The following is a 115,343-nucleotide window of genomic DNA, read 5'->3' as shown; positions in this document are numbered from 1 at the left end:
TCTCAGCATGCTTATATTTATGCGCTAATTGTTTTAAGCGAATAATTTTTTTGCGTAAGCGTTCAGTTTCACTCACACGCGGCTGGCCAGTTTCATCTTCATCCTTAAACATGATACTCACTAGTTAAATATATGTTTGCTTTTACCAAAGTCTATAATTAGCATGAAATACTGTAACATCCAAGTCATATTTTGGCTGCATTCCGCTTTAAAAGTCAGCTAATGTGATAAAACTTGAGCAGTCAGTAAAAAAAGTGCAAAACAGCTATAGACTCAAAGGGGATTTGACCCTAGTATATGCGGCGCTAACCAAGGCGAGCGCCCATAGCTCAGCTGGATAGAGCGCACCCCTCCGGAGGGTGAGGCCGAAGGTTCGAATCCTTTTGGGCGCACCACTTCCGAACAGAGTTGTGAGCTTTAAGGTTAGCAAAGTAAGTGAAAATCAGTGGTGATTGTAGCTCAGTTGGTAGAGTCCCGGATTGTGATTCCGGTTGTCGTGGGTTCGAGCCCCATCAGTCACCCCATTCATTTACTTTGATATAAAGATTTTTATTCTCGGTGATTAGCGCAGTCCGGTAGCGCATCTGGTTTGGGACCAGAGGGTCAGAGGTTCGAATCCTCTATCACCGACCAAATTCTTCGCGTGACTAGCGAGCTTAATGTAAGTTAAGTAAATAGTTAATGTTTTACGGTGATAAGCGCAGTCCGATAACGCATCCAGATGTTTTGGATGAAAGTGGACGAGAGGGTGAACCCTCTAAGCGTATGTAAATAATAGTGCAAAATTTACGGTGATTAGCGCAGTCCGGTAGCGCATCTGGTTTGGGACCAGAGGGTCAGAGGTTCGAATCCTCTATCACCGACCAAATAAGTAGAAAAGCCTCAGCATTCATTAATGAATACACTGAGGCTTTTTTGCATTGGCGAAATGAAACTTACTCACTTGCATTATCATGTTTGTTGTTGCTTGATAGCACATCCTCAATGAGTATAGCAGTTGGCCACTGTTCTTAATTTATACCTTGCTGAACTGTATCGGCATAGTCACTCAACCGTAGAAAAACAAAAAGCTCCTTACGGAGCTTTTTGTTTGCAAAACCACTTCTTAATAATACGGCTTAGTCAAGATTCACTGGCGGGGCGATAAAGCCTTGATAGGCATCTGTTCTAAGCTCGTTAAAACGTTCTAGCTGAGCCTTTTCTTGAATACCCGTCACTATGACTTGAATGTCCAATCCTTTTGCTACGTTGATTAGGGCGCGGCACAATTCGCTGTTGTGGTGTGTCTCATCATAGTAGGCGAAGGATTGATCCAGCTTCACATAGCTAGGTCTTAATTCCTGTAGATAAGACATAGAGCCAAACTGACGACCAAAGTGGTCAATACCAAACTTAGCACCGTTATCGCGAATGATGTTACATAAGTGCTGGCATGACTTAAGATCACTATAAACACCAGCCTCAGGGATTTCGAAGCAGATGCGTTCAATAAATGTGGCATTTCGCAAAAATTGATTTAGCCACTCATGGAACTGAGGATCGTTAATACTTTGGTGGGTTAAGTTAATTGCGAGCGGTTCATAGCTCCGCTCGAGCAGTTTTTGCTCGTAGACAGTTTCAATTAAGCATTTATCGAGTAAGGCACCAAGTGATAATAACTCGATATAAGGCATAAATTGCCCTGCATGGGCGAGTTGATCGCCAAGCTCTAATTGGCAATACAATTCCCGTTGCGCTATGCCATCACCATCGCAAAATTGTATGGGTTGCCATCTAAACTTAAACTTCTTATTGCTGATGGCATGGCTGAGGTTATCGCGCCATTGCTCGCGGGTGAATAATTGCTGCTCTGTGGTTTCAAACCAGTGGAAGGTTTTATTTTCTTGTAATGCTTTTTGAAGGGCATTGTCGGCTTGGGCCAAAATATCCGACACATTCATTTGCCCAATACGTTCAGCAATACCGATAGCAAAGTCTTCGTTGGGCTTACAGCCTGCTTTTGACATTTCTTGATTGATGGTACGGATAAGTGTTTGTAAATATTTGCTGATCTGATCGTGTTCAACATCGGTCACTAAAAATGCAAATTCATAGGCGGCAATACGCCCTATGACCGAAGGCGTTATTTCGTTTAATTGCTGTTGAAACTTTTCTGCGAGGATCCGTATGGTTTCATCTCGAACTTGATAGCCATATTTACTGTGCACTTCTTCGAGCCAGTCGAGCTTGGCGAGGAATAAAGCGCCGCTGCTAGGTTCACTTAACCAACCATTTAAACGACTTACTACATATTGGCGGTTAGGCAGGCCTGACGCCGGATCGACAAGATTCTTCTTACGTAACGCGCCAACCTCTTCGTCAAGAGAATGGAACACTTGTTTCAATTGAGCTGACATGCTGTTAAATGCAGTCACTAAGTCTTTTAATTCGGTGGTTTTGGGTAGTGCCATGTCTGGACCAAATTGGCGTGCTGCGATACTTTTCGCGTGTTCAGACAGGGTGTGGAGAGGTTTCAATATCCACGTTAAGCCTACTCTTGCTGTAAAAATAGCAACGAGAAAAAGTAGTGAGAAGGCTATGATGGTATTGGACATGATTCGCCATAGTTCATGATAACCAAAACCAGGATGAGCAGTGATTTCAAGCTGTGCTAGCTGCAGCCAACCTGAGGTGATAGTGCTTTGTTTTTTGATGGTTTTAAACAGATCTAGATTGATAAACCATTGAGGGACATCTTCAATTTTTAAAGGATTATTCCACTCTTGTTGCTTACCATCGACCATCCAAGTCAATTTTACATTTTGATAGTAACCACCTTCAAAAATAACATTCACTAAGGTTTCTGCCGCTGCGGTATCGCCGGCTTCGAGTGCTGGGGTAAGCATTAGACCGAGTGAAGTGCTGGCATTGTTTAGATCGGACTCCATTTGCTTTGTTAAAAAGCTTTGAGTCTCAGTGAATTGCACATAGCCAAGGCTTGCAACTACAAGCAAGAATAGGCTAAAAAGCAGCGAATAAATCTGTCTAAACAGTGTCATTTTTGGTGCTACTCCAGTTTTAATTTTGGTTGCCTAAGACGGTCAACACCTAATCTATGGTTAAGATCGTTCCATTTTTCTAATCGTTTTGAGGACCCTGCCAGTACGCCTCGACCTTGCTCTTTATTGAGCCATAACTGTTTACCGTTAAAGCTATAAACAGGCAGTAGATCTTTTCTTTTTGTGGCGGGTTTTATTTCATGGTCAAGATTATCGAGCACTAAAGGAATTGATGATGGTGTTTCATAGTAAGCCAATACCATGTGGTATTGATTAACCGTAGTGGCTTTAACCATAGTGATCCGCATCTTGTCCTCTTGAACACCAAGTTGGAGTAGGGTGAAGTATTTTGCGATCGAAAAGTCTTCGCAATCACCGCCATTCACACCAATAAACTCCATCGGCGTTGCCCAATAATTCGAGTCTCCCCATAATTTACTGTCATCCACAAAACGGAATAAATTAAAAAAGTTATTCACCTTCAATAACTTTTCTTTTTCATCTAGCGTACTCGCTTCCGATAACACTTTGAACCAAGCCCTTGCTCGCATTCCAGCACGTTCGCCGTAATGTTTTTCTAGGGTTGAAGTTATCTTCACTTCATCAAGGTTTTGTGTGGGGGCCGCATATAGGCAACATATGCCTAAGGCTGACGCTATTAGGCTAAAGCGGCAGACTCGCAATAATGAATCTTTATAATCAAGTCTGCCGTTCATAACCTAATGTGTTAGTCCTTTATTTTGAGTTGTCATCGACCGAGTAAATTGTCCATTTCATGTCTGCTGCCGTATCATCACCAGTGACTTCTGCAACAACACGACGGTTACGAATTTCTGCTTCCGGCGTCTGTTCTAAAACAATTGGGCGGCTAGAACCATATCCAATAGCAGTTAATCGACTTCTATCAATACTAAAGCGTTCAGCCAGTACTGCGGTGACAGCATTTGCACGTTCTTGAGATAATACTGTATTTCGTTCATCGGTTCCTGTGCGACTCGTGTGACCTTCGATAGTCACTTTGGTCGTTGGATACTGACGTAGAAAAATAGCCACCTCTTCAATTTGAGGATAGTACTCAGGCGCAATATAAGCAGAGTCATTCGGGAATAAAATATTTATTTCCTTTCGCTCGTTAATCGCTTTTATTTTACCACAGCCATAGTTATCAATACCTGCCCCTTGGGCTGTGTCGTTGCAGCGTTCACGGGCTTCAATGACACCATCGCTATCTTTATCAGATAGATCATAGGTTTGAGTTGTGACCATTTCGTCAATATTAACCGTATCGCGCATCGAACAACCAGCTAAAAGAGTGACACTTAGAAAAAATGTGAGAGTTTTCATTTGTTAGCTCCTCCTTCATAATTGCGCTCTCCGCGCCACGCATCAGGTCTAGTGACTTTAAGTGAGTCTAATAATCGCCCTGTAGAATTGAGCACGCGATACTTAGCAATAACTTCATCATATTCAGCTTGTAAGTAGTCTTTACGTGCCTCGAAGAGCTCATTTTCGGTATCTAATAAGTCGAGTAGACTGCGTTGGCCTAAATTAAACTGTTGTGCATAGGCTGTTTGAGTATCCTTTGCGGCCACGACATGATCGCGAATATATTGTTTTTGCGGCGCTAGCATTTCAAATGCGTTCCAAGCTAGGTTTACCCCTTCAACAACTTCACGTTGGGCGCGTTGGCGGATTTCTTTCGCTTCACCTAACTTGTAAGCAGTTTCTTTTTCACGGGCAAGATCTTTACCCCCCGCAAATAAGTTGTATCTCACCCTCACCATGGCGACGAGATCGTTACTATGACCACCCACATCACTGCGGAAAGCACCAGCACCTGATATTCCATCTTCGCCGCTGATATCGTTATTCCAGTTACCATTCAGTTCTAAAGAAACCTGAGGATAGTAATTGGATTGTACTGAAGAGCGTTCATTTTCTGCGGCACTAATATCGTTTGCTGCAGATTTGAGTATGGGGTGATTCTCTTGCGCAACAATAATGCCAGAGCTAAGATCCTTTGGCAGCATGTCTGCATCTGGCACTGGTAATATTAAGTCTGCCGGTGCCGCCGCTACAATTTTGACGTACTGTGCTTTTGCATCAAGTAAATTGTTGCGAGCAGAAATAACGTTAGCATTAGCACGCGCCAAACGTCCCGAGATTTGGGATAGATCTGCTATTGAGCCTAAACCTGAGTCAGTACGTTGTTTAATCTGGTCATAAATTTCTTTATGGCTGTTAAGGTTTTTCTCGGCTAATTTTAACACTTCATCGGTGCGTAAATAGTTGAGATAGACTTTACTGACATCGAGTGCCATATCTTCAGCAGCAGCAAGCAGTGCCCATTGGTCTGCGCTAGCTTCAAAGCTATAACGATCAACTTCACTGCTGGTGTAGAAACCATCGAAAAGCATTTGTTTTATGCTAACACCAAACTCTCCGGGATTTAATTCAGCCACCCCTTTGCTATCGACTTCGCCGATATTGGGTCGTCTACGTGTCGATACGCTGTCGGTTTGTTCGTAACCGTAGCCACCATTGACATCAATAGTTGGCATATAGCCTGCTATCGCTTGATTAACTTGTTCTTCTCGCGCTTTAAAGCGGTTGAAGGCCACTCGTAAATCTGGGTTTGTATCTAGCGTATGTGCAACGGCTTGTTCTAACGTCTGACTTTGAGCCGATAAAGGTAACAGGATTAATGACAGCACTATGGCTATCTTTGAACATTGAAATTGTCGTATTGCTGAAGTCTTCATGACCAACCTCCCGGTTTATAAAAAAAGGCTTAGTGCTCTCTGAGCGCTGTGTCCTTAGCCCTTAAAATTGGATTTAAAATGTACTCAAGTATGGATCTTTGCCCCGTGATAACGTCAACTGAAGTTAACATTCCCGGAATAATTGGCATCTGTGTGCCATCGTTTTTGGTTAAACTAGATTCTGCAGTTCTAACTCTGATGAGATAGTAGCTATTGCCTTCTTCATCTTGAGAAGTGTCGGCACTAATATGTTCGACAGTTCCTTTAAGGCCGCCATAGCGGGTAAAATCATAGGCGGTAATTTTTACTACGGCGGGTAATCCTGGATGTAAGAAAGCGATATCTTTAGGCAAGATTTTAGTTTCTATCAGCAGTTGATCTTCCGACGGAACTATCTCGATAATATCGATCCCAGGTTGCACTACACCACCCAGTGTATTGATATGCGTGGTTTTAATGGTGCCATTAACAGGGGAGGTGATAATCGCCTTACTGACTTTATCCTGCGCGCCAACTTGTGCTTCATTCATGCGAGAGAGGCGGGTTTGAGTTTCATTGAGCTGTGCGCGCAGTTCTGCAGCGTAAACAAATACGGCTTCACGGCGTTTTAAGATAGCCTCGTCTAATGCAGCTTTCACTTTAGGGCGGAGTAAACGCATTGAATTCAATTCACCTTGCAAGTCGTTTACCGTGCGTTCGAGTTTGAGTAACTCAACTTCAGGAACAATACCTTTTTTGGCTAAAGGTCGAGTGAGTTCAAGCTCGCGGGATATTAGCTGCATGCTCGTCGTTAATGTCGTTGTTTTAGAGGCGAGATCATCAATTTCTTGCTGTCTTTGTTGAATTTGACGTACGAGGATCTCAAGTTGGTTACTTAAGTTATCTAAGCGCCCGTTGTATTCCTCTTGTTGTCTTTTCACTAAGGCGGGTTCTGCAGCAATGATAGCCTCAGGGAATATCAATGCTTCTTTAGTGATAAGCACTTGCTCACGCCAATCAGAGGTCATGTCTGATATTAGAATGCTGTCGAGTTCTGCGCGCATGCGGATAGCATTGGTTTTTAAGCCATAAACCTCTTGCTCTTGTTGAGCAAAGTCGGAGCGAAAGCGGGTATCATCAATACGCACTAAAGGCTGCCCTTTTGTGACTATCTCACCTTCTTGAACGTAGAGTTCTTGCATTATGCCGCCATCTAGACTTTGGATCACTTGAACTTGTGATGAAGGAATCACTTTTCCCGTTCCAGTAGTCACCTTATCTAATTGAGCAAACCCCGCCCACAGTAGAAAACACACTACCATAGCAGCAAGTGCCCATATGATTAATCTGTGTCCGCTGGGAGCGTCTGTCATCATGGCGCCATAGACATCATCAACCATGTCTAAGTCGTTTGTTGTTAAATGTTTACTCATCTTTTAGCCTCTCCGTTCACTAGGCCAAAATTGAGTTTTTCTAGCACTTCTGCTTTAGGTCCATCGGCAACCACATGGCCGCGTTCAAGTACAATAATGCGGTCGACGAGTTGCAATAAATGCATCTTGTGGGTAATAAGAATTAACGTTCTATCTTTGCTGACATTTTGCATTGAACGAATAAATTGTTGTTCAGCGCGAGCATCTAAACTCGCCGTAGGCTCATCCATCAGTAACACAGGGGGATCATTCAGTGTGGCGCGAGCAAGAGCGACAGTTTGTCTTTGTCCGCGACTGAGTGACATGCCGCCTTCGCCGACCTGTTGGTCTAGGCCTTCTGCTTCTAGGTTGGTGAATTGACTCACACCAGAAAGCTGTACCGCGCGGATGAGTTGATGTTCAGTGACTTGACGTGTACCAAATAAAATATTGTCGCGAATAGAACCATGGAATAGGGTGACATCTTGGGGTAAGTAGCCAAAATTACGACGTAAATCACTCGGATGAATCTGTGCTGAGTCTAAACCGTCGTAGCGCAAGCTTCCTGCCGTTGGTTGAAATAGCCCGACCAGTAACTTAGCTAGCGTACTTTTACCTGAACCATTTCGACCGATAATGGCAATGCGTTCGCCAGGATTAATCGTCAGCGACATCGGATGCAGCACAGGCTTTTCAGAACCGGGATAACTAAAACCAACATGATCAGCATTGATTTTGCCTATGAGTCTTTGTTTGCTAACTAAATGTCCTTTATTTTCAAACTCATCTTCTTGAGTCATGATTTCATTCAGTTGGCGTAGTGCACTGGCTGTGTGGTTTGCTCTCGTCATCAGGCCTGCAAGTTGTGCCATAGGTGAAATGGCGCGGCTCGATAGCATGACCGCAGCAATAATTCCGCCCATAGATATCGCATTATCAGCCACACGATAAACGCCCAAAATCACCACGCAGACAACGGTAAATTGCACCGTAAAGTTCGCTACGTTCGATACTGAGTTGGAGAGCTTTTTTGACCTTAATTGCCAGTTTGCACTGTGGCCTATCATCTGTTGCCAGCTTTTTTGCACAATTCCTTCAGCACCATTAGCTTTAATTGACTCTAGCGCTGATAAGCTCTCGATTAAATGTCCATGTTTTAAGCTTGAAAATTTATTGCCTTCTTCGATTGCCGCTTTGAGTTTAGGTTGAATATAAAGCGTGAAGCCAATAATGATGATGCCGCCAATGACTGGAACTATAGCGAGATCACCAGCGACAATAAAAATAATAATTAAGAAAAATATCGCGAAGGGGAGATCGACTAAAGTTGTGATCGTTGCCGAAGTTAAAATTTCACGAATATTATCGAATTCACCTAACTGTTTCGCCATGCCGCCGATACTAGGAGAACGTTTTTCTAGCGGAATACCAATTGCTTTAGCAAATAAGCGTGATGAGACAATAATATCTACTTTTTTTCCTGCAACATCGATGAGGTAACTTCTAAGTTGCCGCATGATAAGATCGAACATATAAGCAATCGCCGCACCAATCGCTAAAACCCAAAGGGATTCAAAGGCGAGGTTTGGGACGACTTTGTCATACACATTCATAATAAATAACGGTGAAACTAAGGCGAATAAATTCACCAATACAGAAGCGATTAATGCATCACGATAAATGGGTGCTGAATCTTTGAGGGTTTGGACTAACCAGTGGGTTTTATTATCGTGTAGATAAACATCGAAGCCCATGTCGCCACGGTATTCTTGTTTGACTAAGAATAAATATCCCACATATAAGGCTTCGAGCGATTCAATTGTCAGTGTTTCTTCACCGCCCGTCTCGGGTAATTGAATAATTGCTTTATCTGATGCAACATCAAGTTCTCGCAATATACAGGCTTTTTTGTCTTTTAATAATAAAATACAGGGGAGCAATATAGGTGATACTTCGTTTAAGCCTTTTCGAGACAGCTTAGCCGCTAGACCCGCTCTTGAAGCTGCCTGAGGCAATAAGTCAGGTGATAATACGGTACCTGACAAGGGTAAACCTGCCGCAAGCGAATCGCTCGAGCACGGATTGCCAAAATGCTCAGTGAGTAACACTAAACAATCCAGCAAAGGATCCACTAACACTCTTTGTGAGGCTGAAATGGTCCATTGATCAATTTTTTCAGAAGCTGCAGCAGACACCTAATTACTTATCCTTTGGATTTTTATATGGTTATGGCAAGTATCGGTCATGATGGCCTATATTTCTATAGGCCATCTGAACTGATTTTATTTAAGGAATATATTGCTGCTCATTCAATGGTGCAAGACCTGGACTTGGTTCTGGTGTGACTGGCTGAGTATCAACAATTAACGGACCGCTGCCATTAGTACCTAGTAGGCCATTAATAATGCCAGTCTCTGTTGTAGTGTTATACGCACTATACAAATCAACACCGTCAAGAACGATATGTTGTTCAAACACACCGTCTTTATTGCCATCGATATCAATCACAGTTGAACCACTAACTAAGCTAAAGTTTAAATAACTGTGTAGTGTGTTGTTACTTTCACCTTGGAGTAAATCGCTTAAATCCAATTTATCTTCATGGATATTAAAGTCAGTGATATGGTCTGTTCCCGTTTCTGCATATCGCCAGACGAAGGTATCAGCACCGCTATCGCCTGTGAGTTTATCGTTACCTAGACCACCGATTATTGTATCGTTACCAGCACCACCAAATATAAGATCATTACCATTACCGCCGTAAAGCTGATCATTCCCACCTTGCCCATAAAGTATGTCATTACCTTGTCCGCCGATAAGAACATCAGCCTTATCGCTGGCACCAGATTGGTCAAAATCAGATGCATGCTCAGTAATATATCTATGTACTTGGGCATCGGTAACTGCAGTGACCCCTAGCTGATCAGCAACATAATCTTTGATGGCAACATAACCTTGGCCACTAATACCGTTAAAGTTGATGGCATCACCAAAGAGTATATCGTCGCCGTTACCACCGTTGATGGTATCAGATCCTGGCAGTTGGGTAATTGGAGTACCAATGATCGCATCAGCTAAATCCCCAGCGTTGATGTTAGTCAGAACATTACCGTCAGAGTCAAATGGCTTAAGATCTTCACTATCCAGTGATGGGCCTATCCCAATGGCCTGAACAATCACTCCCAGCGTTGATAGGAAAGCAAATCCTTGCTGGGAATTCGCATTCGTTCCGGTGCCGTTTGTACCCAAATTGGCAAATTGGAAACCTCCATTACCATCCGGGCGCATAAAGCCAACTGAACTTGAGCTCCAACTATTATTGTTATTTTGGGTCCATTTTAATACTTCACCGTCCTGGTTGATGATCGTACGTCCATTCTGGCTATATGTATTGCCAAATACATAACCGTTTTGGATGATACTGGATAGGTAAATACTGTTGTTTGCTCCGCTAGGGTTATAAACCTCAGGGTTTTGGCCCTCATTGTAGTTGTACTCATTAGCTTGGCCATCGGTAATAAAGTAAGCCAGATTTGTGGCACTGTTACCGCTGATGCCAGAGAACCAGTTGGCGGTCGTTTTAAATACATCTTCGTAGTTGGTGTTTCCACCTGAACGCATGTCGTCCAATGCATCTTCCAGTATCGACAGGGCATTGGGGTCTTTCATATCGACAGAAACCCAACCTTTAGAAATGCCATCAAAGTCAACTAAGAACACATTTACAGTGCCGCTGCCTTCAGCGGTAGCGCTGTTTTTCAGTGTCGTAAACACCAGTTCAAGTTGCGCTTTCATACTATTGAGCGCCGTGCTTCCAATGCTGCCAGAACTATCAACCATAAAGGCGATATTGTAGTTTTGACCTGGCAAAATAACGCTACCGTCTAAATCGCCGACCACAATGTTGTGCTCATTACCAAAGTTAAGATTTTGATCGCCAGGCTCTCCTTCATGACCACTGAAGTAGCTAAGAATGACGCTATCTGCATCTGTTGCAGTATTGGTCAGGTCTGTACCTGACTCTCTTGATACTGCTTCGACAACGAGGTTGACTTGACCTGCATATTCACCAGGAACCCTTAATGTTAATCCTGTTAGATTGACATCTAAGGATGCACTGTTCCATACGTTGCCATGATTTAGAAGAATATTACCGTCTGCATCTGCAGTCCCCATCAATGTACCGTTACTGCTGTAGAGTAAGGTGCCTTCGGGTAAACCACTGAGCTGAATGCTATCGATGCTTTCGCTACCGTCTCGATCCGCAAGTGACACATTAATTTCGATTGGATAGTCTACCGCTGTAGGCTGTTCTAATGTGAGTTCACCTGTGATTTGATTGATCGCGTATATGCCATCCTTGAATTGCACATACTCAATATCATGCAGGGCCTTAGTAACACCGATGCCATTTTCAGTTACAAAGAAGTTGAACCAACGATCATTGCTAGAGTAGCCTGTGCCTTTCTCTATTATGTAGTCTGCTCGGTTGCCAAGAAGTACGGCGATATCTGTTCCTGCACCACCGTAGAGCCCGTCATTACCTAGATCAGCAACAAGAACATCATTTCCTGTTCCGCCATAGAGAGAGTCACCTTGAACGGCATCACTGCCGACGAGTATGTCATCACCATCCATACCGTAGAGTAGATCACCGCCGCCATTTGCGCTGACAAGATGATCGTTCCCCCCAGTACCGAGCAACTGATCTTGTCCGGAAGTATTATCAATAGTACGCGTACCAGTATTAAATGGTGCAGTAGTAAAATCGCCCGTACGGAATTGTTCGGTAGTAATACCTGAAGTCTTAAAGTTACTGTATAGCGGTATGCCATTATCAGTCAGAATAACGTTAACTACAGGCTTATCTGCTATAGGTAAGACAGTGATATCAAGTGCTGCTGTGGAACCAGTATTTGTTGTGTAGGTGACACTTGGCATTTCGCCTGCCCAGTTATCATTTGGGATAAACTGGAATTCACCATTAGCTTGTATTAATAAGCTACCCACGGCCAAGGTAATGGTTTGCCCAGCGTTAAAACTGGTTTGCATACCGTTATACATGACTCTGAAGCTAGTGATGCTCAGATTGCCGAGTTGATCATTGGTAAGAATATTACCCGTTACCTGCTGATCTTCGTTGACGGTATAACGATCGTCAGTCGCATCAATAACGGTAGCATTATCTGTGCCTTCAGCTGATTCATTATTAGCACTATCAATTTGAGTAGCGGTGACTGAGATTGCCTGACCAGCAGTCGGAGTAGGCTCTGTCCAAGTAATAACACCATTTGTATAGGTGTAACCTGTTGCTAGAGCACCATTACTAAATTTCAGTACGCCATTGTCAAGAATGAGGTCTACTGTACTATTATTACCTGCATTATCGATTTCTAGATGTACACTGCCGCCAGTATTAAAGTCACTCGCATTAATTTTGACCTGTATTTGAACGCCATTATTACCTATCTCTGTACTCGTCAAATACGCGTCATCATTTACATCATCGATGATGCGTACTTCAGGTGCCGAAGGTGGCGTTGTATCAACATAAACTTGTGGAATAACAGAGAAAGTACCATCTGTATGATCGCCATCTCCATCAGTGGCTCTTACTTTGAAATCAATATCACCATCGCTAGGTTGTAACATCTCTTGATATTGATGGAAGTCCCATTGACCTGTACCTGGGGTAAACTCAAGTTTGAATACCAAGTGACCAGCTGCATCAACCCCAATTAGTGTATTTGCCGTTTGGGTTATAGTGATTGCACTGCCTGCTGCCGTGAACAAATTGGTTTCATCACTACCTTGTAAGGTGAGCGAACCTTTACCATCTGCACCCCATTCTGGGGTTACTGTTCCTGATGCAAAGGCGATTGCCGGTGGTGTTGCAGTGCCTAAAAACTCAATAGCTGTAACAGTGAAGTCACTATTATCACCGCTACTTGGACCTTTGCCATTATCAAGGGCTTTGATGACCATTTTGTCAAAGCCACCTTGTAAGGCTTGGAAGTTGGCCGCATAGTTGCCACTGCTCGCATCTGAACTAAATGTTTGAGTTGCGATAAGTTGGCCATCTCGCCAAAACTCGACGACACCGACTTCTAGTTCGCCGCCAAACATATGGGAAAACTGGATATTCACGCCGTAGGCAACAGTTCCTGGATCGAGAGTAATGATGATTTCTTCAGATGCAGAACTTCCATCTGCAAATTTACGGAAATCTACTTCATTAGCAAGATTATGATAAGGTGCCCCTACACTGCTAACTCCTATCCCGTTACCACTTCCATAGATTGCGGCATCAATTAAACTTGAGTTAGTTGACGAAGTAAATCCTCTTGCACTGATAGTAAACCCATTAAAATCTAACGAATTATTATTACCGCTGTAACCTGTTAGTGAGAATGAACCTACTAATGAATCTGGAATACTTGTCGTCGTGGTTTGCACGGCTGCTATTGTTGATATTACTGGAGCATCATCTTCAATTGTGACATTGAAACTTCCGGTTGATGTACCACCATGGCCATCATTAACATTGATACCAATATTGAGTGACAAGGTGTCTTCAGTCTCAGGATCTGGATGATCGACAGGACCTTTAAGTGTGACATCATAGGTCCAATCCCCTGAACTACCACTAACCGGTGGTGTTAGTGTTGCTGTCATTATTTCAGTATATGAAGCCTCACCTGCAGTACCAATGTAACCTGTTAAAGTTTGCGTTGCAGGATCCCAACTCCATTGAATTGCTTGACCGCCAGATAACAATCCTATGGGGCCAGATAGTGACACAGTTAAAGAATCACTATCAACATCTTGGATATTAATTGTGCCTGTAGCCGTTGGAGTATCGATTGTATCTGGATTTCCTGTTGTGTCTGGTAAACCGAAAGGCACTAAACCCTCTTCAGAGACAGTGGAATTCGTTGTTTTGCCAATCACAGACACGTCGTTCGCGCCGACAATGGTGATGGTCACGGTGTGGCTGGCGGTGCCATCGGCACTGGTGACCGTGATGTCACGGGTCAGGGTTTCACCCGCCTTGAGTGACTGCACGTCGCTGTGGCTGTTGTTTAAGGTGTAGGTCCAGTTACCGTCGGCATCAATGCTGAAGAAACCGTAGTTGCCATCGGCGACATTGGTTTGCACTTGGAATACCGCTTCGCCGTTGTCGACGTCGGTGACGGTTAAGGTGCCGGCCACCGTTTGTACTGTGCCTGGCAGGGTGTCGGAATCGCCGTCTTCAGTGACGGTGCCAGCATCGCTGTCGCCGTTACCGAGCGTGATGTCGGCGGGATCGTTCGCGCCGACAATGGTGATGGTCACGGTGTGGCTGGCGGTGCCATCGGCACTGGTGACCGTGATGTCACGGGTCAGGGTTTCACCCGCCTTGAGTGACTGCACGTCGCTGTGGCTGTTGTTTAAGGTGTAGGTCCAGTTACCGTCGGCATCAATGCTGAAGAAACCGTAGTTGCCATCGGCGACATTGGTTTGCACTTGGAATACCGCTTCGCCGTTGTCGACGTCGGTGACGGTTAAGGTGCCGGCCACCGTTTGTACTGTGCCTGGCAGGGTGTCGGAATCGCCGTCTTCGGTGACGGTGCCAGCATCGCTGTCGCCGTTACCGAGCGTGATGTCAGCGGGATCGTTCGCGCCGACAATGGTGATGGTCACGGTGTGGCTGGCGGTGCCATCGGCACTGGTGACCGTGATGTCACGGGTCAGGGTTTCACCCGCCTTGAGTGACTGCACGTCGCTGTGGCTGTTGTTTAAGGTGTAGGTCCAGTTACCGTCGGCATCAATGCTGAAGAAACCGTAGTTGCCATCGGCGACATTGGTTTGCACTTGGAATACCGCTTCGCCGTTGTCGACGTCGGTGACGGTTAAGGTGCCGGCCACCGTTTGTACTGTGCCTGGCAGGGTGTCGGAATCGCCGTCTTCGGTGACGGTGCCAGCATCGCTGTCGCCGTTACCGAGCGTGATGTCAGCGGGATCGTTCGCGCCGACAATGGTGATGGTCACGGTGTGGCTGGCGGTGCCATCGGCACTGGTGACCGTGATGTCACGGGTCAGGGTTTCACCCGCCTTGAGTGACTGCACGTCGCTGTGGCTGTTGTTTAAGGTGTAGGTCCAGTTACCGTCGGCATCAATGCTGAAGAAACCGTAGTTGCCATCGGCGACATTGGTTTGCACTTGGAATACCGCTTCGCCGTTGTCGACGTCGGTGACGGTTAAGGTGCCGGTCACCGTTTGTACTGTGCCTGGCAGGGTGTCGGAATCGCCGTCTTCAGTGACGGTGCCAGCATCGCTGTCGCCGTTACCGAGCGTGATGTCAGCGGGATCGTTCGCGCCGACAATGGTGATGGTCACGGTGTGGCTGGCGGTGCCATCGGCACTGGTGACCGTGATGTCACGGGTCAGGGTTTCACCCGCCTTGAGTGACTGCACGTCGCTGTGGCTGTTGTTTAAGGTGTAGGTCCAGTTACCGTCGGCATCAATGCTGAAGAAACCGTAGTTGCCATCGGCGACATTGGTTTGCACTTGGAAGACCGCTTCGCCGTTGTCGACGTCGGTGACGGTTAAGGTGCCGGTCACCGTTTGTACTGTGCCTGGCAGGGTGTCGGAATCGCCGTCTTCGGTGACGGTGCCAGCATCGCTGTCGCCGTTACCGAGCGTGATGTCAGCGGGATCGTTCGCGCCGACAATGGTGATGGTCACGGTGTGGCTGGCGGTGCCATCGGCACTGGTGACCGTGATGTCACGGGTCAGGGTTTCACCCGCCTTGAGTGACTGCACGTCGCTGTGGCTGTTGTTTAAGGCGTAGGTCCAGTTACCGTCGGCATCAATGCTGAAGAAACCGTAGTTGCCATCGGCGACATTGGTTTGCACTTGGAAGACCGCTTCGCCGTTGTCGACGTCGGTGACGGTTAAGGTGCCGGCCACCGTTTGTACTGTGCCTGGCAGGGTGTCGGAATCGCCGTCTTCGGTGACGGTGCCAGCATCGCTGTCGCCGTTACCGAGCGTGATGTCAGCGGGATCGTTCGCGCCGACAATGGTGATGGTCACGGTGTGGCTGGCGGTGCCATCGGCACTGGTGACCGTGATGTCACGGGTCAGGGTTTCACCCGCCTTGAGTGACTGCACGTCGCTGTGGCTGTTGTTTAAGGTGTAGGTCCAGTTACCGTCGGCATCAATGCTGAAGAAACCGTAGTTGCCATCGGCGACATTGGTTTGCACTTGGAAGACCGCTTCGCCGTTGTCGACGTCGGTGACGGTTAAGGTGCCGGTCACCGTTTGTACTGTGCCTGGCAGGGTGTCGGAATCGCCGTCTTCAGTGACGGTGCCAGCATCGCTGTCGCCGTTACCGAGCGTGATGTCAGCGGGATCGTTCGCGCCGACAATGGTGATGGTCACGGTGTGGCTGGCGGTGCCATCGGCACTGGTGACCGTGATGTCACGGGTCAGGGTTTCACCCGCCTTGAGTGACTGCACGTCGCTGTGGCTGTTGTTTAAGGTGTAGGTCCAGTTACCGTCGGCATCAATGCTGAAGAAACCGTAGTTGCCATCGGCGACATTGGTTTGCACTTGGAAGACCGCTTCGCCGTTGTCGACGTCGGTGACGGTTAAGGTGCCGGCCACCGTTTGTACTGTGCCTGGCAGGGTGTCGGAATCGCCGTCTTCAGTGACGGTGCCAGCATCGCTGTCGCCGTTACCGAGCGTGATGTCAGCGGGATCGTTCGCGCCGACAATGGTGATGGTCACGGTGTGGCTGGCGGTGCCATCGGCACTGGTGACCGTGATGTCACGGGTCAGGGTTTCACCCGCCTTGAGTGACTGCACGTCGCTGTGGCTGTTGTTTAAGGCGTAGGTCCAGTTACCGTCGGCATCAATGCTGAAGAAACCGTAGTTGCCATCGGCGACATTGGTTTGCACTTGGAAGACCGCTTCGCCGTTGTCGACGTCGGTGACGGTTAAGGTGCCGGCCACCGTTTGTACTGTGCCTGGCAGGGTGTCGGAATCGCCGTCTTCGGTGACGGTGCCAGCATCGCTGTCGCCGTTACCGAGCGTGATGTCAGCGGGATCGTTCGCGCCGACAATGGTGATGGTCACGGTGTGGCTGGCGGTGCCATCGGCACTGGTGACCGTGATGTCACGGGTCAGGGTTTCACCCGCCTTGAGTGACTGCACGTCGCTGTGGCTGTTGTTTAAGGCGTAGGTCCAGTTACCGTCGGCATCAATGCTGAAGAAACCGTAGTTGCCATCGGCGACATTGGTTTGCACTTGGAAGACCGCTTCGCCGTTGTCGACGTCGGTGACGGTTAAGGTGCCGGCCACCGTTTGTACTGTGCCTGGCAGGGTGTCGGAATCGCCGTCTTCAGTGACGGTGCCAGCATCGCTGTCGCCGTTACCGAGCGTGATGTCAGCGGGATCGTTCGCGCCGACAATGGTGATGGTCACGGTGTGGCTGGCGGTGCCATCGGCACTGGTGACCGTGATGTCACGGGTCAGGGTTTCACCCGCCTTGAGTGACTGCACGTCGCTGTGGCTGTTGTTTAAGGTGTAGGTCCAGTTACCGTCGGCATCAATGCTGAAGAAACCGTAGTTGCCATCGGCGACATTGGTTTGCACTTGGAAGACCGCTTCGCCGTTGTCGACGTCGGTGACGGTTAAGGTGCCGGCCACCGTTTGTACTGTGCCTGGCAGGGTGTCGGAATCGCCGTCTTCAGTGACGGTGCCAGCATCGCTGTCGCCGTTACCGAGCGTGATGTCAGCGGGATCGTTCGCGCCGACAATGGTGATGGTCACGGTGTGGCTGGCGGTGCCATCGGCACTGGTGACCGTGATGTCACGGGTCAGGGTTTCACCCGCCTTGAGTGACTGCACGTCGCTGTGGCTGTTGTTTAAGGTGTAGGTCCAGTTACCGTCGGCATCAATGCTGAAGAAACCGTAGTTGCCATCGGCGACATTGGTTTGCACTTGGAAGACCGCTTCGCCGTTGTCGACGTCGGTGACGGTTAAGGTGCCGGCCACCGTTTGTACTGTGCCTGGCAGGGTGTCGGAATCACCGTCTTCGGTGACGGTGCCAGCATCGCTGTCGCCGTTACCGAGCGTGATGTCAGCGGGATCGTTCGCGCCGACAATGGTGATGGTCACGGTGTGGCTGGCGGTGCCATCGGCACTGGTGACCGTGATGTCACGGGTCAGGGTTTCACCCGCCTTGAGTGACTGCACGTCGCTGTGGCTGTTGTTTAAGGTGTAGGTCCAGTTACCGTCGGCATCAATGCTGAAGAAACCGTAGTTGCCATCGGCGACATTGGTTTGCACTTGGAATACCGCTTCGCCGTTGTCGACGTCGGTGACGGTTAAGGTGCCGGTCACCGTTTGTACTGTGCCTGGCAGGGTGTCGGAATCGCCGTCTTCAGTGACGGTGCCAGCATCGCTGTCGCCGTTACCGAGCGTGATGTCAGCGGGATCGTTCGCGCCGACAATGGTGATGGTCACGGTGTGGCTGGCGGTGCCATCGGCACTGGTGACCGTGATGTCACGGGTCAGGGTTTCACCCGCCTTGAGTGACTGCACGTCGCTGTGGCTGTTGTTTAAGGTGTAGGTCCAGTTACCGTCGGCATCAATGCTGAAGAAACCGTAGTTGCCATCGGCGACATTGGTTTGCACTTGGAAGACCGCTTCGCCGTTGTCGACGTCGGTGACGGTTAAGGTGCCGGCCACCGTTTGTACTGTGCCTGGCAGGGTGTCGGAATCGCCGTCTTCGGTGACGGTGCCAGCATCGCTGTCGCCGTTACCGAGCGTGATGTCAGCGGGATCGTTCGCGCCGACAATGGTGATGGTCACGGTGTGGCTGGCGGTGCCATCGGCACTGGTGACCGTGATGTCACGGGTCAGGGTTTCACCCGCCTTGAGTGACTGCACGTCGCTGTGGCTGTTGTTTAAGGCGTAGGTCCAGTTACCGTCGGCATCAATGCTGAAGAAACCGTAGTTGCCATCGGCGACATTGGTTTGCACTTGGAAGACCGCTTCGCCGTTGTCGACGTCGGTGACGGTTAAGGTGCCGGCCACCGTTTGTACTGTGCCTGGCAGGGTGTCGGAATCGCCGTCTTCGGTGACGGTGCCAGCATCGCTGTCGCCGTTACCGAGCGTGATGTCAGCGGGATCGTTCGCGCCGACAATGGTGATGGTCACGGTGTGGCTGGCGGTGCCATCGGCACTGGTGACCGTGATGTCACGGGTCAGGGTTTCACCCGCCTTGAGTGACTGCACGTCGCTGTGGCTGTTGTTTAAGGTGTAGGTCCAGTTACCGTCGGCATCAATGCTGAAGAAACCGTAGTTGCCATCGGCGACATTGGTTTGCACTTGGAAGACCGCTTCGCCGTTGTCGACGTCGGTGACGGTTAAGGTGCCGGTCACCGTTTGTACTGTGCCTGGCAGGGTGTCGGAATCGCCGTCTTCAGTGACGGTGCCAGCATCGCTGTCGCCGTTACCGAGCGTGATGTCAGCGGGATCGTTCGCGCCGACAATGGTGATGGTCACGGTGTGGCTGGCGGTGCCATCGGCACTGGTGACCGTGATGTCACGGGTCAGGGTTTCACCCGCCTTGAGTGACTGCACGTCGCTGTGGCTGTTGTTTAAGGTGTAGGTCCAGTTACCGTCGGCATCAATGCTGAAGAAACCGTAGTTGCCATCGGCGACATTGGTTTGCACTTGGAAGACCGCTTCGCCGTTGTCGACGTCGGTGACGGTTAAGGTGCCGGCCACCGTTTGTACTGTGCCTGGCAGGGTGTCGGAATCGCCGTCTTCAGTGACGGTGCCAGCATCGCTGTCGCCGTTACCGAGCGTGATGTCAGCGGGATCGTTCGCGCCGACAATGGTGATGGTCACGGTGTGGCTGGCGGTGCCATCGGCACTGGTGACCGTGATGTCACGGGTCAGGGTTTCACCCGCCTTGAGTGACTGCACGTCGCTGTGGCTGTTGTTTAAGGTGTAGGTCCAGTTACCGTCGGCATCAATGCTGAAGAAACCGTAGTTGCCATCGGCGACATTGGTTTGCACTTGGAAGACCGCTTCGCCGTTGTCGACGTCGGTGACGGTTAAGGTGCCGGTCACCGTTTGTACTGTGCCTGGCAGGGTGTCGGAATCGCCGTCTTCAGTGACGGTGCCAGCATCGCTGTCGCCGTTACCGAGCGTGATGTCAGCGGGATCGTTCGCGCCGACAATGGTGATGGTCACGGTGTGGCTGGCGGTGCCATCGGCACTGGTGACCGTGATGTCACGGGTCAGGGTTTCACCCGCCTTGAGTGACTGCACGTCGCTGTGGCTGTTGTTTAAGGTGTAGGTCCAGTTACCGTCGGCATCAATGCTGAAGAAACCGTAGTTGCCATCGGCGACATTGGTTTGCACTTGGAAGACCGCTTCGCCGTTGTCGACGTCGGTGACGGTTAAGGTGCCGGCCACCGTTTGTACTGTGCCTGGCAGGGTGTCGGAATCGCCGTCTTCGGTGACGGTGCCAGCATCGCTGTCGCCGTTACCGAGCGTGATGTCAGCGGGATCGTTCGCGCCGACAATGGTGATGGTCACGGTGTGGCTGGCGGTGCCATCGGCACTGGTGACCGTGATGTCACGGGTCAGGGTTTCACCCGCCTTGAGTGACTGCACGTCGCTGTGGCTGTTGTTTAAGGCGTAGGTCCAGTTACCGTCGGCATCAATGCTGAAGAAACCGTAGTTGCCATCGGCGACATTGGTTTGCACTTGGAAGACCGCTTCGCCGTTGTCGACGTCGGTGACGGTTAAGGTGCCGGCCACCGTTTGTACTGTGCCTGGCAGGGTGTCGGAATCGCCGTCTTCGGTGACGGTGCCAGCATCGCTGTCGCCGTTACCGAGCGTGATGTCAGCGGGATCGTTCGCGCCGACAATGGTGATGGTCACGGTGTGGCTGGCGGTGCCATCGGCACTGGTGACCGTGATGTCACGGGTCAGGGTTTCACCCGCCTTGAGTGACTGCACGTCGCTGTGGCTGTTGTTTAAGGTGTAGGTCCAGTTACCGTCGGCATCAACTGAAGAAACCGTAGTTGCCATCGGCGACATTGGTTTGCACTTGGAAGACCGCTTCGCCGTTGTCGACGTCGGTGACGGTTAAGGTGCCGGTCACCGTTTGTACTGTGCCTGGCAGGGTGTCGGAATCGCCGTCTTCAGTGACGGTGCCAGCATCGCTGTCGCCGTTACCGAGCGTGATGTCAGCGGGATCGTTCGCGCCGACAATGGTGATGGTCACGGTGTGGCTGGCGGTGCCATCGGCACTGGTGACCGTGATGTCACGGGTCAGGGTTTCACCCGCCTTGAGTGACTGCACGTCGCTGTGGCTGTTGTTTAAGGTGTAGGTCCAGTTACCGTCGGCATCAATGCTGAAGAAACCGTAGTTGCCATCGGCGACATTGGTTTGCACTTGGAAGACCGCTTCGCCGTTGTCGACGTCGGTGACGGTTAAGGTGCCGGCCACCGTTTGTACTGTGCCTGGCAGGGTGTCGGAATCGCCGTCTTCAGTGACGGTGCCAGCATCGCTGTCGCCGTTACCGAGCGTGATGTCAGCGGGATCGTTCGCGCCGACAATGGTGATGGTCACGGTGTGGCTGGCGGTGCCATCGGCACTGGTGACCGTGATGTCACGGGTCAGGGTTTCACCCGCCTTGAGTGACTGCACGTCGCTGTGGCTGTTGTTTAAGGTGTAGGTCCAGTTACCGTCGGCATCAATGCTGAAGAAACCGTAGTTGCCATCGGCGACATTGGTTTGCACTTGGAAGACCGCTTCGCCGTTGTCGACGTCGGTGACGGTTAAGGTGCCGGCCACCGTTTGTACTGTGCCTGGCAGGGTGTCGGAATCGCCGTCTTCGGTGACGGTGCCAGCATCGCTGTCGCCGTTACCGAGCGTGATGTCAGCGGGATCGTTCGCGCCGACAATGGTGATGGTCACGGTGTGGCTGGCGGTGCCATCGGCACTGGTGACCGTGATGTCACGGGTCAGGGTTTCACCCGCCTTGAGTGACTGCACGTCGCTGTGGCTGTTGTTTAAGGCGTAGGTCCAGTTACCGTCGGCATCAATGCTGAAGAAACCGTAGTTGCCATCGGCGACATTGGTTTGCACTTGGAAGACCGCTTCGCCGTTGTCGACGTCGGTGACGGTTAAGGTGCCGGCCACCGTTTGTACTGTGCCTGGCAGGGTGTCGGAATCGCCGTCTTCGGTGACGGTGCCAGCATCGCTGTCGCCGTTACCGAGCGTGATGTCAGCGGGATCGTTCGCGCCGACAATGGTGATGGTCACGGTGTGGCTGGCGGTGCCATCGGCACTGGTGACCGTGATGTCACGGGTCAGGGTTTCACCCGCCTTGAGTGACTGCACGTCGCTGTGGCTGTTGTTTAAGGTGTAGGTCCAGTTACCGTCGGCATCAATGCTGAAGAAACCGTAGTTGCCATCGGCGACATTGGTTTGCACTTGGAAGACCGCTTCGCCGTTGTCGACGTCGGTGACGGTTAAGGTGCCGGTCACCGTTTGTACTGTGCCTGGCAGGGTGTCGGAATCGCCGTCTTCAGTGACGGTGCCAGCATCGCTGTCGCCGTTACCGAGCGTGATGTCAGCGGGATCGTTCGCGCCGACAATGGTGATGGTCACGGTGTGGCTGGCGGTGCCATCGGCACTGGTGACCGTGATGTCACGGGTCAGGGTTTCACCCGCCTTGAGTGACTGCACGTCGCTGTGGCTGTTGTTTAAGGTGTAGGTCCAGTTACCGTCGGCATCAATGCTGAAGAAACCGTAGTTGCCATCGGCGACATTGGTTTGCACTTGGAAGACCGCTTCGCCGTTGTCGACGTCGGTGACGGTTAAGGTGCCGGCCACCGTTTGTACTGTGCCTGGCAGGGTGTCGGAATCGCCGTCTTCAGTGACGGTGCCAGCATCGCTGTCGCCGTTACCGAGCGTGATGTCAGCGGGATCGTTCGCGCCGACAATGGTGATGGTCACGGTGTGGCTGGCGGTGCCATCGGCACTGGTGACCGTGATGTCACGGGTCAGGGTTTCACCCGCCTTGAGTGACTGCACGTCGCTGTGGCTGTTGTTTAAGGTGTAGGTCCAGTTACCGTCGGCATCAATGCTGAAGAAACCGTAGTTGCCATCGGCGACATTGGTTTGCACTTGGAAGACCGCTTCGCCGTTGTCGACGTCGGTGACGGTTAAGGTGCCGGCCACCGTTTGTACTGTGCCTGGCAGGGTGTCGGAATCGCCGTCTTCAGTGACGGTGCCAGCATCGCTGTCGCCGTTACCGAGCGTGATGTCAGCGGGATCGTTCGCGCCGACAATGGTGATGGTCACGGTGTGGCTGGCGGTGCCATCGGCACTGGTGACCGTGATGTCACGGGTCAGGGTTTCACCCGCCTTGAGTGACTGCACGTCGCTGTGGCTGTTGTTTAAGGTGTAGGTCCAGTTACCGTCGGCATCAATGCTGAAGAAACCGTAGTTGCCATCGGCGACATTGGTTTGCACTTGGAATACCGCTTCGCCGTTGTCGACGTCGGTGACGGTTAAGGTGCCGGCCACCGTTTGTACTGTGCCTGGCAGGGTGTCGGAATCGCCGTCTTCGGTGACGGTGCCAGCATCGCTGTCGCCGTTACCGAGCGTGATGTCAGCGGGATCGTTCGCGCCGACAATGGTGATGGTCACGGTGTGGCTGGCGGTGCCATCGGCACTGGTGACCGTGATGTCACGGGTCAGGGTTTCACCCGCCTTGAGTGACTGCACGTCGCTGTGGCTGTTGTTTAAGGTGTAGGTCCAGTTACCGTCGGCATCAATGCTGAAGAAACCGTAGTTGCCATCGGCGACATTGGTTTGCACTTGGAAGACCGCTTCGCCGTTGTCGACGTCGGTGACGGTTAAGGTGCCGGTCACCGTTTGTACTGTGCCTGGCAGGGTGTCGGAATCGCCGTCTTCAGTGACGGTGCCAGCATCGCTGTCGCCGTTACCGAGCGTGATGTCAGCGGGATCGTTCGCGCCGACAATGGTGATGGTCACGGTGTGGCTGGCGGTGCCATCGGCACTGGTGACCGTGATGTCACGGGTCAGGGTTTCACCCGCCTTGAGTGACTGCACGTCGCTGTGGCTGTTGTTTAAGGTGTAGGTCCAGTTACCGTCGGCATCAATGCTGAAGAAACCGTAGTTGCCATCGGCGACATTGGTTTGCACTTGGAAGACCGCTTCGCCGTTGTCGACGTCGGTGACGGTTAAGGTGCCGGCCACCGTTTGTACTGTGCCTGGCAGGGTGTCGGAATCGCCGTCTTCGGTGACGGTGCCAGCATCGCTGTCGCCGTTACCGAGCGTGATGTCAGCGGGATCGTTCGCGCCGACAATGGTGATGGTCACGGTGTGGCTGGCGGTGCCATCGGCACTGGTGACCGTGATGTCACGGGTCAGGGTTTCACCCGCCTTGAGTGACTGCACGTCGCTGTGGCTGTTGTTTAAGGCGTAGGTCCAGTTACCGTCGGCATCAATGCTGAAGAAACCGTAGTTGCCATCGGCGACATTGGTTTGCACTTGGAAGACCGCTTCGCCGTTGTCGACGTCGGTGACGGTTAAGGTGCCGGCCACCGTTTGTACTGTGCCTGGCAGGGTGTCGGAATCGCCGTCTTCGGTGACGGTGCCAGCATCGCTGTCGCCGTTACCGAGCGTGATGTCAGCGGGATCGTTCGCGCCGACAATGGTGATGGTCACGGTGTGGCTGGCGGTGCCATCGGCACTGGTGACCGTGATGTCACGGGTCAGGGTTTCACCCGCCTTGAGTGACTGCACGTCGCTGTGGCTGTTGTTTAAGGTGTAGGTCCAGTTACCGTCGGCATCAATGCTGAAGAAACCGTAGTTGCCATCGGCGACATTGGTTTGCACTTGGAAGACCGCTTCGCCGTTGTCGACGTCGGTGACGGTTAAGGTGCCGGTCACCGTTTGTACTGTGCCTGGCAGGGTGTCGGAATCGCCGTCTTCAGTGACGGTGCCAGCATCGCTGTCGCCGTTACCGAGCGTGATGTCAGCGGGATCGTTCGCGCCGACAATGGTGATGGTCACGGTGTGGCTGGCGGTGCCATCGGCACTGGTGACCGTGATGTCACGGGTCAGGGTTTCACCCGCCTTGAGTGACTGCACGTCGCTGTGGCTGTTGTTTAAGGTGTAGGTCCAGTTACCGTCGGCATCAATGCTGAAGAAACCGTAGTTGCCATCGGCGACATTGGTTTGCACTTGGAAGACCGCTTCGCCGTTGTCGACGTCGGTGACGGTTAAGGTGCCGGCCACCGTTTGTACTGTGCCTGGCAGGGTGTCGGAATCGCCGTCTTCAGTGACGGTGCCAGCATCGCTGTCGCCGTTACCGAGCGTGATGTCAGCGGGATCGTTCGCGCCGACAATGGTGATGGTCACGGTGTGGCTGGCGGTGCCATCGGCACTGGTGACCGTGATGTCACGGGTCAGGGTTTCACCCGCCTTGAGTGACTGCACGTCGCTGTGGCTGTTGTTTAAGGTGTAGGTCCAGTTACCGTCGGCATCAATGCTGAAGAAACCGTAGTTGCCATCGGCGACATTGGTTTGCACTTGGAAGACCGCTTCGCCGTTGTCGACGTCGGTGACGGTTAAGGTGCCGGCCACCGTTTGTACTGTGCCTGGCAGGGTGTCGGAATCGCCGTCTTCAGTGACGGTGCCAGCATCGCTGTCGCCGTTACCGAGCGTGATGTCAGCGGGATCGTTCGCGCCGACAATGGTGATGGTCACGGTGTGGCTGGCGGTGCCATCGGCACTGGTGACCGTGATGTCACGGGTCAGGGTTTCACCCGCCTTGAGTGACTGCACGTCGCTGTGGCTGTTGTTTAAGGTGTAGGTCCAGTTACCGTCGGCATCAATGCTGAAGAAACCGTAGTTGCCATCGGCGACATTGGTTTGCACTTGGAAGACCGCTTCGCCGTTGTCGACGTCGGTGACGGTTAAGGTGCCGGCCACCGTTTGTACTGTGCCTGGCAGGGTGTCGGATCACCGTCTTCGGTGACGGTGCCAGCATCGCTGTCGCCGTTACCGAGCGTGATGTCAGCGGGATCGTTCGCGCCGACAATGGTGATGGTCACGGTGTGGCTGGCGGTGCCATCGGCACTGGTGACCGTGATGTCACGGGTCAGGGTTTCACCCGCCTTGAGTGACTGCACGTCGCTGTGGCTGTTGTTTAAGGTGTAGGTCCAGTTACCGTCGGCATCAATGCTGAAGAAACCGTAGTTGCCATCGGCGACATTGGTTTGCACTTGGAATACCGCTTCGCCGTTGTCGACGTCGGTGACGGTTAAGGTGCCGGTCACCGTTTGTACTGTGCCTGGCAGGGTGTCGGAATCGCCGTCTTCAGTGACGGTGCCAGCATCGCTGTCGCCGTTACCGAGCGTGATGTCAGCGGGATCGTTCGCGCCGACAATGGTGATGGTCACGGTGTGGCTGGCGGTGCCATCGGCACTGGTGACCGTGATGTCACGGGTCAGGGTTTCACCCGCCTTGAGTGACTGCACGTCGCTGTGGCTGTTGTTTAAGGTGTAGGTCCAGTTACCGTCGGCATCAATGCTGAAGAAACCGTAGTTGCCATCGGCGACATTGGTTTGCACTTGGAAGACCGCTTCGCCGTTGTCGACGTCGGTGACGGTTAAGGTGCCGGCCACCGTTTGTACTGTGCCTGGCAGGGTGTCGGAATCGCCGTCTTCGGTGACGGTGCCAGCATCGCTGTCGCCGTTACCGAGCGTGATGTCAGCGGGATCGTTCGCGCCGACAATGGTGATGGTCACGGTGTGGCTGGCGGTGCCATCGGCACTGGTGACCGTGATGTCACGGGTCAGGGTTTCACCCGCCTTGAGTGACTGCACGTCGCTGTGGCTGTTGTTTAAGGTGTAGGTCCAGTTACCGTCGGCATCAATGCTGAAGAAACCGTAGTTGCCATCGGCGACATTGGTTTGCACTTGGAAGACCGCTTCGCCGTTGTCGACGTCGGTGACGGTTAAGGTGCCGGCCACCGTTTGTACTGTGCCTGGCAGGGTGTCGGAATCGCCGTCTTCAGTGACGGTGCCAGCATCGCTGTCGCCGTTACCGAGCGTGATGTCAGCGGGATCGTTCGCGCCGACAATGGTGATGGTCACGGTGTGGCTGGCGGTGCCATCGGCACTGGTGACCGTGATGTCACGGGTCAGGGTTTCACCCGCCTTGAGTGACTGCACGTCGCTGTGGCTGTTGTTTAAGGTGTAGGTCCAGTTACCGTCGGCATCAATGCTGAAGAAACCGTAGTTGCCATCGGCGACATTGGTTTGCACTTGGAAGACCGCTTCGCCGTTGTCGACGTCGGTGACGGTTAAGGTGCCGGCCACCGTTTGTACTGTGCCTGGCAGGGTGTCGGAATCGCCGTCTTCGGTGACGGTGCCAGCATCGCTGTCGCCGTTACCGAGCGTGATGTCAGCGGGATCGTTCGCGCCGACAATGGTGATGGTCACGGTGTGGCTGGCGGTGCCATCGGCACTGGTGACCGTGATGTCACGGGTCAGGGTTTCACCCGCCTTGAGTGACTGCACGTCGCTGTGGCTGTTGTTTAAGGTGTAGGTCCAGTTACCGTCGGCATCAATGCTGAAGAAACCGTAGTTGCCATCGGCGACATTGGTTTGCACTTGGAAGACCGCTTCGCCGTTGTCGACGTCGGTGACGGTTAAGGTGCCGGCCACCGTTTGTACTGTGCCTGGCAGGGTGTCGGAATCGCCGTCTTCAGTGACGGTGCCAGCATCGCTGTCGCCGTTACCGAGCGTGATGTCAGCGGGATCGTTCGCGCCGACAATGGTGATGGTCACGGTGTGGCTGGCGGTGCCATCGGCACTGGTGACCGTGATGTCACGGGTCAGGGTTTCACCCGCCTTGAGTGACTGCACGTCGCTGTGGCTGTTGTTTAAGGTGTAGGTCCAGTTACCGTCGGCATCAATGCTGAAGAAACCGTAGTTGCCATCGGCGACATTGGTTTGCACTTGGAAGACCGCTTCGCCGTTGTCGACGTCGGTGACGGTTAAGGTGCCGGCCACCGTTTGTACTGTGCCTGGCAGGGTGTCGGAATCGCCGTCTTCAGTGACGGTGCCAGCATCGCTGTCGCCGTTACCGAGCGTGATGTCAGCGGGATCGTTCGCGCCGACAATGGTGATGGTCACGGTGTGGCTGGCGGTGCCATCGGCACTGGTGACCGTGATGTCACGGGTCAGGGTTTCACCCGCCTTGAGTGACTGCACGTCGCTGTGGCTGTTGTTTAAGGTGTAGGTCCAGTTACCGTCGGCATCAATGCTGAAGAAACCGTAGTTGCCATCGGCGACATTGGTTTGCACTTGGAAGACCGCTTCGCCGTTGTCGACGTCGGTGACGGTTAAGGTGCCGGCCACCGTTTGTACTGTGCCTGGCAGGGTGTCGGAATCGCCGTCTTCAGTGACGGTGCCAGCATCGCTGTCGCCGTTACCGACCGTGATGTCAGCGGGATCGTTCGCGCCGACAATGGTGATGGTCACGGTGTGGCTGGCGGTGCCATCGGCACTGGTGACCGTGATGTCACGGGTCAGGGTTTCACCCGCCTTGAGTGACTGCACGTCGCTGTGGCTGTTGTTTAAGGCGTAGGTCCAGTTACCGTCGGCATCAATGCTGAAGAAACCGTAGTTGCCATCGGCGACATTGGTTTGCACTTGGAAGACCGCTTCGCCGTTGTCGACGTCGGTGACGGTTAAGGTGCCGGCCACCGTTTGTACTGTGCCTGGCAGGGTGTCGGAATCGCCGTCTTCAGTGACGGTGCCAGCATCGCTGTCGCCGTTACCGAGCGTGATGTCAGCGGGATCGTTCGCGCCGACAATGGTGATGGTCACGGTGTGGCTGGCGGTGCCATCGGCACTGGTGACCGTGATGTCACGGGTCAGGGTTTCACCCGCCTTGAGTGACTGCACGTCGCTGTGGCTGTTGTTTAAGGTGTAGGTCCAGTTACCGTCGGCATCAATGCTGAAGAAACCGTAGTTGCCATCGGCGACATTGGTTTGCACTTGGAAGACCGCTTCGCCGTTGTCGACGTCGGTGACGGTTAAGGTGCCGGCCACCGTTTGTACTGTGCCTGGCAGGGTGTCGGAATCGCCGTCTTCAGTGACGGTGCCAGCATCGCTGTCGCCGTTACCGAGCGTGATGTCAGCGGGATCGTTCGCGCCGACAATGGTGATGGTCACGGTGTGGCTGGCGGTGCCATCGGCACTGGTGACCGTGATGTCACGGGTCAGGGTTTCACCCGCCTTGAGTGACTGCACGTCGCTGTGGCTGTTGTTTAAGGCGTAGGTCCAGTTACCGTCGGCATCAATGCTGAAGAAACCGTAGTTGCCATCGGCGACATTGGTTTGCACTTGGAAGACCGCTTCGCCGTTGTCGACGTCGGTGACGGTTAAGGTGCCGGCCACCGTTTGTACTGTGCCTGGCAGGGTGTCGGAATCGCCGTCTTCAGTGACGGTGCCAGCATCGCTGTCGCCGTTACCGAGCGTGATGTCAGCGGGATCGTTCGCGCCGACAATGGTGATGGTCACGGTGTGGCTGGCGGTGCCATCGGCACTGGTGACCGTGATGTCACGGGTCAGGGTTTCACCCGCCTTGAGTGACTGCACGTCGCTGTGGCTGTTGTTTAAGGTGTAGGTCCAGTTACCGTCGGCATCAATGCTGAAGAAACCGTAGTTGCCATCGGCGACATTGGTTTGCACTTGGAAGACCGCTTCGCCGTTGTCGACGTCGGTGACGGTTAAGGTGCCGGCCACCGTTTGTACTGTGCCTGGCAGGGTGTCGGAATCGCCGTCTTCGGTGACGGTGCCAGCATCGCTGTCGCCGTTACCGAGCGTGATGTCAGCGGGATCGTTCGCGCCGACAATGGTGATGGTCACGGTGTGGCTGGCGGTGCCATCGGCACTGGTGACCGTGATGTCACGGGTCAGGGTTTCACCCGCCTTGAGTGACTGCACGTCGCTGTGGCTGTTGTTTAAGGTGTAGGTCCAGTTACCGTCGGCATCAATGCTGAAGAAACCGTAGTTGCCATCGGCGACATTGGTTTGCACTTGGAATACCGCTTCGCCGTTGTCGACGTCGGTGACGGTTAAGGTGCCGGCCACCGTTTGTACTGTGCCTGGCAGGGTGTCGGAATCGCCGTCTTCGGTGACGGTGCCTGCATCGCTGTCGCCGTTACCGAGCGTGATGTCAGCGGGATCGTCGACAGGGTTAACATTAATGGTTAGTGTTGCTGTTGAACCAGTGTTAGTGGTGTAGGTAATGACTGGTACTTGGCCATTCCAGTTAGCATTGGGCGTGAAGGTGTAAGAGCCATTGGCATTGATGACTAAGCTGCCGCCCTCTAAAGTAACCGTGGTGCCTGCGGTAACGGTATCGCCATTCACAGTGAAGCTGACAACGGAAAGGGTGCTGTCGATATCGGAATCATTATCAAGCACATTGCCAGTTGCTGCAGTGTCTTCTGCAACTGTGGCGCTGTCATTTGCAAGGATGGAAGGATCATCGACAGGGCTGATATTAATGGTTAGCGTTGCAGTTGAGCCCGTGTTGGTTGTGTAGGTAATGACAGGTACTTGGCCATTCCAGTTTTCATTCGGCGTGAAGGTGTAAGAACCATCGATATTTAAAATTAAAACACCACCTTCGAGAGTCACTTCTGTGCCTGCTGCGTAGGTGGTACCGCTGATTTCGAAGCTCACAACACTTAGAGTGGAATCCACATCAGTGTCGTTATCGAGCACATTGCCAGTCGCTACAGTATCTTCATTGGAAGTGTTGCTGTCATTAGCAAGTGCTGAAGGTGAGTCTGCTGCAATGGTGAATTGTGGAATATTAACCGTCGTTCCAGTCAGTGCTTGGCCGCTTGTTGAGTAGCCTGAAGCTGCAATGGTTTCTGTGCCGCTACGGGCTAGAGTGACATAGCCCGAGTTACCATCACTGCCTGGTGTGTTGCCTGCTGCGGTTTCAGGTAGGTTCTGAGTTGGGTCTTCACCGGATGCAATAAGATCTTGTAATGCTTGAATTTCATCTAGGGCTGCTTCGTTAGCCGTGCCAGAGGCTGCTGCAGTAGTTTCGCTGGGCGCGACTTCATTTGATAGCTTAGTGCCATCATCGAAGGTAATTTCATAGGTTGCGTTTTCGCCAATATGGAGCACAGCACCTTTAGGGAGTTGTTCGCCATCCTTAGCGGGTTGATTTGAACCATCAACTTCGACATTGATTTGCCCTTTTACTAACTTAAGCAAACCTTTCTTTGATGTAATTACCGATCCCATAGTAAGCTCCCAACAGCCAAAGTGTGTTAATCCATAGACGCACAAGTCCAACAAATATGTTGCACTGTGATACAAGTGGTGGAATTTTAGCTAACGAAACGACTTAAGTCAATTTTTTGACGCGCTTGTGTCGCCTGTTCTTATGCGGTTTTACGGATCTTAATACGCAAAAGTGACAATTTTTAGACCTGTAACTAGATGTAGTAGCTATATCTATAAAAAGGGCCGTATTTAGTACTTTTTAACTCTAAGATTAAGCATAGTTATAAGAAATTAATCTGGATTGGGAGAGTGGTTTTTACGGAAAAGAAGCGACACGATCTAGTTTTTAACATTTTTGGCAAGTCAAGTGGGTTTTAATATGCCAGCATTGGCAAGTGCCGTGATCTTTCGTTACTCAAATCACGGCGACTAGGTTGCAGGCATTGTAGAACTACAGATTAACCGCCTGACGATAACTTTGATTTGCGTTACCTTGTTCACCTAACTGTTCTTGAATCCGTGCAAGTGCCAACCAAGAGGCTTTTGTGGGTTCGAGTCGGCAAACATTTTGCCAGCAGGTTCTGGCTTCTTTCATATCCCGTGTTTGCTGATAAAGTTTAGCTAAGCACATCTGGTAGTCGGCATTATTCTCATGGGTGATTTCATGCTTGAGTAACTGCTTACGGATTTCTGTATCTTGGGCTGTCGTTATTTCTGGAATGACTTCTAAAAGTGCAGATTCAGGAGCAGTGCGTAATTTTTTCGAGAGTAGCTTCAGCGCTTGCTCTTTGCGATTAAAGCGGCATAAACCCACAGCATAAATCGCCAAAAACTCAGACTGATTGCGCTCACTGCGAGATAACCACTGCCAGCATTGTTCTAAGGCTTCTTCGCCTTTAATGGTTGCGGCTTTGAGTAAAGCGCAGTGAGTGATTACATTGAGTTCATTTAGCTGGGTGTCATCTAGGATCTGGCGTTTCTTCAAAATAGGTAATAATAGCTTGAGCGCATCCCAATCCTCTTGCGCTCGATATAACTCGAGGGCGAGTTTGAGTACCGGTGCTTTGCTCTTACTTGTGGGGGCTAATTTATCGAGCTCGGTGCGGGCTAAAGCTAACTCACCTTGTTTTAACAGATATCGAGTACGCGTGGTTGCGACGGCATTCGCGGCCAGCGGTTGTGTTGCTGCACGGTCAAGATATTGATCACGCTCTGCTATTTTCTGTTGGTACTGTGCAGCACGAGCCGCTGCAAGTAAATTAAGTGCAGGGAGTTCGCCATTGTCGGCGCCTTTTATCATAGCGCGTTCTGCTGCTGGCCAATCTTCTTCTGCCAGAGCCAGTGCACCCATTAAGGTATGCTTTTTTGCGGAGCGACGGCGCCAGTGGCGAGGAATAAAACGGCTACGCAGCATGAGATTAATGGCGCTAATCACCAACCATTCTAGTACTTGGAACATGGCATAAAATACAATTAAGGCAATGATCCCAAAGACTAAACTGGTCTCAATCTGGTAGTCACCTGCCGCAATGTATACATAACCTGTGTTGCCCACCAACCAAGGGCTAATGCAGAGCCCTATCAATATTATCCCTAAGAAAATTAATATCTTGATCATAATGGCACATCCTCTGATGAGGTCAGCTCACCATAGCTTGTCAGCTGTAATAGCAGAGGTTTTGCGGCAAAGGATTTCAGAGTAATAGGATCAAGTTCTAATGTCGCCAATTTATCGATTTTGGCGATGGCTTCAGCAGTGCTGTGATCTTGAGTATCGAAATAGGTTTGAATCCACTTACGCACCATCATTAATGATTGGTGATAAGCGGCCCTGTCGTAGCGGTATAACGCAAGTTGAGATTGCAGCAGTTTATGACGAATGTTTTCAACCAGATACCACTGTTGCTCAGGAGCGAGTAAAGCGGGTGCATCGGCTGTTCTATGGCGTATGGTGATAAAGTCTTGGGTTAACGCTTTCCACGTCTTCCCTAAGTTGCTCTGCCAGTCATTTAAATCGCCAGTAATGTTTGTATCTTCAGGGGCATCGGTTTCTGCATCGGTGCGATTAAGGGGTAGTTTATCGAGTTGCTCAATTAAGGCATCGAGTGCTAATACACTACCATCAATATCTGTGGTTTTAATACTTGCAGTCGCGGCGATATCTTTTGCCAGAGCCTTACGAATAGGTAGCAAAGCGGGATTGTTCATGGCAGCGATGGTTTCATCCGCCGACTTTAATAGATCGGTGGCGGTGCGGGGATCTTTTTCTAACCAAAGTTTACGGCCCGCCATGTTTACTAGATATTCGGCTTCTGACGCCATCCAATGCGTTGGACTGCGCTGGGCAAGTTTATTGATCCTGTCCTGCAGTTGATTTTGGTCTTCTGCCAATTTTGTTAATTCTTGATAGGTCTTAGCATCATTCAGTTGTTGCTGTTCAAGCTGGCCAATACGTTGATTGGGTTGTAGCAGGGCTTGCTGTAATTGATCCTGCAGGGCGATATTTTTCGCATCCTGCGCTAGCAGTTGCTGTTGCATCTGTTGGTACAGCATAAAACCACCGCCAAGGGTGCAAGCGGTTAAACCCAGCGCTAATAACACTCCAAAGCGAATCGCCCATGAACTTCTATTGGGTACTGCTGTTTGACTCGGCGTGCTTGAAGGTGTGGCTTTGGCTGTTTGGGATTCAGAAGATGGCGCTGAAGTTACGGGCGTGTCATCAGTCGTTATTGATGGTTCAATAATAGAGGTAGCCTGTAATTCAGGGCTCTTTGCGTCGTGCTTGTTGTTATCCATTTAACAGTCCTTGAAAACATGCTACTGCCGAAATTCGAGTTAAATCGGGCTAAATAGCGCTTAGAGTTTAAGGGCGTTTAGCACGGCTTTGCTGTTGGCGGCATTGGCATTGGTGACTTGGGTTATACCAAAGGCGTGAGCTTGAGCTTCTACTCGGTTACTTGGGACTATGATATGACATGAGCGCAGCCATGCAAATAACTCTTTTGGCACTAGATTAATCAGGTTATCCAGTACTTCACCGCTGGTGACGACAATAGTGTCGATGCCAAACTCTTGCCATTGTTGTGCGATCTGTTGTCCATTGAGTGGTGGACAAGCCCGTTGATATACTTCCCAATAGCGCACTCTTGCACCGCGCTCAGCCAGTCGTTCAGCTAAGGCTTCACGGCCGCCAACGCCACGTATGATCGTAATCTGTTTACCTTTAATATCTTGCAAAGGCGCGAGCGTGAGTAGACCTTCGGTCTGTTGACAATCATCTGGGGCTTCGAGGGCTTCAATGCAGAGCTGATTTAATGCTTCCCAAGTCGCATGACCAACGGCGAAATATTGAGCTTGAGGCCAGCCTTTTATTCGAGAATGAGCGGTTGTTAAGGCATAGTCGGCAAAGCTGACTGCATTGGCGCTGATACAGATAATCATATCGGCGTATGCCAGTGGGTGCGAGTTATTCGTTGTGATGGGCGGCGTTGCTTCGACACACAGTAGAGGTGTAACCCAATGGCTAATGCCTTGTTGATTCAAGGCATCGATCATGGACTGATTGCGCCCTTCTGGGCGCGTCAGTAAGACTTTCATCGACTTATGCTTTAGCGTAAACAGCGTCGAGTATGCTTTTTGCGCCTTTGCTCAATAGCTCTTCGGCAAGGGCAACCCCTAATTGCGTGGCGTCGGTTTTTGGACCTGTGATCACGCCTTCGATGATTTCACTACCATCAGGGTTACCGACTAGGCCGCGTAATGTCATCTCATCACCATTGATTTCGGCAAATGCGCCAATCGGCACTTGGCATCCACCTTCTAGGCGCGTGTTCATTGCGCGCTCGGCAATCACACGGTAGCGCGTTTCTAAATGTTCTAATGGTGCCAGTAGAGCCTTAACGCGTGCGTCGTTGGTGCGACATTCGATACCCACAGCGCCTTGGCCGTTGGCGGGCAAGGATTCTTCGGCAGAGATAAAGCTAGCAATCCGCTCAGATAATTTCAGGCGAATTAAGCCAGCAGCGGCAAGAATAATGGCATCGTATTCGCCGTTATCAAGTTTAGCTAAACGAGTGCCTACGTTACCGCGTAAATCTTTGATAATAAGGTCAGGGCGTGATGCGCGCAGTTGGCATTGACGACGTAGGCTCGAAGTACCCACAGTTGCGCCTAATGGTAATTCGCTGATCGTTTTATATAAATTCGATACAAAGGCATCGCGGGGATCTTCGCGCTCGCAAATAACTTCAAGGCCTAAGCCTTCTGGGAAGTCGACGGGTACGTCTTTCATTGAATGCACCGCGATATCGGCAAGATCGTCTAACATGGCGACTTCAAGCTCTTTGACGAACAACCCTTTACCGCCCACTTTGGCTAGCGGCGTATCTAAGATAACGTCGCCCTTAGTGCTCATTGGCAGCAATTCCACCACAATACCGGGGTGAATGCGTTCTAATTCGGCTTTAACAAATTCAGCTTGCCACATGGCCAGCGGACTCTTGCGGGTTGCGATACGTATGCGGTTCTCAGACATGCCTAGTTTCCATCAAAGATCTTAGTTGCGCCAATGCTAACATTGGCAAATCGTTTATGTAAGGAAGCCGTATCGATTCTTTGAAGTTGGCGATGTTCTAGATACCGTGAAAGTGTGACGGGCTTCACGTTTAGTTGCTCGAGTTTGTAAAAGTGTTAACATGAGCACATTTCCCATAAGTGCTTAAGTGTTGTGTTTTTGAATGGATCGGCAAATACAGTTTCCTGATATAGCAGAAAGACTTAATAAGGTACGTATTGCACGCGCCCTAGCTTTGCTATCACCGCTACAAAAACACTTATTCCATTTGATCCCTTTTTTAATTCACCAGAACGGTGTTCAGTATCCTGGCTATCATGCCACCAATACGCCCTGTGGAATCAACGAGTATCAGGTTGGTGAGACTGAGTCCCAGGCCTGCGATGTGTTCTCGCTGCCTTTTACTACTCAAGAAGCGGATATCAATGCCTTTGAAGGTGTTTATGCGATGGGGAGTACTGGCAGTTTTGGCCAAAATGCCAAGAGCGATGTCGATGTTTGGTTAGTACATAGGGCCGATCTGAGTTCTGAGGATTTGGCGCTAATCAAGATTAAAGCGACTCGATTGACTGCTTGGTTTGCCGAGTATCAGTTTGAGGTGAATTTTTACTTAGTTCATCCGCAGCAGTTTTGTGGCGGTAAAGCCGTTCGTGGATGTCAATCCGCAATGGCCCATGAACATAGCGGTAGTATGCAACATTGGTTATTACTTGAAGAGTTTTATCGCAGCCAAATTCGTTTGGCGGGTAAAACGATTGCATGGTGGCCAGACGCTAAACTCAATCCTGCGCTCTTGTCCTTAGGCGATGTACATGAATTACCTGCGAGTGAGTACTTTGGTGCTTCGTTATGGCAGCTCTACAAGGGCTTAGAAAAGCCCCATAAGGCGCTGATTAAAGTATTGCTACTCGAGGCTTATGCCAGTGATTATCCCCATTCAACTCTGCTTTGTGATCACTTATGGCAGAAAACGCTTGCAGGTGATTTTTCGACGTCGAATGATGCCTATTACTCTATCTATGAGATTATCGAAACCTATTTACTTAAGCAGAATGATACTCGCCGACTAGAGATAGTGCGGCGCTGCTTCTATTTAAAATGTGGCGTGCACTTGAGTCGAACTCAAGAGGGCAAAGATTGGCGTTATCCTAAATTGCAAAAGCTGGTGCAGGATTGGCAATGGCCAGATAGTCTGATTAGCACTTTAGACAATTGTGAACATTGGCATAGTGGCCAGCTCAATTGGTTTAACGAGCAACTGAATGAACTGTTATTAGCGAGCTACCAAACCTTATTACGCTTCGCATCGACACATGAGTTAAATGAAGGTTTGCGGATCGAAGATTTGGGAATGCTGACTCGCAAGTTGCATACCTATTTTAGTCAAGATGAAGACCAAATCGCTAAGCTGAATCTGCTGTGGAGTGCTTCAGTCGCTGAGTCCGAAGTGACTATGGTCTCAAGCTCCCGTGAGCGCCAATATTATCTGTATCGACAAGGGCCTCAGCCACAAAATTTGTTAGGCGAGTCGGCAATATGTAAGGGAAAAACCCCTTCAGCCTTAATGATTTGGGCATGTTTAAATGGGATCTCGACGCCGAGTACTCAATGGCATGAATATGGTCAGAGTAAGGCAAAGTCGAAACGGCTTACCGAAGCTTCAAAGCGGTTACTGAATTTTATCGACCACGATTGGCGTGTATCTAAACGTGACTTATGCCAGCCATGGCATTTTCGTAAGCTGATTTTCGTGCTCAATCTGGATTGCGATCCCACCATTGAATGGCAAGGACAGGAAATGATGGTCGATGTGATGAATGCGAACGTGTTCTCACTCGGGCGTAAAAAAGCCAATATGCTTGGTGCGTTAGATGCAATTTGCTTGAATAGTTGGGGTGAATGGCAGTGTCATCGCTTCGAAGGCGATACCGCGGTATTGCAAGCCTTAGCCTTTGTGACGCCGGGGCTAAGACGGGCCAGTTTACCTGTGGATATGGATGTGATCAGCTGTTCACAGAAGTTACGCCCACAGCTTAAATTAGCAGTGAAAAATCTACTAAAACAAACTATGCGTTTGTGCCAACAAGTGCAGCAATCCAGCACCTTAGTGCAGCCACTACAGATAAGCCGTACTCGCTATGGGATCTTTTTTAATCCTTTAGGCATGGCCTATCAGGACTTGAGCGATGCCAAGTCATTTTATCAACAGTTATCCCGCAGTCATCTTGTACTATTGCCGCGGCCTGAATTAGGTGACGATCCCTTTTCGAGTATGCCGAAAGTGGTGCAAAACTATGCAGCTAAAGGCGCGATTCAGTATTTTCTACGCCAACGGGTCGATAACTTGGATGTATTTATCCTCGATGAGGAAAATCAACTAAGCCATTACGTGCAGGCGGGATCAAACATGGCCGAGTTGGTAAATAAAGTGAGCCATCACTATGTGTTCGATGAGCATTATGCTTCACGGGCCAGGTTTAATATTCCGCAATTTTTCCATTTAGTGCGGGTAGCCGGAGAGTTAACGGTGGCGCCTTTCGGTATCGATGTTAGCGATCAAGACACTGAGTTTTAGCTGGTTTTTAACATAAAGAATGGGAGCCAAGGCTCCCATTATTGTTTTGTACTATTACGGTTTTGCACTACGACAGGCTTAGATTAGAAGCTAAGCTTAATGCCGCCTTGGCGCTCGATAGACTCTTGCACGAATGGCATAAATTCGCCGCCATTTCGTCCGTCCATCCATTTACCTTCAACAAAACCAAAGTGATATCCACCAAAGCGTGTGGCGACCCAAATCTCATGCAAAGGTTCTTGCTTGTTGATCACTATCTTAGAGCCATCAACAAATTCTAATTGCAATACGTTGCCACTGGCATCGATATCAAGATCGGCATCTTGCTCATCAATCGCAGTTTCAATCGCATTTTCTATGGCTTGGAACATGTCATCGGCGAGCTGGTGAAATTCTGTATCTGTCATGGCCATGCATTTCTGTCCTTTGCTTTCGTCAAGATGGGTGCGATTATAAGGCCATTAGTCACCAGATGCACAGATGTTGAGAAAAATGAGACTGTTTTTATTGTTATTGCTTGGTAGCCTATTCATTACTGCATGCGGCCAGAAGGGCCCCCTCTATCGATCTCCGGCCACAGAGGTGAATCAGCCTAAAAAGGTTGAGGCGTCTAAACCTGAGCCTGAAGTAGAAGAGATTAAAACCGAAATTCGAGCCATCGAAGTACAAAAAACACAACAATAATAGCAGCTATAACTATCATCACTATCGCAGCGATAAAGCGCAGTAAGGAATCAGACATTGGATCACTTTCTCTACCAACAAAATGCCCTGCACGCCGAAGGCTGTCAGGTCGCCGACTTAGCTCAAACCTATGGTACGCCGCTGTATATCTATTCCCGCGCCACGCTAGAGCGCCATTGGCATGCCTTTAATAACGCCGTGGCAGATCATCCACATTTGATTTGTTATGCGGTTAAAGCTAATTCGAACTTGGCCGTACTGAATGTGTTGGCACGTTTAGGTAGTGGTTTTGATATCGTTTCGGGTGGTGAGTTAGCAAGAGTGATTGAAGCGGGCGGCGATCCCGCTAAAGTGGTGTTCTCTGGCGTGGGTAAAACTGCGACCGAAATGGAACAGGCACTTAATCTGGGCATTTATTGCTTTAACGTCGAGTCGAGCGCCGAGCTTGAGCAGTTAAATTTGGTCGCAGGTCGTTTAGGTAAAGTGGCGCCAGTTTCCTTGCGAGTCAATCCCGATGTGGATGCGGGTACTCACCCCTATATTTCGACTGGCCTTAAAGAAAATAAATTTGGTATCGCTATGGATGAGGCCGAAACCGTCTTCGCCCGTGCCCATGCTTTGCCACATTTAAAAGTGAAAGGTGTCGATTGTCATATCGGTTCGCAATTGACAGAAATTCAACCTTTCCTCGATGCAATGGATCGTATGCTAGCGTTGATCGATCGTCTGGCTGAACAAGGTATAGTCATTGAGCATTTTGATGTGGGTGGCGGTTTAGGTGTGACCTATGATGCTGAAACTCCGCCGCATCCTGATGTGTATGCCGCCGCCATATTAGCGCGTATGGGCGACCGTCAACTTAAGCTAATCTTCGAACCGGGCCGTGCGATTGCCGCTAATGCGGGGATTTTTGTTACTCAGGTGCTGTATCTGAAAGAAAACAGCGACAAGCGTTTTGCGATTGTCGATGGCGCGATGAATGACTTAATTCGCCCAGCACTTTACAGCGCATGGCAAAATATTATCCCAGTCGTGCCAAGGGACTCTGAGGCCTATGAGTTTGATATTGTTGGTCCAGTGTGCGAAACAGGTGACTTTTTAGGTAAAGATCGCAAGCTGGCTTTAGTGGCTGGGGATTTACTTGCTGTGCGTTCGAGTGGTGCCTATGGTTTTGCGATGGCCTCTAACTACAACACGCGTCCTCGTGCGGCCGAAGTTATGGTCGATGGTGAGCACGCTTTCTTAGTGCGTGAGCGAGAAAAATTGTCTCAGCTCTGGCAAGGTGAGCAACTCCTGCCGTAAACTAGAAAAATTATATTGATTCAGGCGCTTGGTTTCATACTTAATGAGCGGCGCCTCGGCTTAAAGGATAAGTATCTTGATCCAATTCACTAAGATGCACGGACTGGGTAACGATTTTATGGTGGTCGATGGGGTCACGCAGAACGTGTTCTTTTCGCCTGAGCAGATCCGCCGTTTAGCCGACCGTAACTTTGGCATAGGTTTCGATCAATTACTGTTGGTTGAGCCGCCCTATGATCCCGATTTAGATTTTCATTATCGCATCTTCAATGCCGATGGTACTGAAGTCGAACAATGCGGTAATGGCGCCCGCTGTTTTGCCCGCTTTGTACGCAATAAAGGATTGACCAATAAGAGTAAAATCCGTGTTAGCACTTCATCAGGTAAGATGACTCTGCGTTTAGAGCGAGATGGCACAGTTACCGTGAATATGGGCGTGCCTATTCTTGAACCAAGTCTAATCCCCTTTAAAGCCAAGAAAGCCGAAAAAACCTATTTACTGCAAACACCACTGCAAACCTTTTTATGTGGCGCGGCTTCTATGGGCAATCCCCATTGTGTGCTCGACGTTGAAGATGTGGCGAGCGCCGCTGTTGCTGAAATTGGTGCCATGCTCACTAAGCATGAGCGCTTTCCCCGTGGTGTGAATGTGGGATTTATGCAAGTAGTGGATTCGGGCCACATTAAGCTGCGGGTGTATGAACGTGGTGCGGCCGAAACTTTGGCCTGTGGCACTGGCGCGTGTGCGGCCGTGGTTGTAGGTCAAGTGCAAGGGAAGCTCGACCAGCAAGTGCGGGTGGATTTACCCGGCGGTACTTTAACCATCAACTGGGAAGGCGAGGGGAAACCTTTGTGGATGACGGGCCCAGCGCAACACGTTTATGATGGACAAATTCAGTTATGACAGAGCCTTTGATGCCGCAGACGAATGTGCCCTTTGATGAGTTGATTATTCGCGAGTATCTGCTGGATAATCCTGATTTTTTTAATCGCTATCCCGAGCTATTGCTGGCAATGCGTCTGCCCCATCTGGAGCGCGGCGCCATCTCTTTGGTGGAACGTCGTCAAGAAATGCTACGCCAGCGAGTCAGCCAGTTGGAAGAAGAGATCACCAGTCTGTTAACGATGGCGGCGCGCAACGAGAAAATTTACCAATTCAATACTGAGTTATCCTTCCAGCTACTGAATTGTGCCGATCTAGTGTCACTCAAAGAAGTGCTGGCCGACAGTTTAAAATTACAGTTTAATTTCAGTCATGTGCGTTTGATCAGCGTTCTCGATGCCGATATGAAGGCAATATGGGATCAAAGACTGCATAAAGGTCACTATTTTGGTCGGCTAACGCAACAAGAAGCCAAACGGTTATTTGGTAGCGAAGTGGGGTCGGTGGCACTGACTAAATTGTCGGAAGACAACCCGGTGATTTTTGCCATTGCTAGCCAAGATGTCACCCATTTTCATCCTGATATGGATAACATGCTGCTGGAACAACTGCGGCGTTTACTGGCGCATATGCTTGCTAAGCTGTAACAGCCGTTGAGCGATTTTGCTCACCCAAGGCTTGGCAAAACCCACGAGGAAACCGATATGAGTACGCAAACAGGCGAAGTGTCGGCATTAAATACTCAATGGTTACAAACCTTTGAACGTTATCTGAGTACCGAGCGACAGTTGTCTGCCCATACAGTACGTAATTACCTTTATGAGCTTAATCGCGGTAGCGATCTCTTGCCCGAAGGCGTGCATTTACTCAATGTGAGCCGCGAGCATTGGCAGCAAGTGTTAGCCAAATTGCACCGCAAAGGTTTAAGCCCGCGATCGCTTTCTCTGTGTTTATCTGCGGTAAAACAATGGGGTGAATTTTTGCTGCGCGAAGGCGTGATTGAGCTTAATCCCGCCAAAGGCTTAAGTGCCCCCAAACAGACCAAACCTCTGCCGAAGAATATCGATGTCGATGCCATCAGTCATTTGCTGGACATTGAAGGTACAGATCCGCTGAGTCTGCGTGATAAAGCCATGATGGAATTGTTTTATTCCAGTGGCTTACGTTTAGCAGAACTTGCCGCGCTCAATTTATCCAGTGTGCAATACGATTTGAAAGAAGTGCGAGTCTTAGGTAAAGGTAATAAGGAGCGTATCGTCCCTGTCGGTCGTTTAGCGATTACTGCGCTGCAGAATTGGCTCAATTGCCGAAAGCAGATCCCCTGTGAAGATAACGCCTTATTTGTGACTGAAAAAGGTAAGCGACTTTCCCATCGCAGTATTCAGGCGCGCATGGCTAAATGGGGTCAAGAGCAGGCATTATCGGTGCGAGTACATCCCCATAAGCTGCGTCATTCCTTTGCCACTCACATGTTAGAAGCGAGCGCCGACTTGCGGGCGGTGCAAGAATTATTGGGTCATGCGAACCTAGCGACCACACAAATTTATACCAGTTTGGATTTCCAACACTTAGCTAAGGTGTATGATAACGCCCATCCTAGAGCGAAAAAAACACAGGATAAATAATGCGTTGCTATCTTAGACCTCAACATATTCAAGCGATCAGTTTCGATCTCGACGATACCCTGTACGACAATCTGCCGCATATTTTAAATGCCGAAGCTGAGCTGGCGACGTTTCTGTTGCAGACTTATCCATTATCGCAGGCGTGGCAACCCCATGATTGGCGCAGGCTAAAACTGCAACTTTTGCAGCAAAATCGTGAGCTCGCCCACGACACTAGCGCAGCCCGTTTAGCTACGCTTCGCCAAGGCCTAATACAGCTAGGGTATTCGGCGACTGAAGCCGAACGCGGCGCCGAGCAAGGATTAGCATGCTTTTATTTTTACCGCAGTCATTTCCAAGTGTCTGACGAAGTGCTCTTATTACTCAAGCGCTTATCGCAGCATTTTAGATTAGTCGGGATCACCAATGGCAATGTGGATGCCGAGCGGATTGGTTTAGGGGAAACTTTCGAGTTTGTGTTGCATCCAGGTAATGGCGTGCATATGAAACCCGCTAAAGACATGTTCGCATTAGCTTGCTCGCGGTTAAAGATTGCACCGCAACACTTACTGCATGTTGGCGACAGCATGAATGCAGACGTTCGTGGTGCTCGGTTGGCGGGGTGCCAGTCTGTGTGGCTAAATCCCAGTTTTGGTCGAGTCGATTCCTTACCGATCGCCGCCTTGTTGCCCCATTTAGAAATAGCCTCCCTCGACGCTTTGACAAAAGTATTGGCTATCGACGTAAACTAACTTAGCGTGCATTTTTAATCTGTATCTTTGGGTGATTGAGATCAAGGTTTGCCAGCTAAATTTGCACTAAAGTTAAGTTTTATATCACTAAAGTCACTGACTAAGGCTATTTTATGGCGCGTATCGGGTTGTTATTACTGCTCTCTTTATGTTGGATCGCGCCGGTATCGGCCCATGAGATCCATTCAGGTGGCGGTTTCATGTCGGGTTTTAATCATCCCGTATTGGGCTTCGATCACTTGCTGGCTATGTTGAGTGTGGGCATGTTGAGCACCCAGCTCGGTGGCCGCGCGATTTGGACTGTCCCCTTAGCATTTGTCACCTTTATGTTAGTGGGCGGGATTTTAGGTTTATATGCGATTGCTGTTCCCTTTGTTGAAATAGGTATTGCCCTTTCTGTGTTGTTGCTCGGTCTTGCTATCGCCTTCGACCGTCAAATCCCGCTGTTATTCGCCATGGCCTTTGTGGGTGTATTCGCGATTTTTCATGGTCACGCCCACGGCGCTGAAATGCCTGAATTGGCCAGCCCAGTCCTGTATGCCCTAGGATTTTTATTTGGTACAGCAGTCATCCATTTAGGCGGCGTAATGATAGGCATTGGAATGCAGCGGATGACAGGGCAACGCAATTTAATGCGCGTTACTGGCGTGGCGATTGCGGCCATGGGCGGCTATCTATTAGCAGGTTTTTAAAGTAATAACAGGATGTTAGATTTACTGGATTAACGCGCCTTGAGTTGCTTCATGCAAAGATGGGCGCGGCGTAGCAGTAGATTGACTTGCCGACGGCTCGCGTGCATGTCGGCATCTCCCACTCTAAAATAACTCCCAGTGTAAGGATCGCTGCCTACGTAGATAGGTTTTAGCTGCTCAGGCGCCAGCGGTACGCGGATACGAATCAGCTTTTTATTCATAATTTCAATAATCTGCACATCTGAAATCGCTAAAAGATTGTGACTAGTGCGACTCGGGTCATCGAGTATTTCCCAAAATTCTTGCAAGACGGGAAGGGGGTTGGGAATGCCTTCAATACTGAAATGGCCACGCTCTTCCCGCACACCTAGGATGATTTCACCACCCAAAGTGTTGGCAAAAGAGCTATAAGTAGCCCAAATGTCTTCGGGTAATTGACCTTGGCCATCGCGGCCACCTGCGAGTTTAAATTCTACTTGGGCCGATTCGTGCAAATTGGCAATATCATCGAGTGCAAATGATTGAAATGTCATGGCAGCTTATCCGTCAGCGACACATGACTTGTTGTAGCACGTCAACAATTGAAAGGCCAGACTTAGGTCTGGCCTCAAGGTTAAGCGGAAAATCTGTAATTTGGAGCCGCTACGGGATAAACATTTAATCAATTATTGAGTCAGACCCAATGCCTTAGGAAAAAGAATATTGTTTTCTAAGTGAATATGCTGATGTAAGTCCGCCTCAAATTCCGCCAGAGTGGCATAACAAACACGCCATGTAGTGCACGCATATTCAGGTGGTGTGAAGTCGTTAGTGAGCTCGTGTAATTTTTGCAAAATCAAACCGACTTCTTCATGCTCATGTTGCATCGCATTGATGGGGTTGCCAATATGGCCAAAGCAAGCCTCAACCTGCTCTCCATGACTCATGGCGCGGATCGCCGGAAACAGTATTTTTTCTTCCTTCATTAAATGTGGCATTAAGTCTTCAACTAAGGCTCGTACCCAACCCGCAAAGGGAACGATTTCGGCATAGTGCTCACCGTGAGCGCGAATCATCTTTTCGGAATATTCGACTAATAAAGGGGCTTTTTCGCGCACGTATTGATGGTGCGTTGATTCTATATATTCGATAAGTTGATCTAAGGGTAATTGATTTAATTCATCTTCTTTGCTACCGGTAAGTGTTGCGGCATTCAGCGCAGCAACCACTTTTGCGGGATCTACATCTGCACGCTCACAGGCGACCACCAGTGATTTACCCCCGCCACAACAAAAATCGATACCAAATTGACTAAACACATGTGCGCGGCGAAAGTCTTCTGCCACTAGTTCACCTATTTTTCGTTCTAGCCAATGATTGTGTTGAGAATTAAACCCATGGAGTGGGAGTTGTGCATCTTTTGAGGCAGAAGTAGCAGACATGAGTAGCTCCAGAGCAGCAATAAATTTACATTCATATTATTTGCAGCTTTATTTTGTGACAACTAATCCTGACTAAAATAGTCAGGATTTGCAGTTGATGTCACAGTCTATACTGAGAAATATCGCTTAAGGAGTAGGAAGAGCTGACTTAGTTTGGATGTAGCAAATTTACACTCGGGATTATTAATATGAGTTGATATTGCTGCTGGAATGGTTAGAGCGATATGAGGGGTTTGGTTTATTATTATATTTTGGACTCAGTGAGGTGTTGCAGACCCCGTAGTTGGCTGAACAGCACATCATTATAATCAACTGCTAATGGTTCGAGGGATGAGTGTTCTCCTGAGATATTCTTGGGCGGCTCAAACACTGGGTAGACTAGCCTTACTGCCATAACTAAAGTCCAGTATGAGCCTTGAATTTGCTTCAATTTTCATCATTAACGAAACACAACTGAACGAGCAACCTTAGATTAATTTTCATTAGAAAGGGATAAGGTTTACTGTTTTAACAAGGGAGATACGATGCTATCAACATCCCTAATCAAAGCGCTGATGCTCTTATACGTAACCACCTTCCATCGGCAAATATTAAGTGTTAGGCCAGTTGCGTTAGCATGCTCAGCAGTTTTATTCATTGTTAACTTCAGTGGTCTAGTTCTTCTTTTGCTTCGCTAATTTTTGGTTAAGTTTATCTATTCGTTTTTCATAATTATCCGTCCAGCCTTGCTTTAGAGCTTGTTTAGAGAGCTTTAATGCACCTTCAATATTGCCTTCTTTCTCAAGAATAATTGCTAACTGCTTGTAGCCTGTATGTGAGGGCAGCATTTGAGGTTCATCATAATAAGGATCTTTAATTCCCGTTATGTTCTGTAGTTTTTTTAGTTCTTTAGGTTTTTCGAGATGACGAAATTTTTTGACCAACTTACTAGAGATAGATATTTGCATTAAGCAGAATTCTTTGGCTTTTTCATAATGTTCTGGGGCTGTTCTCAATGAGTAGTGATGCTTGATAAGTGATGCAAGGGCTAGGTGCGCATCAATCAGGTTACTATCAGGTGCCGTATAACACTGGAGTAACTCGTTTTCTACTTTGGTTTGGAGAATATGCTTTGCTTCATCACCAGCAATGTAAGAAAGAGTAAGTAAAAGACTTAGTTTACCGAATCCATTGTTAGAGTCAGTTTTATCTAAATCTTGGTATAGGTAGGGAGTTTCGCCAATTGGTAAGCCCATAGGACGATAGTCGTTAGCAACTTGGTTTCTTTGACTTGCAGTTAGAGCTTGAAGCCACCATTCCTTAAGCTGATACTTATCTAACAAGTCCATAAAATCACCCTATTCAAGTGTGAAGGTGGGATACGAATTTCGATATAGCTCAAGTTGTTTGTTCATTGCGTTGAATAATAGTTCTTCCCCCATGAACATACACAGCAGTCTTTGATAAATGCACTCTATAAAGATTACGAGTACTGGGCAAGTAAGATAAATTCTAATACGAGTAGATCACTAACTGTGGGGTTCAAAATGTAAAAAGGGTTAATCATTTCTGATTAACCCTTTTTAATACAGCAGCTTAATCCTTGCGGATTAATTCATGCCGTATTTTTTCAATTTTTTACGCAGAGTACCACGGTTGATACCTAGCATGTTTGCTGCGCGGGTTTGGTTGCCACGAGTGTGTTGCATGATGATGTCAAGCAGAGGCGCTTCAACTTCGCTTAGCACCATTTCATAAACTTCTTGTGCTTCCTGACCGTCCAACTGTGCGAAGAAGTTAGTTACGGCACGCTTGACGGCGTCACGTAATAACTGGGGCTTGATAGTGCCGTTTGCTGTTTCGATTTTGCCAACGGTAAGCTGGTGAACTTCTGTGTTAGTTGTCTGATCAAACATTCTATTCTGCTCTTTATTAATTCTGTACTAATTCATCAAAATAACATTCCACGAGGGAATACTGTTCTGCAGCGGTTTCCAGCCGATTAAAGTCAGCCCTAAATTGGCGCTGAGCTTCTTGGTCTAGGTACCATCCCATATGTTTTCTGGCGAAGCGGATACCCTTGTATTCACCATATAAGTCATACAGTTTGGTGAGGTGTTCCAGCATCACTTGACGCTGTTCGGCAACCTCAATGGGCGCTAGCATATTACCCGTTTCCAAGTAGTGCTGGATTTCTCTGAAAATCCAAGGCCGTCCTTGAGCACCCCGTCCTATCATCAAGGCATCGGCACCGGTGTATTCCAGCACAAAGCGGGCTTTCTCCGGACTGTCGATGTCCCCATTGGCGACGACAGGAATCGAGACATTCTGTTTGATTGCTTTGATCGTGTCGTACTCGGCGTTGCCTCTGTACATACATTGTCTCGTGCGGCCGTGAACGGCGAGCGAGGCTATGCCACAATCCTCTGCAATCTGGGCGATTTGAACACCATTCTTGTGCTCTGGCTCCCAGCCGGTGCGAATCTTTAACGTGACAGGCACGTTCACTGCGGCGACCACGGCTTGTAAAATCTCTTTTACCAGCGGTGGATTTTGCATCAGCGCTGAGCCAGCCAGCTTTTTATTCACTTTTTTCGCGGGGCAACCCATGTTGATATCAATGATGTGAGCACCTTGTTCAACATTGAACAAGGCGGCTTGCGCCATTAAATCAGGATCAGCCCCTGCAATTTGCACTGAGCGGATGCCTTCCTCGCCAGAATGCGTCATGCGCTGGCGGCTTTTATCTGTATCCCAAACCTCGGGATTGGATGAAAGCATCTCGGAAACCGCTAAGGCTGCGCCATAACGAAGACAAAGATTGCGGAAGGCTTGATCGGTGACACCTGCCATTGGTGCCACGATCAGCTGATTGTTCAGTTGATAGGGTCCAATCTGCATTTTATGTTTCACCTTAGCTCTTCAAAGGGGCGCTATAGTAGCCCTTTTTGTTGGCCGTGAAAAGGTCAATAAATGACCTAGAGGTAATTTTTTTTCTTGACTTTTAATTGACGAGAAGTCAGAGGTCAAATTGTTGGAAGCCAGCGGTGGCGCATGTTGCGCCACCCTTTAGCGCTATTTACGCTTACCTGTCAAGCGACTCCAATCTTCTTTGTGAGCCGCTGCGTCCATATCGAACCATTGGCTATAAAAGTCAGAGATTTCTTGGGCTTGTTCTTTGAGGAGACCGGAAAGGGCAAGTTTGCCACCGGTTTTTACGCGTTCTGCGATCAAAGGCGCTAATTCTCGCAGAGGGCCTGCAAGAATGTTAGCGACCAGTACGTCGGCTTTGAGATCGGCGGGTTGGTCTTCTGGTAAGTACAACGCCAGCTTGTCAGCGACATCATTGCGCTCGGCGTTGGCACGCGAGGCGTCGATGGCTTGATAGTCGATATCGATACCTGTGACTTTTTTTGCGCCCAGTTTCAGTGCGGCTACGGCTAAGATGCCTGAACCACAGCCAAAATCGATCACTTCTTCATCGCTTAAATCTAAGCTGTCTAGCCACTCTAAACACAGTGCTGTCGTGGGATGAGTGCCAGTACCGAAGGCAAGACCCGGATCTAAGATCACATTGACTGCGGTTGGATCAGGGATTTCGCGCCAGCTTGGACAGATCCATAAACGTGTGCCAAATTGGATGGGGTGGAAGTTATCCATCCATTCGCGTACCCAGTCTTTATCTTCAATTTGTTCGACTTTATGGCTGAAGTTCTCACCGAGGAAAGGCAAGGTTTTCAGCATGGCGATGGTCGGTGTCAGATCGGTTTCTGCATCGAATAAGGCCACTACCACGGTATCGCGCCACAGTGGGGTTTCGCCCAATTTAGGTTCAAAAATAGGGGTATCTTTACCGTCTTCGAAGGTGATAGAGACTGAACCTTCTTCCATGAGCAAGTCGCTGATGGTTTCAGCGTCATCGCTATTGGTGTTTATACGGAGTTGGATCCAAGGCATGAGGGCATCCTGTGACTGAGTGTTCATAAACTAAGGGTTCAAAATATCGCGGTATTGTATACCCAAACTATCCCAAAATGCAGGATGTAGCGGGAATTTAAAGCGCTTTAGGTAAGGTCGTTTGGTTATCACTAGGGTTTAGGTTCGACGACTGGCTATCCTGGTATTACGCTTTTGTCTATACAGACAAGGGGTTAGCTGGCGGGTATGGATTAGTGTTAAAAAACGAATTGTCAGTTTTATTATTTGATATAACACTATGAAATATATTGGTTAATTGGTTTTACCTTTGTTTGGTTTTGATACGTTTTTTGTGATCATCTTCTAAGAGTTTAACTCCGTCAGGTGAGTTGGCTCACGCTTTAAATCTGTGACACTGAAGCCTGATTTGAGTTGCTGCTATGGTGTAGTTTGCCAAGAGGTGCCAACGATAAACGACATAGGTTAATTCAAGATGACAAGCATAACTCGAGTTCACAATAGGGTGAGTACACCGCTAGGTCATCCTTGGTCGGCTAAGGCTGATAGGCTGCAGAGTGCGACAGGGATTATGCTTGGCAGCTTTTTACTATTACACATGCATTTTGAATCGAGTATTTTGCTGGGTAAAGAGGCTTTTTATCGGGTCGTTCAGTTGCTTGAAGGTGGAATGTTTAGCAGCACAGGACATGGTTTTCCTATAGTCACTAAAGTGTTTTCAGTGCTTATGCTATTGGTGGTGATAGTACATGCCGCGGTGGCGCTACGGCGTTTTCCGGCGCAGCTAGGGCAATGGCGAGCCCTGCGTTCGCACATGGGGAATATCAAGCATAAGGATACCCATGCGTGGTTTTGGCAACTGATCACCGGCTTTATCTTATTTTTCCTCGTTCCTGTTCACCTCTTCACTATGATTTTGAATCCCGAAATTGGCCCGCATTTATCAGCTGAGCGGGTTTATCACGATAATGCTTGGTTGCTGTATGCGCTGTTACTTCCCGCTGTAGTGGTACACGCCATGATTGGTCTCTATCGCGTGGCGGTAAAGTGGGGCATAACCACTCAGCGTTCAGGTCTGCGAAAATTCGCTAAGGTGCTGATTATTTATTTGCTATGCCTTGGTACTGCGAGCCTTGTTTCATATCTATTTATCGGTAGCGAGCTCGGTATTCCTGTGCAGCCCTTCGTACCTGAGTAGGCTTTAAGCCAGCAGCAGGATTTTGTTTCACTGCTATTATTAAGCATTAGGTTAATTATTCAGCACTCAATTGATCTGGCTCACGTTTTCGTGTGGATGTGTGAGCGATATTAGTTTGCGATAAGACTTAATGAGATTGGCTCGATAAGGTCAACGGCGTGAGGCGATAGGATGGCGATCAAATTAAATATTAAAAAATGGAGTGCTTGGCTGGATTTAAGCCAGAGTTTGTCAGGGGTAATACTCGCAGTCTTTTTGTGGACCCACTTAGTGTTAGTGTCATCGATTTTATTGGGTGCGGATGCCATGAGTTGGGTTGCTCGCACTATGGAGCTGAGTTTTCTGTCCGCTGATGGACACGGTTATCCTTGGGTAGTGACTTGTATTGCCATTGGTATTGCCATTTTGGCGTTAGTGCACGTGTTAGTGGCATTGCAAAAATTACCCATGAGTCTGCGTCAGCAAAGGGCTCTACGCCAACAAATGCAAGTGATCAACCACAGCGATACTCGCTTGTGGCGCTGGCAAGCCATTACCGGTGTAGTGATTCTACTGCTGTTGCCTGTGCATTTGTGGCTTATTGGCTCGGCTCCCGAAACCATTGGCCCTCAGGGAAGCGCCGATCGTATTTGGAATCAAGGTGTCTGGATGGTGTATCTGCCTTTACTGCTCACTGTGGAGTTACATGCAGCAATTGGCATTTACCGTGTGGCTTTGAAATGGGGCGCGGCGCGGGATCTCAACAACCGCAGTCGATTACGTAAGATCAAGACCATAGTGAGTGTGCTATTTGTCACTGTTGGTGTCGCCTCACTTCTGGCATTTTTACCCTACGCGAGTTAATTCCGCTTTTAATCAATGATTAAGTTAATCAGTGAATAGAATGTCGAACATAAAAAAACAGCACAAAACAATAGACCCCATTAAGGAGCAGGCGTGAAACTGATTTATACCGATTCATTGGTGGTAGGAGCTGGGCTCGCGGGCTTAAGGGTCGCTATCGCTTCGAAAGAGCGTGGGCTTGACACTTTAGTTCTGTCACTCATTCCTGCAAAACGTTCCCACTCTGCTGCCGCTCAAGGGGGGATGCAGGCGAGTTTAGGCAATGCCGTTAAGGGAATGGGCGATGATGAGGATGTGCATTTTCAAGATACGGTAAAAGGTTCCGACTGGGGCTGCGATCAAGATGTCGCACGGATGTTTGCCCATTGTGCACCTAAGGCAGTACGTGAACTGGCCAATTGGGGCGTACCTTGGTCTCGGGTGACTGCTGGCCCGAGAGAAGTGATAGTCAATGCGCAAAAAGTCACGCTACATGAGGCCCAAGAAGCCCATGGTCTTATCAACGCCCGTGATTTTGGCGGGACTAAAAAATGGCGCACTTGTTATACCGCCGACGGTACAGGTCATTCGCTGTTATACGCTATGGATAACAAAGCGATTTCCATGGATATTCCCGTCCATGAACGTATCGAAGCCTTGGCACTTATTCACGATGGTAAGCGTTGCCATGGCGTGATTGCTCGTTGTTTGATTACGGGTGAACTTAGAGCCTATGTGGCTAAGTCCACTACGATAGCCACTGGTGGTTATGGCCGAATTTATGAAGTGTCGACCAATGCGATCATCTGCGAAGGTATTGGCCAAGCGTTGGCATTGGAAACGGGCGTGGCAAGGCTTGGCAATATGGAGGCGGTACAATTCCATCCCACTGCCATTGTACCCGTGGGCATTTTAACAACGGAAGGGTGCCGTGGTGATGGCGGCTTATTGCGCGATAAAGACGGTTATCGCTTTATGCCTGACTATGAGCCCGATAAAAAGGAGTTGGCATCGCGGGATGTCGTATCGCGTCGCATGACTGAACATATACGTAAAGGTAAGGGCGTCGATAGCCCTTATGGCCCCCACCTGTGGCTAGATATTACCCTTTTAGGTCGCAAGCATATTGAAACGAATCTTAGGGAAGTGCAGGAAATTTGTGAGAATTTCCTTGGCATCGATCCCGCTAAAGATTGGATCCCTGTACGCCCAACTCAGCATTATTCTATGGGCGGTATTCGGACTAATGCCACAGGTGAAAGTCCGCAGCTTAAAGGCTTATTTAGCGTAGGTGAGGCGGCTTGTTGGGACATGCACGGCTTTAACCGTTTAGGCGGTAATTCGTTGGCCGAAACCGTGGTTGGCGGCATGATTATTGGTAAATATGTCGCCGATTTTTGTGAGAACAATAGCCTTGAGATCGACACTCAGCTTGCTGAACGGTTTATGCAGCAGGTGCAGAGTGAAATCGATGTGCTGGTCGAGGGTGATGGTCATGAGAGCGCCTTTGAGCTCAAGCGCGAAATGCAGCGCATCATGATGGATTATGTGGGGATTTTCCGTAATGGCCCCGAGCTTGAAAAAGCGGTTGCCGAGCTAAAAGTGTTGCTCGAGCGTTCGCGTAAACTCGGACTTAAGTGTAAAAAGCGTCACGCCAATCCTGAGTTAGTTGAAGCCCTGCGGGTCAAGCGTATGCTAAAAGTGGCGCTAACCGTAGCCTGCGGCGCAGCGGCGCGAACAGAGAGTCGTGGTGCCCATGCTCGCGAGGATTATCCGCAGCGAAATGATCGAGACTGGCTGAATCGCACCTTGGCCAGCTGGCCGGATCCCGAGGCACTCGAACCTGTGCTTAACTACGAAGCACTCGATGTTATGAAGATGGAACTCCCGCCGGGTTATCGTGGTTATGGCATCAACAACGCCATAGTGCATCCCGATACCGAAAAGCGTGAACAGCAAATTGCCGAGATTTTAGCTGGGCTAGGTGATGATGCTGACCGTTATCAAAGGCAGCGGGCTCTTATGCCCTTTGAATTACCCGAGAGCTTACAACCCAATAATGAACGTTTAAGTGATACTTTAAAAAGTCCATCTGCCAATGCGTTAGGAGAAAAATCATAATGAGCCAAGGTCGTCAGTTAACCTTTAATATCTTTCGTTATGATCCGCAGGAGCCAAACGATAAGCCGAAAATGGTGCGTTATCAGCTTACCGAAACGCCGGGGATGACGGTATTTATCGCCCTTAATAAACTCAGGGAAGAACAAGACACTTCATTGCAGTTCGACTTTGTTTGTCGTGCAGGTATCTGTGGTAGCTGCGCTATGGTGATCAACGGTTTCCCGACGCTAGCTTGCCGCACCTTAACGGCCAAATATCCTAAGGGCGAAATCACCTTAATGCCGCTGCCAGGTTTTGAGTTGATTGGTGATCTCTCGGTTAACACTGGTAAGTTTATGCGGGAATTGGCCGAACGCTTAAAGCTGTGGTTACATCCTAAACCTAATGATATAAGCGTGCATCGACTTGAAGATCCTATGGATCCAGATGAAGCTGCGCGTTTGTATGAGCTAGAGCGCTGCGTTGAATGTGGCGTGTGTGTTTCCGCCTGTGCGACTAAACAAATGCGTGAAACTTTTGTCGGCGCTGTGGGTATGATGAAAATAGCTCGTTTTGAGATGGATAGCCGTGACGCTCGTACTGCCGAGGATTTTTACCATGTGATTGGCAATCAGGATGGCGTGTTTGGCTGCATGACTTTACTCGGCTGCCAAGATAACTGCCCTAAGGATTTGCCACACATGCAGCAAATCGCCTATTTACGCCGCAAGATGGCCATGACTTTGATTTGATTCGTGATAAATGATGAAAAGCGCCAACGTGTTTGGCGCTTTTTTGTTGATTAGCAGGCGTAGCTTTTGTGAATGTCAGCTCGATTGATTATGTCTGCGGTTTGAGCGACGAATGCTTGAAAGTGCGTACTCGCCATATGTTCATCCAGTGCGGCTTGGGATTGCCAAATTTCGTACATCCAGAAGATATTTTCATCATCTAATGAGTGATGCAGTTTGTATTCGATGCAGCCAGCCTCGGTATGAGTGTCTGTCACGAGTTGCTTGAGTATCTTAAATAGCGTATCGCTTTGGCCTTGATTCGCTATGATTTGAGCAAATACTGTTATTTTCATTGGTTAAAACCTTCTAAAACAATTTTACCGATCGCTTTGCCAGACTCTATCTGAGCGTGAGCTTTGATTAAGTTTTGGGCATTAATGGTGCCGTAGTGCTCACCGAACGTACTCTGTAACTCGCCTGTATCGATAAGAGCGCTTAAGCGGTTGAGTAAGTGATGTTGCGCAATCATATCCTCGGTCTGATATAGGCTGCGGGTAAACATCAGTTCCCAGTGTAAGGATAAGCTTTTACGCTTAAGTTTCATCACATCTAATGGCCCCTTAGGATCATCGATTAATGCTAGTTTTCCTTGTGGCTTAAGCACTTGTACTATTTCATCAAAATGCTGATCGGTTTGGGTTAAGCTAATCACATGGGTCACATCAGTAATGCCAATATTGGCAAGTTCCTGTGAAAGTGGCTTGGTGTGGTCGATAACTGCATCGGCACCAAGTTTGTGCACCCAAGCGGCGGATTTAGGACGAGATGCAGTACCTATGACTTCTGCACCTGTGAGTTTTACTGCAAGCTGAGTGATGATTGAACCCACACCGCCGGCCGCACCGATAATTAAAATACGGGCGTCAGTTGCCGAACCATCTTGGGGTAAAGCTAAACGGTCGAATAAAATCTCCCATGCTGTAATCCCCGTTAAAGGTAATGCCGCGGCTTGGGTATAGGTTAAACTTTTAGGTTTATGGCCGACAATTCGCTCATCAACCAATTGATATTCTGCATAACTTCCGCTGCGACTGATATCGCCTGCATACCACACTTCATCGCCAACGTTGAAAAGACTGGCTTTCTCACCAATGGCTTTGACGACACCGACTGCATCCCAGCCGATAATTTTGTATTCGCCTGCAGGCGCTGAGCTAGATGCACGGATTTTTGTATCAACCGGATTGACAGAAATGGCTTTGATTTCCACTAAAAGGTCAAAACCTGTCGCAGTTGGCTCGGCTAGCGTGATGTTTTCTAATGCATTGGGCGCTGTGATTGCACCTGCTGTCTGGTAACCAATGGCTTTCATGTTTATTCCTCTGGGTGTACTTGCTGGAGTCTACTTGTTTGAGTGTACTTGTATCGTGTAGCCATTGTGTGGAATATTAGCCAAGAGATAAACAGGATAAAGTTTGTAATTTTTTCAAAGGATTTTTGATAATCATGCTAATTAATGATTTAGCTTTGTTCGTGCGAGTCGCTGATTGCGGCAATATATCTGCCGCAGCAGCCGAGATGGATATCTCGGCTGCTTCTGCCAGTGCAGCAATAAAACGGCTTGAGAAACAGCTCGATACTAGTTTATTTATCCGCACGACACGCAGCTTACGTTTGACTGTGCAAGGTGAACGTTATCTTATTCATTGCCGACGTGCGCTAAGCGATTTAGCGCTTGGCGAACAAGCTATCGCCAGTGATAAAGGTAAAATATCTGGTACCTTAAGCCTTTCGGTTTCTTCAGACTTTGGCCGTAATCTGTTTGTGCCTTGGCTCGACGAGTTTTTGCTCGATTTTCCTCAACTGCAAGTGCGCTTGCACCTTGGCGACAATATCAGCAGCTTTTATCACGATAAAATTGATGTCGCCGTGCGCTATGGAAAACCGCAGGATTCTAACCAAGTGGCTTTTCCCATCTGCAGTGTTGATCGTGTTTTGTGCGCCTCACCTGAATATCTCGCCAAGTTTGGTGCACTTGATTCATTAGAACAATTAGTTGAGCATAATTGCTTGTTTTATAAGTTAGATGATCGCACCCACGATCAATGGCTATTTAGGCGAGATGGTCAAGAATTCAAAGTGCGTGTCACGGGCAATCGTAGTGCTAATGATGCCGAGATTGCCCGACGTTGGGCTGTGGCTGGCAAAGGGTTGGTATTTAAGTCGAGTCTAGATCTGGCCGATGACTTAATCTCAGGGCGATTAGTACGTTTGTTGCCTGAGTATCAGGGGGAGCCCGTCGATTTGTACTTAGTGTGCCCAGGACGTGAACATGTCACTCCCGTGGTGTTACTGCTTCGTGAAATGTTACGCCAGCGCTGTAAAGAGCTGCAAATGCAGTTGGCGGCTCGTCATATTCTCCCACAACACCCTTAAGCAATTGCATTTTGGTGATATATGTAAATAAGCGCACTGCATGTTGTTATTTATTTGCAAATAAATTTTTCTAAATTGTTTTTCTCGGTGGGCTTAGTTGTTGCTCATTGTGTCTTTTTATGTTTAATTTTGCAGGGTTTTTCTGATCTAACTCATATTTATTTTAATTTAATATGAGTTTGCTCTTGTGTGAGTTGATAATGTTTTTTGTTCGTGCGTATGATGCAACAGATGTATCTTTTTGTATCTTTGGCTGTGATGTCGCAGTGGAGATTATTTATAGCATGACGTATTGACGAGCAATGTTAACTAAATTAGCCATAAAAAAATATCCAAAAATACCAAAGCGTTTTCTTTTCGCTGTGGGTGAGTGGCTGAAATTTGGAATATTATGGGTGAGCTTACCTGTGAATATTGCCGCGTTGTCTAATTCTTGTGTTATTGAAAATAATTATTTATCAATAGCTTCAGTGGTGGCGTTTCACTGTGAACCTGTTAGCCATCAGTCAATAGTAATAGTTGGTGAATATAGCGCTCCCCTTTGGACTGGGTTTGCCCAAACGGATTTTGAAAGCATATTTTGGGGAGCGTCTTTTTTCGTTTTTTTGGGTTTTATTTATTTCGTCTTAACCATATTTATACGTAGTTATATTATTAATATAGAAAACTATTATTCAGTTTTACTTAATTGGATGAAATCAATTCAAGCAAGTACATCCTAGCGTTAAATAGAGCGCATGCTCACTATCAAGATTTTTCATTAAAAATATAAATCAAGGTTTTATTATGCAACCAACGAATAATCAATATTATTCGTCGATTTCTCGTCGACGAAATAAATGGTCTGTGTTTTTCTGCGTGCAGGTGATGCTGGCCAGTATCTCCTTTGTCGGTCAAGCATTGGCCGTCAATGAATTTGAGCTAGCAACGGATGCACAAGCAGCAAAATGGTCTGGCTACGTTAATGTGGGTTTTACGCGAAACATTTATGACTCGGAAAGTTATTACGCCTATCAAGCCTACAACATCGATAGCCGTATCGATTACAAGTCAAATTGGGGCAATGTGTTGTTTACCCTTGGGGGTGAAAAGCAAACACTACATGGCAAAGAGTCCAGTTTTTATGATCCTTTGCTGGAGTACCGCACGCCACTGTATGCCTTAACCGATACCGTCTCATTGAAAGGCAGTTTAGGTGTGTATTTACCCGCAGAACGTGAATCAAAACTAGATAGGTTGCAATATGCGCCGCGCATTGCCGCGTACTTATTTTGGAGCCCGCTAGATAACCTAAGTTTTTATTTTTCACCGCGCTATCGCTACAACGCTTACCAATATAAAACCGCTGGTGAACGCGTGTTAGTTGAACAGCAACTCGATGGATTACTCGATGCTTATTGGCAAATAACGGTCAATTGGTATTTGGATATGAGTGGTCGTTATCGGATTTCCAAAAACTATTACGGTCGTCGACTCGATGATCAATTTACCTTTGCCCAAGAACTCGGTTGGTCGTTTAAGCCTGATTGGGTGCTGGCTGTTGGTCACAACAATAGTGGTCGTTTCTATAACCCAGAAGTGGGGACATCTCAGGGATTTGAGATTTATGACAAAAAGAGTTCAACCTTTTATTTGTCAATTACTAAATATCTATAAAAACAGTAGTTAAGAGGAATCTATGAAGAAGTCCATGCTATGTCTGGCGATCACCAGCGCACTGACCCTTGTGGGGTGTGGTGCCGGCGATGAGCCTTATAAAGAACTCCCGAAAGATGAAAAGCAAGTCACCACTGCCGACATCGATAAAGCAACTGAGCGGCAATATCTCTACATTCGCAGCGTGGGTAAGGCTCCGCGTTATGCTGCCGAGGTGCGAGGTTTTACCCAAGGTGATCCTAAGTTGGTGACCTTGCATAAAACTGAGAATGGTATCCAAGTACGTCAAATTGACCGAGATAATATCGGACTAGGTCATGACAGTCGTTATCCTAATGAGTATAACCAAGCGCCAGTGTTAACCATTCCTGGCGAATATATCGACTTTAAATGTACCGAAGATAAATGGCGTGAGTGCGTTAACGTTGAGCAAGTTAATACAGATGCTAATTTAACATGGCAGGATAAGCGCTACTTTGTCCCCGATTTTGCCAAAGCCAAAATTGCCGAACTGGGCATTAATGACATTTTCACCTTTGGAGAATGCGTTACTGAAACAGAAGCCCCGCGTCTAGTGAATACTCAAGGCCAAAAAGGCTATGAGATGGATTTAGCTAAGGGCGTGGTTAACTTTGAAATTGAGCATACCTATCAAGCTTCACCAAGTTGCTTTAACCAATTTTACGGTGGCAACCTCGACAACCTATCCTTTACGACCACCGAGTTTATTTCGATTGTGGCGGTGGATCAGTTAGCCAGTAAAGACTATCAAGCGATTCCCTATGCCGAAAATGAAAAGGGTGCATTTGGCTTCTTTACCTCCTCCCATACCTATCGTGATGCGACTGACTCAGAGGGCGTTGACGGGTATGTGCGAACTTACTTAAATCGCTTCAATCCGGCCAAATCGGAACTGACTTATTACCTGAGTAATAATTTCTACGATGCGAAAAATAAACCCTTTTTGGATGCTGCCATTGAGTCTGTTACGGCAATTAACATTCAAAACAAGCTGTATAAAACCGGTTTTCCACAGATAAAACTTGAGCAAGCCAATGATAAACGCCATGGCGACCTACGTTATAGCAACATCACCTTATTCGATGAGCCACTAGATAATGGCTTGGCGGGTTATGGTCCATCAGCGGCAAACCCGCTAACAGGTGAAATTGTTAGTGCGCGAGTCAATCAATACAGCTCGAATCTAAAACAAGGCGCAGTACGTTACTATCGCCAAGTGCGTTTAGATTATAACAGAGGCAAATTGGACGCGAATTCAGTGACGTCGTTAACGGGTGAGCCATATGTCTCTCGTTTGGACAAGCCTGATGTCAGCCTAGACACCGCGCCAGTTGAGGCGGCTGCATTTGAGCAACCCACTCAGCAACTTATCGCTGCACCCAAATCGATGTTATTAACGCCCAAGGATAATAGTTTCGATGCTTTAGCTGATTTTGATGAAAAAACACAAGCGTTTTGGTCTGAAAACTCAATGATGCATGTGGATACCGTGTTTGCTACGGGTGGTAGTGATCGTGAATTACCTCGCGGCATTAAGGGTCATGAAATTGACTGGCAAAAAGCTGAAATGTGGGTTGACGGCAAAGTGGGTGGTAAGTTAGCGGCATTTGAAGATCTGCCCATAAGTTTACAAGACTCCTTAACGACAGCCCTAGCTGCACAAGCATTTGCTGGCACCTTAACCCATGAGTTAGGACATACCTTTGGCTTAAGGCATAACTTTGCTGGGAGTCGCGACCACGACAATACCTTTAACCAAGCGCAACTGACGGAGTTAAAAGCCGCCTTTAGCGATGCAGGTTACCCAGACATTACTGTTAATGCCGAGTTTTCGAGCCAAATGGATTACAACGTGAATCGGTTTGCGACCACGTTTGAACCCTATGACTTAGCTGCGTTACGTTTTGGTTATGCCCGTGAAGTAGAAACGAAGGCCAACGAATTTGTGTCGCTCAAAGCAGAAGATTTCAAACGCCGTGACGAACTCGCCAAAGGGGTTGTTAATGGAGATACTCGATTTGGCGCGCTTTATAACATCGAGCAAAACAATAGCCTACGTCAGTATTCTTACTGCACTGATGAACATGTGTCCCTTAACAGCAACTGTAATCGTGGTGATGCAGGTAAAAACTTAGATGATATTAATCAGTTCTATATCGAGAAGTATTTTGATAGCTACGAGACCATGAACCTACGCCATAATCGTCAATCTTTATTTGAAGATCATAGCCTAAGTTACGCCATTAATCGTAAAGCTCAGTTTGATGAAATACGTCAATTCATTGAAGATGTGAGCTTTTTAGAGCAATTATTTGGTCTATCTGAAAACTTTTTCGCTGGTGAATGCGAACGATTGGCGGCGGCAGGTAGCGAGGCTTGGTATTGCGCGAATCAGCGGGCGATGAATCAGTCGGCAGATTTCTTCCTTAAGCTGGTGGGAGAAAATGATGCGACCCTCGATGTGACATACAAGCAAGCCGATGGCAGCGTGGCCTTAAGACAGCAGTACAATTTTGGCAAAGTGCTTGAACAATATCGTTTTAAAAGCGGCGATATGAAGGCGAAGTTTGAGCCAGGTGAGGTGATAAGTCAGTTCTCTGATTCTCCTGAAGCCTTGAAAGAGCTGATCATTAAATCGCAAATTAATCCTAAATTTCAGGATTTATTAACGGCGGATGTCAGCTTTTCGGGTCGCTTACTTAACGGTATTAAAACGCCTGCGTCCTCACCTAACCATCCCTATGTGAATGAGCGCGACGTGTTGGGGGTGTGGCCAGATAAATTGTTAGCCGTGAGAGCCTTAGTATCACGTACCACCCCACGTAGTACATCGAGTCTTGGTTATAAAGCATTGGTTGATTTACCTAATGTGGGTCCAGTGTTCCAAGATATGCTGTGTAAGATGACCATGGGTGAAGGTCCTGGGCTGACTCGTGGTAATACGCCACTCTTTGCCGAAAGCTGTGGCGCGAGTGATAAGCTCGATAGCTATTTGCCTTATTACACTGATTTTTCGCAACAAAGTATTGAGCCATTACCTAATTACGACCGTTCGGTATCACGTTACTTCCAATTCGATACTGTTAACGGGCAGCCAAAAGGTAAGAGTAATTTACTGCAGATGATATTACGCCAAGTGGTGCTTGCATCCGTTGACAGTGATTATCAAGGCGAGCAAAAAGCTAGGGTATGGCGTGAATATGTTGGTATTCGTTTAGCTGGCCCGGCATTGGCGACTCAAGCGGAAGTGACGTTAAATGGCCGAGTGTACGCGGCAACCGCAGAAAACACCTTAGCACTTGCGCTGATCAACCGAATTAAAGAGATGGAAACCTTTAAGACGCAAGCCGGGGAGGCCACGCTTGCCATCAAGTTAAACAATGGCACAGTAGGGGAGATCATTGATAGCCAGTTAAGTCGAGATCAGTTAGTGCTCAGTTACTTACCTGTGCTTGATTAAGTCACTTGAATCAAGATTAGCCGCACCCGCGGCTTTTTTAATACATAAACAAAAGGCCGCTCAGTGAACGGCCTTATTATTCATGCAATCTTGTATGGCTTAAGACTTAGTGCGTTTCATGGCGGTAAAGAACTCTTCGTTAGTCTTGGTCATCGCCAATTTATCGATTAAGAATTCCATTGCGCTGACTTCATCCATAGGATTGAGGATCTTACGCAGGATCCACATTTTTTGCAGTTCTTCTTGAGTCGTGAGTTTTTCTTCGCGACGCGTACCGCTGCGGTTGAAATCAATGGCTGGGAACACGCGCTTTTCTGCCGCTTTACGTGACAAATGTAGCTCTTGGTTACCTGTACCTTTAAATTCTTCGTAGATCACTTCGTCCATCTTAGAACCCGTATCAACCAAGGCTGTGGCGATAATGGTCAAGCTGCCACCGTGTTCGATGTTACGTGCCGCACCAAAGAAGCGTTTTGGACGGTGCAGGGCGTTAGCATCCACACCACCGGTTAACACTTTGCCCGATGATGGGATAACAGTGTTATAGGCACGGGCTAAACGGGTAATCGAATCGAGTAAGATAACGACGTCTTTCTTGTGCTCAACCAAACGTTTTGCTTTTTCAATCACCATTTCGGCAACTTGAACGTGGCGGCTGGCTGGCTCATCGAAGGTTGATGCGATAACTTCGCCTTTAACGAGGCGCTGCATCTCAGTTACTTCTTCTGGGCGTTCGTCGATCAGTAATACCATCAACACCACTTCTGGGTTGTTGTAGCTGATGCTTTGAGCAATACCTTGAAGTAATAGCGTTTTACCGGCTTTTGGTGGTGCAACGATCAAACCACGTTGACCTTTACCAATCGGTGAGCATAAATCCAGAATACGTGCGGTAATATCTTCAGTTGAGCCGTTGCCGCGCTCCATACGCATACGTTCTTCTGCGTGGAGTGGGGTTAAGTTTTCAAAGAGGATTTTATTACGGGAGTTTTCTGGTTTATCGAAGTTAACTTCGTTGACTTTCAATAGGGCAAAATAACGCTCGCCTTCTTTTGGTGGGCGAATTTTACCAAAAATGGTATCACCCGTTCGCATGTTGAAGCGGCGAATTTGGCTTGGTGAGACATAGATGTCATCTGGACCAGCTAAATAAGAACCGTCTGAGCTGCGTAAGAAGCCGAAACCGTCTTGGAGTATTTCTAATACCCCACCACCGAAAATGTCTTCTCCACTTTTTGCGTGGGCTTTAAGGATTGAGAAAATAATGTCCTGCTTGCGAGCGCGGGCCATATTTTCGAGCTTCATATTTTCAGCTAGCGAGACTAGGTCAGAAATCGGCGTGTCTTTTAATTCAGTTAAGTTCATTTTGGGGGTCTTGTGTTACGCGACAAAGCTTACCGCGATCAATCAGTAAGGATGTAATTCAGGATAGTGATTGACGAGCGAGAAGAGGTTATTAGAAAGAATCTGGTTATTAAAGTAGCACTAACAAAGCGGGGCGTCCAGAAATTTAGGGAAATTCCGGCACAATTAATTTATAGCTTGTGCCGGAGGTCACTCATTACGACGTCAAATTAGATTTGAGCGTCGATAAACTCTTTCAATTGCGTTTTTGAGAGTGCGCCAACTTTAGTCGCGGCTAATTCGCCGTTCTTGAATAGCAGTAAAGTTGGGATGCCACGAACGCCATATTTCGCTGGAGAAACATTGTTTTGGTCAACGTTTAATTTAGCGATAGTCAAGCGACCTGCATATTCTTCAGACACATCGTCTAAAATTGGAGCGATCATTTTACAAGGACCACACCACTCGGCCCAGAAGTCTACCAATACTGGCAAATCAGACTTTAATACGTCGTTTTCGAAGCTGTCGTCACTCAGGTATATAATTTTATCGCTCATGATGTTCTCCAGTTTGGGTGCCATTGCTGGTTTGTTAATGGCTTACCATGTATATTGGGGCTGAAAAATAGCTTTTCAAGTTACCTTTTTACAATGTGGCTATTTCAAACGATCGAGTATCTTATTGCAACCTCAACAGGTAAGCTTGCGCTATGAGCGAAACACATCTATCTACCCAAAGGTTTGCCGACCTACCTCTACATCCTGAGGTTAAACAGGCCCTTGCCGAGAACGGCTTCGAATTTTGTACGCCGATCCAGGCGTTATCACTGCCTGTATTACTCCAATCAAAAGATATCGCAGGCCAAGCACAAACGGGCACTGGTAAGACAATGGCCTTTTTGGTCGCCACGTTTAATCATTTATTATCGACTCCCATACCTGAAGGTCGACTGATTAATCAGCCCCGCGCCATCATTATGGCCCCGACTCGCGAACTGGCGATTCAGATTGCCAAAGATGCGATTTTACTCGCCAAGCACACACACTTAAAGGTGGGTATTGTTTATGGCGGTGAAAGTTACGATGTGCAGCGTAAAGTATTAGATCAAGGTGTTGATATCTTGATTGGTACAACGGGTCGAATTATCGACTACGTTCGCCAAGGTATTATTGGCTTGAATTCAATTCAGGCAGTAGTACTTGATGAAGCCGATCGTATGTTTGATCTTGGTTTTATTAAAGATATCCGCTTCTTATTTAGACGTATGCCTGAGGCAAATCAACGTCTTAATATGCTATTTTCGGCAACCTTGTCCATGAAAGTACAAGAGCTGGCTTATGATCATATGAATGAGCCCGTTAAAGTCGAAATCGCCCCCGAAGAAAAAACCTCCAAAAACATCAAAGAAGAAATCTTCTATCCTTCCCAAGAAGAGAAGATGCGTTTGCTGTTGACCTTGATTGAAGAAGATTGGCCAGAAAAAGCCATCGTTTTCTCCAACACTAAGCACAGTTGTGAAACGCTTTGGTCTTGGCTTGAAGGTGACGGACATCGTGTGGGTTTATTAACGGGTGATGTGCCACAGAAAAAGCGTATTCGTATCCTTGAGCAATTTACCAGTGGCCAGCTAGATATATTGGTTGCTACTGATGTTGCGGCTCGTGGTCTACATATTTCTGACGTTTCACACGTGTATAACTATGATTTACCTGATGATTGCGAAGACTATGTTCACCGAATCGGTCGTACGGGTCGTGCGGGCAACAAAGGCATGTCGATAAGCTTTGCCTGTGAAGAGTACGCATTGAACTTGCCTGCAATCGAAAGCTACATCAATCATTCGATTCCAGTAAGTAACTACGACAGTGAAGCTTTACTGGCCGATATTCCTACGCCAGCGAAGATCCACCGTAAACACCCTAGCGGCACTCGAAACTTGCGTGATCGTTCAGGGGCAAGCCGCCCAGGTGCTCAACGCAGTGGTGCTCGCCCTCCTCGTCATGATAGGACACGTAGACATTCGTAAATGCCAACACCCGCTTATGCCGCTATAACATTAGGCTCAAATAGTTTTAATATGCTGATCGCCAAAACGCGTGGTGGTCAGCCGCATATTATTGCGAAATATAAACGCAAGGTGAGGCTCGCCGAAGGCATAGGCAACGATGGCAAATTAAGCCCCGATGTCATGCAGCGCGGCCTCGACTGTTTGAGTATGTTTGCCCAGATGTTGGTACAACATAAGATTGAAGCAAACCATGTCGCTGTGATTGCAACTGCAACTCTTCGCAGTATTAGCAATGCCGATGAGTTTAATCGGCGTGCATTGCCACTCTTAGGTCATCCGATCGAAATTATCTCTGGAATGCGTGAAGCAGAGCTTATCTATCAAGGTATGGTGGCGACCACTTGTGGTCAAGGCCGTCGCTTGGTTATTGATATCGGTGGGGCGAGTACAGAGTTCATCATTGGTGATGGGCATCAAGTGCTGTTCAAAACCAGTTTACCCTTTGGTAGCGTGACTTATAATCGCCAATTTTTCAGCAGTTTGCCGCTGCAGCAGTTAGATTTCGATGATGCTAAGCAGCAAGTACTAATCGCATTAGCAGAGCATAGACAAACCCTACGTGATCTTGGTTGGCATTGTGTCGTTGGTGCCTCCGGGGCTGTACAGTCCGTGGTAGAAGTGTTACTACACCGAGGGTTATCTGAAACTATCACACTCGATGTGCTTACTCAGTTGAAGGCTGAGATCCTCGCTCAAGAAGATATTAGCTTAATGGGGATTGTTGGGCTTTGTAGCGAGCGGGCACCGACTTTTGCTGCGGGTGTCGCTATTCTATTGGCTTTGTTTGAGTTGCTGGGGATCGAGCATTTAGCCTTATCTGGCGGCGCATTACGTGAAGGTGTTTTAGTGATGTTAGCTCAGCGGATTATTGACGAAGTCAGCTAATATTTTATTAAAACATGATAAAAACCAAAGGCCGCGATGCGGCCTTTATTGTTTGTACTGTGGCGATTATTTCAATAAATCGGCGAGATCTTTTTCTAAGGAAACCGTTGGACGCTCTACGATGCGGCCAACTTCTTTACCTTGCTGCAGTACAATAAAGGTTGGAATGCGGGTAAAGTCGTATTTTGCGGCTAAGCCTTCGGGATCTTTTTTCGTTCGGTCGACACCAATATAGGTCACTTTAATATTGGGATTAGCGACTTCTTCCATAATACGGATAAAGCGCGGTGTTTCCCGGTGACAATCTGGGCACCAAGTACCAATGATCACTACAATTTCTGTAGGTTTAGTGATGCTTTTAAGTGGGGTGATTGCAGTGGTATCGACTTGATAGGTTTTATACCCTTCAGCAAACTCATTGAGATCTGTGACTAAATTTTGTGCTTTTACTATGCCAGTTAAAATCACTTCTTGTTTCTCCTCACTGCAGGTCGCAATTAAACCCTGTTGTTGTTCTTCAAATCCACAGCCACCATTGGCTAGTACCTGACAACTAAAAAATAAGGCGGTAGTGGCTAGGAATGCCTTAACGTTATTGTGCATGATGCGCCCTCGAAATCGAAGAGAAAGAATGAAATTCGATTCAAACATTATTCTGGATACGATTAAAGCGATTAATTGATTTGCTGCAAGCAAGATCACGCATTGCTAATATCTATACCCAAGCTACCTGAAGATACGAGTTTCAGAGTGCCTAGGGTGCTTCAATTCAAGGCGCATCAATGACAGAATGTCGGCCACCTTTTGAATTGATGCAACACGGAAGTGGAGTGCCCTAGGCGCTCCGTCTCGGCGTGTTTTAACGCACTTTATGCTGTGTTGATTATTTTTAACTTAGCCCGCTAGGTCTGCAAATAGCCGCCTTGCCTAAAGTGCGTTAAATTCCCGCTGAATCCTGCATCTTCAGGTGGTTTGGGTATGTAAGCTTAACGATCGCATAATTACATGTTTTTCGGAGTTAAGGCATTGAAAAAGTTCATCCCCGAATCGTGATTCGGGGACAGAACACATTGAGAGGATAAGGTAAATTACTTGATTACTGAGCCAGAATTTTTTCAAGAATAGGCTTATTAGCTTCGGGGAAGTCGTAATTGGTTAAGTCGGTTTTAGTGACCCAAGCGATAAGCTGGCCTTCAAGGCCTTGGGCTGTGCCGTTAAATTCGGTGACTGAATGGATATCGAGTAGCACTTGTTTATCGGGATAGTCGAAACTCAACGCCATAAATGGCTGACTATCAGTGACATTGAGCGCGACTTCCTCTTTGAGTTCACGGATCAATGCCTGAGTGACAGTTTCGCCTGTCTCAACCTTACCACCAGGAAATTCCCATTTCCCACCTTGATGTAAATGATCTGGGCGTTTTGCCAACAGAATTTCACCGGCCGAGTTAGTAATAATGCCGACGGCAACATGGATGCGTTTAGTCATAATATTTATCGATTAATGAGTGGGTAAAAGTAAGTGCATTAAAGGCTTGAGCTGAGTGATTCGTGTGTAAACCCAAAATTACTCTTTAAAAAAATCGCCTTCATCGAGATCAAATTCATCAAATGTTTCTGGATCAAATTCGGCTTTGACTGGGATGACGTGTTTTTCTGACGCCCAATCGCCGAGGTCGATCAACTTACAGCGCTCGCTGCAAAAAGGTTTAAATGCAGATTGTGGCACCCACTCGACAGGGGCTTTGCAAATAGGGCAGTTAACGGTCAATGGCATAATTGTTCTCTTGGTTAACGGCGATAAAGCGGCCGCCAATACGAATGTCTTTCAGGCCATTAGTGTAAAGGCTTCATGCACAGGTAGCCAGTAAGAAATCAATTGAACGGTCGGAGTGGCGTTGTTGTTCAAACTGCACAAAATGGATAGCGAAACGGTTTTTATGGCCGCTAATCGTAGGATAACACCCGTGGGAAGCATCGACTTTAACCCTTACCAAAGCAAGTGCTTGGGCACTGTCACCTTGATAAAAGCCAGCATGGGCAACGGCATTGTCGTAATGGGCTGTACTGCGGGTGAGTTGAAGTAGTAACGTGATCGGGGTAAGTAAAGGTTCGAAATGCGCTATCCAAGAGCGATAATCGTGCTGTTTTTCTTCCCAAGGTTTAGATAGCCAATAATGCAGTTGTGGTAGGTCGAAGTTACAGCAAGCACCTGGCATGCCGAAGCGTTGTCGTAGTGCGGAAATAAATTTGTCTTGTTTTAATTGGCTGCCGAAGCGTTCAGGCTTTTGTAACGGTTCGCGGGCTTGGGTGAGGGCGTTGATATAGATATTGATTTGCTGGTGGTCGACGTGATCTAATTCTTGCCATTTGTTCAGTTGCAGCAAGTGCCGCTCAATATCTTTTAATACTTCATTGCGATAATCGCAGCGTTCAGACAATTCACAGAGGGAAAACAGCGGATAAAAACATCTATGTTGGTGGTCATTGCTTAGGTTACTTTGCAGCTGTTTATCGAGGTATTCGAGCCGCAAGTAGCTGCGAATTTTCTCGTTTAGGGGCTGTTCGTAAACTAATTCAGTCATGGGCGTTATGAGTACCAGATAGTTGTAAATAGCGTTGGTGCAATGCTAGCACCTCTCGTTTTAAGGTTGATATCTCTCCCTGATTATCAATAATGTCGTCGGCTCGGGCGAGTTTTTCGCTGCGGCTCAATTGGCTGTTAATGATGTTATTTACTTGAGATGCATCAACATTGTCCCTTTTTATGGTGCGGCTGATTTGCAACTCAGGCGAAATATCCACCACTAAAGTCCGATTGACTAACCTATCTAACCCGTTCTCAAATAGCAAGGGCACGACCATAATTACATAGGTCGAGGTTGCTTTTTCTACCTGCGCTAGCATTTCTTGGCGGATCATGGGGTGCAATAGCTGGTTTAACCATTCACGTTCTTCAGGGTGGCTAAATATCCGTTGCCGCAGTTTGGCGCGATCGAGTTCACCTTCTGGCGTTAACATCTCAATGCCAAAATGGCTAACGATGGCCTCAAGCCCTTTTGAACCCTGAGCGACAACGTCGCGGGCAACGATATCGGCGTCGACTAAGGTAATGCCTTCTGCGGCGAATAAATTGGCAACAGTCGTTTTACCGCTACCGATACCGCCAGTAAGGCCAACAATAAATTTGGACATAACTTTCTCTTAAAAGCCAAGAAGGACGCATCTCTACTAGGAGCTAGAGCGCTTCGCTGCTAAGGCGGACTTCGTCCTGCGAGAATCTATAAGGGTGAAGCCCGTTCTGCATTTTCTAGCCGCTGCGTTTTTTGCTGCACCCTAGAAGGACGAAGTCCGCTCTATAGAGTTTCTAAATACCAATCAACAATCTGTTGTCCAAATAGCAAGGCTATCCAGCCTGCGGCAGCAATATAAGGCCCAAATGGGATGGAATTACCTTGCTTGAGGCGTTTACTGACAATCATAGTGATGCCGACCAGTGCTCCGACTAAGGACGAAAGTAAAATCACCAGCGGCAGCATTTGCCAGCCGAGCCAAGCACCGAAAACGGCGAGCAGTTTAAAGTCCCCATAGCCCATGCCTTCCTTGCCAGTGAGGATCTTAAATAGCCAAAAAATGGACCACAAGCTTAAATAGCCAGCTGCCGCACCGATAACGGCATCGGTTGGGCTCGCAAAGGTATGATTTAGATTGATGATCAAGCCGAGCCAAAGTAACGGTAACGTCATTTGATCTGGCAGCAGCATCTCATCAAGATCGATACCAGTAAGTGCGACAAGTACAAATGTCAGTATGCTCGCAAAGACAAATTGCCAGCTTGGACCAAAGTGCCACGCTAAAGTCGCAACAAGTAGCCCTGTGATGAATTCAATTATTGGGTAGCGGGCGGAAATGGGGGCGTGACAGGCGGCGCATTTTCCCTTGAGCATTAACCAGCCGAATACAGGTAAATTATGCCAAGGTTTAATCGACGTTTTGCACTTAGGGCAGGCTGAGCCCGGCACCACGAGATTATATTTTTCGGGGAAGCTATCTATAGGTGTATTGAGTTTATCAATACCGATTTGTGTGACTATCTCAGCGTGGTATTCCTGCAAATACTGATTGCATTCTTGCTGCCATTCCCGTTTCATCATCACAGGAAATCTGTGGATCACTACGTTTAAAAAACTGCCTATGGTGGCGGCAAAAATAAAGCTTAGTGTAACAAAGAGCCAAGGACTCTGATTAAAAGAGTGGCCTAAAAGAGAGATAAATTCTGACATTTAGTTTTCTTATTTTATTTGAATCGAATGAATTAACTGACGATTTTACCCATTTGGAAGATAGGAAGATACATAGCGACAATTAACCCGCCGACCACAGTACCTATGACTACCATCATAATAGGTTCAATTAGGCTTGATAAACCATCAACCGCATCGTCGACCTGCATTTCATAGATGGTTGAGACTTTGTTGAGCATGTTATCCAGCGAGCCGGATTCTTCGCCTATCATCACCATCTGCACTAACATATCGGGAAAAAGCCCTGTGGTTTGCATTGCGACATTCATCTGCATTCCCGCCATGACCTCTTGGCGAATATTCAATATGGCTTTGCGATAAACGGCATTACCCGATGCGCCAGCGGCGGATTCTAAGCCATCAATTAACGGCACACCTGCTGCAAATGTGGTAGCTAAGGTGCGGGCGAAACGAGCCATGGCACCTTTGTGTAAAATCGGTCCAATGGCTGGGATTTTAAGCACGGCTTCATCGACTCTATCTCGCACCATTTGCGAGTTTCGGTGTGCTCGTACAAACAAAAATACGCCGCCAACAATAGCGGCTAAAAAGATGTACCAAGAGGATTGTAAGCCGCGGGAAATATGCAGTACCAGTTGCGTAAAGGCGGGTAGTTCTGCACCAAAGCCCTTAAAAATTTCCTCGAATTGAGGTACGACAAAGAGTAATAACAATGTCGTGACTAAAAGCGCGACTATGACGACCGCTGCAGGATAGAACATGGCTTTCTTAATTTTTGATTTGAGCGCTTCCGTTTTTTCTCTGTAGGTTGCGACGCGATCGAAAACCAAATCGAGTGAACCTGAGTGCTCACCTGCGGCGACTAAGTCTACATAAAGTTCGTCGAAGTAACGTCTATGGGGGCGCATGGCATCGGATAAGGGAATACCCGATTGAATGTCGGTTAAAATAGTACCCAGTAATTCCCGCATTTTAGCTTTTTCATGGCCACGGCCGAGTAGTTCAAATGTCGTTACCAAAGGAACGCCTGCCGCCAACATAGTCGCGACTTGACGGGTCATCATTGCTATATCCATAGGGGTGATATTGGCTTCACCTAACTTAAATAGCGGAGAGGACTGCTTACGAACGCTCTTAGGGTTTACTCCTTGGGATTTAAGCTGACTACGGATTTCGGCTGCGGTTGCACCTCTAAGCTCTCCTGCCGTTTTTTTGCCGTCGCGATTTACGCCTTTCCATTCGAAGGTATAGATTTTGGGCTGGCTTTTTTGCTCGTTTTTTTTGCCGCGAGACTTTCTTACTGTTGTTGCCGTAGCCATAAATAATCTCTGTTAGGTTGTAAAAGCAGGGCGCTCTTTGCAGTGCTCTACTCTTAAAAACTCGTTACGCGATTGACTTCTGCGATGCTAGTAACACCGTGGATTACTTTCAATAATCCTGACTGACGTAAATCACGCATCCCTTGCGCTTTAGCTTGGGAGGCGATTTGTAGGGAGTTACCACCTTCCATAATAGTACGCGCTATTTCATCGGACATCTTCATCACTTCGTAAATACCAACCCGGCCTTTGTAGCCGCCGGAGCAATGCTCGCAGCCCACAGGTTTAAAAGTGGTAAAACCTTGGGTAATTTGTGCTTGGGCAAAACCTAAACGTAATAGTTCATGCTCAGGGATGACTTCAGCTTGCTTACATTCGGGGCAGAGGCGACGCGCCAAACGCTGGGCAATAATCAGGTTAACTGAGCTGGCGATGTTATAACCTGGCACGCCCATATTGATTAAACGAGTCAAGGTTTCAGCGGCCGAATTAGTGTGTAGGGTCGATAACACTAAGTGACCCGTTTGTGCCGCTTTAATGGCAATTTCGGCGGTTTCAAGATCGCGAATTTCACCCACCATCACTACATCGGGGTCTTGGCGCAGGAATGAACGTAAAGCGGAGGCGAAAGTCAGACCAGCTTTTAAGTTAATGTGAACTTGGTTTACACCTTCAAGGTTTATTTCTACCGGATCTTCGGCGGTAGAAATATTACGCTCTTCGGTATTAAGAATATTTAACCCTGTATAGAGGGAGACGGTTTTACCTGAGCCAGTAGGACCGGTCACTAAAATCATCCCTTGGGGTTTTGCTAACATCTCAAGGTAAAGTTTTTCTTGGTCGGGCTCGTAGCCAAGTTTTTCAATGCCCAGTTGTGCGGAGGAAGAATCTAAGATCCGCATCACAATTTTTTCGCCCCACAGGGTCGGCAGGGTACTAACTCGGAAGTCGATGGACTTAGTGCGGGAAAGTTTCATCTTGATTCGGCCGTCTTGTGGCACGCGGCGTTCGGCGATATCAAGTTTCGACATTACTTTTAATCGCGCCGATAAACGATTTGCAAGGCTAATAGGTGGTTCAGAGACTTCGTGTAAAATACCGTCGATGCGAAAACGAATGCGGTAGCGCTTCTCATAGGGTTCAAAGTGTAAATCCGAGGCACCCTTGCGGATCGCGTCGGTTAAAATTTTATTGATATAGATAACAATAGGCGCATCATCGCTACTCTCACCTGTTAACTCTTCATTGCGTCTGTCGGTATCCGTTATTTCAATATTGGCTAGAGCCGCTTCATCCATACCGCCTAAATCTAGGCCACTAATATCTACTTCGAGGATTTTTTCTAGCGCTTTAGCCAATTTATCTTCTTCAACCAGAATCGCTTCGGCGTGGAGGCCTGCACTAAATTGGAAATCTTCGAGGGCGGCGATATTGGTCGGGTCGGATGTCCCTATATAGAGGCGATTACCACGTTTAAACAGGGGTAAGCAGCGGTGTTTCTCAATCAGTTTTTTATTGAGGAAGTCCTCAGGAATGGAAGCAAGATCAAACTCATTAAGATCGAGTAGTGGCGTGCCATATTCTTCATAGCAAAGCTCTGCAATAGCACGTGCTGAGACTAGTTTGCTTTGCACTAAGGTGCTGACCAACGCTTGCTTATTTTGGCGGGATTTTGTGATGGCGTTAGCCATCTGCTCTTCATTAAGCAGGCCCTTACGAATAAACAGGGTCGATAAACCTAAATGAAGGCCAGTTGTGGGCATTTTTAAAACCTAAACTAATGAAAGATTAAATGGCAGCTGTGCTGCCATTTATGGATACATATGCTTATAAACTATAGACCAGCACCAGCTTCACACTGTGCAAGTGTTGCACCTGTTGCACCAGCATTTAAGGTTGCCGCATATGTTACAGTGCCAGCATCTAAAATTGTCGCTGTAACAGTACAAGTCCCATCAGTAAAAGCAAGAGCGGCTCCAGAACCTTCTGCAAGGTCGGCAGAAAGACTAAGGCCATCGTTTGCAACGTTTGCCTCTGCATTAATTGTGTCACAAGAAATGCCTGACTGAACACAAGTTACGGCTTTAGTCGTGTATGAAGAAACACCTTTCATGGCCGCACCACCATGGGCCGAACCAACATAATCACGGTATGCTGGTAAAGCGACTGCTGCCAAAATGCCGATAATGGCAACTACAATCATTAGTTCGATCAGAGTAAAACCCTGAGCTTTTTTATTTAATGCTTTGTTTAAATTCATGGCCTTCATTTTTCTCTCCAGCTAACTATTTAGTGACTTACTGTGGTTGAATAGAGTGTTTAACCTAACCGCTGTTTTACTCTATAAATTGTTTTATCTCATCAAACTTTATTACTCATTTATGTCAATAAAATCATTTATATGATCTATGTAACATTAACAGTACACCGATGATCTTGAATGACCCATGTGTAATGACTCATGCTGATTTATCCAAGCCAGCTTTACTAAATTAGCACTAAGTTAATGCTGGGTTAGCGCTTGTTTGAATAAATTGTTTCGGCAACCGCACCTTAGGCTAACGTTTTCAAAAATATGCCTCTCAAAAAACGTGAACTAGGCAATTTTAAAAAGAATCCCAGTGCTGACCTTAGGTGAGGTTGACCAAACGGCCATCTCGCCTTGGTAAAAGTTAGTACAAAGTTAGGTAAAAGGAAACAAAAATTAAGTATAAAGTACTAATAAAGTGTTGTTTTTGTATAAAAGGCTAACTTATCGACATGTTAGGTTATAACAACTTTTTGACAATGTCAGTTTAGCTGGCGTGTCTTTCGATGTTGTCAAATTGGTGACATGAAATGGTGGCGGGTTGGGTGCTTCGTGAGGGTGAATGCTGAGTATGATAGTACAGACGTAATTTCGTCATTTTGTTTGCTGGAGCCCTACAAAAAAATGCATTTCGCCTTAATATTTTATGAGTGGAATGTGCTTACGGTACTTTGCGAGAACATTCCACTGCCATTTTACATCTAGCGGTTTTAAGCTTTTAATCTGAGTGATAAATCTAAGGCGTGAACATGCTTAGTGAGTGCGCCAACTGAGATATAGTCCACCCCTGTTTTGGCGAATTCGGCTAAGGTATCTAAGGTGACATTACCAGAGACTTCGAGCTTGGCGCCGGCGCCTTTAGCTTTATATTGATTGTTCATTTCCACGGCTTCGACCATCTTAGTGATGTCGAAGTTATCTAGCATTATGATATCTGTGCCAGAGTCGAGTGCTAAGGCGAGTTCTTCGAGTGACTCCACTTCGACTTCAACGGGTTTATTCGGGTACAAGCTGCGGGCGGTATCTACGGCTTGGCGAATACCGCCACAGGCCATAATGTGGTTTTCTTTAATCAAAAAAGCATCATATAAACCAATACGATGGTTTTTTCCGCCACCGCAGGTGACGGCATACTTTTGTGCCGTGCGTAGGCCTGGAATTGTCTTGCGAGTATCTAACAAGCGAGTGTGAGTCCCCGCCAGTTTATCGACATAATGTTTGGTTAAGGTGGCAACACCAGAAAGTGTTTGGATAAAGTTCATTGCCGTGCGTTCGCCAGTGAGAATAGCGCGCGCAGGACCTGATAATTCACATAATAGCTGGTTGGGTAATACTAGATCGCCATCATCCACATGCCAATGCAGTGCGACTTCACCACCGAGTTGGTTAAAAACCTGCTCTGCCCATGCTTTACCACAAAAAACGCCTTCTTCACGGGTGATTAAAGTGGCTTCAGCGTACTTATCGGCGGGGATCAACATTGCTGTGATGTCGCCATAAGCGATGGCTTTGGTTTGATCGTTGATTTCGGTGCCACCTAAGTCTTCACTGAGGGCAGATTTTACTGATTGGCGGATATCGTTTTCTAACATAAGCGGAGTCCTTGCATTACGGCCTACTTGCATTTTAGGTTAAGATTACCACGGCCTTAGGTCTCACGGAACAGGTTGGAAGATTGAGCAAAGGAGTAAGCTGCAGCCTTATTTAAATTGAGAGTGGATGGTTTGTTCCATGATCTCAATGTTAAAAGATAGCTCAGTCAGTAAGTTCCGTGCGCAGGGTTTCTTCTTTGCTTGGAGGAATACTGTTAGAGTAAGGCGGTATATGTGGCATAGAGGATAAGCTCATCATGCGGTTTGATTCGGGTTGGTGTGATAGTGCGAGGCGTTGTGAGTCGCCACATTTTAATCAACGTCCCTTGAATGAAGTGAGTTTGTTAGTGATCCACAATATTAGTCTGCCCGCAGGCTGCTTTGGATTACCTTACATTGATCAATTATTTCAAGGGTGTTTAGATACTAATGCCGATTCCAGCTTTGCACCGCTCAAGGGCTTGCAAGTGTCGGCGCACTTTTTGATCCGCCGCAATGGCGAGCGTGTCCAATATGTAAGCTGTAATGACAGGGCTTGGCATGCTGGGGTGTCTCGTTATGGTGAGAGAGAGAATTGTAATGATTTTTCCATTGGTATTGAACTGGAAGGCACAGATACTGAGTCTTACACTCCTGAGCAATATCAGTCACTTATCGAGTTAACACAAGCCCTACTGGTAGAATATCCATTGCTGAGTATTGAACGGATTGTGGGTCATTGTGATATTGCGCCAATGCGGAAAACGGACCCAGGGCAAAGTTTTGATTGGGAAGGATATTTAGGCAAGTTAAAGGAATATACTCAGGCGTTGCGCTCTTAGTTAATCACTTAACTTTTTGGATTTTAGACGTATTCCATATAAACCTAGACTATTTATGGACAAATTATAGAGGTACAGCCCATGGCATTATTTTCACTCTTGGTCGCCATTTTAGTGGAGCGACTTAAATTTCTTCCTTCATCATGGCAATTTGATCGTTTACTGCAATCCTATCAGACAACATTTTTCGGTGATAAAGCGTCACTGACAAGCGTGATGATGGCGTTGGCGTTAGTGCTACCAGCCTTGTTGGTATATGTTTTATCTTGGTTAGTGGCGGGAATGTTTTGGGGCTTATTAAGTTTAGCCCTATGGATTGTTGTGGCAGTGGTTTGTTTTAACCATCAGAAACAGCGTGATATTTTCAAAAAGTATATGCAAGCCGCTTGTCGCTCAGATGTCCAAGCTTGTTACCATTATGCCGCCGAACTCGATTGTAGCGAGTGTTTAGATGCTGTATCCGAGAAAGACCTGGGTGCCAAAGTGGGTCAAAGTGTTGCTTGGATTAACTATCGTTATTATGGTGCCGTGGCGCTGTTTTTCATTTTTTTAGGTCCAGTCGGTGCGGTACTGTATTGCACGGTACGTTTTTATGCCGAAGAGAATGCCCGTAAATCTCTAGAGCTACCCTTAGTCAACGAAGTGATTATGATACTGGATTGGTTACCGAGCCGGATTTTCGCCTTTGGTTATGCCTTAAGTGGTCAATTTAGTGAAGGTTTAGCGGCGTGGCGCCGTAATGGATTGACCTTAAATGTGAGCGCTCGCACTGTGGTGGCTGAAACGGCATTAGCGGCACAACCTTTACCTGAGGTCGCAAGTGCACCTATATGTGTACAATCAACCTTAGCATTATTAGTGCTCAGTAAACGTAACTTTACACTTATTGTTGCAATACTTTCATTACTGACCATTTTTGGATTGGTGAGTTAAAAGAAGGATGCTTCGCAGCTAGGGCGTCGCCGTGCTCCTTCTAGTCTAGAACCTAGAATCTATCCGCTGCGCTTTTGCAGCGTCTAGTAGGGCGAAGCCCGTGCTTTTGTCAAATGGTCTGACCCCATAAACATTTTTTTCCGCTATGCTCTCTCTTCGTGAGTGCTTTTGATCGAGATCGCTTTTAAGGAGTGATCTTCAATCTGGACATCAAAACGCTGATTTGATAAAGTGCGCTCACTCAAAAAAATTGGTAAGACCAATTTACAACGGAGCTGAGCGCCTGATGGCCTATAGTAAAATTAATCAGCCAAAAATTTCTGACGTGATCATGGCGCAATTAGAGCAAATGATCTTAGAGGGGAGTTTACAGCCCGGTCAGAAGTTACCGCCTGAACGCGAACTGGCGATCCAGTTTGAAGTGTCTCGACCTTCTTTGCGTGAAGCTATTCAAAAGCTTGAGGCAAAAGGACTGTTAATGCGCCGCCAAGGCGGTGGTACTTATGTCAAAGAACAACTCTGGCAGACCCTTGCCGATCCTATTGTTGAACTGATGAATTCAGATCCAGAAAGTCAGTACGACTTACTGGAGTTCCGCCATGCCACCGAAGGCATGATGGCCTATTTTGCGGCCCTGCGTGGTACCGACGCCGATATGCAAAATATCAAGCGTATGATCCTCGAGGTGGAAGCCGCCACCGATATCGAACAAAAAGCTGCTGCGATTGTGCGTTTTTATCGTGCTGTGGCGGAAGCGTCACATAACGTGGCTATGTTACACCTCGTTCTTAGTTTAACCCCTGTGCTGCATCAAAATGTGGCGCAAAACCTGGAGCTTTTAAGCCGCCGCGAAGAAGCTTCTACTATGGCTAACGATCACAGACGGGCCTTGCTCGCTGCCATCGTTCGTCGTGATCCCGACGCCGCCAGAGAAGCCTCGAATGAACACTTAAGTTACATCGAAGAGGTGATGTTATCTGTGCGGGAAGAAGATAGCCGGTTGCAGCGAAGCTTGCGCCGTTTAAAGAGTGGCGCTTAAGTTCTGTGATTTAGCTGCCAGCTAAATCGGAATATGCCGCAAACACCATTCATTATCATGTATATAGAGAAGGACAGTGTCATGTCTGAAGATATGCTACAAGACGTAGATCCGTTAGAGACTCAGGAATGGGTTGATGCCCTGCAAGCCGTGTTGGAACAGGAAGGCCCAGAGCGCGCGCATTTTTTACTAGAAAAGCTGATCGATAAAGCGCGTCGTAATGGCACTCACTTGCCTTATAACGCCACAACGGCTTACCTGAACACTATCCCTGCGGGTCAAGAGCCGCACATGCCTGGCAACCAAGAGATGGAACGTCGCATTCGCGCCATCATCCGTTGGAACGCTTTAGCTATGGTGCTTCGTGGTTCTAAGAAAGATTTAGAATTAGGCGGCCATATTTCAAGCTTCGCCTCAAGCGCGACTATTTATGACGTATGTTTTAACCACTTCTTCCGCGCACCCAATGAAAAAGACGGTGGCGATTTAGTGTATTTCCAAGGCCATATCGCCCCTGGTATTTATGCGCGTTCATTCTTAGAAGGTCGTTTAAGCGAAGACCAACTGGCTAACTTCCGTCAAGAAGTGGATGGCAAGGGTCTGTCTTCATACCCACATCCAAAACTGATGCCGGATTACTGGCAATTTCCAACCGTTTCTATGGGCTTAGGTCCTATCCAAGCGATTTATCAGGCGCGTTTCCTGAAATATCTGACTGACCGTGGTCTGAAAGATTGTTCAGCACAAACCGTTTACTGTTTCTTAGGTGACGGTGAGTGTGACGAGCCAGAAGCCTTAGGTGCGATTGGTTTAGCGGCCCGTGAAGAATTAGATAACTTAGTCTTCATCGTTAACTGTAACTTACAGCGTCTTGATGGCCCTGTACGTGGTAACGGTAAGATCATCCAAGAACTTGAAGGCGAATTCCGCGGCGCAGGCTGGGAAGTGGTCAAAGTGATTTGGGGTCGTTACTGGGATCCATTATTGGCCCGTGACACTAGCGGTAAGTTACTGCAGTTAATGGAAGAAACCGTTGACGGTGAATACCAAAACTGTAAAGCCAAAGGTGGCGCTTATACTCGCGAACACTTCTTTGGTAAGTATCCTGAAACGGCCGAAATGGTTGCTAATATGTCAGATGATGACATTTGGCGTTTAAACCGTGGCGGTCATGATCCAGTGAAAGTGTACGCTGCCTTAGATCACGCACAAAAAACCAAAGGTCGCCCAACGGTGATTTTAGCTAAGACTGTAAAAGGTTACGGCTTAGGTGATGCGGGTGAAGGTAAAAACATCGCTCACAACGTGAAGAAAATGGGTATCGAGTCTATCCGTTACTTCCGCGATCGTTTCAATATTCCGATCCCAGATGACCAGTTAGAAGATCTGCCTTTCTATCACCCAGGTCCAGATTCTGAAGAAGTGAAGTACATGATGAGCCGTCGTGAAGCGCTGCATGGTAGCGTGCCACAACGTCGTCAAAAGTTCACCGAAGAGATGGAAGTGCCGTCACTGAAGATTTTCGATTCGATTTTACAGGGCTCTAACGGCCGTGAAATTTCATCGACTATGGCATTCGTTCGTGTTCTGACAGCTCTGCTGAAAGACAAGAAAATTGGCAAAAATATTGTGCCAATTATTCCTGACGAAGCTCGTACTTTCGGTATGGAAGGTTTGTTCCGTCAAGTGGGTATTTATGCTCACGAAGGCCAAAAATATATTCCGCAGGATTCTGACCAAGTTGCTTACTACCGTGAAGATAAAACCGGCCAAGTATTGCAAGAAGGGATTAACGAACTCGGCGCTATGTCTTCATGGGTATCAGCAGCGACGAGCTACTCAGTCAACGATACACCTATGATCCCGTTCTACATCTACTACTCAATGTTCGGTTTCCAACGTATTGGCGACATGGCTTGGGCTGCGGGTGACATGCGTGCTCGTGGTTTCTTAGTCGGTGGTACTTCAGGTCGTACAACGCTTAACGGCGAAGGTTTACAGCATCAAGATGGTCATAGCCACGTATTGGCGAACACTATCCCTAACTGTATTACTTACGATCCAACCTACGGCTACGAAATCGCCGTTGTGGTACAAGATGGTATCCGTCGTATGTACGGCGAAAATCAAGAAGATATCTTCTACTACTTGACCACAATGAACGAAAACTATGAGCAACCAGCCATGCCAGAAGGTGCGGAAGTGGGCATAGTGAAAGGTATCTACAAGTTAGAAACGGTTGCGGGTTCAGGTAAAGGCAAAGTTCAGTTAATGAGCTGTGGCACTATCCTTGAACAAACTCGTAAAGCGGCGCAAGCACTGGCAAAAGACTTTGGTATTACTGCCGACGTATTCAGTGTGACCAGCTTTAACGAATTGACTCGCGATGGTCAAGCCGCTGAACGTTGGAACATGCTGCACCCAACCGAAACGCCAAAACAAGCCTATATCAGCCAAGTGATTTCAAGTGATGCACCTGCAATCGTCGCGACTGACTATATGAAGATTTACGGCGAACAGTTACGTGCTTATATTCCTACCGATTACAAAGTGTTAGGTACTGACGGTTTCGGTCGTTCAGACAGCCGCGAGAATCTGCGTCACCACTTCGAAGTGGATGCTAAGTTCATCGTTATTGCGGCACTGAAATCACTGGTTGATCGCAAAGAGCTGCCTGTCGATGTGTTAGCAAAAGCCATTAAAGAATATGGTATCGACGCTGACAAGATCAATCCACAGTACGCGTAAGAGGCAATAAAAATGGCTGAATTAAAAGAAGTTTTTGTTCCTGATATCGGCGGCGATGAAGTGCAAGTGATCGAAATTTGTGTGGCTGTGGGTGATACCTTAGCTGCAGAAGAATCGATTCTTACCGTCGAAAGCGACAAGGCGACTATGGATATTCCAGCGCCTTTCGCCGGTGTTTTAGCCGAATTGAAAGTGGCTGTGGGCGATAAAGTATCTGAAGGTACTTTGATTGCTATGATGCAAGCGGCGGGCGCGGCAGCAGCCGCTCCGGCTCCAGTTGCAGCACCCGCTCAGGCGGCACCAGCATCTGCACCAGTTCAAGCGGCTCCTGCCCCTGTGGCTGCTGCTCCTGCGACGGGCGCAACCAAAGTGGTTGAAGTGACAGTACCAGATATCGGTGGCGACACTGATGTATCGGTTATCGAAGTCCTGGTTGCTGTCGGTGACAAGATTGAAGTTGATAGCGGTCTAATTACCCTAGAAACAGACAAAGCGACGATGGACGTGCCATCACCTTTCGCGGGTGTGGTTAAAGACGTTAAAGTTGCGGTTGGCGATAAAGTGTCGCAAGGCTCTTTAGTCATCATGCTTGAAGTGGGCGGCGCTGCACCTGCAGCCGCGCCAACTGTTGCTGCCCAAGCTGCTCCTGCCGCTACGGTAGCGCCAGTGGCCGCAGCACCTGCTGCACCAGCGGCAAGTGTGGTTGCGGTAAAAGAAATTCAAGTGCCGGATATTGGCGATGCCAGCAATGTCGATGTGATCGAAGTGCTCGTGTCTGTCGGTGATGAAATCACTGCCGACCAAGGTTTGATTACGCTTGAAACTGACAAAGCCACCATGGAAGTGCCAGCGCCATTTGCCGGTAAACTGCTGTCTTTGACTGTTAAAGTGGGTGACAAGGTTTCTCAAGGTAGCGTCATTGCGACGATTGAGACGACTTCTGTTGCAACAGCAAGTGCTCCAGTAGCGGTAGCACAAGCGGCGGCTCCTGCTCCAGTGAGTGCAGTGCCCGTTGCAGCCCCAACACCAGCAAGCCGTCCACCAGTTCCACATCACCCAAGCGCAGGTACACCTGTGTCTACCGGTGCGGTACATGCGTCTCCTGCGGTACGTCGTTTAGCCCGTGAGTTTGGTGTCGACTTGACCCAAGTGACAGGTTCTGGCCGTAAAGGTCGCATCATGAAAGAAGACGTGCAGGCGTATGTGAAATACGAACTGTCGCGTCCGAAAGCGACTGCGGCAACTTCTGTTGGTTCAGGTAACGGCGGTGGTCTGCAAGTGATTGCAGCGCCTAAAGTTGATTTCAGTAAGTTTGGTGAAGTGGAAGAGATTCCATTAAGCCGTATCCAGAAGATTTCTGGCCCTAACTTACACCGCAACTGGGTGACTATCCCTCACGTGACTCAGTTCGATGAAGCTGATATCACTGAAATGGAAGAGTTCCGCAAGCTGCAAAACGATGTAGCGGCGAAGAAAAAAGCCGATTACAAGATCACGCCTTTAGTGTTTATGCTGAAAGCTGTGGCTAAAACGTTGCAACAGTTCCCTGTGTTCAACTCGAGCTTAAGCTCTGATGGCGAATCACTGATCCAGAAAAAGTATTTCCACATCGGTGTGGCGGTTGATACGCCAAACGGTTTGGTTGTGCCAGTCGTGCGTGACGTGGATAAGAAAGGCATTATCGAGTTATCTCGTGAACTGGCTGATATCTCTATCCGTGCCCGTGATGGCAAGCTGAAATCTGCTGATATGCAAGGTAGCTGTTTCACCATTTCAAGTTTAGGTGGTATTGGCGGTACGGCGTTTACGCCTATCGTGAACTACCCAGACGTGGCGATTTTAGGTGTGTCTAAATCTGAAATTAAGCCTAAGTGGAATGGTAAAGAGTTCGAACCTAAATTGATGTTGCCGCTGTCACTGTCATACGATCACCGCGTGATCGATGGTGCCATGGCTGCACGTTTTAGTGTAACGCTGTCAGGAATTCTGTCCGATATTCGTACTTTGGTTCTGTAAGCATATAAGGCTGCTCATCTTGAGCAGCCTTTTGTTTATTGTGATCAGTATCAAACACAGGTTAAAATGCGCCCACCTTACGCGCTGGCGCATTTTCGGTTGGCAGGATAGCTCCTCCAACGGATTGAATGAGAATTAGAGGAAAACATGAGTAACGAAATCAAAACTCAGGTAGTGGTATTAGGTGCAGGTCCTGCAGGTTATTCTGCGGCTTTCCGTGCTGCTGACTTAGGTCTGGAAACCATCATAGTTGAACGTTTTAGCACTTTAGGTGGCGTGTGTCTTAACGTGGGTTGTATCCCATCTAAAGCCTTACTGCACGTTGCTAAAGTTATCGAAGAAGCCAAAGCGGTTGCCGCTCACGGTGTGGTCTTCGGCGAGCCAACTATCGATTTAGATAAGTTACGTGGCTTTAAAGAAAAAGTCATTGGCCAATTAACTGGCGGATTGGGCGGCATGTCCAAAATGCGTAAAGTTAACGTGGTTAACGGTTTTGGTAAATTCACTGGCCCTAACACGCTAGAAGTGACTGCTGAAGATGGCACTGTGACTAAAGTGACTTTCGAGCAAGCGATCATTGCTGCGGGTTCTCGTCCAATCAAACTGCCATTTATTCCGCATGAAGATCCACGTATTTGGGATTCGACTGACGCATTAGAACTGAAAGAAGTTCCAGGCAAGTTGTTAGTGATGGGCGGCGGTATTATCGGTCTAGAAATGGGTACTGTGTACGCTTCTTTAGGCAGCCAAATCGACGTGGTTGAGATGTTCGACCAAGTGATCCCTGCGGCTGATAAAGATGTGGTTCGCGTATTTACTAAGCAAATCAAGAAGAAATTCAACCTGATCCTTGAAACTAAAGTCACAGCGGTCGAAGCCCGTGAAGACGGTATCTATGTTTCTATGGAAGGTAAGAGCGCGCCAACTGAAGCCGTTCGTTACGATGCCGTATTAGTGGCTATTGGCCGTGCACCTAATGGCAAGTCGTTAGATGCTGAAAAAGCAGGTGTTAACGTTGATGAGCGTGGCTTTATCAAGGTTGATAAGCAACTGCGTACTAACGTACCGCACATCTATGCAATTGGTGACATTGTTGGTCAACCAATGTTGGCTCACAAAGGCGTGCACGAAGGCCATGTAGCGGCTGAAGTTATCGCTGGCATGAAGCACTATTTCGATCCAAAAGTCATCCCATCTATTGCTTACACTGACCCTGAAGTCGCTTGGGTTGGTCTGACTGAGAAAGAAGCGAAAGAGCAAGGTATTGCTTACGAAACCGCAACTTTCCCATGGGCTGCAAGTGGTCGTGCGATTGCGTCAGATTGTTCTGAAGGTATGACTAAGCTGATTTTCGACAAAGACACTCACCGCGTGATCGGTGGTGCTATTGTGGGTGTTAACGGCGGCGAGCTGTTAGGCGAAATCGGTCTAGCGATTGAAATGGGTTGTGATGCTGAAGATTTAGCATTAACCATTCACGCTCACCCAACACTGCACGAATCAGTAGGCTTAGCGGCTGAAATGTACGAAGGTTCTATTACTGATTTGCCAAACCCAAAGGCAAAGAAAAAGTAATTTAGCTGTCGATTAAAAAAGCGCTCACTTGAGCGCTTTTTTATTGCCTGTATTTTTTTGTAACTTTTATGTAAACAAGCGGATGAATTGAAGGGATTGAGCTGCTACAGTACAGATATACCCAAGCGACCTCAAAATACGAGTTTCAGAGCGCCCAGGGTGCTTCAATTCAAGGCGCATCAATGAAAAAAATGTAGCTACCTTTTGAATTGATGCAACACGGAAGTGGAGTGCCCTGGGTGCTCCGTCCCGGCGGGTTTTAACGCACTTTATGCGGTGTTGGCTATTTTTGACTTAGCCCACTAGGCCTGCAAATAGCCGTCTTGCCTAAAGTGCGTTAAATTCCCGCTGAATCCTGCATTTTGAGGTGGTTTGGGTATATGTATGAAGTAAGTTGTCACATGCAAACAAAAATAATTAGAACAATTCTGACATGTTTCATCCTTTCACTGATTAGCGTCCATTCGGCTTGGGCGGGCGGCTTTGTGCAGCGTGTTTTTACCGATAGAGACGGTTTAGCTGTCACCAGCATCCGAGGTTTAGCCTTAGATGACTACGGTTTTGTATGGGCCGCGACTGAGCAGGGCTTGTATCGGGTCAGTAATTCTAAGGTGCGGCGTATTGATAAAATTGGCACGGAATCACGGCTTGCGGATGACTTTTTAACGACAGTGGTGAACATCGACCGAGACAAGTTATTGGTCAGCACCAATGCCGCGATTTACCTTTACGATATAGTGCAAAATCAATTTACCGCATTTGGTTCTCCCTATCTATTCCCGCAGTTTCCAGGTGGTGCGCTGATATCGGCAGCCCGCAAGAATAGCAAAACATGGCGATTATTAATTGATAATGGTCAGATCTATGAGTTTTCCCCTTCAAAGTCAGAACTTCGCCTTATCACTCAATTAGCTGTTAATCGCGACCTTCCTTGGCGCAAGTTATTGCTTATGCCCAATGGACACATGTTGGTTGCGGGGCAGTTGCAACTAGAGCTCCTCGATAACAAGGGCGAACGGCTGTTCCAATACCCTTGGACCGAATCTATGGGCAGTATTCTCGATATGTTGGAGGATACTCAACATAGGATCTGGATTGCGACAGGGCGTGGTGTTTATCAATTAGATCAAATCGCTCATCAAATTACACCTGTGCCAGAATTACCCGATTGGAGCACAGCGATCATTGAAGATGCTAAAGGGTATTTGTGGTTTGCCAGCCGTATTGGCTTGTTAAAATGGTCGCCTGAGACGCGGTTGATTGAGAATTATCAGCAAGAGTTGAAGGCTGAGGCCAACATGGAAACGCTGAAAGCCATGTTGTTTGATGATGCAGGCTTGATGTGGGTTGGAGGCTCTGGTGATGGATTGGCATTGTTAGCGTCACAGCCTGATTTCATTCTTGATACTTATGCGGCAGATGAACCCTATCAGCTGAGCGATGCCATGACTTGGTCTGTACATGCCAGTGATGAAGGGGTTTGGCTCGGTTCTTCCAGTTTAGATTTTGTTGCTAAGGGCAGTAAAAAAGCGGTTAACATTCCGATTGAGGGGTTTAATCCCCACGAAAGTATTTATGATATTAGTGAGTTTGAGGACCATTATTTACTTATCTCAACAACCAGTGGTCTTTTTGTTATTGATAAAGAGACCTTGCAAGGAAGTAGTTTTTCTAAATGGACTCACGGTCAGGATGACTTTAAAAATAAGCTCATATATAAAACTTATCGGGATCCCAAACTGAAAGGACGCGTCTGGATTGCGACTACCACGGGACTCTATTTTTGGGAAATGGGACTCTATGAGCCCCAGCCATTTGATATTGATAAGTCATCGAACGAATTTGATGGCCCCAAGCGGCCAGTGATCCGCACGATTTATCGTACCTCAGACGGTCGTCTTTGGGTTGGCGGTAAAAAAGTCTTTGGTTACATAGACAGTCAAAACGAGTTTCATGATCAACGGCACTTATTTAATGCTTTTGCGGCACAACCAACGATTAGCCATATTGAAGAAATGTCCCCGGGAATTATCTGGTTTGGTTCCTATGAAAAAGGTTTGTTTGAATATCAGCAGCAGACGGAATCGTTAGTTTCACTGACTTCCGAATGGCAATTAAATTGTAGTTCAGTGTTTTTTATTCAAAAGACCCCTAAGTCAAATCTTGTGGGTTGTGCTGATTCTTTGATTCGTCAGGATATTCAAACGGGCAATATCGCCATGTTTAATCAACTCGATGGTTTGATTTCCGATGAAATGAACGAGGGCGCTTATTTTTATTCGCCAAAAACAGGCTTTTACTTAGGAACACCTGAAGGTGTGATGCGACTCGATGTCAATAGGCTGGTCAATCGTATAACCGATGACCATGTGATGCTTGAATCTGTCTCTGTGTACTATAACAACACGACAGAAGTATCTTTGTTGCCGCGTAACCTGATGACCATCAAACCCGATGCGAATATGGTGAGTTTTCAAATCACTAACTTAGATTATCTCGATGATTCGCCAATTCAATTTAAATACCGATTACGTTATCAGGATGAAGATAGCCATTACGTCTTGTTGCAGGGGGAATCTCAGATCAACCTCGCAGGATTAGCTGCGGGTGGCTATGTGCTAGATATTTTGAGTCAAGTTAACGGGATATGGTCAGATAAGCCGTTCTCTTATCCTTTTTATGTTGAGCAGCATTGGTGGTTATCCCAAGGTTTTAAAGGTATTTTGCTGCTGTTATTTTCAATTATTGCTTTAAGTCTTGCTTGGTATCGACAACGACAGATTAATACATTTAAGCAGATGAATCTGGCATTAACGGAGAGTGAGGACAGGTTAAGGCAGTCTTTGCGCGGCAGTGACTCAGATCTCTGGGAGTGGCATAAAAATACTCAGGCATTTCACCTTGATAATCGCGGTTCGGTGCTTGGTACGCATGCCAATGAGATTGTGGTGAGCTTAGAGGATTTGCCAGTGCACCCGCAGGATAGGGAGAAAGCTCTCGCTCAGTGGGACAACATGATGGCGGGTGAGATTGACCGATTCGAGGCCGAATATCGCTATCAGCGTAAGGACGGTAATTGGGGATGGCTTAGGGTTAGAGGGCGGCCAGTTGCTCGCAATAAGTACTCAAATGAAATTGAACGGGTCGCGGGTATTTATAGCGATATTACTGTGCAACGCCAGCTAGAAGATGAAATTAATTTATTGGCGAAAGCGTTTGGCAATACCTCTGAAGGTGTGTTGATTTTAGATGTCGAAGGCGGTATTCGCGTTGCGAATTACGCTGCGCAACAAATTATTGGTATAGATTCTGACGACTTAGTCGGGCAACCATTTGCACAATTCGTACAGATGAATGACAGGTTAGCATCGGAGATTAAGCAACTTCTCCGTGATAGTCAGTCTTGGACCGGAGAGCGGGAGTTAATCCGCGCCAATCAGCAACTCTGTCCAGTGTGGCTAAACGTGTCGGTGATGCAAAGCATTAACGGGAAAGTTACCCACTATGTGGTGGTATTTTCTGATATTACGGAGCGTAAACGTACTGAAGCCGATTTACGCCGTTTGGCTAATTACGATGTGCTTACTGGTTTGCCAAATCGCTCCTTATTTTCTAGCCGTCTATTACAGTCGATTCAAGCTGCGCAGCAAACAGGTGAGAAACTGGCGCTACTGTTTTTAGATCTCGATAGATTTAAGCATGTTAATGATTCCTATGGTCATAGCATGGGCGATGCTCTGCTGGTCGAAGCATCAAGCCGACTGCAATCTTGTATTTCCAGCGAGCATTTACTCTGTCGTTTTGGTGGCGATGAATTTGTGATTTTACTCCGTAATGCAAACAGCATTGACGATATTAACCATGTCGCCGAGCGTCTGTTGGAGCAAATTGTCGCGCCTTTTAAGTTATATGGTCGGGAATTTTATATTTCGACCAGCATAGGCATCAGTATTTGGCCCGACGATGCGGTGCAGCCTGAGGCTTTTATCAAGAATGCCGATCTTGCTATGTACCATGCCAAAGAAGAAGGGCGAGGCAATTTTCAATATTATTCCTCGGAGCGTAATGCTCAAGCCCTCTATCATTTACGGCTTGAAGCCGATTTACGCAAAGCTATAGAGCGGCAAGAGTTCGAGCTTTATTACCAGCCGCAAATTGATATTTTGCGTAATGATAAGCTCATAGGAATGGAGGCATTAATTCGCTGGAAACATCCGCAAGACGGCTTTATTCGCCCCGATATTTTCATTAAAGTTGCTGAGGCTTGCGGTTTAATTGTTGATATTGACCGCTGGGTATTAAGACAAGCCTGTGTGCAGGGGGCCAATTGGACTAAGCGCTATGGCTCGGGCTTTAAGTTGTCGGTTAATATTTCGGCGGTGCATTTTAGGCAGCCAGATTTTATTGAAGATATCCAAAGAATTTTACAAGAAACCCAAATGCCAACTGCATCTTTAGGATTAGAAATCACCGAAGGCGTATTGATGAAGGAGTTGCATGTCGCTAAAGACCATCTGACTCGATTGAAATCTTTGGGGATCGAGGTTGCCATCGATGACTTTGGTACTGGGTATTCTTCACTGGCTTATTTGCGTAATTTTGAAGTCAATACCCTAAAAATTGATCGCTCCTTTTTAATTGATATCGCCACTAATACCGCAGATCAGGCGATTGTGAGCAGTATTATTGAATTAGCCCGTAACCTTAAATTAAATGTGGTTGCTGAAGGGATTGAGACGGTTGAGCAGTTAGAGCAAGTCTTTAGCCGTGGCTGTTATATTATTCAAGGGTATTATTTTGCTAAACCTATGTGCGTTGATGATTTTGAGCGCTATTTAGAGACAGATAACAAAATCGTCTCTATTGATCATTAAGCTAGAAACATAGTCTATTATTGGCTCGCGAATACTTAATATTTGTACCGCTGATGGGCAATCGTCTGCACGATATAAGCCAGTGAGCTTGAGATGTAAACGTTATCGTCTTCAGTGGTGATGGATATTTTGTTTAGCGGTTTATTCAATTAAACTTCATCTGTTTGTATAAAGAGTACACAAACTTATCACTAGTCGGTCCAGATAAAATATGACTGACGGTTAAATCGATAAGTTTGTTAATATAACTCGGATTTTTATCCCATAAAAAGTAGCCTCACATGATGCGTCAACTACTCGCTTCTATTATTTTGTGTTTGTGTGTTACCCCGTCTTTGGCTGCAGAGCGCCTTAAAATTGGTGTCGTACTAAGTGGTGGTGGTGCTAAAGGCGCCGCTCACGTGGGCGTGCTCAAAATATTAGAAGAACATAACATCCCAGTCGATTATATCGCGGGCACCAGCATAGGTGCCTATGTCGCTGGCATGTATTCACTGGGTTACAGTGCGAGTGAAGTTGAAGCTATCATGATGGGGGTCAACTGGGACAGTGGCTACTCGGACACCATACCGCGCAATATTTTGAGTTACAGGGATAAACAGTTACGCGACCGTTACAATATTCCGTTAAACATTGGCTATAACGAGGGCCAAGTGAGGGCGCCAAGTGGTCTGCTACGTGGACAGACTATGTCACAACTTTTACGTCAGTCGACAGATCTGGTACAGCAATTTGGTCATTTTGATGATTTAGCCATTCCCTACCGAGCGGTTGCAACCGACTTAGAAACTAGCTTACCTGTGGTGATTAGTCATGGCAGTATGGTTAAAGCTATGCAAGCGTCTGCAACTGTACCTGGTGCACTTCAGCCCGCACAAATTGAAGGCAAGTTATTGGTCGATGGTGGTATTGCCAACAACATGCCCGTCGATGTGGTTAAAGCCATGGGAGCCGATATTATTATCGCCGTCGATATTGGCTCGCCTCTGGTCAAAAAAGATAAATTAGACAGTACTATCGCAGTGCTCGATCAGCTCTCTAATTTTTTGACCAATGCCAGCACTGAAAAACAAAAACAATTACTGACAGATAAAGATGTATTGATCCGACCCGCGATTGACGCCCTCAGCACCACTGATTTCACTATTATGCCGCTGGCATTAACCCTTGGAAAAGAAGCCGCTAATGGTCAGCTTTATAAGTTGAGCAGTATGAGCGTGAGCCCTGAGGAATATGCCGCCTACGTCGAGGCTAAAAAAGCCAAAGGTAAATTATTAATGGCGGATGTACGTCATCCCATTAATGAAATCGTATTTGAAAACCAATCTAAGGTGAGTTTGAATCTCTTGACGGAAACCTTGGATATTAAACCTGGGCAAGCTGTATCTAAAGACGAGCTTAATGAGGCGTTAAAGCGTATTTACTCTCTCAATAAATTTGAACGTGTCGATGCTGAATTTGTAGAAGGTGAGGATGGCCGCATACTCACTGTCACTACTAAGGCTAAGTCTTGGGGGCCGAATTATTTCCAACTGGGCTTTAATTGGGAGGATGACTTTAATTCAGAATCTGCCATCAGTTTTGATATGGCTTATACCATGACCGATTTGACCTTTAATGGTGGCGAGTGGCGCAATGAGGTCAAACTCGGCATTGAAAAGTTGTTTGCAACTGAGTTCTATCAGCCTTTAGACAGGGACCAACAGTTCTTTAGCCGTGCCCGCTATCAATACGATACCCGTGATTGGGACTTATACGATAATAACAGTCGTATCTTAACCTTCGACAAGAAAACCCATACTATTGAATTAGGCATAGGTTATAACTACACCTTACAAGGGATGATTGAGTTAGGCTTAGTCGCAGAGAAGGGGTCGATAGTCAATGATGTTTGGCTAACGCAGGACTTAGATTTTAGTTCCTATGGTGCTTACTTTAGGTTCGGTTACGATAGCTTGGATAGTATTAGCTTCCCGACATCGGGTAATCGTGTAACCTTAAACGTCTACGTGCGCAATGAAGATTTCAATGACAGTCTCGACGATAATCAAAACCAATTTAGCGTGCAAATAGAGGCCGACTGGAAAGGTGCCTTGAGTGTCGGTAACCACGCTTTTGTTGGTAAGGCATCGATTGCTACCAACAATAATGATGGTGTCAATACGCTGCATTTATCCGAATTGGGAGGATTCTTAAACCTATCTGGTTACCATAAAGACTCAATTATGGGCGCACATAAAGTGTTTGGGGCCTTTATTTATCAATATGATCTCGGGCGTGATGCGCTAGGTATGACAGATTATCCTCTATACCTAGGTTGGAGCTTAGAGGCGGGAAATGTCTGGGACGAGCGCACTGACGTCACTCTGACCGATCTGATTTATGCATCGAGTCTTTATATCGGTACAGATACTTCCATGGGACCCGCAGCACTTGGTTTTGGGATCACAGATCTTGGCGATAAGTCCTTCTATTTATTTGTGGGTAAAAACTTCTAGTTTGAGATTTGTGTAAAGAACTTAAGGGCATGACTGAGGTTGTGCCCTTACTTTTTGGTCGATGGAAAAACTATAAGCGTCATCCCTATGGAAGTTACCTTGCCGAAATAGCTAAGAGTGTCGCTAAAGTGTCATATCCTTTTACAAAATCTTACTACTGTGAGGCGTGTCAAGATGCTAAGGTTTTGCGGGAAAAATAATAACTCTCAACGGAAGCTGGGGAAAACAATGAAGAAGATAAGCACACTGGCACTGAGTATCGCCTTGAGTTTAGGTTTAGCGGCTTGTAGTACTGAGCCTAAAACTGAAGCCGTCGCGGTGTCTGGCATTGAATTGCAAAACTTTGATGCCTCAGTTCGCCATCAAGATGATTTCTATTACAGCGTTAACGGAAAATGGTTGGCAAATACGCCTATTCCTGCTGACAAATCTAATTATGGCGCGTTTTCTGTGTTGTACGACCAAAGCCAAGATGCATTGAAGAAAATTATCGACGAAGCGGCCGCTAAAAAGAATCCTGCCGCAGGCTCGAATGAGCAGAAAATCGGTGATTTCAATGCTAGCTTTATGAATACCGATTTGCTTGAAACCTTAGGTGTTACTCCGCTTAAGCCATTGCTGGCCGATATCGCAGCCGCAAAAACGCACGCTGACTTACCCGGTGTGATGGGCAAATTACTGACGACGGGTTCTGGTATTCCTTTTGGTTTTTACGTCAATAATGACGCTAAAAACTCAACCCAGTATGCGGTGTATTTAAGCCAGTCAGGCCTCACGCTACCGGATCGTGATTATTACCTTAAAGATGACCCTAAATTTGCCGCTAATCGTCAAGCCATGGCCAAGTATGTGACAGACATACTGACCGAAGCGGGTTACAAGGATGCTAAACGCGCGGCTAAAAACGTCGCCGACATCGAAATGATGATCGCTAAAAGTCAGTGGAGCCGAGTTGAATCCCGTGATGCCAACAAGGCATACAACAAGTTAGATCGTGCTGAACTGCAAAAGTTAACCGGTCAATTCGATTTTAATGCCTTTGCTGCGAGTGCGGGCTTAGGCGATAAAGTGACTGAAGTGATCGTGCGTCAGCCCTCTTATTTTGAAAAACTCGGCGCCAGTTTCGAGACATTCCCTGTATCGGCTTGGCAGGATTATCTAGCGTTCCACTTAGTGGATAGCTACGCCGAGTTACTGAGTAAAAACTTTGTTGATTTGAACTTTGCCTTTAAGAGCAAAACCTTAATGGGTATCGAAGAGCAGCAGCCACGCTGGAAAAAAGCAGTTGATGGCGCCGACCAAGTGATTGGTGAGTTAGTGGGTGAAGAGTACGTTAAGCAATACTTCAAGCCAGAAGCTAAAGCACGCATGGAAACCATGATCAAAAACTTGATCAAAGGTTTTGAAGTCAGCATTAATGAACTTGAGTGGATGACGCCAGAAACCAAAGTCGCCGCCCAAGAAAAACTGGCTAAATTTACCTACAAAATTGGCTATCCAGATAAATGGAAAGATTACTCAGGTTTAGATATCAAGGCTGACGAGTTAGTCGGTAACTACATGCGTTACGCTCAGTTTGAATATCAAGATATGATCAACAAGCTAGGCAAGCCGATTGATCGGACCGAATGGGGCATGACACCACAAACGGTGAATGCTTATTACAGTCCAGTGAAAAACGAAATCGTCTTTCCTGCTGCGATTCTGCAACCGCCATTCTTTAATATGGATGCCGATGATGCTGTTAACTACGGTGGTATAGGTGCCGTGATCGGCCATGAAATTAGCCATGGTTTTGATGACCAAGGCGCTAAATACGATGGTGATGGCAACCTGCGTGATTGGTGGTCAGATAAAGACAGAGAAGAGTTCCAAAAACGCGGTAAACAACTGTCAGCGCAATACTCAGGTTATGAGGCAATGCCCGGCAAGTTTGTTAACGGTGATTTGACCTTAGGGGAAAACATCGGCGACTTAGGTGGTTTAACTGTAGCGGCACGTTCGTATTTGATGAGCCTTAACGGCAAACCTGCACCTGTGCTCGATGGTTTAACGGGCGAGCAACGCTTCTTTGTGGGTTGGTCGCAAGTATGGCGCCGTAATTACCGTGATGAAGAGCTGAGCCGTCGTTTGCTGACAGATCCGCATTCACCGAGCCATTATCGTGCCATGGGGACGCCACGTAACGTGGAAGCCTTCTATAAGGCCTTCGAGATGAAAGAAGGCGATAAAATGTATTTAACACCAGATGAACGTGTGAAAATTTGGTAATAAATTCAGCAGATTGAAATAAGAAAAGCCAGACAATGTCTGGCTTTTCTATTGATGACCATAATCTAGGATGCTGCCGATTAATGTCCGTAACCTAAGGATTCAATTTTTGTGACTTTATTATTAGTGGCATACAGGCGACGCATTAAGCGTGTTGGTCCAAAGTCATAGGTCCATTCTTGATACTCAGTTGGCAACTTGCTGGGATCGATCACCCTGTCTCCGTTAGCGTTGAGATAAGTCGCGGGCAGACTGTATTCTCGAATATCACTGGGCGAGCCGCATTTATCCTGCACAGTCGTTAAAGTATCGCCCGTATTGATCACTTGTTGTTTACAGTGCATGGTCTCACCTGCACTAGCGGGTAAACAGGTGGACATGAGTATTAAGCCCATGGGCAGTATTAAGGACAGGTATTTCACATTGAATTCCTTCTGGTGCATACACCATTGTGCTATTTATCCGTAGGGCAAAGACTAAGCTTATCCGCCCTGCAGAAACTCGGTGTGTTGTGACGTTATTTTGCCAAAATTGTTGTTAATGCCAACAAACTCTCGGCCTGATGATGGGCGATAATCCACTTAGCATCGCCTCTTTGTTCTGGCGCAGGGATCGCGACCGTTTGCATGTTGGCTGCTCTGGCGGCAATTAAGCCGTTAAAGGAATCTTCGATGGCAAGACAACAACGGGGATCAACATCTAACGCCTTAGCGCAATTCAAATAAACTTCTGGGTGGGGTTTGCCATAGGTGAGTCCCTCGGCCGATTGTACTGCCATAAATTTATCACTGAGTCCTAGCTTAGAAAGAACTGCCTCAATAATAGTGTAGAACGACGAGGTCGCTAAGCCGATTTTAAGGCCAAGCGCTTGGCAGTGATCAATCGCTTCGTGGACGCCCAGCATAGCTTCGCCGCTAACCAGAATTTCATTTGCAACTTTATCAACAATCGTTTGGCTGACCTTGGCATTATCATAGTGTGGCCAAGGTGCCTTGTGGTACCAATAATCGACGCATTGATCGATGCGTAAGCCCGTGGTTTGTTGAATCGTTTCTATCGTCACTGGCACGCCGAGTGCGGATAACACTTCATACTCGACTCGTTGCCATAGGGGTTCTGAATCGATTAAAACGCCATCCATATCAAAAATAACGGCTTGAATGCTAAGGGATGTCATTGGTACTCCGATGGACTAAGGAAATAACTGAGATATGCAGTAAATTAAGCCTGAGTGTAAGTTCTCGCACTGCATCTTAAAAGCCAAAATGCAGCAAGATGAGAAAAATTTATACCTATTTGCTCTCTGACACGGAAAATTGCTTGTTCGATTTAAAATTAATGAAACATTATTAACTATTTGTAGTGTATGGTTTTTTGTCTTTTTTCAAACTATTGTCTAATTTCACTTGTTTTAATCTTCCCGTAAGTTGGCATTCGCCGCCGGATTTAGTCCTTATTTCGCTTTTTGCCGAGTGTGACCTGATTCATACTTTTGCAAAGCTGTAGTATACTGCAGGCCGGAAATACGGGTCGATCATGTCGGACTGTCAGCTTCAATTAAGAAGACGTGCAGTTTCGTTGTTAGAGCGCCAAACAAAGAGGAATGTTGCCGTGCTAGAAGCATATCGTAAACACGTCGCAGAACGTGCTGCAGAGGGCGTAGTCCCTAAGCCATTAGATGCACATCAAGTGGCTGAACTGGTTAAGTTAGTTCAAAATCCACCCGCAGGTGAAGAGGCTTTCGTTCTCGACCTGCTTGAAAATCGAATTCCCCCAGGTGTTGATGAAGCTGCTTATGTTAAAGCTGCTTTTTTAGATGCGGTTGCCAAAGGCACTGAAAAATCACTGATTCTGTCTGCTGAGCGTGCTACTGAGTTGTTAGGCACAATGCAAGGCGGCTACAACATCGAACCTCTGATCGCGCAGTTGGATAACCCAGCGTTAGCACCTTTAGCTGTTAAAGCGCTATCTCACACTCTGCTGATGTTTGATTCTTTCCACGATGTGGTTGAGAAGATGGAAGCGGGCAATGAGTTTGCGAAGCAAGTGGTTGAAGCGTGGGCAAATGCAGATTGGTATTTAAGCCGTCCAAAACTGGCCGACAAAGTCACTCTGACAGTATTTAAAGTTTCTGGTGAAACCAACACCGATGACTTGTCACCTGCACCAGATGCATGGTCACGTCCTGATATCCCATTGCACGCGTTAGCTATGCTGAAAAACGCCCGTGATGGTATCGAGCCTGATGTTGCTGGCGCCGTTGGCCCAGTGAAAAAAATTGAAGCATTAAAAGCACAAGGTCATCCATTAGTATATGTGGGTGACGTTGTGGGTACGGGTTCATCACGTAAATCTGCGACTAACTCAGTACTGTGGTTTATGGGCGATGATATTCCATTCGTACCCAACAAGCGCGCTGGTGGTTTCTGCCTTGGCGGTAAAATTGCACCGATTTTCTTCAACACTATGGAAGATGCGGGCGCACTGCCAATCGAGCTTGACGTAAACAAGATGGAAATGGGCGATGTGATTGACATCTACCCATACGCCGGTGTGGTTAAGCGTCACGATAGCGACGAAGTGATTTCAGAATTCAGCTTAAAAACGGAAGTCTTGTTAGACGAAGTTCGTGCTGGTGGTCGTATTCCATTGATCATCGGTCGTGGTTTAACTGACAAAGCCCGTGACGTATTAGGCTTAGGGTTATCTGACGTCTTTGTGCGTTCTCAAGATGTCGCTGATACCGGTAAAGGTTATACACTTGCGCAGAAGATGGTCGGTAAAGCCTGTGGCGTAGCGGGTGTGCGTCCTGGTCAATACTGCGAACCTAAGATGACGTCTGTTGGTTCACAAGACACGACAGGTCCTATGACCCGTGATGAGCTGAAAGATTTAGCTTGTTTAGGTTTCAGTGCTGATTTGACTATGCAGTCATTCTGTCACACTGCGGCTTATCCAAAGCCAGTTGATGTGAACACACATCATACTCTGCCAGATTTCATCATGAACCGCGGCGGTGTATCACTGCGTCCAGGTGATGGTGTTATCCACTCATGGTTAAACCGTATGCTGCTACCAGATACAGTTGGTACGGGTGGTGACTCACATACGCGTTTCCCAATTGGTATTTCATTCCCAGCGGGTTCTGGCTTAGTAGCGTTTGCTGCTGCGACTGGCGTTATGCCACTCGACATGCCTGAATCCGTATTAGTGCGCTTCAAGGGCAAAATGCAACCGGGTATCACACTGCGTGATCTGGTTCATGCTATCCCATTAAAAGCCATTGAACTGGGCATGCTGACCGTTGAGAAGAAAGGTAAAGTAAACATCTTCTCTGGTCGCGTACTGGAAATCGAAGGCTTAGAATCACTGAAAGTTGAACAAGCTTTCGAACTGTCTGATGCTTCAGCTGAGCGCTCTGCTGCCGGTTGTACCATCAAGTTAGACAAAGAACCTATCATTGAATACCTGAACTCAAACATCATCATGCTCAAGTGGATGATCGCTGAAGGTTATGGCGATCGTCGTACGATTGAACGTCGTATCAAAGGCATGCAAGAGTGGTTAGCCAATCCTGAGCTGATGAGTGCTGATAAAGATGCTGAGTACGCTGCAGTAATCGAAATCGACTTAAATGACATCAAAGAGCCAATCCTGTGTGCGCCAAACGATCCTGATGATGCCGTTTTACTGTCATCTGTTGCGCAAACTAAGATTGACGAAGTGTTCGTAGGTTCTTGTATGACCAACATCGGTCACTTCCGCGCAACCGGTAAGATGCTAGACAAGTTTGCTAAAACCCTGCCAACACGTCTGTGGATTGCACCACCGACTAAGATGGATAGAGATCAGCTGACTGAAGAAGGCTACTACGCGATTTTTGGTCGTGTAGGCGCGCGCATCGAGATCCCAGGTTGTTCACTGTGTATGGGTAACCAAGCACGTGTAGCTGAAGGTTCAACTGTGGTATCGACTTCTACCCGTAACTTCCCTAACCGTTTAGGTACAGGTGCTAACGTTTACTTAGCCTCTGCTGAACTGGCTGCGGTTGCTGCGCTGTTAGGTCGTCTGCCGTCACCTGAAGAATATCAAGAATACGCTAAAGAGTTAGACGCAACTGCAGCTGACACATACCGTTACTTGAACTTTGATCAAATCGAGTCTTACACAAAAAAAGCATCGGAAGTGATCTTCCAGACAGCTGTGTAATCGATTGCCGTTAAGGTAACTTGATGTAAAAAGCCAGCGTAAGCTGGCTTTTTTGTGGGTTTGTTTTATTTCTACATCTATATGCACCAATGAACCCTATCATAGTCATGCTGTAGTTCTTAAATCACAAACTCGCTACTTACTAATGGTCACGCGTTGTCGCCATTAAAAAATCAATTTAAGCCGATCCGTCGGTCAATCTCACGCTTAGCCCCGTTTAATCTTCTTTTTAAAAGACGAAAGTCTTCTATTTTCATAACTATCAACAAATCATCTGATGGCTTTTGGCTATACATAATGCGAAACAAAGGCGCAGCCTTGACTGAGTTGTGGATAACTTTGGGGGTAAGTAGTGGGTATCTTGTGGCTAGATTGGGTAATTAGAATTAACTGCAAATTTCCTTAAAATAGGGGTTGCGCAAAATCTCCTGCTGCCTATAATGCGCATCCACTGACACGGCAGACAGCGTTAAGCAGCCTGATGTGACAGTTCATCGATGAGTTTACTGATTGATGAGTGTTGAGAAAGTTTGCAAAAACTCCTTGACGCAAAACGGGAAATGCGTAGAATACGCAGCCCTAGCCAACTGGAAGCGTTCGGCGCTCAGTGTGGTACTCAAGTTCTCTTACGGATATTGAGTTGCTCTTTAACAAGATAAAACAAGAAATCTGTGTGGACACTCACAGGTGTTGAGTTAATCGAAACTGCTTAACCTTCGGGTTGGCAGTCAAAAATTTAAATCAATGTAACAATGAGTGTTCATAGTAATATGTACAGTTTGTTTCTGCTTTTAAGTGGAAACAAAAAATCAGAATTCATTGAGCCGCTGAAGTCGCAAGACGGAAGCAACAAAACTTTAATTGAAGAGTTTGATCATGGCTCAGATTGAACGCTGGCGGCAGGCCTAACACATGCAAGTCGAGCGGCAGCACAAGGGAGTTTACTCCTGAGGTGGCGAGCGGCGGACGGGTGAGTAATGCCTAGGGATCTGCCCAGTCGAGGGGGATAACAGTTGGAAACGACTGCTAATACCGCATACGCCCTACGGGGGAAAGGAGGGGACCTTCGGGCCTTCCGCGATTGGATGAACCTAGGTGGGATTAGCTAGTTGGTGAGGTAATGGCTCACCAAGGCGACGATCCCTAGCTGTTCTGAGAGGATGATCAGCCACACTGGGACTGAGACACGGCCCAGACTCCTACGGGAGGCAGCAGTGGGGAATATTGCACAATGGGGGAAACCCTGATGCAGCCATGCCGCGTGTGTGAAGAAGGCCTTCGGGTTGTAAAGCACTTTCAGTAGGGAGGAAAGGGTGTAGTTTAATACGCTATATCTGTGACGTTACCTACAGAAGAAGGACCGGCTAACTCCGTGCCAGCAGCCGCGGTAATACGGAGGGTCCGAGCGTTAATCGGAATTACTGGGCGTAAAGCGTGCGCAGGCGGTTTGTTAAGCGAGATGTGAAAGCCCTGGGCTCAACCTAGGAATAGCATTTCGAACTGGCGAACTAGAGTCTTGTAGAGGGGGGTAGAATTCCAGGTGTAGCGGTGAAATGCGTAGAGATCTGGAGGAATACCGGTGGCGAAGGCGGCCCCCTGGACAAAGACTGACGCTCATGCACGAAAGCGTGGGGAGCAAACAGGATTAGATACCCTGGTAGTCCACGCCGTAAACGATGTCTACTCGGAGTTTGGTGTCTTGAACACTGGGCTCTCAAGCTAACGCATTAAGTAGACCGCCTGGGGAGTACGGCCGCAAGGTTAAAACTCAAATGAATTGACGGGGGCCCGCACAAGCGGTGGAGCATGTGGTTTAATTCGATGCAACGCGAAGAACCTTACCTACTCTTGACATCCACGGAATTCGCTAGAGATAGCTTAGTGCCTTCGGGAACCGTGAGACAGGTGCTGCATGGCTGTCGTCAGCTCGTGTTGTGAAATGTTGGGTTAAGTCCCGCAACGAGCGCAACCCCTATCCTTATTTGCCAGCACGTAATGGTGGGAACTCTAGGGAGACTGCCGGTGATAAACCGGAGGAAGGTGGGGACGACGTCAAGTCATCATGGCCCTTACGAGTAGGGCTACACACGTGCTACAATGGCGAGTACAGAGGGTTGCAAAGCCGCGAGGTGGAGCTAATCTCACAAAGCTCGTCGTAGTCCGGATTGGAGTCTGCAACTCGACTCCATGAAGTCGGAATCGCTAGTAATCGTGGATCAGAATGCCACGGTGAATACGTTCCCGGGCCTTGTACACACCGCCCGTCACACCATGGGAGTGGGCTGCAAAAGAAGTGGGTAGCTTAACCTTCGGGGGGGCGCTCACCACTTTGTGGTTCATGACTGGGGTGAAGTCGTAACAAGGTAGCCCTAGGGGAACCTGGGGCTGGATCACCTCCTTACCTATACGACTAACTTAATGTTTGTTGAGTGTTCACACAGATTGCTTGTTTAGCTTCTCTTAGGAGAAGTCAGAGCTAAATGCGCCGCTAGCCGGTACGCATTGTTCTTTAACAATTTGGAAAGCTGATAGTATTTAATTGCATGAGTCTGTCATGTGATTAATTACAAAACGTTTAATGCGCAAGCATTGAACATGAGTTCTCAAACACTTTATTAAGTGTCTTGAATATTCAAAAGTAAATTATTCTTTATTGAATAGTTTACGTCTAAGGCGCGTCCACTTCTTTGGTCAGAAGTGAGACAAGTAAAACCAAGCTGGTCGCAATGCGGCGCAGATGAGTGAAACTCATTTGGGTTGTATGGTTAAGCGACTAAGCGTATACGGTGGATGCCTTGGCAGTCAGAGGCGATGAAGGACGTAGTAACTTGCGAAAAGCGTTGGCGAGCTAGTAACAAGCATTTGAGCTAACGATGTCCGAATGGGGGAACCCAGCAGCATAAGCTGTTATCGCAACATGAATACATAGTGTTGCGAGGCGAACGAGGGGAACTGAAACATCTAAGTACCCTTAGGAAAAGAAATCAACCGAGATTCCCCTAGTAGCGGCGAGCGAACGGGGATTAGCCCTTAAGTCAGTGGGGTGTTAGTGGAATGCGTTGGAAAGCGCAGCGGCACAGGGTGATAGCCCCGTACATGAAAACTAACCATTGATGAAAACGAGTAAGGCGGGACACGTGACATCCTGTTTGAATATGGGGGGACCATCCTCCAAGGCTAAATACTCCTGACTGACCGATAGTGAACCAGTACCGTGAGGGAAAGGCGAAAAGAACCCCTGTGAGGGGAGTGAAATAGAACCTGAAACCGTATACGTACAAGCAGTGGGAGCGGTTCTTGAGACCGTGACTGCGTACCTTTTGTATAATGGGTCAGCGACTTACATTTTGTAGCGAGGTTAAGCGAATAGCGGAGCCGTAGGGAAACCGAGTGTTAACTGCGCGTTTAGTTGCAAGGTGTAGACCCGAAACCCGGTGATCTAGCCATGGGCAGGTTGAAGGTTGAGTAACATCAACTGGAGGACCGAACCGACTAATGTTGAAAAATTAGCGGATGACTTGTGGCTGGGGGTGAAAGGCCAATCAAACCGGGAGATATCTGGTTCTCCTCGAAAGCTATTTAGGTAGCGCCTCGAGCGAATACCATTGGGGGTAGAGCACTGTTAAGGCTAGGGGGTCATCCCGACTTACCAACCCTTTGCAAACTCCGAATACCAATGAGTACTACTCGGGAGACAGACGGCGGGTGCTAACGTCCGTCGTCAAAAGGGAAACAACCCAGACCGTCAGCTAAGGTCCCAAAGTACTAGCTAAGTGGGAAACGATGTGGGAAGGCTTAGACAGCTAGGATGTTGGCTTAGAAGCAGCCATCATTTAAAGAAAGCGTAATAGCTCACTAGTCGAGTCGGCCTGCGCGGAAGATGTAACGGGGCTAAGCTAGTCACCGAAGCTACGGGTGCACAGTTTACTGTGCGCGGTAGAGGAGCGTTCTGTAAGCCGTTGAAGGTGAAGGGGTAACCCACGCTGGAGGTATCAGAAGTGCGAATGCTGACATGAGTAACGATAAAGGGGGTGAAAAACCCCCTCGCCGAAAGACCAAGGGTTCCTGTCCAACGTTAATCGGGGCAGGGTGAGTCGACCCCTAAGGTGAGGCCGAAAGGCGTAATCGATGGGAAACAGATTAATATTTCTGTACTTCCGCTAACTGCGATGGAGAGACGGAGAAGGCTAGGCTAGCGCGGCGTTGGTAGTCCGCGTTTAAGGTGGTAGGTGGTGTTCTTAGGCAAATCCGGGGACACGTACTTTAATGTACACACTGAGAGCTGATGACGAGGTCCTAAGGGACTGAAGTAGTTGATGCCATGCTTCCAGGAAAATCTTCTAAGCTTCAGGTTAGCGGGAATCGTACCCCAAACCGACACAGGTGGTCGGGTAGAGAATACCAAGGCGCTTGAGAGAACTCGGCTGAAGGAACTAGGCAAAATGGTACCGTAACTTCGGGAGAAGGTACGCTCCTGTTGGTGATGAGACTTGCTCTCTAAGCTGACGGGAGTCGCAGATACCAGGTGGCTGCAACTGTTTATCAAAAACACAGCACTGTGCAAACTCGCAAGAGGAAGTATACGGTGTGACGCCTGCCCGGTGCCGGAAGGTTAATTGATTGGGTTATCGCAAGAGAAGCTCATGATCGAAGCCCCGGTAAACGGCGGCCGTAACTATAACGGTCCTAAGGTAGCGAAATTCCTTGTCGGGTAAGTTCCGACCTGCACGAATGGCGTAATGATGGCCACGCTGTCTCCAGCCGAGACTCAGTGAAGTTGAAATTGCGGTGAAGATGCCGTATACCCGCGGCTAGACGGAAAGACCCCGTGAACCTTTACTATAGCTTGGCACTGAACATTGAACCTACATGTGTAGGATAGGTGGGAGACTATGAAGTTGTGACGCTAGTCATGATGGAGTCGTCCTTGAAATACCACCCTTGTAGTTTTGATGTTCTAACCTAGGTCCCTTATCGGGATTAGGGACAGTGCCTGGTGGGTAGTTTGACTGGGGCGGTCTCCTCCCAAAGAGTAACGGAGGAGCACGAAGGTTGGCTAAGTACGGTCGGACATCGTACGGTTAGTGCAATGGCATAAGCCAGCTTAACTGCGAGACATACACGTCGAGCAGGTACGAAAGTAGGTCATAGTGATCCGGTGGTTCTGAATGGAAGGGCCATCGCTCAACGGATAAAAGGTACTCCGGGGATAACAGGCTGATACCGCCCAAGAGTTCATATCGACGGCGGTGTTTGGCACCTCGATGTCGGCTCATCACATCCTGGGGCTGAAGTCGGTCCCAAGGGTATGGCTGTTCGCCATTTAAAGTGGTACGCGAGCTGGGTTCAGAACGTCGTGAGACAGTTCGGTCCCTATCTGCCGTGGGCGTTGGATGATTGAAGGGAGCTGCTCCTAGTACGAGAGGACCGGAGTGGACGAACCGCTGGTGTTCGGGTTGTCATGCCAATGGCATTGCCCGGTAGCTACGTTCGGAATCGATAACCGCTGAAAGCATCTAAGCGGGAAGCGAGCCCTAAGATGAGTCATCCCTAGGAATTTAATTCCTCTAAAGAGCCGTTCGAGACTAGGACGTTGATAGGCATGGTGTGTAAGCGTTGTGAGGCGTTGAGCTAACATGTACTAATGACTCGAGAGGCTTAACCATACAACCCAGATGGGTTTTACTGAAAATGTTCCAGACATTTTCTAGCACTTCCTCCTTCCATGGAGGTCGTACGAAAAGCCTTAGACAGAATACAGATGCTTGATAAAGTTAAAGACTCAAAGAAAATCAGCTTTCCGAATTATTATTAACGTGGTCCAGAGATGGACACGGTAATAAACAGAATTTGCTTGGTGACAATAGCCTTGTGGAACCACCTGATCCCATCCCGAACTCAGAAGTGAAACGCAAACGCGCCGATGGTAGTGTGGGGTCTCCCCATGTGAGAGTAGGTCATCGCCAAGCGCCTAATTTAGGTTAACGTGTAGACGTTAAGCTAAAGGAGCGGTAGTTCAGTTGGTTAGAATACCGGCCTGTCACGCCGGGGGTCGCGGGTTCGAGTCCCGTCCGCTCCGCCAACATTAAGAGATAAGCCTCATCGAAAGATGAGGCTTTTTTCGTTATGGCGTCGCGGGTAATTCGTGTCAGTGACGCTAATGCTTCGAGCTCGAAGCACATGGTTATCCTCATACTCGGCTATCATGTAGATGACATCCTTATCAGAATATGAAATTTTTGTTTTAAAGCTAAACTAATTCTATTAATTAGCAAAATTTATCCATTCCCGAAAGCATAACTGAGTCATCCTCTGTAGCTCCTTAATGCATTCAGGCTATCGAGCATTACATAACAATATCGCCATACCTATTGAAACAACGATTTGCCAATGTGTGCTGTCTCAGCCATGGCTAAGTCTGCTCTATCGGATTCAATTTGATTCAAACGGTTGCTGTCTAATGGTGCTAGGACGTGTTCCTGTAGTAGTCCAAAGCCATGCTACTTCATTTTCAAAACGATTGAGGGAAAGGATAGATAAGCGCACAGATGCAGCAAGGTGCGCTTATGAAGGAGGGCTACTGGTTGTGCTCAGAATGTTTGCGATGGAGAACTTCAAGTAGTTCATCTTCGAGTTCGAAGCGTGTTTCCATGTTATGGGCGAGCTCAGATAGGTCTTTATCGAGTTGATACAATACGAAATCGTCTTGTGTTTCCGCATATTTATCGTTGAAATCTAATGCTGCATTCGTGGTTGGCGTTATCTTGGGCAATACTTGTTGTGCGAGCGTTTTGCTTGATTGGCCATATTCACTGCAGGCATTAACGACTTTATCATAGACCTCGAAATGTCCTTCGGAGACATAGTCAACTAATAAGTCACAGAAAGATTTAACATGTTCGAACGAGGGAAGTGATTTTTCTGATTTACTGTAAGGAGGAAGCCCAGCAATTTGGCAGTAATGCACTAACAGTTTTCGACGGTTTTTTAGCCATTGATCAATAAGCTTATTTGAACCGCCCCACTTCTGTTCTGCTTTTTCGAGTTCTCTCAGCATGATGCATTCCATTTAAGTGCCAGCACATAACTCTAATGTAGGGACAAGTTGCTAATCGATCAACTCTTTTCATGCGAATTTGCGAGAATGACGAAATGGACAAACCAGCTGTTTCGTATCGAAAAATGCAAATAAAAAGCCCAACGATAGAAACCTATCGTTGGGCGAGTAAAGTTTATAGCAGGCTCGATGCGACGAGCTTCTTGATTGTTCTTGCTAGCGCAGACTTTTTATACCAAAGGCGGGGAACCGGCGCAACTTTTTTCTGTCTGAGTGTGACTTCGTTACGAATAAATGAGCAGTATGTTAGCTGGCTAACATTTTCCGGTTTATGCGGTCAAATCGACGCCAATGATGGGGAATAGCTCACATAAATTTGCACATAAAGGTTACATTATTCGCGTAAATGCTAAACTACCGACCCAGCGGATCTCAATAAGACTAGGAACCAAGCCCAATGGCAGAATTAAAGAATGATCGTTATTTACGCGCCCTACTAAAAGAGCCTGTCGATGTGACCCCTGTGTGGATGATGCGTCAAGCTGGCCGTTATCTTCCTGAATATAAAGCTACTCGCGCTCAAGCGGGTGACTTCATGTCTTTGTGTAAAAATCATGAGCTTGCCTGTGAAGTCACGCTGCAACCTTTACGTCGTTATGATCTCGATGCGGCGATTTTGTTTTCCGATATCCTAACTGTACCCGATGCTATGGGTTTAGGTTTGTATTTTGAGGCGGGTGAAGGCCCACGTTTCGAGCGCCCAACAGACACTATCGATGCGATCAAAAAGCTCTCAATTCCAGATCCAGAAGATGAGCTGGGTTATGTGATGAAAGCCGTTAGCACTATTCGCCGTGAACTGAATGGCGCAGTGCCGTTAATTGGCTTTTCTGGTTCACCTTGGACCTTAGCGACATACATGGTTGAAGGTGGTTCGAGCAAAACCTTCGAAAAAATTAAGAAGATGGCTTACGCAGAGCCAATGGCATTACACATGCTGTTAGATAAATTAGCCGATTCAGTGATCCTATACCTGAATGCTCAAGTTGCTAACGGTGCGCAATCTTTGATGATTTTTGACTCATGGGGCGGCGCGTTATCGCACTCTGCTTACCGTGAGTTCTCTTTGCGTTATATGCAGAAGATTATTGATGGTCTGACACGCTTTGCCGATGGCCGTAAAGTGCCAGTGACGCTGTTTACTAAAGGCGGTGGTTTGTGGCTAGAAGCGATGGCAGAAACTGGCTGTGATGCACTAGGTTTGGATTGGACGGTAGACATTGCCGATGCCCGTCGTCGTGTAGGCCATAAAGTGGCATTGCAAGGCAACATGGACCCATCTATGTTGTATGCGCCAATTCCACGTATCGAAGAGGAAGTAGGTCATATTTTAGCGGGTTATGGTGAAGGTACTGGCCATGTATTTAACCTAGGCCATGGTATTCATCAGCATGTCGATCCAGAACATGCTGGCGCCTTTATCAAGGCGGTTCATGCGCAATCAAAGCAATACCATAAATAATTTTTGGTTTGCGAAACAGGCCCGCTTGCGGGCCTGTTTTATATCCGACATTTGAATTTGATAGCGTTGGAGCTTCTGGCGAAGGTATCTTTATGGATTAGCGTATGCGGTGGTTTCTATCGTCTGCTAGCTTAATTTTAAACAACGACTTGAATTCCCTATATTCACATACTGATTATGTATGAATTATCTTGATAAAAAAGTAAAATTTATAATCGTTTAATTTATAAATTTTAATTTAAATCAAAGGTATAAAATTGATTTAATTGCATGAAAATGTCTACTTTAGCAACGACTAAAGCGAAGTGATGTTTAATACTATTCGCAAATGAGATATGTTGCATGGCGCAGTGAAGGATTATGCAAGGCCGTCAATCAATTTAGTCATAACAAGCCGTGGTAAGAGATGCACATTGGCAAGAAAATAATGGTATTTATTGCGGGCTTTTGTCTCCCTGCGGTGGTAATTGTCTCCTATTGTCTTGGTTATTGGTACGACCACCGTGTCGAGCTATTACGTCAAGATAGTGCTAACCGTGAGCTTGCCAATATCCAGCAGCAGTTTCAAATTGATGTCGATCGCTTAACCTTTCTCACTAATATCTATGCCTTACCTTTGTCTCAATTAGATGAAGACCAACTTAAAAAGCTTGAATCCTCGTGGCGCGATAGCTCAATGTCAGCCAATCTGAGTTGGTATATTCTACGGCAGGGTGAATTGCACCCTTTTTTCCCCAATGAACGTCCCTTTGAGAATGATAAGTTACGAGAAATCGCCAGTGCTATTGTCAGTGCCGACAAGCCCAGTGTTGCTGGCGCTTATTTGATGGGCAAGTATGCTTATGTCGTTACTTCCGTGGCTTCTGCGCCCAATGAATCTGTGCTGCTGGTACGCCAACTGACTGATAAAGACTTACTGGAATATGCTCAAGCCTTATTGGTGACTAAGGTGAGCATGAGCCATTCTCGCGACGTTACACCAACAGTTGATGGTGTGCACAGTGACGCGATTAACATTCCAAGCCTGCTAAAAGATAAGCCTGTCTACCTGCAAGTACTGTTTTCCGATGGTCCCTTTAGGGAGGTTAAATTTCAACTCGATTGGGTATCGCTCGGATTTATTCTCTTTGGTGTGTTTATTGTTGGTCTTGGTTATATTTGGCTGCGTTCGGGCTTACTCAAACCCTTTAAAAATCTGATGCATCAATTGGCGCTGGTCGATCCTATGTCTAGTGTCTATCAACCCGTTACAAGCGAGGGTAATGAAGAATTAGAAGTGCTCGCCAGCCGTGTTAATAGCTTGCTGGCAAGAATTTATCAGCAAAAAGAACGCGCGAAAATCACCTTAGAATCCATTGCTGAAGCGGTGATTTTGACCGATGTCGATGCCAACGTGATTTATATGAATCCGCGGGCCGAGTTGCTTCTCGATGTCGCCAGTTGCTATGCCATAGGTCAGAGCCTTGCGAGTCTGTTAAAGGCTGGGGAGCAGTTGAATCAGGCGGTTTTTACCTGCATTCGTCTCGAAGAATCAGCGCCGCAGGTCGAGAAAATCAAGCTATTAACTGCTTCGCCTCGGATTATGGAGCGCAGTATTAGCAATCTGCGTAATCACGATAAAGAAATTGTTGGTACTGTCGTGGTATTGCGGGATATCACTCAAGAAGAGTTGCTTAAACACCAGCTACAAAAAAGGGCAAATTTCGATAGCATAACAGGGCTGCTAAACCGTCAGGCATTTGATGAGCAGTTACCCCAATTTGCCGCTTCAGCCAAAACTATCGCCGTTTGTTACCTTGATTTGGAGCAATTCAAGTTGATTAACGACAGCTGTGGCCATACTGCAGGCGATCGTATGCTTGCTATGGTGGCTAAGGCAATGCAGGCTTGTCTTGGGTCACAGGAGCTATTGGCGCGCCTTGGTGGCGATGAGTTTGGTTTAGTGATTTGTAATCGTAGTGCCTTATCTGTGGCGCAATTACTGAAGCAAATGATCGCGCAAGTCTCCATGCAAGTGTTGAACGATAAGAACTGTAATTATAAAGTTGGCCTCAGCATAGGTGTCGCTTTTGGTCGTGCGCCCTATATTGATGCGCAAGAATTATTAAAAGACGCTGATATCGCCTGCATTGCCGCTAAAGCTAAGGGTGCTAATCAAATTCATTTTTACGATGATAAAGATAAAGAACTCACCTACCAAAGAAATGCGCCTAAGTGGGCGGTACGTATCGCGCAAGCGATTGAAGAAAACGAGTTGATCCTTTATTACCAACCGATCCGCGGGCTAGGCAGTGGTCCGCAGCGACAACGAATGGAAATCCTGTTACGAATTCAAGAGCCCTGTGGCCGCATTTTGGCGCCTGCGCAGTTTATAGCCGCCGCTGAACGTTTTAAGTTGATGCCTGATATCGATAAAGAAGTCATCCGCAAAGCTTTTTTATGGTTGTCTTTGAACCCCGTGCTTTGGCCTGATCATTGTATTTCGATTAACCTTTCGGGCAATAGTTTAGGCGCCGAAGGTATGGTGGAATATATCGCCCAGCAGCAACACATTTTTGATATTCCAAGCCAATGTATTTGCTTCGAAATTACTGAAACCACCGCGATCCAAAATCGCAATCGTGGTATGGAAATGTTGAAGCAGTTACGTAAACTCGGTTTTTCATTTGCACTGGATGATTTTGGCAGTGGTTTTGCCTCTTATGGCTATCTGCGTGAGCTGCCCGTGGATTATGTCAAAATCGACGGCTGTTTTATTAAGAATCTCGCCGTGAATGCTAAAGACTACGCCATCGTTAAATCGATTCAGGATGTTTGTCGGGTTATGGGAATCGAGACTGTTGCTGAATTTGTTGAGAATCAGGATATTATTGACAGGTTGTTGAGCATAGGCATTAACTATGCGCAAGGTTATGCGATAGGGCGCCCGCAACCCTTAGCTAATTATCGTGAGCAATACGAGATGAGGCTTGCACAACGCGCGTGAAGGATTGCGCTTTTAGCGTGATTATGCCAATTTAGCAAAAGGCGTAATTAACATAGCGATAACAAAGGAATGACTATGGATGGACTCACTGGCAAGGTCGTGATCATCACGGGTGCCTCAGAAGGTATTGGTCGGGCGCTCGCAGTGGCAATGGCGCGAATGGGCTGCCAACTAGTGCTCAGTGCGCGTAATGAAACACGTCTCGCCTCACTCGCTTTAGAAATCGCTAATTATGGTCCGCCTCCTTTTGTATTTGCCGCCGATGTCTCCAGCCCAGAACAGTGTGAAGCCTTAGTTGAAGCTGCTGTTGCGCATTATGGCCATCTCGATATTTTGATTAACAATGCTGGCATGACTATGTGGTCACGTTTTGATGAACTGACTCAGCTCTCGGTGCTTGAAGATATAATGCGGGTGAATTATCTTGGTCCTGCGTATTTAACCCATGCCGCGTTACCGCACTTGAAAGCCAGTAAAGGCCAAGTGGTGGTTGTGGCGTCAGTCGCTGGATTAACGGGCGTTCCTACTCGCAGCGGTTATGCCGCTTCTAAACATGCTGTGATTGGTTTTTTCGATTCTTTGCGGATTGAATTAGTGGATGATAATGTGGCCGTAACTGTTATTTGCCCCGATTTTGTGGTGTCACAAATTCACAAACGTGCCCTCGATGGTGCAGGTAATCCTTTAGGCAAATCTCCGATGCAGGAAGCTAAGATACTGACGGCTGAGCAATGCGCTAATATGATGTTGCCAGTGATTGCAACTCGAGGTCGTCAGCTGATTACTTCACTTCGCGGTCGTTTGGGGCGTTGGCTTAAGCTGATCGCACCAGGCTTAATCGACAAAATTGCCCGCAGGGCGATCGCCTCCGGGCACTAAAGTCTTTGCCACTACAAGCTATTTGCCACTCTTATTGAGATGCTTAATGATGGATTGTTCAGCTTCACTTTGAGTCGCTTTGTCCCCATCGATATCGATAGTCACAGTCGCGTTATGGCCCGTCATATCCTCTGCAATATGAAACCAATCTGGATGCCAGTAAAAGCTGGCTCCTTCTAGGGTTTGCCAGTTATGCACGCCTGATTTTTCACCTTGATAAATAAGATCTTTTATCGAATAACCCATATATTTACCCCATTAATTTCATGATTGTTAAAAATATAAGAAGCTAGATGGTGCACGTCATCTGAACCTAGGTATGTGCTTTACATCACATTTTCAGGTAAACATAAACCCCGCCAGAGCGAGGTTTATGAATAGCGTTAGTATCTTAGCGAGATTAAGGTTTAGCACACTTATGGTTTGGTGCACTGGGTTGGCGAACCTACGCCTTTCCACTGTGTAGTGCCATCAGTGAGTGACAGGGGCACAAAGGTCAAACCTTGGCTCATATTGGCGGGTGGCAAGTCGGTTTCTAACTCATACATGCCCATGGGGATAGCCCCTGATGTGGCATTGGCGGCAGTTTGCGAGGCCGCAAGGCTTGAGTAGTGTAGGCCTAACATATCGAAATGGCTGTGCCAATCTTTGCCTGTGAGTTTACTCAAAGACACCAGCATAAAGTCGTTGCCCGGAATATCTTTCACCGTTTTGCCACCGTAGACACTATTGCCTTCAAACGAAAATTGGCCAAAGCCCAGTTTGCTACGATTCGCTTCCCAATCACTGGCGTTATTCGCATATTTACCGAAAATACGACTGTGTTGATACAGCAAGGTAAAGAGATTAAAGCCATTGTTCAGAGTGGTGCCGTCACTGAGCGTCATGCCGTGAGCCTTAAGCGCCATTTGGATGTAAAACGCCATGCGATAACCGTTATGCACAGCATAAGCATTGCTGGCCCAAGGCGCAGTGTATCTGTCTTCACCAGCATCGAGCACCTTACAATTAGCGCCAAACACTAGGCGTTTACCACTGGTGTCTGTTGTACCTGCGGCATCGGACATAAACACATAAAAGAGATCCTTGTGGTTCATGTGACCATCGGTCACTGTGCCTGTATTGCCGTCGCGCAGATAATGGGTTTTCCACTTCACCACATAGGGGAAGATATTATTGGAGTTTTCCCCTGCGCGGCTGCCATAACCTGCCCAGTTATCATGATCACTTGCCGCAGCATATTGCACATTGAGACGGTTAGTTTGCAGATTGTGGCCTAACTCATGGTTATCACCCCAACCCGTTGGGTCGATATTCCATGCTGCGTCCCAAGGATTACCGCTACAACCTCCACCGCACTGGGCATTTTGGTCATAATTCGCGTGTTGAATGATAGTGCGGGTATGCAGACTATTATCGATACAGTCGTCGCTAAACAGTCCTTTGCAGGCCGCTAGCACATCGGCGGGTAAGGATTCACTTAAGCTCTTGCCTTGGATCTTAAGTCCCGCAAGGGTGTAAACACTGTTGATATGGTCATCGACAATACTTTTGAGTAGCGCGTTTACATCGGGTACATCCCCGCCGATGGCGTTTAAAAAGCGGTCGCGACGCAGATGTTGCTCGGCACCATCGGTGCGCAAGTCCACATGGGGTAATTCGGTATTTTGGATGCGATCGTTAAAGGCTGCTATTTCTGCAGGGTTTGAAAAATCCATAATGGTCGGATGTTTAGCCACATGCTCAGCGCTGACTTCGACACTTAACGCGCCGCCATCAGCACTCGAAGTATCACCACTGATATACAGATAAATCGGCCCGCCGTAGGGGGAAGAAAATTCGAGATTTTGTCCTTGAGCTAAGCGTAGGCGTTGCTGCGCCAACTCCAATGGACCGCGGTAGATTTTCTGCTCATAGGCACGGTTAGTATTACGTCTGTGGTAGTTGAGTTTGATCTCCACATTTGCAGCGCTGCTATCGAGACGAGTCAGTTTAATGGTTTGTCCTGGCAGCGCATACCAGCCCGTGGTCGTCCATTGGCCTGCATAGGGCACGCTAATGGTTTTACGTTCAGTGACAGTCGCAGGATAAGCGTAGTGTGCATTGCTGCCCTTGCTGAGGTTAGCTCTGTCGGTAACATATTCACCTAAATCTGGCTGGGCTAAGTTATGGCTACGGGCATAGCTGACGGTCCAATCGGCAAATAGGGCCTGCTGCCATTGGGCGTATTCGCTGTAGGCTATGGGGTAGTCAATCTCGCTGCGATACTTATCGGCGAGCAGCAGTCCGGCCTTCATCAAGGGGAAGTCTGCTTTGGTAAACACATCGATAGCATGGTTATCTAAGGTTTCAGCATTGGCTCGATACCAATCGGCACCCGCTTTGAATGAGTCAACAAAGGCGGCAGTATTACAGCTCAAGTAATTACCGCCACAGTCGTTGAGTACTGAGGTGTCGAAGCGGCCTTCGTTAAGCTTACCGAGCAAATTATTCACTTTGGTCAGGGCGGTGTCTTCGACCAAAATGTCGGTCACACTGAGGTTATTGGTATTGAGTTTTGACCAGTAATTGCCAGAGGTAGAAAGCCCCATCTCAAGGTAAAGTGGCGACAGTATTGGGCTTTCATTACGCCAGTAGTTAGAGAGCAACAAGGGAATTCCAGCCGCTTTGGCCTTAGCGATCGCGGCTTTTATGCCTATAAAACCGAGTGACTGACGGTCTATGTCACTAATGATAATCAGATCCGGTTTCAGTGTGTTGATACAGTTGCTTAACTCGCTGTAGTCACAGGTATTTGCTGTATTAATGCTATGGGCTGCGGGGTAGTTGTTTGTGAGCCAAGTGCGGATCCCTTCATTATGGGGAAAGTACCAACTGTCAGCCTTGCTCGGCATTTGGGCGGTCACTATGCTGAGGCCGTCGGTTTTATCGACGCCTTTGGTCAGCCAGCCTAAAAGGTTTTTCAATAAAGTATCGGTTTGCGCCGAAGTGTTGACAGAAAATAGATTTCCTCCCATGGCCGCATATCTTTGCCCCTGTTGCTCGCCCGCCATCACTAACCCACGAACGGCGCTCGCCCCACTGCCATCGACATTTGATGGCAAGACAGTAAAAGTGTTCTCCGGCATAAAGCTCGAAAAGGTAATTGAGTCATGGGTTGGATGCCAAGAAATGCTGCTACCGACACCTTGATATAGCTGATTTATCTGGGCTTTACGTTTGATGTCGATATTAGCGAGTTCGGCGATGCTGAAATCAATTAACTCACTCGCACTGGCAAGCCTGTGGTCTTGGTGCTTAATGGCATTTTCGGCATTACTGATAAATGTCGGCGTGATAGTGCAATCGGCCGTCATGGCCGCAGTGGTGTAAGTCAGCACATTGAGTGTGCCACCACAGCCAGTAATGCCCTCAAGTGTAAAGCCGGTATCGGCAGTAATGCTAAAAATAGCGCTTTTGCCAGACTCCACTTTTTGGCTGCTTGGACTCAGTGCGCCACCTATTACCGATAGGCTGCTGGCGGTGTATTGCACCAGCGCGGGAGGTTGGACTGGCGGCTGAGTGGGTGGTGTTGTCGTGCCAGCATCTTCTGAGCCGCCACCGCATCCGCTAAGCAGTATGGCAATGGAGGCATAAAGTAGTCTAATCCTCATGGGGAGTCCTTGATCTTTGTGTATTTAACATTTGGTTGACATTGTATCTTGTTGCTCCTGTTTTCAATAGAATTAATTATATAATTTTAT

At 47.5% G+C, this 115,343-nt stretch carries 71 protein-coding genes, 5 tRNA genes and 3 rRNA genes (1 of these 79 cut by a window edge); 39 read left to right on the top strand and 40 right to left on the bottom strand.

Annotated features, from left to right (window positions below; all coding sequences use genetic code 11):
- Positions 1 to 112, bottom strand: the start of a protein-coding gene (locus RA178_RS20115; RefSeq protein WP_306683553.1) for a sensor domain-containing phosphodiesterase. 2,537 nt of this gene lie to the left of the window's left edge; 112 of the gene's 2,649 nt are visible here — the first part of the coding sequence; the start codon lies at positions 110 to 112; its stop codon lies beyond the left edge, outside the window.
- A 206-nt stretch (positions 113 to 318) separates the two neighbouring features.
- On the opposite strand from RA178_RS20115, the gene RA178_RS20110 reads away from it, so the two are divergent.
- The 4 genes from RA178_RS20110 (at position 319) to RA178_RS20095 (ending at position 866) form a co-directional block, all read left to right on the top strand.
- A tRNA-Arg gene (locus tag RA178_RS20110) sits at positions 319 to 395 on the top strand.
- A 53-nt stretch (positions 396 to 448) separates the two neighbouring features.
- Positions 449 to 524: transfer RNA gene (locus tag RA178_RS20105), tRNA-His, on the top strand.
- Positions 525 to 556: 32 nt separating this feature from the next.
- Positions 557 to 633: transfer RNA gene (locus RA178_RS20100), tRNA-Pro, on the top strand.
- A 156-nt stretch (positions 634 to 789) separates the two neighbouring features.
- Positions 790 to 866 (top strand) — tRNA-Pro (locus tag RA178_RS20095).
- A gap of 252 nt (positions 867 to 1,118) precedes the next feature.
- Here the strand turns inward: RA178_RS20095 and RA178_RS20090 are convergent.
- The 13 genes from RA178_RS20090 to hemC all read right to left on the bottom strand — a co-directional run bounded on the left by RA178_RS20090 (position 1,119) and on the right by hemC (position 36,097).
- Positions 1,119 to 3,038 (bottom strand): bifunctional diguanylate cyclase/phosphodiesterase, encoded by a 1,920-nt coding sequence (locus tag RA178_RS20090; RefSeq protein ID WP_105250451.1) that lies wholly within the window; start codon positions 3,036 to 3,038, stop codon positions 1,119 to 1,121.
- An 8-nt stretch (positions 3,039 to 3,046) separates the two neighbouring features.
- Positions 3,047 to 3,754 (bottom strand): transglutaminase-like cysteine peptidase, encoded by a 708-nt coding sequence (locus tag RA178_RS20085; RefSeq protein ID WP_105250450.1) that lies wholly within the window; start codon positions 3,752 to 3,754, stop codon positions 3,047 to 3,049.
- Positions 3,755 to 3,773: 19 nt separating this feature from the next.
- Positions 3,774 to 4,382 carry an OmpA family protein gene (locus RA178_RS20080; RefSeq protein WP_105250449.1) on the bottom strand — a complete coding sequence of 203 codons (609 nt, stop codon included), beginning with the start codon at positions 4,380 to 4,382 and terminating at the stop codon, positions 3,774 to 3,776.
- Positions 4,379 to 5,800: a TolC family outer membrane protein gene (locus RA178_RS20075; RefSeq protein ID WP_105250448.1), complete on the bottom strand. Its 1,422-nt coding sequence runs from the start codon at positions 5,798 to 5,800 to the stop codon at positions 4,379 to 4,381. Before RA178_RS20075 ends, RA178_RS20080 begins: the two co-directional genes overlap by 4 nt.
- 29 nt (positions 5,801 to 5,829) lie before the next feature.
- Entirely contained in the window at positions 5,830 to 7,212 is a 1,383-nt protein-coding gene (locus tag RA178_RS20070) for an HlyD family type I secretion periplasmic adaptor subunit (protein WP_168825932.1), read from the bottom strand.
- On the bottom strand, positions 7,209 to 9,386 hold the full coding sequence (locus RA178_RS20065) for a type I secretion system permease/ATPase (protein ID WP_105250446.1): 2,178 nt from the start codon (positions 9,384 to 9,386) through the stop codon (positions 7,209 to 7,211). Before RA178_RS20065 ends, RA178_RS20070 begins: the two co-directional genes overlap by 4 nt.
- Before the next feature lie 91 nt (positions 9,387 to 9,477).
- On the bottom strand, positions 9,478 to 21,297 hold the full coding sequence (locus RA178_RS20060; RefSeq protein WP_306683550.1) for a VCBS domain-containing protein: 11,820 nt from the start codon (positions 21,295 to 21,297) through the stop codon (positions 9,478 to 9,480).
- Complete coding sequence (locus RA178_RS20055) at positions 21,263 to 26,233, bottom strand: beta strand repeat-containing protein (RefSeq protein WP_306683548.1); 4,971 nt, start codon at positions 26,231 to 26,233, stop codon at positions 21,263 to 21,265. The genes RA178_RS20060 and RA178_RS20055 overlap by 35 nt, the downstream gene beginning before the upstream one ends.
- Positions 26,218 to 31,581, bottom strand: a complete 5,364-nt coding sequence (locus tag RA178_RS20050; protein ID WP_306683546.1) for a beta strand repeat-containing protein — start codon at positions 31,579 to 31,581, stop codon at positions 26,218 to 26,220. The genes RA178_RS20055 and RA178_RS20050 overlap by 16 nt, the downstream gene beginning before the upstream one ends.
- A 433-nt stretch (positions 31,582 to 32,014) precedes the next feature.
- Positions 32,015 to 33,181 (bottom strand): heme biosynthesis HemY N-terminal domain-containing protein, encoded by a 1,167-nt coding sequence (locus RA178_RS20045; protein WP_168825925.1) that lies wholly within the window; start codon positions 33,179 to 33,181, stop codon positions 32,015 to 32,017.
- Complete coding sequence (locus tag RA178_RS20040; RefSeq protein ID WP_263164633.1) at positions 33,178 to 34,359, bottom strand: uroporphyrinogen-III C-methyltransferase; 1,182 nt, start codon at positions 34,357 to 34,359, stop codon at positions 33,178 to 33,180. The genes RA178_RS20045 and RA178_RS20040 overlap by 4 nt, the downstream gene beginning before the upstream one ends.
- 60 nt (positions 34,360 to 34,419) lie before the next feature.
- The gene (locus tag RA178_RS20035; protein ID WP_113940850.1) at positions 34,420 to 35,160 is read right to left on the bottom strand and encodes a uroporphyrinogen-III synthase; all 741 of its coding nucleotides are present in this window, start codon (positions 35,158 to 35,160) and stop codon (positions 34,420 to 34,422) included.
- Positions 35,161 to 35,164: 4 nt separating this feature from the next.
- The gene (gene hemC / locus RA178_RS20030) at positions 35,165 to 36,097 is read right to left on the bottom strand and encodes a hydroxymethylbilane synthase (RefSeq protein ID WP_113940849.1); all 933 of its coding nucleotides are present in this window, start codon (positions 36,095 to 36,097) and stop codon (positions 35,165 to 35,167) included.
- A gap of 202 nt (positions 36,098 to 36,299) precedes the next feature.
- On the opposite strand from hemC, the gene RA178_RS20025 reads away from it, so the two are divergent.
- On the top strand, positions 36,300 to 38,711 hold the full coding sequence (locus RA178_RS20025; protein WP_306683543.1) for a class I adenylate cyclase: 2,412 nt from the start codon (positions 36,300 to 36,302) through the stop codon (positions 38,709 to 38,711).
- An 83-nt stretch (positions 38,712 to 38,794) separates the two neighbouring features.
- Here RA178_RS20025 and cyaY read toward each other — a convergent pair whose 3' ends face one another.
- The gene (cyaY, locus tag RA178_RS20020) at positions 38,795 to 39,124 is read right to left on the bottom strand and encodes an iron donor protein CyaY (RefSeq protein ID WP_105250439.1); all 330 of its coding nucleotides are present in this window, start codon (positions 39,122 to 39,124) and stop codon (positions 38,795 to 38,797) included.
- A gap of 79 nt (positions 39,125 to 39,203) precedes the next feature.
- Here cyaY and lptM point away from each other — a divergent pair, with 79 nt between their 5' ends.
- From lptM to RA178_RS19985, 7 genes are all read left to right on the top strand, one after another.
- Entirely contained in the window at positions 39,204 to 39,395 is a 192-nt protein-coding gene (gene lptM, locus RA178_RS20015) for an LPS translocon maturation chaperone LptM (RefSeq protein WP_168825920.1), read from the top strand.
- Positions 39,396 to 39,452: 57 nt separating this feature from the next.
- Positions 39,453 to 40,697 carry a diaminopimelate decarboxylase gene (gene lysA, locus RA178_RS20010; protein ID WP_173496191.1) on the top strand — a complete coding sequence of 415 codons (1,245 nt, stop codon included), beginning with the start codon at positions 39,453 to 39,455 and terminating at the stop codon, positions 40,695 to 40,697.
- A gap of 76 nt (positions 40,698 to 40,773) precedes the next feature.
- On the top strand, positions 40,774 to 41,601 hold the full coding sequence (gene dapF, locus RA178_RS20005) for a diaminopimelate epimerase (RefSeq protein ID WP_306683540.1): 828 nt from the start codon (positions 40,774 to 40,776) through the stop codon (positions 41,599 to 41,601).
- A complete protein-coding gene (locus RA178_RS20000) occupies positions 41,598 to 42,227 on the top strand; it encodes a DUF484 family protein (protein WP_131523371.1) in 630 nt (209 codons plus the stop codon). The genes dapF and RA178_RS20000 overlap by 4 nt, the downstream gene beginning before the upstream one ends.
- Before the next feature lie 57 nt (positions 42,228 to 42,284).
- A complete protein-coding gene (xerC, locus tag RA178_RS19995) occupies positions 42,285 to 43,205 on the top strand; it encodes a tyrosine recombinase XerC (protein ID WP_131523372.1) in 921 nt (306 codons plus the stop codon).
- Complete coding sequence (locus RA178_RS19990) at positions 43,205 to 43,936, top strand: HAD-IA family hydrolase (RefSeq protein ID WP_219251942.1); 732 nt, start codon at positions 43,205 to 43,207, stop codon at positions 43,934 to 43,936. The genes xerC and RA178_RS19990 overlap by 1 nt, the downstream gene beginning before the upstream one ends.
- A gap of 113 nt (positions 43,937 to 44,049) precedes the next feature.
- Positions 44,050 to 44,628, top strand: a complete 579-nt coding sequence (locus RA178_RS19985) for a HupE/UreJ family protein (RefSeq protein ID WP_306683537.1) — start codon at positions 44,050 to 44,052, stop codon at positions 44,626 to 44,628.
- A 29-nt stretch (positions 44,629 to 44,657) separates the two neighbouring features.
- Here RA178_RS19985 and RA178_RS19980 read toward each other — a convergent pair whose 3' ends face one another.
- The 6 genes from RA178_RS19980 to prmA all read right to left on the bottom strand — a co-directional run bounded on the left by RA178_RS19980 (position 44,658) and on the right by prmA (position 49,985).
- The gene (locus tag RA178_RS19980; protein WP_105250431.1) at positions 44,658 to 45,161 is read right to left on the bottom strand and encodes an AlbA family DNA-binding domain-containing protein; all 504 of its coding nucleotides are present in this window, start codon (positions 45,159 to 45,161) and stop codon (positions 44,658 to 44,660) included.
- Between the two features lie 132 nt (positions 45,162 to 45,293).
- Positions 45,294 to 46,049, bottom strand: coding sequence for an iron-sulfur cluster repair di-iron protein (gene ric / locus RA178_RS19975; RefSeq protein WP_306683535.1), 756 nt, complete (start codon positions 46,047 to 46,049; stop codon positions 45,294 to 45,296).
- Positions 46,050 to 46,702: 653 nt separating this feature from the next.
- A complete protein-coding gene (locus RA178_RS19970; RefSeq protein ID WP_306683533.1) occupies positions 46,703 to 47,377 on the bottom strand; it encodes a hypothetical protein in 675 nt (224 codons plus the stop codon).
- A 261-nt stretch (positions 47,378 to 47,638) separates the two neighbouring features.
- A complete protein-coding gene (gene fis / locus RA178_RS19965; protein WP_006083371.1) occupies positions 47,639 to 47,944 on the bottom strand; it encodes a DNA-binding transcriptional regulator Fis in 306 nt (101 codons plus the stop codon).
- A gap of 16 nt (positions 47,945 to 47,960) precedes the next feature.
- Entirely contained in the window at positions 47,961 to 48,929 is a 969-nt protein-coding gene (dusB, locus tag RA178_RS19960; RefSeq protein WP_306685432.1) for a tRNA dihydrouridine synthase DusB, read from the bottom strand.
- A 174-nt stretch (positions 48,930 to 49,103) separates the two neighbouring features.
- Entirely contained in the window at positions 49,104 to 49,985 is an 882-nt protein-coding gene (gene prmA / locus RA178_RS19955; RefSeq protein WP_105250427.1) for a 50S ribosomal protein L11 methyltransferase, read from the bottom strand.
- 454 nt (positions 49,986 to 50,439) lie between these two features.
- On the opposite strand from prmA, the gene RA178_RS19950 reads away from it, so the two are divergent.
- From RA178_RS19950 to RA178_RS19935, 4 genes are all read left to right on the top strand, one after another.
- Positions 50,440 to 51,162 (top strand): fumarate reductase cytochrome b subunit, encoded by a 723-nt coding sequence (locus RA178_RS19950; RefSeq protein ID WP_306683514.1) that lies wholly within the window; start codon positions 50,440 to 50,442, stop codon positions 51,160 to 51,162.
- Positions 51,163 to 51,333: 171 nt separating this feature from the next.
- Positions 51,334 to 52,005, top strand: coding sequence for a fumarate reductase cytochrome b subunit (locus tag RA178_RS19945; protein WP_173247897.1), 672 nt, complete (start codon positions 51,334 to 51,336; stop codon positions 52,003 to 52,005).
- 93 nt (positions 52,006 to 52,098) lie between these two features.
- Positions 52,099 to 54,105: a fumarate reductase flavoprotein subunit gene (locus tag RA178_RS19940; RefSeq protein WP_306683512.1), complete on the top strand. Its 2,007-nt coding sequence runs from the start codon at positions 52,099 to 52,101 to the stop codon at positions 54,103 to 54,105.
- Entirely contained in the window at positions 54,105 to 54,836 is a 732-nt protein-coding gene (locus RA178_RS19935; RefSeq protein ID WP_173496204.1) for a fumarate reductase iron-sulfur subunit, read from the top strand. Before RA178_RS19940 ends, RA178_RS19935 begins: the two co-directional genes overlap by 1 nt.
- A 50-nt stretch (positions 54,837 to 54,886) precedes the next feature.
- Here RA178_RS19935 and RA178_RS19930 read toward each other — a convergent pair whose 3' ends face one another.
- Together RA178_RS19930 and RA178_RS19925 are read right to left on the bottom strand one after the other, a co-directional pair.
- Positions 54,887 to 55,171 carry a putative quinol monooxygenase gene (locus RA178_RS19930; RefSeq protein WP_168825853.1) on the bottom strand — a complete coding sequence of 95 codons (285 nt, stop codon included), beginning with the start codon at positions 55,169 to 55,171 and terminating at the stop codon, positions 54,887 to 54,889.
- The gene (locus RA178_RS19925; protein ID WP_306683509.1) at positions 55,168 to 56,190 is read right to left on the bottom strand and encodes a zinc-binding alcohol dehydrogenase family protein; all 1,023 of its coding nucleotides are present in this window, start codon (positions 56,188 to 56,190) and stop codon (positions 55,168 to 55,170) included. The genes RA178_RS19930 and RA178_RS19925 overlap by 4 nt, the downstream gene beginning before the upstream one ends.
- 134 nt (positions 56,191 to 56,324) lie before the next feature.
- On the opposite strand from RA178_RS19925, the gene RA178_RS19920 reads away from it, so the two are divergent.
- The 4 genes from RA178_RS19920 to RA178_RS19905 all read left to right on the top strand — a co-directional run bounded on the left by RA178_RS19920 (position 56,325) and on the right by RA178_RS19905 (position 62,391).
- Entirely contained in the window at positions 56,325 to 57,254 is a 930-nt protein-coding gene (locus tag RA178_RS19920; protein WP_263142947.1) for a LysR family transcriptional regulator, read from the top strand.
- A 302-nt stretch (positions 57,255 to 57,556) separates the two neighbouring features.
- Positions 57,557 to 57,976, top strand: coding sequence for a hypothetical protein (locus tag RA178_RS19915; protein WP_306683506.1), 420 nt, complete (start codon positions 57,557 to 57,559; stop codon positions 57,974 to 57,976).
- Between the two features lie 64 nt (positions 57,977 to 58,040).
- Positions 58,041 to 58,910, top strand: a complete 870-nt coding sequence (locus tag RA178_RS19910; protein WP_306683505.1) for a hypothetical protein — start codon at positions 58,041 to 58,043, stop codon at positions 58,908 to 58,910.
- Positions 58,911 to 58,932: 22 nt separating this feature from the next.
- On the top strand, positions 58,933 to 62,391 hold the full coding sequence (locus RA178_RS19905; RefSeq protein WP_306683504.1) for a zinc-dependent metalloprotease: 3,459 nt from the start codon (positions 58,933 to 58,935) through the stop codon (positions 62,389 to 62,391).
- Positions 62,392 to 62,490: 99 nt separating this feature from the next.
- Here the strand turns inward: RA178_RS19905 and rho are convergent, their stop codons facing one another.
- Entirely contained in the window at positions 62,491 to 63,756 is a 1,266-nt protein-coding gene (gene rho, locus RA178_RS19900) for a transcription termination factor Rho (protein ID WP_011787892.1), read from the bottom strand.
- A 209-nt stretch (positions 63,757 to 63,965) separates the two neighbouring features.
- The gene (gene trxA / locus RA178_RS19895; RefSeq protein ID WP_105250415.1) at positions 63,966 to 64,292 is read right to left on the bottom strand and encodes a thioredoxin TrxA; all 327 of its coding nucleotides are present in this window, start codon (positions 64,290 to 64,292) and stop codon (positions 63,966 to 63,968) included.
- A 152-nt stretch (positions 64,293 to 64,444) separates the two neighbouring features.
- Here trxA and rhlB point away from each other — a divergent pair, with 152 nt between their 5' ends.
- Positions 64,445 to 65,761, top strand: a complete 1,317-nt coding sequence (gene rhlB / locus RA178_RS19890; RefSeq protein WP_063884693.1) for an ATP-dependent RNA helicase RhlB — start codon at positions 64,445 to 64,447, stop codon at positions 65,759 to 65,761.
- Entirely contained in the window at positions 65,762 to 66,688 is a 927-nt protein-coding gene (locus RA178_RS19885; RefSeq protein ID WP_306683499.1) for a Ppx/GppA phosphatase family protein, read from the top strand. It begins immediately after the preceding gene.
- 66 nt (positions 66,689 to 66,754) lie between these two features.
- Here the strand turns inward: RA178_RS19885 and RA178_RS19880 are convergent, their stop codons facing one another.
- The 10 genes from RA178_RS19880 to nadC all read right to left on the bottom strand — a co-directional run bounded on the left by RA178_RS19880 (position 66,755) and on the right by nadC (position 76,172).
- Positions 66,755 to 67,291 carry a thioredoxin family protein gene (locus RA178_RS19880; protein WP_306683498.1) on the bottom strand — a complete coding sequence of 179 codons (537 nt, stop codon included), beginning with the start codon at positions 67,289 to 67,291 and terminating at the stop codon, positions 66,755 to 66,757.
- A gap of 493 nt (positions 67,292 to 67,784) precedes the next feature.
- On the bottom strand, positions 67,785 to 68,177 hold the full coding sequence (gene mutT / locus RA178_RS19875; protein WP_131523409.1) for an 8-oxo-dGTP diphosphatase MutT: 393 nt from the start codon (positions 68,175 to 68,177) through the stop codon (positions 67,785 to 67,787).
- A gap of 78 nt (positions 68,178 to 68,255) precedes the next feature.
- Entirely contained in the window at positions 68,256 to 68,465 is a 210-nt protein-coding gene (gene yacG / locus RA178_RS19870; protein ID WP_219251915.1) for a DNA gyrase inhibitor YacG, read from the bottom strand.
- 73 nt (positions 68,466 to 68,538) lie between these two features.
- On the bottom strand, positions 68,539 to 69,273 hold the full coding sequence (gene zapD, locus RA178_RS19865) for a cell division protein ZapD (RefSeq protein ID WP_173247868.1): 735 nt from the start codon (positions 69,271 to 69,273) through the stop codon (positions 68,539 to 68,541).
- The gene (gene coaE, locus RA178_RS19860; protein WP_263223082.1) at positions 69,266 to 69,883 is read right to left on the bottom strand and encodes a dephospho-CoA kinase; all 618 of its coding nucleotides are present in this window, start codon (positions 69,881 to 69,883) and stop codon (positions 69,266 to 69,268) included. Before coaE ends, zapD begins: the two co-directional genes overlap by 8 nt.
- 161 nt (positions 69,884 to 70,044) lie before the next feature.
- Positions 70,045 to 70,971 (bottom strand): prepilin peptidase, encoded by a 927-nt coding sequence (locus RA178_RS19855; RefSeq protein WP_306683493.1) that lies wholly within the window; start codon positions 70,969 to 70,971, stop codon positions 70,045 to 70,047.
- Between the two features lie 32 nt (positions 70,972 to 71,003).
- Positions 71,004 to 72,272, bottom strand: a complete 1,269-nt coding sequence (locus tag RA178_RS19850) for a type II secretion system F family protein (RefSeq protein WP_113940789.1) — start codon at positions 72,270 to 72,272, stop codon at positions 71,004 to 71,006.
- A 53-nt stretch (positions 72,273 to 72,325) separates the two neighbouring features.
- On the bottom strand, positions 72,326 to 74,035 hold the full coding sequence (pilB, locus tag RA178_RS19845) for a type IV-A pilus assembly ATPase PilB (protein WP_306683491.1): 1,710 nt from the start codon (positions 74,033 to 74,035) through the stop codon (positions 72,326 to 72,328).
- Between the two features lie 71 nt (positions 74,036 to 74,106).
- Positions 74,107 to 74,541 (bottom strand): pilin, encoded by a 435-nt coding sequence (locus RA178_RS19840; protein WP_306683490.1) that lies wholly within the window; start codon positions 74,539 to 74,541, stop codon positions 74,107 to 74,109.
- 749 nt (positions 74,542 to 75,290) lie between these two features.
- Positions 75,291 to 76,172 carry a carboxylating nicotinate-nucleotide diphosphorylase gene (gene nadC, locus RA178_RS19835; RefSeq protein WP_306683489.1) on the bottom strand — a complete coding sequence of 294 codons (882 nt, stop codon included), beginning with the start codon at positions 76,170 to 76,172 and terminating at the stop codon, positions 75,291 to 75,293.
- 257 nt (positions 76,173 to 76,429) lie between these two features.
- Between nadC and ampD the strand changes: the two genes are divergently transcribed.
- The 9 genes from ampD to RA178_RS19790 all read left to right on the top strand — a co-directional run bounded on the left by ampD (position 76,430) and on the right by RA178_RS19790 (position 94,947).
- Positions 76,430 to 76,993 carry a 1,6-anhydro-N-acetylmuramyl-L-alanine amidase AmpD gene (ampD, locus tag RA178_RS19830; RefSeq protein WP_306683487.1) on the top strand — a complete coding sequence of 188 codons (564 nt, stop codon included), beginning with the start codon at positions 76,430 to 76,432 and terminating at the stop codon, positions 76,991 to 76,993.
- An 81-nt stretch (positions 76,994 to 77,074) separates the two neighbouring features.
- Complete coding sequence (gene ampE / locus RA178_RS19825; protein ID WP_306683485.1) at positions 77,075 to 77,926, top strand: beta-lactamase regulator AmpE; 852 nt, start codon at positions 77,075 to 77,077, stop codon at positions 77,924 to 77,926.
- 286 nt (positions 77,927 to 78,212) lie between these two features.
- A complete protein-coding gene (gene pdhR / locus RA178_RS19820) occupies positions 78,213 to 78,965 on the top strand; it encodes a pyruvate dehydrogenase complex transcriptional repressor PdhR (protein ID WP_105250401.1) in 753 nt (250 codons plus the stop codon).
- An 81-nt stretch (positions 78,966 to 79,046) separates the two neighbouring features.
- Positions 79,047 to 81,713, top strand: coding sequence for a pyruvate dehydrogenase (acetyl-transferring), homodimeric type (gene aceE, locus RA178_RS19815; RefSeq protein WP_105250400.1), 2,667 nt, complete (start codon positions 79,047 to 79,049; stop codon positions 81,711 to 81,713).
- Positions 81,714 to 81,725: 12 nt separating this feature from the next.
- Positions 81,726 to 83,729 (top strand): dihydrolipoyllysine-residue acetyltransferase, encoded by a 2,004-nt coding sequence (gene aceF / locus RA178_RS19810; protein ID WP_306683482.1) that lies wholly within the window; start codon positions 81,726 to 81,728, stop codon positions 83,727 to 83,729.
- Positions 83,730 to 83,876: 147 nt separating this feature from the next.
- Positions 83,877 to 85,304: a dihydrolipoyl dehydrogenase gene (gene lpdA / locus RA178_RS19805; protein ID WP_105250398.1), complete on the top strand. Its 1,428-nt coding sequence runs from the start codon at positions 83,877 to 83,879 to the stop codon at positions 85,302 to 85,304.
- Between the two features lie 380 nt (positions 85,305 to 85,684).
- A complete protein-coding gene (locus RA178_RS19800) occupies positions 85,685 to 90,178 on the top strand; it encodes an EAL domain-containing protein (protein ID WP_306683480.1) in 4,494 nt (1,497 codons plus the stop codon).
- Between the two features lie 281 nt (positions 90,179 to 90,459).
- Positions 90,460 to 92,676 carry a patatin-like phospholipase family protein gene (locus RA178_RS19795; protein ID WP_306683478.1) on the top strand — a complete coding sequence of 739 codons (2,217 nt, stop codon included), beginning with the start codon at positions 90,460 to 90,462 and terminating at the stop codon, positions 92,674 to 92,676.
- A gap of 228 nt (positions 92,677 to 92,904) precedes the next feature.
- The gene (locus tag RA178_RS19790; RefSeq protein WP_306683477.1) at positions 92,905 to 94,947 is read left to right on the top strand and encodes a M13 family metallopeptidase; all 2,043 of its coding nucleotides are present in this window, start codon (positions 92,905 to 92,907) and stop codon (positions 94,945 to 94,947) included.
- Between the two features lie 80 nt (positions 94,948 to 95,027).
- On the opposite strand, the gene RA178_RS19785 is transcribed toward RA178_RS19790, so the two are convergent.
- A complete protein-coding gene (locus RA178_RS19785) occupies positions 95,028 to 95,369 on the bottom strand; it encodes a DUF2845 domain-containing protein (protein WP_306683476.1) in 342 nt (113 codons plus the stop codon).
- A gap of 95 nt (positions 95,370 to 95,464) precedes the next feature.
- Positions 95,465 to 96,124, bottom strand: a complete 660-nt coding sequence (gene hxpB, locus RA178_RS19780; RefSeq protein ID WP_113940780.1) for a hexitol phosphatase HxpB — start codon at positions 96,122 to 96,124, stop codon at positions 95,465 to 95,467.
- A 434-nt stretch (positions 96,125 to 96,558) separates the two neighbouring features.
- Between hxpB and acnB the strand changes: the two genes are divergently transcribed.
- From acnB to RA178_RS19755, 5 genes are all read left to right on the top strand, one after another.
- The gene (gene acnB, locus RA178_RS19775) at positions 96,559 to 99,156 is read left to right on the top strand and encodes a bifunctional aconitate hydratase 2/2-methylisocitrate dehydratase (RefSeq protein WP_306683474.1); all 2,598 of its coding nucleotides are present in this window, start codon (positions 96,559 to 96,561) and stop codon (positions 99,154 to 99,156) included.
- Positions 99,157 to 100,014: 858 nt separating this feature from the next.
- Positions 100,015 to 101,557, top strand: a 16S ribosomal RNA gene (locus tag RA178_RS19770).
- Between the two features lie 362 nt (positions 101,558 to 101,919).
- Positions 101,920 to 104,822, top strand: a 23S ribosomal RNA gene (locus RA178_RS19765).
- A 187-nt stretch (positions 104,823 to 105,009) separates the two neighbouring features.
- Positions 105,010 to 105,125, top strand: a 5S ribosomal RNA gene (rrf, locus tag RA178_RS19760).
- The 16S, 23S and 5S rRNA genes sit together here with 1 tRNA gene alongside, the layout of an rRNA operon.
- 36 nt (positions 105,126 to 105,161) lie before the next feature.
- Positions 105,162 to 105,238: transfer RNA gene (locus RA178_RS19755), tRNA-Asp, on the top strand.
- A 495-nt stretch (positions 105,239 to 105,733) separates the two neighbouring features.
- Here RA178_RS19755 and rsd read toward each other — a convergent pair.
- Complete coding sequence (rsd, locus tag RA178_RS19745) at positions 105,734 to 106,213, bottom strand: sigma D regulator (RefSeq protein ID WP_306683472.1); 480 nt, start codon at positions 106,211 to 106,213, stop codon at positions 105,734 to 105,736.
- A gap of 457 nt (positions 106,214 to 106,670) precedes the next feature.
- On the opposite strand from rsd, the gene hemE reads away from it, so the two are divergent.
- The 3 genes from hemE (at position 106,671) to RA178_RS19730 (ending at position 111,600) form a co-directional block, all read left to right on the top strand.
- Entirely contained in the window at positions 106,671 to 107,735 is a 1,065-nt protein-coding gene (hemE, locus tag RA178_RS19740) for a uroporphyrinogen decarboxylase (RefSeq protein WP_006079904.1), read from the top strand.
- A gap of 406 nt (positions 107,736 to 108,141) precedes the next feature.
- Positions 108,142 to 110,721: a putative bifunctional diguanylate cyclase/phosphodiesterase gene (locus RA178_RS19735; protein WP_306683470.1), complete on the top strand. Its 2,580-nt coding sequence runs from the start codon at positions 108,142 to 108,144 to the stop codon at positions 110,719 to 110,721.
- Between the two features lie 75 nt (positions 110,722 to 110,796).
- Positions 110,797 to 111,600: an SDR family oxidoreductase gene (locus tag RA178_RS19730; RefSeq protein ID WP_113941707.1), complete on the top strand. Its 804-nt coding sequence runs from the start codon at positions 110,797 to 110,799 to the stop codon at positions 111,598 to 111,600.
- Positions 111,601 to 111,618: 18 nt separating this feature from the next.
- On the opposite strand, the gene RA178_RS19725 is transcribed toward RA178_RS19730, so the two are convergent.
- Positions 111,619 to 111,846 carry a hypothetical protein gene (locus RA178_RS19725; RefSeq protein ID WP_105250390.1) on the bottom strand — a complete coding sequence of 76 codons (228 nt, stop codon included), beginning with the start codon at positions 111,844 to 111,846 and terminating at the stop codon, positions 111,619 to 111,621.
- A gap of 170 nt (positions 111,847 to 112,016) precedes the next feature.
- Positions 112,017 to 115,253 (bottom strand): ImpA family metalloprotease, encoded by a 3,237-nt coding sequence (locus RA178_RS19720; RefSeq protein ID WP_306683468.1) that lies wholly within the window; start codon positions 115,251 to 115,253, stop codon positions 112,017 to 112,019.
- Positions 115,254 to 115,343 lie beyond the last annotated feature (90 nt).

It is taken from the genome of Shewanella oncorhynchi, from assembly GCF_030848765.1.
In the GTDB taxonomy this organism is placed as follows: domain Bacteria; phylum Pseudomonadota; class Gammaproteobacteria; order Enterobacterales; family Shewanellaceae; genus Shewanella; species Shewanella oncorhynchi.
This window is presented reverse-complemented; position numbering and strand designations above follow the sequence as displayed.

What these genes read in the sequence shown, in the direction of transcription:
- RA178_RS20090 (WP_105250451.1), bottom strand. Translation starts at nt 3,038, where the DNA reads ATGACACTGTTTAGACAGATTTATTCGCTGCTTTTTAGCCTATTCTTG.
- RA178_RS20085 (WP_105250450.1), bottom strand. Translation starts at nt 3,754, where the DNA reads ATGAACGGCAGACTTGATTATAAAGATTCATTATTGCGAGTCTGCCGC.
- RA178_RS20080 (WP_105250449.1), bottom strand. Translation starts at nt 4,382, where the DNA reads ATGAAAACTCTCACATTTTTTCTAAGTGTCACTCTTTTAGCTGGTTGT.
- RA178_RS20075 (WP_105250448.1), bottom strand. Translation starts at nt 5,800, where the DNA reads ATGAAGACTTCAGCAATACGACAATTTCAATGTTCAAAGATAGCCATA.
- RA178_RS20070 (WP_168825932.1), bottom strand. Translation starts at nt 7,212, where the DNA reads ATGAGTAAACATTTAACAACAAACGACTTAGACATGGTTGATGATGTC.
- RA178_RS20060 (WP_306683550.1), bottom strand. Translation starts at nt 21,297, where the DNA reads ATGTCGCCGATGGCAACTACGGTTTCTTCAGTTGATGCCGACGGTAAC.
- RA178_RS20050 (WP_306683546.1), bottom strand. Translation starts at nt 31,581, where the DNA reads ATGGGATCGGTAATTACATCAAAGAAAGGTTTGCTTAAGTTAGTAAAA.
- RA178_RS20045 (WP_168825925.1), bottom strand. Translation starts at nt 33,181, where the DNA reads ATGATCAAGATATTAATTTTCTTAGGGATAATATTGATAGGGCTCTGC.
- RA178_RS20040 (WP_263164633.1), bottom strand. Translation starts at nt 34,359, where the DNA reads ATGGATAACAACAAGCACGACGCAAAGAGCCCTGAATTACAGGCTACC.
- RA178_RS20035 (WP_113940850.1), bottom strand. Translation starts at nt 35,160, where the DNA reads ATGAAAGTCTTACTGACGCGCCCAGAAGGGCGCAATCAGTCCATGATC.
- hemC (WP_113940849.1), bottom strand. Translation starts at nt 36,097, where the DNA reads ATGTCTGAGAACCGCATACGTATCGCAACCCGCAAGAGTCCGCTGGCC.
- RA178_RS20025 (WP_306683543.1), top strand. Translation starts at nt 36,300, where the DNA reads ATGGATCGGCAAATACAGTTTCCTGATATAGCAGAAAGACTTAATAAG.
- cyaY (WP_105250439.1), bottom strand. Translation starts at nt 39,124, where the DNA reads ATGGCCATGACAGATACAGAATTTCACCAGCTCGCCGATGACATGTTC.
- lptM (WP_168825920.1), top strand. Translation starts at nt 39,204, where the DNA reads ATGAGACTGTTTTTATTGTTATTGCTTGGTAGCCTATTCATTACTGCA.
- RA178_RS20000 (WP_131523371.1), top strand. Translation starts at nt 41,598, where the DNA reads ATGACAGAGCCTTTGATGCCGCAGACGAATGTGCCCTTTGATGAGTTG.
- xerC (WP_131523372.1), top strand. Translation starts at nt 42,285, where the DNA reads ATGAGTACGCAAACAGGCGAAGTGTCGGCATTAAATACTCAATGGTTA.
- RA178_RS19990 (WP_219251942.1), top strand. Translation starts at nt 43,205, where the DNA reads ATGCGTTGCTATCTTAGACCTCAACATATTCAAGCGATCAGTTTCGAT.
- RA178_RS19985 (WP_306683537.1), top strand. Translation starts at nt 44,050, where the DNA reads ATGGCGCGTATCGGGTTGTTATTACTGCTCTCTTTATGTTGGATCGCG.
- RA178_RS19980 (WP_105250431.1), bottom strand. Translation starts at nt 45,161, where the DNA reads ATGACATTTCAATCATTTGCACTCGATGATATTGCCAATTTGCACGAA.
- ric (WP_306683535.1), bottom strand. Translation starts at nt 46,049, where the DNA reads ATGTCTGCTACTTCTGCCTCAAAAGATGCACAACTCCCACTCCATGGG.
- RA178_RS19970 (WP_306683533.1), bottom strand. Translation starts at nt 47,377, where the DNA reads ATGGACTTGTTAGATAAGTATCAGCTTAAGGAATGGTGGCTTCAAGCT.
- fis (WP_006083371.1), bottom strand. Translation starts at nt 47,944, where the DNA reads ATGTTTGATCAGACAACTAACACAGAAGTTCACCAGCTTACCGTTGGC.
- dusB (WP_306685432.1), bottom strand. Translation starts at nt 48,929, where the DNA reads ATGCAGATTGGACCCTATCAACTGAACAATCAGCTGATCGTGGCACCA.
- prmA (WP_105250427.1), bottom strand. Translation starts at nt 49,985, where the DNA reads ATGCCTTGGATCCAACTCCGTATAAACACCAATAGCGATGACGCTGAA.
- RA178_RS19950 (WP_306683514.1), top strand. Translation starts at nt 50,440, where the DNA reads ATGACAAGCATAACTCGAGTTCACAATAGGGTGAGTACACCGCTAGGT.
- RA178_RS19945 (WP_173247897.1), top strand. Translation starts at nt 51,334, where the DNA reads ATGGCGATCAAATTAAATATTAAAAAATGGAGTGCTTGGCTGGATTTA.
- RA178_RS19935 (WP_173496204.1), top strand. Translation starts at nt 54,105, where the DNA reads ATGAGCCAAGGTCGTCAGTTAACCTTTAATATCTTTCGTTATGATCCG.
- RA178_RS19930 (WP_168825853.1), bottom strand. Translation starts at nt 55,171, where the DNA reads ATGAAAATAACAGTATTTGCTCAAATCATAGCGAATCAAGGCCAAAGC.
- RA178_RS19925 (WP_306683509.1), bottom strand. Translation starts at nt 56,190, where the DNA reads ATGAAAGCCATTGGTTACCAGACAGCAGGTGCAATCACAGCGCCCAAT.
- RA178_RS19920 (WP_263142947.1), top strand. Translation starts at nt 56,325, where the DNA reads ATGCTAATTAATGATTTAGCTTTGTTCGTGCGAGTCGCTGATTGCGGC.
- RA178_RS19915 (WP_306683506.1), top strand. Translation starts at nt 57,557, where the DNA reads ATGTTAACTAAATTAGCCATAAAAAAATATCCAAAAATACCAAAGCGT.
- RA178_RS19910 (WP_306683505.1), top strand. Translation starts at nt 58,041, where the DNA reads ATGCAACCAACGAATAATCAATATTATTCGTCGATTTCTCGTCGACGA.
- RA178_RS19905 (WP_306683504.1), top strand. Translation starts at nt 58,933, where the DNA reads ATGAAGAAGTCCATGCTATGTCTGGCGATCACCAGCGCACTGACCCTT.
- rho (WP_011787892.1), bottom strand. Translation starts at nt 63,756, where the DNA reads ATGAACTTAACTGAATTAAAAGACACGCCGATTTCTGACCTAGTCTCG.
- trxA (WP_105250415.1), bottom strand. Translation starts at nt 64,292, where the DNA reads ATGAGCGATAAAATTATATACCTGAGTGACGACAGCTTCGAAAACGAC.
- rhlB (WP_063884693.1), top strand. Translation starts at nt 64,445, where the DNA reads ATGAGCGAAACACATCTATCTACCCAAAGGTTTGCCGACCTACCTCTA.
- RA178_RS19885 (WP_306683499.1), top strand. Translation starts at nt 65,762, where the DNA reads ATGCCAACACCCGCTTATGCCGCTATAACATTAGGCTCAAATAGTTTT.
- RA178_RS19880 (WP_306683498.1), bottom strand. Translation starts at nt 67,291, where the DNA reads ATGCACAATAACGTTAAGGCATTCCTAGCCACTACCGCCTTATTTTTT.
- mutT (WP_131523409.1), bottom strand. Translation starts at nt 68,177, where the DNA reads ATGACTAAACGCATCCATGTTGCCGTCGGCATTATTACTAACTCGGCC.
- yacG (WP_219251915.1), bottom strand. Translation starts at nt 68,465, where the DNA reads ATGCCATTGACCGTTAACTGCCCTATTTGCAAAGCCCCTGTCGAGTGG.
- zapD (WP_173247868.1), bottom strand. Translation starts at nt 69,273, where the DNA reads ATGACTGAATTAGTTTACGAACAGCCCCTAAACGAGAAAATTCGCAGC.
- coaE (WP_263223082.1), bottom strand. Translation starts at nt 69,883, where the DNA reads ATGTCCAAATTTATTGTTGGCCTTACTGGCGGTATCGGTAGCGGTAAA.
- RA178_RS19855 (WP_306683493.1), bottom strand. Translation starts at nt 70,971, where the DNA reads ATGTCAGAATTTATCTCTCTTTTAGGCCACTCTTTTAATCAGAGTCCT.
- RA178_RS19850 (WP_113940789.1), bottom strand. Translation starts at nt 72,272, where the DNA reads ATGGCTACGGCAACAACAGTAAGAAAGTCTCGCGGCAAAAAAAACGAG.
- pilB (WP_306683491.1), bottom strand. Translation starts at nt 74,035, where the DNA reads ATGCCCACAACTGGCCTTCATTTAGGTTTATCGACCCTGTTTATTCGT.
- RA178_RS19840 (WP_306683490.1), bottom strand. Translation starts at nt 74,541, where the DNA reads ATGAAGGCCATGAATTTAAACAAAGCATTAAATAAAAAAGCTCAGGGT.
- nadC (WP_306683489.1), bottom strand. Translation starts at nt 76,172, where the DNA reads ATGTTAGAAAACGATATCCGCCAATCAGTAAAATCTGCCCTCAGTGAA.
- ampD (WP_306683487.1), top strand. Translation starts at nt 76,430, where the DNA reads ATGCGGTTTGATTCGGGTTGGTGTGATAGTGCGAGGCGTTGTGAGTCG.
- ampE (WP_306683485.1), top strand. Translation starts at nt 77,075, where the DNA reads ATGGCATTATTTTCACTCTTGGTCGCCATTTTAGTGGAGCGACTTAAA.
- pdhR (WP_105250401.1), top strand. Translation starts at nt 78,213, where the DNA reads ATGGCCTATAGTAAAATTAATCAGCCAAAAATTTCTGACGTGATCATG.
- aceE (WP_105250400.1), top strand. Translation starts at nt 79,047, where the DNA reads ATGTCTGAAGATATGCTACAAGACGTAGATCCGTTAGAGACTCAGGAA.
- aceF (WP_306683482.1), top strand. Translation starts at nt 81,726, where the DNA reads ATGGCTGAATTAAAAGAAGTTTTTGTTCCTGATATCGGCGGCGATGAA.
- lpdA (WP_105250398.1), top strand. Translation starts at nt 83,877, where the DNA reads ATGAGTAACGAAATCAAAACTCAGGTAGTGGTATTAGGTGCAGGTCCT.
- RA178_RS19800 (WP_306683480.1), top strand. Translation starts at nt 85,685, where the DNA reads ATGTATGAAGTAAGTTGTCACATGCAAACAAAAATAATTAGAACAATT.
- RA178_RS19795 (WP_306683478.1), top strand. Translation starts at nt 90,460, where the DNA reads ATGATGCGTCAACTACTCGCTTCTATTATTTTGTGTTTGTGTGTTACC.
- RA178_RS19790 (WP_306683477.1), top strand. Translation starts at nt 92,905, where the DNA reads ATGAAGAAGATAAGCACACTGGCACTGAGTATCGCCTTGAGTTTAGGT.
- hxpB (WP_113940780.1), bottom strand. Translation starts at nt 96,124, where the DNA reads ATGACATCCCTTAGCATTCAAGCCGTTATTTTTGATATGGATGGCGTT.
- rsd (WP_306683472.1), bottom strand. Translation starts at nt 106,213, where the DNA reads ATGCTGAGAGAACTCGAAAAAGCAGAACAGAAGTGGGGCGGTTCAAAT.
- hemE (WP_006079904.1), top strand. Translation starts at nt 106,671, where the DNA reads ATGGCAGAATTAAAGAATGATCGTTATTTACGCGCCCTACTAAAAGAG.
- RA178_RS19735 (WP_306683470.1), top strand. Translation starts at nt 108,142, where the DNA reads ATGCACATTGGCAAGAAAATAATGGTATTTATTGCGGGCTTTTGTCTC.
- RA178_RS19730 (WP_113941707.1), top strand. Translation starts at nt 110,797, where the DNA reads ATGGATGGACTCACTGGCAAGGTCGTGATCATCACGGGTGCCTCAGAA.
- RA178_RS19725 (WP_105250390.1), bottom strand. Translation starts at nt 111,846, where the DNA reads ATGGGTTATTCGATAAAAGATCTTATTTATCAAGGTGAAAAATCAGGC.
- RA178_RS19720 (WP_306683468.1), bottom strand. Translation starts at nt 115,253, where the DNA reads ATGAGGATTAGACTACTTTATGCCTCCATTGCCATACTGCTTAGCGGA.